The sequence below is a fragment of the Streptomyces sp. NPDC127068 genome, from assembly GCF_042724695.1.
In the GTDB taxonomy this organism is placed as follows: Bacteria; Actinomycetota; Actinomycetes; order Streptomycetales; family Streptomycetaceae; genus Streptomyces.
In genome coordinates this window covers 1-109835 of sequence record NZ_JBHXEN010000004.1, presented here as the reverse complement: position 1 = coordinate 109835, position 109835 = coordinate 1, and the positions used below count along the sequence as shown (strand labels likewise).

The following is a 109835-nucleotide window of genomic DNA, read 5'->3' as shown; positions in this document are numbered from 1 at the left end:
GTAGAAGGCGCCGAACTGAGCGGCCGACAGGAGCAGCGAGAACACGTTCGCGGACAGCACCGGCCGCAGCCGCAACAGCCCGAGCCGCAGCAGCGGTCGACGGTGCCGGGCCTCGACCGCCGCGAAAACGAGCAGCAGGGCGAGGGCGGTGCCGAGCGTGGCCAGGGTGGCGCCCGCGCCCCAGCCGATCTCCTCGGCCCGGACCAGGCCGAGCACCAGGACGGTCGTCCCGGCGGTGACCAGGACCGCGCCACCGGCGTCCAGCACGGGGCGGTCGTCCGTGCGCCGGTCGACGGGCACGGCGATCCGGGCGGCGAGCCCGGCCAGCAGCACCACGGGCACGTTGACCAGCATGGTGGCCCGCCATCCGGTCCAGTCGGTGAGCAGCCCGCCGGCGAGCACCCCGACCGCCCCGCCCAGCGCACCCGCCGCGCCCCACAGGGCGAGCGCCCGTGAGCGTTCCGGGCCCGCCGGGTATCCGACGGTGATCAGGGCGAGCGCCACGGGGGCCAGTGCGGCGGCGCCCGCGCCCTGGACCGCGCGGGCGGCGATCAGCCAGCCGGGCCCGGAGGCGAGGCCGGCGGCGAGGCTCGCGAGGCCGAAGAGCGCGAAGCCGGCGATCAGCACGCGCCGCCGCCCGATCAGGTCGGCGAGCCGTCCGCCGAGCATCAGCAGCCCGCCGAAGGCGAGGGCGTACGCATTGACCACCCAGGTCAGGTCCTCGGGCGCGAAGCCGAGGTCGGCGCGGACGTCCGGCAGGGCGACGTTCACCACCGACATGTCGAGCGCGACGAGGAACTGAACGGTCAGCACCACCGGCAGGAAGAGGGCGTGCCGAGGGGATTGGTTCACCATGGCCCGGACTTTACTTTACACGTATAGAAATAGGGAGAGGGAGAGAATGTGACGGTGGCGACGAACGACAGCACCGACGCGGGCGAAACGGGCGGCACCCCTGGCGACGACGCGGCCACGGCCCCGCGCAAGGCCGGGCGGAAGGCCGGGCGGCCCCGCCGGATCGATCCCGAGCGGATCGTCGCGGTCGCCCGTCGCATCCTCCAGGAGGAAGGTGTCGACGCGCTGTCGATGCGCAGGGTCGCCAAGGAGGTCGGGACGACCCCGATGGCGCTCTACCACCACGTCCGGAACAAGGACGAGCTGCTGATGCTGACCCTGTCGGGCATGGCGCGTACGGTGCCCCGGCCCGAACTGCCCGAGGACCCGCGCGAGCGGCTGATCGCGATGTCCCTGCACATGTACCGGACGCTGCGTCGGATGCCCTGGGTGGTGGCCGTGTTGAGCCTCGGCGACCTCACCGACAAGGGGGCGCTGTGGATCATGGAGGAGTTCATCGGGGCGGCGATGGCCTGCGGGCTGAGCGCGGACGACGCGGTGCGCGCGTACCGGACCGTGTGGCACTGCGTCTACGGCGAGTTGGTGTTCCGGGCCGCGATGGAACGGCGGGCCGCGGAACCCGGCCGGGTCCGGAACTTCCCCGACGGGCTGCTCACCGAACAGGACGCGGCCGAACTCCCGTTGCTGACCTCGCTGGCCGACCGCTGGGTCCAGCTGGTGGAGTCGTACGACCTGGAGCGCCAGCTCCGGCTGGTGCTCGACGGGCTGCTCGGGCCCCGGGCCGACGGCGGGGCCTGAGCCGGGCGGGCGCTACTCGACGCCCACCGAGGTGAACCGCCAACGGTGGACGGCCCGTCGGACCAGCTCGGCCGGGGGGTCGGGCAGTTCCTCCGGCGCGTCGACGTCGGCCGGCCACCAGGTGATGACGAGGACCCGGTCGCCGGGTGCGGTGAACGTCTCGCGCCGCAGCGGTCGTCCGGCCGGGCGGGCCTCCCGGGCCCAGGCCAGGAGTTCGGCGCCGCGCCCGGTCACCGCCGCCGCCTCCCACATCAACGCGAGGGTCATGAGTACAGGTTGTCCTTCGCCAGTTCGTGCACGTGGTCGTGATCATGAGCGTGGCCGTGGCCGTGACCGTGGGCGGCCGGCGGCTCCTCGTCCGCGGTCCGGCCCGGCACGTGCGGATCGGTGACCGGCAGCGAGGAGTCGGCGGACAGCTCCCAATCGGAGGCGGCCCGGTTCCGGGAGACCATCTCCGCGCCGAGCGCGGCGACCATCGCCCCGTTGTCGGTGCACAGCTTCGGCCGGGGCACCCGCAGCCGGATGCCCGCGGCCTCGCAGCGCTCGGCGGCCAGGGCCCGCAGCCGCGTGTTGGCGGCGACCCCGCCGCCGATCATCAGATGGTCCACGCCCTCGTCCTTGCAGGCCCGCACGGCCTTGCGGGTCAGCACGTCGACCACGGCCTCCTGGAACGAGGCGGCCACGTCGCGCACCGGCACGTCCTCGCCCGCGGCGCGCTTGGCCTCGATCCAGCGGGCCACCGCGGTCTTCAGCCCGGAGAACGAGAAGTCGTACGGGGCGTCCCGCGGTCCGGTCAGCCCGCGGGGGAAGGCGATGGCCTTCGGGTCGCCCTCGCGTGCGTAGCGGTCGATGACGGGGCCGCCGGGGAAACCGAGGTTCAGCACCCGGGCGATCTTGTCGAACGCCTCCCCCGCCGCGTCGTCGATGGTGGCGCCCATCGGCCGGACGTCGGAGGTGATGTCCGAGGACAGCAGCAGCGAGGAGTGGCCGCCGCTGACCAGCAGGGCCATCGTCGGCTCCGGCAGCGGACCGTGTTCGAGCTGGTCGACGCAGATGTGGGAGGCGAGGTGGTTCACCCCGTACAGCGGCTTGCCGAGGGCGTAGGCGTACGCCTTGGCCGCGGACACGCCGACGAGCAGGGCGCCGGCCAGGCCGGGGCCCGCGGTGACCGCGATGCCGTCGAGGTCGGAGGCGGCGACTCCGGCCTCCTTCAGCGCGCGCTCGATGGTGGGGACCATCGCCTCCAGGTGGGCCCGGGAGGCGACCTCCGGGACGACCCCGCCGAAGCGGGCGTGTTCGTCGACGCTGGAGGCGATGGCGTCCGCGAGGAGGGTGGTGCCCCGGACGACGCCGACGCCCGTCTCGTCGCAGGAGGTCTCGATGCCGAGGACGAGGGGTTCGTCAGCCATGGGTGGTCCCGGTTCCTTCTGTTCCGTGCTCTGTTGCCGGTGGGGCGGGGGCGGGGGCGCCCCGGCCGGCGGGCCCCTGCATCTCCAGGCGCATCACCAGGGCGTCGACGTTGCCCGGTTGGTAGTAGCCGCGTCGCACGCCGATGGGGGCGAAGCCGAAGCGCTCGTACAGCTTCTGGGCCCGTACGTTGTCGACCCGCACCTCCAGCATCACCTCCCGGCACTCGAACGCCGTGGCGTGCTTGAGGAGGTCCGTGAGCAGCCGGGCGCCGAGCCCGGTGCCCCACTGGTCCCGGGCGACGGCGATGGTCTGCACGTCCCCCACGGCGCCGGCGGCTTCGGGGTCGACGGCTTCGGTGCCCGACTCGTCGGACACGCCGCCCGCCGCAGCCAGTCCCGCGTATCCGACGAGCCGTCCGGAGTCGTCCTCGGCCACCACGTAGTGGCGGGTCGCCCCGGGGCCCCGGGCGTGGGCCAGCTCGGACCAGAACATGCCCCGGGACCAGGCGTCCTCGGGGAACAGCTCGCGTTCGAGCGCGAGCACGGGGTCGATGTCCCACCAGCGCATCTCGCGCAGTGCGGCGGTCACTGGGGGGTGACCACCTTGTAGTTCTTGGGGACCTGCGCATCGGGCCGGCGCAGGTAGAGGGGGCGGGGCGGATCGAGGGCCACGCCCGCCCGCAGCCGTTCGGCGGCCACCGAGGCGAGGGCCGCGGCGCTGACGTGCTCGGGGTCGCGCCCGTCGGGGAAGGCGTCCGGGTACAGCCGGGCGCCGGCGCCGACCACGGGCAGCCCGGCCAACTCGTCCGCGATGTCGGCGGGCCGGTCGACGGCGGGACCGGACACCCGGGTGCGGGGGTCCGCGTACCGGGCCCAGTAGACCTCCTTGCGACGGGCGTCGGTCGCCACGGCGAACGGTCCTTCGAGCCCGGCCGCGTGGGCCAGCCCGTCGAGCGTGCACACTCCGTGCACGGGCACCCCGAGGGCCAGGCCCAGGGTGTCGGCGGTCATCAGCCCGACCCGCAGACCGGTGTACGGGCCGGGGCCCGTGCCGACGACGAGCGCGGTGACGGACGGGAGCTTCACCCCGGCCTCGGCGAGCACCCGGTCGACCGCGGGGAGCAGCAGTTCCCCGTGGCGTCGGGCGTCCACCTGCGAGGACGCGGCGACCACGGCGGAGCCGTCGTGGAGTGCGACGGTGACGGCGGGGGTGGCGGTATCGAGAGCGAGCAGCAGCACACAAACAGCGTACGGCTCCGGCGGCCGGGGCACGGCCGTCCCGGTCAGCTCCGCAGTTGCTGCTACGGTCGCCGTACGACCCCTCACGGACGGTGACCGTCCCGTACGGGGGCGGTGGTCCGGCCCGGTGGTGGACGAGAGGTGACGTGGTGGCAGGGAGCAGCGCGGGAATCGTGGCCGGGCTCACCGGGGTGGCGCTCACCGCGGTCGGCTTCCTCGCCTACCAGGCGTCGGCGACCGTGCCCGAGGGGCTCGCCGGGACCTCCTCCGGCGCCTCGACCGCCGCGACCGCGCCCGCCGTGGAGCGCGACCGCAACCATCCGACCGCACTGCCCTCCGGGGCGGGCACCGGGCCGCGGGTCGTCTACGCGCTGTCGGACGACCGGGTCTGGTTGGTCGGCGAGCGCGAGAAGGTGCGGCGGACGTACCGGGTGACGCCCAGCACGATCGATCCGGAGCCCGGTTCGTACCTCGTCACGTCCCGTACGGGGAACACCGCCGGGTCGGACGGGGTCGGCATCGAGCACGTGGTGCGGTTCGCCTCGCAGGACGGGGTGAGCATCGGCTTCAGCGCGGCCGTGAACGGTTCCACCCGGCCGCCCGACCGCACCCGGCGCACCGGGGGCATCCGCTCCACGCGCCCGGACGGCGATGCGATGTGGCAGTTCGCGGTGATCAACACGCCGGTCGTGGTCATCCCCTGAGCGCGGGTACGCACGCTGCGGCGTGCACCGGGGGCGCGGGCCCGTGTCCGTGCAACCGCCGCACACCCGCGGGCGAACGCCCGACGGCCGCTCCGACGGGCCCGGCCCGGTCCGAAAAGGAGAGGGCCTAGGCGGCCCGGGGGCCTTCGTGGCGCTCGTGCACCGGCCCCGGTCGGGAGACGGTCCCCGTCTCCGTGTCCGTAGCCGCGGTGGGCGGGGTGGAGACCGCACGCGCCGCGGCGCAGGCGGCGAGCAGCACGTCCATCGGCACCGCCGCGCTCGGCGGCTCGACCCGCTCGGTCGCCGACATGGGCGCCTCCTGGTGCTCCGGGGGCAAAATGGTTAGGCAGACCTAACCTCTCTGCTCCATGTGACCACGGACCGGCACCCCTGCGCAACATCTTCCCGACAGCTTGTCGGAACGTGTCAGGAACCGTCACCCGGGGGTGCGACGAGCCCCTCGAACCCCGCCGCGGCCCACCGCTCCCCGTAGCCGCGCAGGGTGACCGTCCGGACCTCGTCCGTGGTGTCCCCCACCGCCCGGTCGATGAGCACGTGAAGTCGCGCCTCGGACAGTTCCTCGACCTTGCCGTCGCCCCACTCCACGACGATCACGGACTCGGGCAGCGACACGTCGAGGTCCAGGTCCTCCATCTCGTCGAGTCCGCCGCCCAGCCGGTAGGCGTCCACGTGCACCAGCGCGGGGCCGCCGATCAGGCTCGGGTGCACCCGGGCGATCACGAAGGTCGGCGAGGTGACGGCGCCCCGCACGCCGAGCCCTTCGCCGATGCCCCGGGTCAGGGTGGTCTTGCCCGCGCCCAGTTCCCCGGTGAGCATCACCAGGTCGCCGGGGAGCAGCCGCGCGGCGAGCCGCAGGCCCAGCTCCCGCATGCGCTCCGGGGACGTGACGGTGATCGACGCGGTGACGGGCTCAGCCGCCGTCGCCCGCGGTCCTGCTCGGTGCGCGCTCGGTTCCATAACCGTTCACGGTAGTGCCTGCCGGCAGGGCTCCCGCGCGGACCAGCAGTGCGGCGATCCGGTCCGTGACCGTGCCGGGGTGCTCCAGCATCACCAGGTGACCGGCGTCGGGCACCAGGACGAGATCCGCGCCGTCGAGCCGTTCGGCGACGGCCTCGCTGTGTCCGGCGGGGGTGATGAGGTCCTGCTCGCCGGCGAGCACCAGCACCGGCAGTCCGTGCAGGCCGGTGAGCGCCTCGCTCTTGTCGTGCTCGGCGAACGCCGGGTAGAAGTCCGCCACCACCTCGAAGGGCGTGGCCTCGATCATCCGCTCGGCGAACCGGGCGACGGCCGGGTCCACGTCACGGCTCGCGAAGGAGTACCGCTTGACGACCCCCGCGAAGAGGTCCGCCGTGGCGCGCCGGCCGCGTTCCACCAGTTCGGCGCGCGGCCCCAGCACCCGCAGCACCCCGGGCAGCACCCGCCGCACCGCGTTGACCCCGACCGCGGGCAGTCCGAAGCTGACCTCGGCGAGCCGTCCGGCGGACGTGCCCACGAAGGCGATCCCGGTGACCCGCTCCCGGACCAGCTCGGGGAACTCGGCAGCGAGGGCCATCACCGTCATGCCGCCCATCGAGTGGCCGACCAGGACGAGCGGGCCCTCGGGGGCGGCGGCGTCGATGACCGCCGACAGATCGCGGCCGAGCCGGTCGATGCTGACGGGTTCGCCGGCCGCCGAGGCCACCGGGCCGCGGGCGGAACGGCCGTGCCCGCGCTGGTCCCAGTAGACGGTGCGCACCAGGCCGCGCAGGGCGGCCCGCTGGAAGTGCCAGGCGTCCTGGTTGAGGCAGTAGCCGTGGCTGAACACGACCGTGGTGGGCGCGGTGGCGCGGCGCCGGAACGGCCCGCGCCGGCCGGACCCCGGGCCCGGGCCCGGTTCGCCGGTGCCGCCGAAGTCGCCGGGCTCGTCCACTTCGTAGGACAGTGCGGTGCCGTCGTCGGCGACCGCGGTCCCGGAGGTCCCCCGCAGTTCTCCGTACGGGCCGGCCGCGTCGAGGGCGGTCCTGGCCTTGCGGCGCACGCTGCGGCTCACGGTCAGCCGCTCCACGGCGACGCCGGTCGCGGCGGCTGCGGCGACCACGCCGATGGCGATGCCGGCGATGCCCGCGCCCCGGCGCCAGTTCCCGGCCGACACGGCACCCGTCACGACGTCCGTCACGGCTTCCGTCACGCCGGGCGCCGGGTCGCCGCTCACTCGTCGCCCCCGGTGTCCGTCCCCGCGCCCCCGGTGTCGTGCACGCCCCGGTAGACCCGGGGCACCCGGGCGCCGATCCGGGTGACGATCTCGTACGCGATGGTGTCGGCGGCCTCGGCCCAGTCCTCGGCGGTGGGCTCGCCCCGGTCGCCCGGTCCGAACAGCACGGCCTCGGCGCCCTCCTGGAGCTTCTCGCCGCCGAGGTCCACCACGAACTGGTCCATCGCGATCCGCCCCGCGGCCCGCCGCCACGCACCGCCGACCAGGACCGGGCCCCGGCCCGAAGCGTGCCGGGGGACGCCGTCGCCGTAGCCGACGGGGACCAGCCCGAGGGTGGTCTCCCGGTCGGTGACGAACCGGTGTCCGTAGCTGACGCCGTGCCCGGCCGGCACGTGCTTGACCAGGGCCACCGAGGCGCTGAACGTCATCACCGGTCGCAGCCCGAGCGCCGCGGACGTCCCCACCTCGGGCGCGGGTGACACCCCGTACATCGCGATGCCCGTGCGGACCAGGTCGAAGTGGGCTTCCGGCAGGGTCAGCGTGGCGGGGGAATTGGCGAGGTGCCGCACCTCGGGGCGCACTCCCTCGCCCTCCGCGTACCCGATCATCCGCCGGAACGTTTCGAGCTGCGCGGTGACCGAGGGGTGCCCCGGCTCGTCGGCGCAGGCGAGGTGCGACCACAGGCCGGCGATCCGGACGGTGCCGGCGGCCTCGGCGGCGAGCGAGGCGGCGACCAGTTCCGGCCAGTCGGCGGGCTGACAGCCGTTGCGGCCGAGGCCCGTGTCGGCCTTCAGGTGGATGCGGGCGGGGCGGCCCGCGTCCCGGGCGGCGGCGGTGACCTCCGCGAGCGCCCACATCCCGCTCACCGACACGTCGAGGTCCGCTTCGATGGCCTCGCGCCAGGGGTCGCCCGGCGTCCACAGCCAGCACATGATCCGGCCGCCGATGCCCGCGGAGCGCAGCGCGAGCGCTTCCTGCGGGGTGGCCGTGCCGACCCAGGTCGCGCCCGCCTCGATCGCCGCGCGGGCGCAGGGGAGTGCGCCGTGACCGTAGCCGTCGGACTTCACGACGGCCATCAGGGCGGACTTGGGTGCGCGGGCGCGCAGGGCGCGGACGTTGGCGCGCAGGGCGTTCAGGTCGATCTCTGCGCGGGCTCGGCTGGGCTGCGGTGGTGTCTGAGTCATCGCGCCGATTGTCGCACTTGGTGGTGTGCGGTTCCCTGCACGGTTCCCTGCGGGGTGCGCTGTGGTTCCGCGCAGTTCCCCGCGCCCCTGATCCAGGTGCGTCCACCTGGCGGTGCGCTGTCCTGTGCGGTGCGCTGGGTGTTTCGCGCAGTTCCCCGCGCCCCTATCGGGTGCGTCCCGGCTCGGGTGCGCTGTCCCGTGCGGGTGCGCTGGTGTTTCGCGCAGTTCCCCGCGCCCCTATCGGGGCCCGTGCCGGTGGAGGTGCGCGGTTTCCCTCGCCTCCTGCTGGGGCGGACGACGACGGCGAGGAGCGCCCGAGATCCAGGGGCGCGGGGAACTGCGCAACAGCGGGACGCACTCCCACTGAACAGCGCACCGCCAGGTGAACGCACCCGATAGGGGCGCGGGGAACTGCGCAAAACACCAGCGCACCCCGCAGGACAGCGCACCGCCAGGTAAACGCACCCGATCAGGGGCGCGGGGAACTGCGCGGGCACCCGCAACGCACCCCGCAGGGAATCGCGCACCACCAGGTGGGCGTACCGAAGGGGGCGCGGGGAACTGCGCAAAACCACAGCGCACCCGCACGGGACAGCGCACCGCAGCGGACAGTGGGGCCGAGCGAACCCGCAGGGTCACGGGGGAGTCGCGATGACGTGGGACCAGGCGACGGGCAACGCCTCCGCGACCTCGAACGCGGTAAGCGGAACCCCCCGCGCCGCCACCCCCCGCGCAGCCAACCCGTGCAGATACGCCGCCACGGCCCCCGCATCCAGCGGCCCCAACCCCGCAGCCAGCAACGACCCGGCGAGCCCGGACAGCACGTCCCCGCTGCCCGCCGTGGCGAGCCACGGCGTCCCCATCGGATTCACCCGCACCGGCCGCCCGGGATCAGGATCGGCGACCAACGTCGTCGACCCCTTGAGCAGCACCGTCGCACCGAACCGCGCAGCCAGCTCCCGCACCGACGCGAGCCGAGCCGCCTCCACCCGCCCCCGGGGCACCCCGAGCATCGCCGCGGCCTCCCCCGCATGCGGGGTGAGCAGCGTCGCCGCCCCGCGGTCCCGCACCACGGCCGGGTCCAGCGCCCGCAGCCCGTCCGCGTCCACCAGCACCGGCACGTCCGCGTCCAGCACCTCGTGCACCACGTCCGCGCTGCCCGTGCCGCCCGTGCGGTCGGAGTCGTCGCCGATGCCGGGCCCGACCACCCACGCCTGTACCCGCCCCGCCCGGGTCGGCGGCCCCTCGTGGACCAGCGCCTCGGGGAACCGGGCGATCACCGCATCGGTCCCCCGCCCCACGTACCGCACCGCGCCGGCCCCGCCGCGCAGCGCCCCGGCCACCGCGAGGACCGCCGCCCCCGGGTAGCGGGCGGACCCGGCGACCACCCCGACGACCCCGCGCCGGTACTTGTCGCTCTCCCCGACGGGCACCGGCAGCAGCCGTGCCACGTCCGGGTGTTGGAGCGCCTCCAGCGGGGGCACGGAGGGCAGGTGCGGGCCCAGCCCGATGTCCACCAGCCGTACGGTGCCGGCGTGCTCGTGGGCCGGGTCGATCAACAACGCCGGCTTGTACGTCCCGAAGGTGACCGTCGCGTCGGCGCGCAGCACCTCGCCGCGCACCTCGCCGCTGTCGGACTCGACGCCGCTCGGCAGGTCGACGGCGACGACCACCGCGTTCGAACCGCGCGCCGCCCGCGCCAGCGGGACCGCCTCGGGCCGCAGCCCGCCCCTGCCGCCGATGCCGGTGATCCCGTCGAGGACGAGGTCGGCCGCGGCGAGCACCTCGAACGGGTCCTCGGCGACCCGGCCGCCCGCCCCGGTGAACGCGCGGAGCCCGCCCGGGTGGGTGCGGTCGGGGGCGAGGAGCACGGCGCTGACGCCCGCGCCCCGACGGGCCAACCTGGCCCCCGCGTAGAGGGCGTCCCCGCCGTTGTCACCACCGCCGACGAGCAGCACGACCCGGGCCCCGTAGACCCGGCCGAGCAGATCGGCGCAGGCAGCGGCGAGCCCGGTGGCGGCCCGCCGCATCAGTTCCCCGGCCGGGAGCCGCGCCATCAGCGCGGCCTCGGCGTTCCTGACGGTCTCCACGTGGTGAGCGGTGCGCATGCGGTCGAGTCTGCCGCAGCGGACGACGGCGGGACGGGGGAACTGCGCCGCATGGCCGCGTGGGGAAAGGGGGGACCGGGCCCGCCACGGACCGGGCTTGACGCAAACCCAACATCAACTTAGGTTCACCTTACTTATGTGGCGCGCAGGGGCGTGTCCGCCTCCGAAAGGTCGCTTCGCCATGCGCCCGTCACCTCGTGCTGCCCTGCGTTCCTCGCGGTCCGCCCTGGCGATCCTGCTGGTCACAGCCCTGTTCCTGCTGGTCGGGCCACCCGGTGGGGACCGTGCGCGGGCGGCTTCCCCGGACGGCGCCGACGGGCCCACCGGGCAGCGGCTGACCGTCTCGGACACCAAGGACCTCGATCCGGACGGCCAGAAAGTGACGGTCACCGGTAGCGGCTACGACCCCACCAAGGGCGTGTACCTCGCCGTCTGCGAGATCCCGCCGCCCGGTCAGGCGCCGAGTCCCTGCCTCGGCGGCATCGACATGTCGGGCGGCTCCGGTTCGCAGTACTGGATCTCCAACAACCCGCCCCCGTACGCCCAGGACATCGTGAAGCCGTTCACCGTGACGGACGGCAAGGGCGGTTTCACCCTCGAACTCACCGTCAGGGCCAAGGACTCGGGCGCCGACTGCTCGCAGAAGGCGTGCGCCGTCGTCACCCGGGCCGACCACACCCACGGCGGCGACCGCGAGCAGGACGTCATCGTGCCCGTCACCTTCGCCGCGGACGGCGGGCCGGGGCCGGAAACCCCGCCGGGCACGGTCCGGCACCAGGAGGTCCGGCGGATCGACGCGCCCGTGGGCGGTGCCTCGGCCCTCACCGTCGACCCCGCCACCGGACGCGTGCACATCGCCGGCAGCGACCTCGACGACCACCGGCTCGCCGCGTACGACCCGGACAGCGGGCAGCCGGTGGGCGAGGCCGTGCCCCTGCCGGGCGTGGCCACCGCCCTGGACGCCGACCCGACGAGCGGCACGCTGTACCTCGCGCTGTCCGACCGGATCGCCACCTACGAACCCGGGGCCGGCGGGCTCACCGACCACCGCACACCGCAGCTCCCGGCCGGCATCGAGGACATCGCCCTGGACCCGGCGGCCGACCGCCTCTACGTCACCTCGCAGAACCGGACGGTCCGGGTCTTCGACACCACCGACTGGCAGCAGGTCGGGGAGACCGTCACGCTGCCCGCCCCGCCGCGCGGCCTCGCCGTGGACCCGGTGGGCCACCGCGGGTACGTCACCTACGTCCGCAGCGCGATGGTGAACGGCTCGGTCTCGATCCGGAACGTGCTCGCCACGGTCGACGGGGCCACCGGCGCCCTGACCCACGAGCTGACGGTGGGCACCGGGGGCCTCGGCAGCACGGGCGTGGCCGTCGACCCCGAACGGGCCACCGGTTACGTCGCCAACATCGGCGGCAACTCCGTCTCGGTGGTGGACCTGGCACAGTCGACGGTGACGGGGAGCATCCCGGTCGAGGGCAACCCGCGGACCCTCGCCGTCGACCCCGGCACGGGCACCCTGTACGCCGCGCAGAGCACGGCCGACACGATCGCCGTGGTGGACACCGGGCGCCGCGAGGTCGTGCAGACCCTCCCGGCCGGTGACCACCCGGACGACCTGACCGTCGACACCGCCGACCACGCGCTGTACGTCCGCACCGAGGGCCGGACCGTCCAGTACCGGCGGCAGGTCTCCCCCACGGTGAGCGCCGACCCCGGGTCGATCACCGTACGGGCCGGGGAGCGGGCCGAGTTCACCGCGGCGGCCGGGGCGACGCCCGAGCCGACGGTCAGTTGGGAGCTGAGCAGCGACGGGGGCGGCAGCTGGCGCGCCGTTCCGGACGCCGCGGGCACCGTCCTGGGCTTCGAGGCGGGCTCCGCGCACGACGGCCACCGCTACCGGGCGGTGTTCACCAACCCGGTGGGCACGACGCGCACCGCGCACGCGGTCCTCACGGTCACCCCCAAGACCCCCGAGCCCACACCCACCCCGACACCGACCCCCACACCCACTCCGACTCCGACTCCGACTCCCACCGAGGAACCCACCCCGACACCGACACCGACGCCTGAACCCACTCCGGAGCCCAGCCCGACGCCGACCCCCGAGCCCACGCCGGAACCCAGCCCGGAGCCCACGTCCAGCCCGGAGCCCACGCCGGAGCCGACACCCGAGCCGAGCAAGTCCACCGGCACCGATTCATCGGGCGGCACGGGCACGACCGGCGGCAGCACGGGAGGCACCACCGGCACCAGCAGCAGCGGCTCCGTGGGCGGCGGCACGGTCGGCGGGACGGACACCACCGGCGGCTCCAGCGGGACGGTGACCAGCGGCGGCACCACGGGCGGCACGGTCACCGGCGGGACCACCGGCACGCGCAGCGGAACCGGCGGGGGCCTCGCCGCCACCGGCTCCGGCCCGCTCCCGTACGCCCTCGGCGCGGTGCTGCTCACCGCGCTCGGCACGGTCGCCGTCCTCGCCGCACTGCGCCGCAGGAACCGGACCGCGTAGCCGGCGGGTCCGGACGGGGTCAGCCCTCCGCGACGACCACCGCGGACGCCACGCCCGCGTCATGGCTCAGGGACACGTGCCACGCACGGACCCCCAGGGCCTCGGCGCGGGCGGCGACCGTACCGGACACCCGCAGCCGGGGCCGACCACTGTCCTCCACCCACACCTCGGCATCCGTCCAGTTCAGCCCCGGCGGCGCGCCCAACGCCTTCGCCAGGGCCTCCTTCGCCGCGAACCGGGCCGCCAGCGAGGCGACCCCGCGGCGGTCCCCGCTGGGCAGCAGCAGTTCCCCGGGCGCGAACAGGCGCTGCGCGAGCCCCGGTGTCCGCTCCAGCGACGCGGCGAACCGGTCGATCTCCGCCACGTCGATCCCCACCCCGATGATCACCCGGTCACCGTACCCAGCCACCACGGCCCCGACGGGCCCGCGCACCCCACGCTCACGTCCATGCGGCGCAGCCTACGCGCGGGTTCGAGGTGGACGAATGCGACCATGCGGCCATTCGGGCCGGCCCGGGGTGACGCACCCCACCCTCCACACCTGCCACACAGCCGCAACAATTGCAGGGTGATCTCTCCGGTCTCCTCGCCGCCGCACAGCGCCCCCCGGTCCCGACCGGAGGCCAGCCCGTACCTCGACCTCACCCGGGCCGAGTGGAGCGCGCTGCGCGACAAGACCCCGCTGCCGCTGAGCGCGGCGGAGGTGGAGGGGCTGCGCGGCCTCGGTGACGTTATCGACCTGGACGAGGTGCGGGACGTCTACCTGCCGCTGTCCCGGCTGCTGAACCTGTACGTGGGCGCCACCGACGGGCTGCGGGGCGCGCTGAACACCTTCCTCGGGGAGCAGGGCTCGCAGTCCGGCACGCCCTTCGTCATAGGGGTCGCCGGTTCGGTCGCCGTCGGCAAGTCGACCGTCGCCCGACTGCTACAGGCGCTGCTGGCCCGCTGGCCGGAACACCCGCGCGTCGAGCTGGTCACCACCGACGGGTTCCTGCTGCCGATGCGCGAGCTGCGGGCCCGCGGACTGACCTCCCGCAAGGGGTTCCCCGAGTCGTACGACCGCCGGGCGCTCACCCGGTTCGTCGCCGACGTCAAGGCGGGCAAGGCCGAGGTCACCGCACCGGTGTACTCCCACCTCATCTACGACATCGTGCCCGGGGAACGACTCGTCGTGCGCCGCCCGGACGTGCTGATCGTGGAGGGCCTGAACGTGCTCCAGCCCGCGCTGCCCGGCCGGGACGGCCGCACCAGGGTCGGGCTCGCCGACTACTTCGACTTCAGCGTGTACGTCGACGCCCGGGTGGAGGACATCGAGCGCTGGTACCTCGACCGGTTCCGCACGCTGCGGGCGACCGCGTTCCAGGACCCGTCCTCGTACTTCCGCAAGTACACCCAGGTGTCCGAGACGGAGGCCCTTCAGTACGCGGCCACCACCTGGCGGACCATCAACAAGCCCAATCTGGTGGAGAACGTGGCGCCGACCCGGGGCCGGGCGACCCTGATCCTGCGCAAGGGCCCCGACCACAAGGTGCAGCGGCTCAGCCTGCGGAAGCTGTGACCCGAGCGCACTGAAGGGGTGCCTGGTTAGGGTGAGGCATGCTCCATCTGCGACTGATCACTCCGGCGGACCGCACCGACGAGGTGGTCAAGCTGATCGAGGGGACCGTCGGCACCGCCCACCTGGCCGTCGTCAAGGGCGCCGCCCGCGACCCCGAGGGCGACGTGGTGATGTGCGACGTCGCCCGGGAGGCCGGGGACGAACTGATCGGCGCGCTGCGCGCGGCCGGGATCGACGACTGCGGTTCGATCGCCGTGGAGACGATCGACCTGTCGCTGTCCAAGCGGGCCGACCGCGCGGAGGACGACGCACCCGGCGAGGGCGCCGACGCGGTGCTCTGGGAACAGCTGACCGACCTGACCCACGAGGAGTCGACGCTCACCGTCACCTATGTGGCGTTCCTGTCCGTGGCCACGATGATCGCGGCCTGCGGGGTGATGCTGGACAACGCCATCCTCATCGTGGGCGCGATGGCCGTGGGCCCCGAGTTCGGACCGCTCGCCGGGGTGTGCACGGCACTGGTGCAGCGCGCCCCCCGACTGGTGGCGCGCTCCCTGTGGGCGCTGCTCGCGGGCTTCGCCCTCGCGATGGTCGCCACCGCCGGGTTCGCCTGGCTGATGGACGCCTTCGGGCTCTTCACCGAGGACATGGTCGAAGCGCCCCGGCCCAACACCGCGTTCATCTGGCAGCCCGACTGGATGTCCTTCGTGGTCGCCTTCCTCGCCGGGATCGCCGGCACCCTCTCGTTGACCTCGGCGAAGTCGGGTGCGCTGATCGGGGTCGCGATCTCCGTCACCACGGTCCCCGCGGCGGCGAACGCGGCGGTGGCGCTCAGCTACCGGGACTTCGGCCAGACGAGCGGCTCGGCGCTGCAACTGCTCGCCAACCTCGGCGGGATCGTCCTCGCCGGCAGCCTCACCCTGATCGCGCAGAAGTCCTTCCTGGCCTGGCAGCGCCACCGCGCGCTCGGCCCGCGCTGACCGCCCAGCCCCGCCCCGCCCCGAACGGCGAAGGGCGCGGGAGCCGCCCGGCCCCCGCGCCCACTAGCTCACCGGCTCACCCGTGACTACCGCCACCAGGCCCGGGAGACGTCCCGCAGCACGTTCGTGCCGCAGTGCACCTCCCCGCCCCACAGGTGGTACGAGTAGTAGTCGTCGATGTAGGCGGTGGTGAACCCGGCGCCGGCGTAGGCCCGCCGCACCGCCTCACCGAACAGGTCCTTGCCGCCGATCACGGGCCCCCACTGCTGGGGCGCGAGGTACCGGTCGTTGCTGAGGACGACACCGTTCACGGCCCCGGGCAAGTACGCGATGGTGCGTGGCGGCGCCCCGGGAGCGAACGCGCCGGGCCCCTCGTTCGTACCGAGTCCGGGCCGCACCAGCGGCGAATCGCCCTGACCGAGCCGGCTCAGACCCGCCCGCGCACCGATGCCGTCGGGCATCTCGTACTCCGCGAACAGGGCCGGCACCCGGACGATCTCCGCATCGGTGATGCCCGTCTCGCGCTTGAGCACCTGAAGGTTCTCGGCGATCTTCGCGGCGGCCCGCTCGTTGCCGGCGAGGAACTTCGGGTCGGCGAGCACCTTGTTGATGGTGGCCCGGGACACCTTGATGCCCAGCCGGTCGGGCGCCGAGAACAGCCGCTTGGCCCCGTTGCCCGCGGCCTTGGCGTCCTTCAGCAACTGCACGCCGGCCGTGGGGTCCGCGAGCCCGAGGCGCCAGCCGCGCGGGGTGTCCGCGGGCAGGAACTGGACGAACTCGTCGACGTGTCCGACCTCCAGCCACGAGGTGTCCAGCATGAGGGGCGACTGCTGGCCCTGCGACTTCAGGAACGTGGTCATCGACTTCGCCGGGCGCGAGTTCACATCGGGCCGGTGCCCCATGATGATCCGCCCCGCCGGGTACGAGGCGCCGCCGTGGGCGTACGGCGGGATGGTCTCCAGGTTGCCCATGGAGTTCAGGGTCCACTCGTCATTGGCGGCGGGCCGCGCCACCTCGACGACCCCGATGCCCGGGCCGCGCAGCTTCGCGTACAGCTGCCGTCCCGAGTCGCGGTCGGGCTGCGCCGAGCGGATCATCACCCGCAGGGCGTGGGCGCGGCCGTTCGCCCCGGTCATGCTGACGTACCCGGGCTCCACGAAGTCCTGCGCCCACACGTCGTCGGTGTCGAACTTGCGCACCGGCTTGGTGATCCCGGCCGCCTTGACCTCGCGTTCGAGCCGCGTGATGAACTTGTGCTGCTCCGCCACCATGCCAGGCAGGAAGGCTTCCCGCGTCTTGGAGACCAACACCTCCTTGGCCTTCTGGAGGTGATGGTGGGTCAGCACGGGTGCGGTGCGCAGCGTGACGTCGTCGCTGTCGTTGGCGCCGCCCCCGCTGAGGGCGAACCTCACCCGTACGGTGCCGTCCCAGCGGGCGGCGTCGCGCACCACGTCGGTGGCCTCGACGCCGAGTTCGACCCCGCGCCGCAGTTCCGCGGCGGTGAGCTTGGTGGTGGGCTTGAGGTGCTTCCAGCCGTTCGACCGCTTGACGAACAGCCGGGCGCGGGAGGCGTCGCCCCGTACGGTGACCGTGCCGGTGGTGGCGTCGGCCACCCCGGGCTGGGGCACGGTCCGCAGCCGGGCGAGGTCGTCGGCGTCGCGGGCGCCGTTCAGCACGGAGTCCGCGGCGTCGTGACAGGCCGCCAGCTTGGCGTCCGGCAGGGGGCGGCCCTGACCGTCGCGCAGCTTGCAGCGACGGTCGTCGTCGTCGATGTTCGGCAGGACGACCGCGCCGCGGGCCCGGGTCCAGGTGTTCTCGCCCGGGACGTCCGAGTTGCCGCCGACGTCCACCGTGCCGTCCCGGTTGACGTCCGCCCGCAGGTCGGCGCGCGGTGCCGGCTCCGCGGGCGCCGCGACCGCCTGGGTGTTCATGGTCCCCAGCAGTGCCCCGGCAACTCCGGTGGCCACGGCCGTGGTTCTCCAGCGTCGAGTACCCAAGAGGGCCCCTCCTTGTTCGCGTTCTTTCCCTGGCCTTCAGGGGGAAAGAGTGCGGGGAGGGGCCCTGGGGTTGAGAGCGGTGACGGAGTGGTTCCGGATCGAAGCCGACGGACGGACCCCCACCGCGACGAGGGGCGCCGGAAGTCGTACCTTCCGGCGGCGGGGTTCAGCCCAAGGAGGACTTGACGACGTCCGCGAGTCGGCCCCCGACCGAACGCGCCTGGTCGATGTCGGCGGCCTCGACCATCACCCGCACCAGCGGCTCGGTGCCCGAGGGGCGCAGCAACACCCGTCCGGTGCTGCCCAGTTCGCGTTCCGCCTCGGCGACCGCGGAGGCCAGTTCGGCGGAGGTGCCGACCCGGGACTTGTCCACGTCCGGCACGTTGATGAGGACCTGCGGCAGGCGCTCCATGACGGCGGCGAGGTCCGCGAGGGTGCGCCCGGTGCTGGCGATCCGCGCGGCGAGCATCAGACCGGTCAGGGTGCCGTCCCCGGTGGTCGCGTGGTCGAGGATGATGACGTGCCCGGACTGCTCGCCGCCGAGGGCGTAGCCGTGTTCCTTCATGGCTTCCAGGACGTAGCGGTCGCCGACCGCCGTCTGGACGAACTCCAGCCCCTCGCGTTCCATGGCGAGCTTGAAGCCGAGGTTCGACATGACGGTGGCCACGACCGTGTCGGAGCGCAGCGCGCCCCGCTCCCGCATCGCCAGCGCGAGCACGGCGAGGATCTGGTCCCCGTCCACCTCGGCGCCCGTGTGGTCGACGGCCAGGCAGCGGTCGGCGTCCCCGTCGTGGGCGATGCCCAGGTCGGCGCCGTGCTGGACGACGGCGGCCCGCAGCAGCCCGAGGTGGGTGGAGCCGCAGCCGTCGTTGATGTTGAGCCCGTCGGGTTCGGCGCCGATGGTGACGACCTCGGCACCGGCCCGGGCGAACGCCTCTGGGGAGACCCGGGCGGCGGCGCCGTGCGCCTCGTCCAGGACGACCTTCAGCCCGTCCAGCCGGTTGGGCAGCACCCCGATCAGATGGGCCACGTACTGGTCGAAGCCCTCGTCGTAGCTGCGCACCCGGCCGACTCCGGCCCCGATCGGCCGCTCCCAGCCGGCGCCCTCCCCGCGCTCCCCGGCACAGGCCGCGTACTCGGTGTAACGGGCCTCGATGGCGTTCTCCAGCTCGTCCGCGAGCTTGTGCCCACCGCGGGCGAAGAACTTGATGCCGTTGTCGGGCATGGCGTTGTGGCTGGCGGAGAGCATCACCCCGAGGTCGGCGCCGAGCACCCCTGTCAGATAGGCGACGGCGGGCGTGGGCAGCACCCCGACCCGCAGCACGTCGACTCCCGCGCTGGCGAGACCGGCGACGACGGCGGCCTCCAGGAACTCCCCGGACGCCCGCGGGTCCCTACCGACCACCGCGACCGGGCGATGGCCCTCGAAACCGCCCGCTTCGCCGAGCACGTGCGCCGCGGCGACGGAGAGTCCGAGCGCGAGCTCGGCCGTCAGATCCGCGTTGGCGACGCCGCGCACGCCGTCCGTGCCGAAGAGTCGTCCCACTGGTGTCCTCCGAACATTCGCGCCCCTCACCAAGAGGCACCGGAAATCATCCGAACATACAAACCCTGGGCGCAGCGGACGTCTGCCCCGCACCCCACACCGCACGCACCACCCGGCCGCCGGGACGGACCGGAGAAAGCGTGTGCACACATCCGAACACACGGAGCCGCCGGTACGTTTATCGGCCCGGAGTTCCCGACACCTGTATACGCCCGAAACGGCCGTAAAACGAACGCCCCGGCTGCACAGAGGCGTGCCGCCGGGGCGAACGGGTGGTGCGAGCGGATGGCTCCGCCGGGGTCTAGCGCTTGCTGTACTGCGGAGCCTTGCGGGCCTTCTTCAGACCGGCCTTCTTCCGCTCGACCGCGCGGTCGTCGCGGCGCAGGAAGCCGGCCTTCTTGAGGGCGCCGCGGTTGTTGTCCACGTCGGCCTCGTTCAGCGCACGGGCCACGCCGAGGCGCAGGGCACCGGCCTGACCGGAGACACCGCCGCCGGAGATGCGGGCGACGACGTCGTAGCGGTCGTCCAGCTCCAGAACCTTGAACGGCTCGTTGACTTCCTGCTGGTGCACCTTGTTGGGGAAGTAGTCCTCAAGGGTGCGACCGTTGATCTTCCACTTGCCGGAGCCCGGAACGATCCGGACGCGGGCGATGGCGTTCTTGCGACGGCCCAGGCCCGCGGCCGGCTGCGGGTCGCCGAAGCGGCCCGCCAGGCTCTCGGACGTGTACTCGCCCTCGACGGGGATCTCCGTCTCGGTGGTGTACTGCTCTACGTCAACAACCTCGGTCTCGTCGAGAGGCTGCTCAACGGTGGTCTCGGCCACGATTCTCCTCAGATTCTGTTCAGTCTTAGGGGTGGCCGGAACTACTGCGCGACCTGGGTGATCTCGAACGGCACCGGCTGCTGGGCAGCGTGCGGGTGCTGGTCGCCCGAGTAGACCTTCAGCTTCGAGAGCATCTGACGGCCGAGGGTGTTCTTCGGCAGCATGCCCTTGACGGCCTTCTCGACGGCCTTCTCGGGGTTCTTGGCGAGCAGCTCGTCGTAGCGGACGGAGCGCAGACCACCCGGGTAGCCAGAGTGGCGGTACGCCATCTTCTGGGTCTTCTTGTTGCCGGACAGGTGCACCTTGTCCGCGTTGATGATGACGACGAAGTCACCGGTGTCGACGTGGGGCGCGTAAATCGGCTTGTGCTTGCCCCGGAGGAGGGACGCGGCGGTCGACGCCAGACGGCCCAGGACGATGTCCTGGGCATCGATGACGTGCCACTGGCGGGTCACATCGCCGGGCTTGGGGCTGTACGTACGCACGGTTCGTAGCCTTCGCTTCTTCAGTGAGTGGGTCCTGACAAGGCCACCGAAGACGATCACGACAGCCATGGCCGCACATCGGTGACGCAACCGAGTGCTTGCCGCTGGTCATCAGCCCGGTGGACCGGTGTAAGGGCCCCTCACGTGAGAATGAGCAAGCCAATACACATAACGAAGCAGCAGAATACCCACCCCCACCCGGACGGGTCAAAACGATCGTGGTCGGCGACCGTCCCGGACGGCCCGGACGGCCCCCGAATCCCGCCAGTACACTGCGGCCCATGAGTTTTGGGCAGGGCCAGGGGGGACCCTCGTGGGACTCCGGTAACCCGAACACACCACAGCAACCGGACACCCCGGACTGGGCGGCCCTCGCGGACGCCTCCGCCAGCCGCAACCGCCGCAAGCGCCTGCTCCTCGTCGGCGGCGCGGTCCTCGCCACCCTGGCGGTCGGCGCGGCCGTCGCGGCGGCGGTCGTGAACGCGGACGGGGGCGAAACGGACGACGCACGGCCCGGCTCCCTGCCGCCCTCCGTCTCCGACCCGGCGAGCGAGAGCACCGGCCCCGGCCCCTCCTTCGAGGCGACCACGCCCCCGCCCCCGCCGGACCCCAAGGAGTTCGTCTCCAGCGCGGACAAGGACAAGGCACCGATCAGCGCGGACACCCTCTTCCCCGACTCCCGGCTGACCGTGGGCCCCCTGATCTACGAGAAGGGCGCCACCGGCAGCACCGACAGCTGCGCCAGCGTCACCCGCGGTGACCTCGGCAAGGTCCTCACCGGCAACGGCTGCACCCGACTGATGCGGGCCACTTACACCAGGGACGGCATCGCCGTCACCGTCGGCGTCGCCCTGTTCGAGGACGCGACGAAGGCCACCAGGGCCAAGGACCAGGCCGACAAGGGCAACCTGCTCTCCCTCAGCGGCTCCGGCGTCTCCGGCTTCTGCAACACCACGATCTGCCGGACGACCACGAACGCGTACGGCCGGTACGCGTACTTCACGGTCGCCGGGTACACCAACGGCAAGAACGTGACCCCGCAGGACCGCGCGGTCTACCGCACCGGCGACGACCTCGCCGAGTTCACCTTCCGGCAGATCATCCGCCGCGGCGAGGCCCAGGCGTCCGCCGCCGCCGAGAACCCCCTGTGACGCACCGCCGCGGGGTCAGCAGCACCCCGCGGCGCCCGCACCCGGCAGCGTCCGCTTGTTGCGGGCCTCCCGACTGCGCGCGGCGAGCAGGTCGTCAGCGGGGTAGGCGACCTCCTCCAGGGTCAGCCCGTGCGGACGGACCACGTGCACCGCGGAGTCCCGCACCCCGGCCGCCAGCACCTTCGCGGGCCACTCGGGGCCCCGGTGCCCGTCCCCGACGAACAGCAGCGCCCCGATCAGCGAGCGCACCATGTTGTGACAGAACGCGTCGGCCCGCACCGTCGCGGTGACGACGCCCGCGCCGTCCCGCTCCAGGTGCAGCTCCTGGAGGGTGCGGATGGTGGTGGCCCCTTCGCGCCGCTTGCAGTACGCGGCGAAGTCGTGCTCCCCCACCAGTCCGCGGGCCGCCTCGTTCATCGCCTCGACGTCCAGCGGCCAGTCGTGCCACAGCACGTGTCCGCGCAGCAGCGGGTCCACCCCGCCCGGATGATCGGTCACCCGGTACGCGTAGCGCCGCCAGATCGCCGAGAACCGGGCGTTGAAGCCGGCGGGGGCCGGCGCGACCCGCCACACCCGCACGTCCTTCGGGAGCCGCCCGGCGAGCCGCTTCAGCAGCTTCTCCCGGTGCTCCTCCCACACCCCGACCGGCAGGTCCACGTGGGCGACCTGGCCCCGCGCGTGCACCCCGGCGTCGGTACGCCCGGCGACGGTCAGCTCGTAGGAGGCGTCCCCCGACCGGGTCACGGTCCGCAGGGCGTCCTCGACGACGCCCTGCACGGTGCGCCGCCCGCCGGCCTGCTTGGCCCAGCCCGAGAACTCCGCACCGTCGTACGACAGGTCCAGCCGCACCCGGACGAACCCGGGCTCCACCTCGTCACTCACACCCTCATCCTCCCAGCTCACAGGGGTACGAACGGAAGACAGACGAAAGCGGGCCCGCCCCGGGAAGGGGGCGGACCCGCTCAGGCACGCATCAGCGTCAGGCGTCCTTGGACTCGCCCTCGGCGGGCTTGGCGTCCTCGACGACCTCGACGGTCTCGTCGGCCTTCGTCTCGGCGACGTCCTTCTTCAGGGCGTCCTCCTTGACGGCGCGCTTGGTCGCGGCCTCGGCCTCACCGGTGGCCTCCTGCGCCACGGTCAGCGCCTCCACCAGCTCGATGACCGCCATGGGCGCGTTGTCGCCCCGACGGTTGCCGATCTTGGTGATACGGGTGTAACCACCCGGGCGGTTCTCGTAACGCGGGCCGATCTCCGTGAAGAGCGTGTGCACGATGCTCTTGTCGGTGATGACCTGGAGCACCTGGCGGCGGTTGTGAAGGTCGCCCTTCTTCGCCTTGGTGACCAGACGCTCGGCGTAGGGCCGCAGACGGCGGGCCTTCGCCTCGGTGGTGGTGATGCGGCCGTGCTCGAAGAGCGACTTGGCGAGGTTCGCCAGCAGCAGCTTCTCGTGCGCGGCGCTGCCGCCCAGACGGGCACCCTTGGCGGGCTTCGGCATGGTGTTTCTCCTTGTGTGCTGCACCGGCCGTGTCAGGTACCGATGACAGTTCCCGCGAGGCGGCCGCCCCACGGAAGTACATGGCGTCCGTGGTCACCCTACGAGCGATGACGACGGTCCGCGTTTCCAGCCCGTCCGGCGCTTGAGGACAAGGCCGCAAGCCGGGCCTGAACAAAAACCACCCACCGACGGAAAGCCCGAGCAACCCCGGGCCCCGCCGGACGGCGACTAGTACTGCTCGGTCTCCACGAACCCGGCATCCGCGTCGTCGTCCGCGCCGAACGCGTCCGCAGCGGCGGTCGGGTCGAATCCGGGCGGGCTGTCCTTGAGCGCCAGGCCCATGCCGGCCAGCTTCGCCTTGACCTCGTCGATGGACTTCGCACCGAAGTTGCGGATGTCCAGCAGGTCCGCCTCGGACCGGGCGACGAGCTCACCCACGGAGTGGATGCCCTCGCGCTTGAGGCAGTTGTAGGAGCGGACGGTGAGTTCCAGCTCCTCGATCGGCAGCGCGAGGTCGGCGGCCAGGGCGGCGTCCGTGGGGGACGGGCCCATGTCGATGCCCTCGGCGTCGATGTTCAGCTCGCGGGCGAGACCGAACAGCTCGACCAGGGTCTTGCCGGCCGACGCCATGGCGTCACGGGGACGCATGGCCTGCTTGGTCTCGACGTCGACGATCAGCTTGTCGAAGTCGGTGCGCTGCTCGACTCGGGTGGCCTCGACCTTGTACGTGACCTTGAGGACCGGCGAGTAGATCGAGTCGACCGGGATGCGGCCGATCTCCTGGCCGACCTGCTTGTTCTGCACGGCGGAGACGTAGCCGCGACCGCGCTCGACGGTCAGCTCCATCTCCAGCTTGCCCTTGCCGTTGAGCGTGGCGAGGACGAGGTCGGGGTTGTGGACCTCGACACCGGCCGGGGGCGCGATGTCGGCGGCGGTGACCAGACCCGGGCCCTGCTTGCGCAGGTACATCACGACCGGCTCGTCGTGCTCCGAGGAGACGACCAGCTGCTTGATGTTGAGGATCAGGTCGGTGACGTCCTCCTTGACGCCCGGCACGGTGGTGAACTCGTGCAGGACCCCGTCGATGCGGATGGACGTGACCGCCGCACCGGGGATGGAGGAGAGGAGCGTACGGCGCAGGGAGTTGCCGAGGGTGTAACCGAAGCCCGGCTCCAGCGGCTCGATCACGAACCGGGAACGGAACTCGTCGACGACCTCTTCGGTCAACGAGGGACGCTGAGCGATCAGCATGGGGTGATCAGATCCTTCTCTCGTGGACGCCCGCTATTTGACGTCCGACGGTTACTGCGTAGAACAAGGGTACGGGCGGCACGCCCCAGGAAGGCAGCGTGTCGCCCGAAGTCCTCACCAACCACAGATGCGCGAGGCACCTGAGGTCAGACGCGCCTCCGCTTGGGCGGACGGCAGCCGTTGTGCGGAGTCGGGGTGACGTCCTGGATGGAGCCGACCTCAAGACCGGTGGCCTGGAGCGAACGGATCGCGGTCTCACGGCCGGAGCCGGGACCCTTGACGAACACGTCCACCTTGCGCATGCCGTGCTCCTGCGCGCGGCGGGCGGCCGACTCGGCGGCCATCTGCGCGGCGAACGGAGTCGACTTGCGGGAGCCCTTGAAGCCGACGTGGCCGGCGGAGGCCCAGGAGATCACGTTGCCCGTGGGGTCCGTGATCGAGACGATCGTGTTGTTGAACGTGCTCTTGATGTGCGCGTGGCCGTGAGCGACGTTCTTCTTTTCCTTGCGGCGCACCTTCTTGGCGGCACCCTGACGACCCTTGGGGGGCATCTGTTTCTCCTACGGGAGGTGGTCGGTCCTACAGCGAAGACCGCTGACTAGCGTCCGCTGAGGACTACTTCTTGCCCGGCTTCTTCTTACCGGCAATGGCGCGACGCGGGCCCTTGCGGGTGCGGGCGTTGGTGCTGGTGCGCTGTCCGTGGACGGGCAGGCCGCGACGGTGACGGAGACCCTGGTAGCAGCCGATCTCGACCTTGCGGCGGATGTCCGCCTGGATCTCGCGACGGAGGTCACCCTCGGTCTTGAGGTGGTTGTCCACGTACTCGCGGATCTTGACCAGCTCCTCTTCGGAGAGGTCGCGAACGCGGGTGTTCGGGTTCACACCGGTCTCGGCCAGCGTCTGCTGGGAAAGGGTCCGGCCGATGCCGAACACGTAGGTGAGGGCAACCTCCACGCGCTTTTCGCGCGGGATGTCAACACCGGAAACGCGTGCCATTCAATGGCTCCAGTTGATATTCGGAGGTCTTCCGCAGGACCGATCCCCTACCGCCGACCCCTTCGGGTGGTACGGAGCGGGTCCCCGGCCTCCGACCGGGGGTGTCGGACCGCTGACGGCCCGGGTCCTGCGTATGTACATGTCTGCTGCGTCGCGCGAGTTCTGCGGGTGCAGAAGGTGCGGTCGTGCGTCAGCCCTGGCGCTGCTTGTGGCGCGGGTTGTCGCAGATGACCATGACCCGACCGTGACGGCGGATCACCCTGCACTTGTCGCAGATCTTCTTGACGCTCGGCTTGACCTTCATGGGTGTGAGGTTCTCCGGGTCAGTGCCATCACCCCGAACGCGGACCGAACGGTCCGATCCCGGGGTTAGGGCAAGATCTACTTGTAGCGGTAGACGATCCGGCCACGCGTCAGGTCGTACGGAGACAGCTCCACCACGACCCGGTCGTCAGGGAGGATGCGGATGTAGTGCATGCGCATCTTGCCGCTGATGTGTGCCAGGACCTGGTGGCCGTTCTGGAGCTCGACCTTGAACATGGCGTTCGGAAGAGACTCGACGACAGTGCCCTCGATCTCGATGGCACCTTGCTTCTTGGCCACGCTTCGCCCTTCGAATCGACTACCTTGGCCGGCCCCACTTCACCCGGCGACCACATGCGGACATGCAGACATGCGGGTACAAGAGGGCCGACGAGTCAGTCTACGTCAGCGCCCCAGGAAAGACGAATCGAGGAATGATGCCCCACGACGGAGATCCTTAAGCGAACCGACACGGGGACACCACTCCCGTGGACGTGCACGTCACGGGCCCCCGCGGGGGCCCGGCCGGGCGGTCAGGCCAGCGGGTCCGGGGCGGCCGTGATCCCGTACTCGGCGAGCTTCGCCCGGCCGCAGTCGGGGGCGGTGAGCACCAGCGGACCCTCCTCCGTCAGCGCCACGGAGTGCTCCCAGTGCGAGGACCAGGTGCCGTCGGTGGACACCACCGTCCACTCGTCCTCCAGCACCGCGGTCTTCGGCGTGCCGAGCGACACCATGGGCTCGATGGCCAGGCAGAACCCGGGCACCAGCTTGGGCCCCTTGCCCCGGCGGCGCTCCACGTAGTTCAGCAGGTGCGGGTCCATGTGCATCTCGGTGCCGATGCCGTGCCCGCCGTAGTCCTGGACGATGCCGTACTTGCCGCCGCCGACCCGCGGCTGACGGCGGATGTACGTCTCGATCGCCCGGGAGATGTCCACCAGGCGGTTTCCCGCCTTCATCGCGGCGATCCCGGCCCACATGGACTCCTCGGTCACCCGGGACAGCTCGACCAGCTCCGGAGCGTGTCCGGACCCGACGAACGCGGTGAACGCGGCGTCGCCGTGCCAGCCGTCCACGATCGCCCCCGCGTCGATCGAGATCAGGTCGCCGTCCTTCAGGACCACCTCGTCGCTCGGGATGCCGTGGACGACGACCTCGTTGACCGAGGTGCAGATGGTGGCCGGGAAGCCGCCGTAGCCGAGGAAGTTCGAGGTGGCCCCGTGCTCGGCGATGACCTTGCGGGCCACCTGGTCCAGGTCCTTGGTGGTGGCCCCGGGGACCGCGGCCTCACGCGTGGCCGCGTGCACCGCGGCGACGACCAGGCCCGCCGCCCTCATCTTGGCGATCTGGTCGGGGGTCTTGATCTGCACCATGGCGGCGGGGGCCTTTCTGCAACGGTTCTCGGTCCCTCCCCACGATAGTTCCCTCCGGGGGGCTCGCCGCCGGGTGCGCTGCGGTGACCCGCGCAGTTCCCCGCGGGTGCGCTGTGGTGGCCCGCGCCGTTCCCCGCGCCCCTACCGGGGCCCGTCCTGCCGCGGGTGCGCTCTCCCGTGCGGGTGCGTCGGGGTTGCCCTGGCGCGGGTGCGCTGTCGCCTGCGGGGGCGTGGGGGTTGCTCGCGCCGTTCCCCGCGCCCCTGTCGGGGCCCGACCTGCGGACGACGGCGGCGAAGAGGAGCGCCCGTTCAGGGGCGCGGGGAACTGCGCAACAGCGGGACGCACCCCGCAGGACAACGCACCCCGAGCACAGCGCACCGATAGGGGGCGCGGGGAACGGCGCGGGGAACCGCAGCGCACCCGCAGGGGAACGGAACGGGCCCCGGTGGGGGAACCTGGGAGGGTTCCCGCGCCGGGGCCCGGACGGATCAAACGTCAACGCATTACCGCGAGGTCAACGCGGACATCGCCCGCGCAGTGACCTCCTCGACCTTCCCGAGCGCGGAGATGGTCACGACCAACCCCTGCTCCCGGTAGTAGTCGATGATCGGCTCGGTCTGCGTGTGGTAGACCTCCAGCCGCTTGCGCACCGTGGTCTCGCTGTCGTCCTCACGCTGGTACAACTCCCCGCCGCAGACGTCGCAGACGCCCTCGGTCGCGGGCTGCTTGTACGTCACGTGGAAGACGTGGCTGGAGTCCTTGCGGCAGATGCGCCGCCCGGCGATCCGCTTGACCACCTCGTCCTCGGGGACCTCGAGGTCCAGGACCGCGTCCAGCTTCATGGACTCGGCCGCGAGGGTCTCGTCCAGCGCCTCGGCCTGCGAGACGTTCCGCGGGAACCCGTCCAGCAGGAAGCCGCGTTCGGCGTCCGGCTGCTCCATGCGGTCCTTGGCCATCCCGATGGTGACTTCGTCCGGAACCAGGTTGCCCGCGTCCATGTACGACTTGGCCTGCTTGCCGAGCTCCGTGCCCTGGCTGATGTTGGCACGGAAGAGGTCGCCCGTGGAGATGTGCGGGATCGACAGGTTCTTGGCGAGGAACGCGGCCTGCGTACCCTTGCCCGCACCGGGCGGCCCGACGAGGACGATTCGCATCAGCGGAGGAACCCTTCGTAATTGCGCTGCTGGAGCTGGCTCTCGATCTGCTTCACCGTCTCCAGACCCACGCCGACGATGATGAGGATGCTGGTGCCACCGAACGGGAAGTTCTGATTGGCACCGAAACCCGCCAACGCCATTGTTGGCACCAGAGCGATCAGCCCCAGATACAGCGAACCCGGCCAGGTGATCCGGTTGAGTACGTAGCTCAGATACTCAGCGGTCGGTCGGCCAGCCCGGATGCCCGGGATGAAGCCACCATACTTCTTCATGTTGTCCGCGACTTCCTCGGGGTTAAACGAGATCGCGACATAGAAGAAGGCGAAGAAGACGATCAGCAGGAAGTACGTGGTGATGTACATCGGAGAGTCCATCTCCGCGAGGTTCCGCTCGATCCAGGTCTTCCAGCCCGACGTGCCGCCCGCGAACTGGGCCACGAGTGCCGGGATGTACAGCAGTGACGAGGCGAAGATGACCGGGATCACACCCGCCTGGTTGACCTTCAGCGGAATGTATGTGGAGGTGCCGCCGTAGGACCGGCGGCCGATCATCCGCTTCGCGTACTGCACCGGGATGCGGCGTTGGGCCTGTTCGACGAAGACCACGAGGGCCACCATCACCAGGCCGACCAGGATGACGACGCCGAACTCGATCCAGCCGTCGGCCAGCTTGCCCTGCTCCTTGATCGTCCACAGCGCCCCGGGGAAGGTCGCGGCGATCGAGATGAACATGAGGATCGACATGCCGTTGCCGATGCCGCGGTCGGTGATGAGCTCACCGAGCCACATGACGACGGCCGTACCGGCGGTCATCACGATGACCATCGTGACGGTGACGAAGATCGACTGGTCGGGCACGATCTCGCCGGCCAGGGAACAGCCTTGGAAGAGGGTGCCGGTGCGCGCGGTGGCCACGAGTCCGGTGCCCTGGAGGACGGCCAGAGCCATCGTCAGGTACCGGGTGTACTGCGTAATCTTCGCCGTACCGGCCTGGCCCTCCTTCTTGAGGGCTTCCAGCCGCGGGATGACCACGGTCAGCAGCTGGAGGATGATGCTCGCCGTGATGTACGGCATGATGCCTAGCGCGAAGACCGTGATCTGCAGCAGCGCGCCGCCACTGAGCATATTGACCAGTCCGAACAGGCCCTGGCTGGATTTGGCCTGGTCTACACAGAACTGGACATTCCCGTAGTCGACGCCGGGAATTGGCACGTGTGTACCAATCCGGTAGATCACGATGATGCCGAGCGTGAAGAGCAGCTTCTTGCGCAGGTCGGGCGTCTTGAACGCCCGGGAGAACGCGCTGAGCACGGTGCCTCCTGCGACCCCCGCGCACGTGCGTCAGAGGTGACGGTCTTGAGGTTTCGACGTATGGGTAAGGAACAGATAGACAACAACGCTCGCCACCTTACCGGCGACCGCACGCCCCTTGGAACGACCAACCGGGGATACCCCTTTTGTGGGGTATCCCCGGTCGGGATCGATCAGGTCATCGTGGCTCAGACGAGCTCGGTGACGGTACCGCCGGCAGCGGTGATCTTCTCCTTGGCGGATCCGGAGACGGCGTCAACCGTCACCGTCAGCGCCACGGAGACCTCGCCCTGTCCGAGGACCTTGACGAGACTGTTCTTGCGAACGGCACCCTTGGCGACCAGGTCGGCAACGGTGACCTCCCCACCCTCGGGGTAGAGGGCGGCGAGCTTGTCCAGGTTCACGACCTGGTACTCGGTCCGGAAGGGGTTCTTGAAGCCCTTGAGCTTCGGGAGACGCATGTGGAGGGGCATCTGGCCACCCTCGAAGCGCTCCGGAACCTGGTAACGGGCCTTGGTGCCCTTGGTACCACGACCGGCCGTCTTACCCTTCGACGCCTCACCACGACCGACACGGGTCTTCGTGGTCTTGGCGCCGGGGGCGGGACGGAGGTTGTGGAGCCGCAGCGGGTTCTGCTCCGCCATGATCAGTCGACCTCCTCGACCGTCACGAGGTGGCGGACGGTCTGCACCATGCCGCGGAACTCGGGACGATCATCCTTGACGACCACGTCGTTCAGGCGCTTGAGCCCGAGCGAACGCAGGGTGTCACGGTGGTTCTGCTTGCTACCGATGTACGACTTCGTCTGCGTGATCTTGAGGCGAGCCATTACGCACCCGCTCCCGCACGTGCACGCAGCAGGGCCGCGGGGGCCACGTCCTCGAGGGGCAGACCGCGGCGGGCCGCGATCTCCTCGGGACGCTGGAGGCCCTTCAGGGCCGCCACGGTGGCGTGCACGATGTTGATCGCGTTGTCGGAGCCGAGCGACTTCGACAGGATGTCGTGGACGCCGGCGCACTCGAGCACCGCGCGCACCGGGCCACCGGCGATAACGCCCGTACCGGGGGAAGCAGGCTTGAGCAGGACGACGCCCGCAGCCTTCTCGCCCTGGATCGGGTGGGGGATGGTGCCCTGGATGCGGGGGACCTTGAAGAAGTGCTTCTTGGCCTCCTCAACACCCTTGGCGATGGCGGCCGGCACCTCCTTGGCCTTGCCGTATCCGACACCCACGGTGCCGTCACCATCGCCCACCACGACCAACGCGGTGAAGCTGAAGCGACGACCACCCTTCACAACCTTGGCGACGCGGTTGATCGCGACGACGCGCTCAACGTACGCGGTCTTCTCGGCGGCAGCTGCGCCGCCGTCACGGCCCTTCCGGTCCCGCCGCTCGCCGCCACCGGCACCGCCACCGCGGCGCTGGGGTCCAGCCATTGGAATTACCTCTCTCTGTTTCCGCTAGCTACGAGGGCTGGCTAGAACTTCAGCCCGGCCTCGCGGGCGGCGTCGGCCAGGGCGGCGATGCGCCCGGCGTACTGGTTGCCGCCGCGGTCGAACACGACGGTCTCAACGCCGGCGGCCTTGGCGCGCTCGGCGACCAGGGAACCGACCTGCTTGGCCTGCGCCGACTTGTCACCCTCGCCACCACGAATGCTGGTGTCCAGGGTCGACGCGGACGCAAGGGTGTGACCCTTGAGGTCGTCGATGACCTGAGCGATGATGTGACGGTTCGAGCGCGTCACGACCAGGCGAGGACGCTCGGCCGTACCGGAGACCTTCTTGCGAATCCGGATGTGACGGCGCTTGATCGCGGCGCGCTTGTAGGCGTCGCCCTTGGCGATCTTCGTTCCGTATGCCATGGCTTACTTACCCGCCTTTCCGACCTTGCGGCGGATGACTTCGCCCTCGTACTTGACGCCCTTGGCCTTGTACGGGTCGGGCTTGCGAAGCTTGCGGATGTTGGCCGCGACCTCGCCGACCTTCTGCTTGTCGATGCCCTCGACCGAGAGACGGGTCGGGGACTCCACCTTGAAGGTGATGCCCTCGGGCGCCTCGACCGTGATCGGGTGGCTGTATCCCAGCGCGAACTCCAAGTTGGAGCCCTTCGCCTGGACGCGGTAACCGACACCGCTGATTTCGAGCTTCTTCACGTAGCCCTGGGTCACGCCGGTGATCATGTTCGCCACCAGCGTGCGGGACAGGCCGTGGAGGGCCTTGTTCTGCCGCTCATCGTTGGGGCGGGTCACCTGGAGGGTGCCGTCTTCGCCCTTTTCGATCGCGATCGGGGCCACAACGGTGTGGGTCAGGGAACCCTTGGGGCCCTTCACCTGAACCGTGGGACCGTCGATGGTGACGTCCACGCCGGCGGGAACCGTGATGGGGAGCTTGCCAATACGCGACATAGCTGTTTCCTCCGTTCCCTTCCGCTACCAGACGTAGGCGAGGACTTCCCCACCCACGCCCTTCTTGCCGGCCTGCTTGTCGGTGAGGAGCCCGTGCGACGTGGAGATGATGGCCACGCCCAGGCCGCCGAGCACCTTCGGCAGGTTGGTGGACTTCGCGTACACCCGGAGTCCGGGCTTGGAGATCCGCTTGATGCCCGCGATGGAGCGCTCACGGTTGGGGCCGAACTTCAGCTCCAGGACGAGGTTCTTGCCGACCTCGGCGTCCTCGACCTTCCAGCCCGTGATGAAGCCCTCCTGCTGGAGGATCTCCGCGATGTGAGACTTGATCTTGCTGTGCGGCATGCCCACGGAGTCGTGGTACGCCGAGTTCGCGTTACGCAGACGCGTCAACATGTCTGCGATCGGATCAGTCATGGTCATGAATTGGCCTTCGGCCTCTCTCGCCGGGGTTTCCTGTATGCGCCATCCCTCTCCCCACACAGGGGCGGGACGGGTGCGGCGCGGGGACCTACGGCGTAGTAAGCGTTGTCAGCGGGCCGTGAGGCCCGCGTGTGTACGGGCGGCAGACGCCCAACCCTCCTAGCCTAAGCCATGGAGGGCCGGGCCCCTGCCTGCCCTATGCCTACCGAGAGCGTCCGGTCGTTCCCCGAAGGGGGAACTACCAGCTGCTCTTGGTCACGCCCGGCAGCTCGCCGCGGTGAGCCATCTCACGAAGGCACACGCGGCAGAGGCCGAACTTGCGGTAGACGGAGTGCGGACGACCGCAGCGCTGGCAGCGCGTGTAGCCACGCACACCGAACTTGGGCTTGCGGGCGGCCTTGGCAATCAGAGCCTTCTTCGCCATCTCGCTCACGCCTCCTTGAAGGGGAAGCCGAGGTGACGGAGGAGCGCGCGGCCCTCAGCGTCGTTGGTCGCCGTGGTGACCACGGTGATGTCCATACCCCGGACGCGGTCGATCTTGTCCTGGTCGATCTCGTGGAACATGACCTGCTCCGTGAGACCGAAGGTGTAGTTGCCGCGGCCGTCGAACTGCTTCGGCGACAGGCCACGGAAGTCGCGGATGCGCGGGAGCGCGAGCGACAGGGTGCGGTCCAGGAACTCCCACATGCGGTCACCACGGAGGGTGACGTGGGCGCCGATCGGCTGGCCCTCGCGCAGCTTGAACTGCGCGATGGACTTGCGGGCCTTGGTCACGGCGGGCTTCTGACCGGTGATCGTGGTGAGGTCCTTGATGGCACCCTCGATCAGCTTGGAGTCGCGGGCGGCGTCGCCCACACCCATGTTGACCACGATCTTGACGAGGCCCGGCACCTGCATGACGTTCTCGTGCGAGAACTCCTCACGCAGCTTGCCGATGATCTCCTCGCGGTACTTCGTCTTGAGACGCGGGATGGTGGTGGTCGTCATCAGATGTCCTCACCCGTCCGCTTGGCAACGCGGATCTTGTTGCCCTCGTCGTCGAAGCGGTACCCGACGCGGGTGACGACCTTCTTGCCGTCCTTCTCCACGACGAGCTGAACGTTGCTCACGTGAATCGGGGCCTCGGTGGTCACGATGCCGCCGGCCTGGGAGCCGCGGGCCGTCGGACCGGCCTTGGTGTGCTTCTTGACCCGGTTGACACCCTCGACCAGGACGCGGTCCTCGCGGGGGAAGGCCGCGATGACCTTGCCCTGCTTGCCCTTGTCCTTACCGGTGATGACCTGTACCAGGTCGCCCTTCTTGATCTTCATGCTTACAGCACCTCCGGCGCGAGCGAGATGATCTTCATGAACTTCTTCTCGCGCAGCTCACGGCCGACCGGGCCGAAGATACGGGTGCCGCGGGGGTCGCCGTCGTTCTTCAGAATGACGGCGGCGTTCTCGTCGAAGCGGATGTACGAGCCGTCGGGACGGCGGCGCTCCTTGACGGTGCGAACGATGACGGCCTTGACGACGTCACCCTTCTTCACGTTGCCACCGGGGATCGCGTCCTTGACGGTGGCGACGATGACGTCACCGATGCCCGCGTAGCGACGACCGGAGCCACCGAGAACACGAATGCAAAGGATTTCCTTCGCGCCCGTGTTGTCGGCGACGCGCAGTCGCGACTCCTGCTGGATCACGTCTATCTCCTGTTTGTCTGCCGGTTCCCCGGGGGCCGCTTGCGGCGGCCCCCGGAGCCTGGCGGAACGGTACTCGCGGGGTTACCCCCTACGAGTTGATTACTTGGCCTTCTCGAGGATCTCGACGATGCGCCAGCGCTTCGTCGCGGACAGCGGCCGGGTCTCCATCAGGAGGACACGGTCGCCGACACCCGCGGCGTTCTGCTCGTCGTGCGCCTTGAGCTTGTTCGTACGGCGGATGACCTTGCCGTACAGGGCGTGCTTCACGCGGTCCTCGACGGCGACGACGACGGTCTTGTCCATCTTGTCGCTGACGACAAGGCCCTCACGGGTCTTGCGGAAGCCGCGGGCGGCATTCTCTTCAGTCACGTTCTTCTCGCTCATCAGGCGTTCTCCACCGTCTCGATGCCGAGCTCACGCTCACGCATGAGGGTGTAGATCCGGGCGATGTCCTTGCGGACGGCCTTGAGCCGGCCGTGGTTCTCGAGCTGGCCCGTCGCCGCCTGGAAGCGGAGGTTGAACAGCTCTTCCTTGGCCTCGCGGAGCTTGTTGAGGAGCTCCTCGTTGCCCAGCTCGCGCAGCTCGGACGCCTTGGTACCGGCCGACATCACGCTTCACCTGCCTCGCGCCGGACAATGCGGCACTTCATCGGAAGCTTGTGAGCAGCGCGGGTAAGCGCCTCACGCGCAATCTTCTCGTTCGGGTAGGACAGCTCGAACATCACCCGGCCGGGGTGAACGTTCGCGACCCACCACTCGGGCGAACCCTTACCGGAACCCATGCGGGTCTCGGCGGGCTTCTTCGTCAGCGGACGGTCCGGGTAGATGTTGATCCAGACCTTGCCGCCACGCTTGATGTGACGGGTCATCGCGATACGAGCGGCCTCGATCTGACGGTTCGTCACGTAGGCCGGAGTAAGCGCCTGGATGCCGTACTCGCCGAACGCGACCGTCGTCCCGCCCTTGGCCTGACCACGCCGCTTGGGGTGGTGCTGCTTGCGGTGCTTGACCCTACGGGGGATCAGCATGGGTCAGCCCTCCGTTCCGGTGCTCTCAGCGGCCGGAGCGGCGGTCTCGGCGGGAGCCTCGGCCTTGGGAGCCTCGGCAGCGCCACCGGACTGCTGCTGCGGCCGACGGCCACGGCCGCCGCGCTCGCCACCGCGGCCACCACGGCCACCGGCGGGACGGTCGGCACCGCCACGGGCCGGGCGGTTGCCGGCACGGGCGGCGGCGTTCTCGGCGCGGACCTCGGCGATGTTCTTGACGTCGCCCTTGTAGATCCACACCTTGACGCCGATGCGACCGAAGGTGGTCTTGGCCTCGAAGAAGCCGTAGTCCACGTTCGCCCGGAGCGTGTGCAGGGGCACGCGGCCCTCGCGGTAGAACTCCGAGCGGGACATCTCGGCGCCGCCGAGACGGCCACCACACTGGATCTTGATGCCCTTGGCGCCGGCCTTCATCGCCGACTGCATGCTCTTGCGCATGGCACGGCGGAAGGAGACGCGGGAGGACAGCTGCTCGGCGACGGCCTGGGCCACCAGCTGAGCGTCCGTCTCCGGGTTCTTGACCTCGAGGATGTTCAGCTGGACCTGCTTGCCGGTCAGCTTCTCCAGGTCGCCGCGGATACGGTCGGCCTCGGCGCCGCGGCGGCCGATGACGATGCCCGGACGCGCGGTGTGGATGTCGACGCGGACGCGGTCACGGGTGCGCTCGATCTCCACCTTCGAGATGCCGGCGCGCTCCATGCCGGACGTCATCATCCGACGGATGGCGACGTCTTCCTTGACGTAGTCCTTGTACAGCTTGTCGGCGTACCAACGGGACTTGAAGTCCGTGGTGATGCCGAGCCGGAACCCATGCGGGTTAACCTTCTGGCCCATTACCGGGTTCCTTCCTTGCTGCTGACGACCACGGTGATGTGGCTGGTCCGCTTGCGGATCCGGTAGGCACGGCCCTGAGCACGCGGACGGAACCGCTTCAGGGTCGGGCCCTCGTCGACGTACGCTTCGCTCACGACGAGCGAAGTGGCGTCCGTGTGGTCGTAGTTGTGCGCGGCGTTGGCAATGGCGCTGTCCAGCACCTTGCCCACCGGCGCACTCGCGGCCTGCGGGGCGAAACGCAGGACCGCCTGAGCCTCCGTGGCGTCCATGCCACGGATCAGGTCCACCACTCGGCGGGCCTTCATGGGCGTGACGCGGATGTACCGCGCCTGGGCCCTGGCTTCCATGGTTGTCCCTTCAGTGTCTGACACGTTCGTCATAGGTCGTTCACCCGCTGTTAGCGGCGCTTCGACTTCCGGTCGTCCTTGACGTGACCCCGGAAGGTGCGCGTCGGCGAGAACTCGCCGAGCTTGTGGCCGACCATCGACTCGGTGACGAACACCGGGATGTGGGTCTTGCCGTTGTGCACCGCGATCGTGTGGCCGAGCATGGCCGGGACGATCATCGAGCGACGGGACCAGGTCTTGATGACGTTCTTGGTGCCGGCTTCGTTCTGTACGTCCACCTTCTTGATCAGGTGGTCGTCGACGAAGGGCCCCTTCTTGAGACTGCGCGGCATCTGAACCCGCTCCTAGCGCTTCTTGTTCGTCTTGCGGCGGCGGACGATGTACTTGCTCGACGCCTTCTTGGGCGAGCGAGTACGACCCTCCTTCTGACCCCACGGGGAGACCGGGTGGCGACCACCGGAGGTCTTACCCTCACCACCACCGTGCGGGTGGTCAACCGGGTTCATCGCCACACCGCGGACGGTCGGGCGAACGCCCAACCAGCGCTTACGACCGGCCTTGCCCCAGTTGATGTTCGACTGCTCGGCGTTGCCGACCTCGCCGACGGTGGCGCGGCAGCGCACGTCGACCAGGCGGATCTCTCCGGACGGCATGCGGAGGTGGGCCATAGCGCCCTCCTTCGCCAGCAGCTGCACGGAGGCACCGGCGGAGCGGGCGAACTTGGCGCCGCCGCCCGGACGCAGCTCGATCGCGTGGATCGTGGTACCGACCGGGATGTTGCGCAGGGCAAGGTTGTTGCCCGGCTTGATGTCGGCCCCGGGACCGTTCTCGACGCGGTCGCCCTGCGACAGGTTGCGGGGGGCGAGGATGTAACGCTTCTCGCCGTCCGCGTAGTGCAGCAGCGCGATGCGCGCGGTGCGGTTGGGGTCGTACTCGATGTGCGCGACCTTCGCCGGCACGCCGTCCTTGTCGTGCCGACGGAAGTCGATGACGCGGTAGGCGCGCTTGTGTCCGCCACCCTGGTGGCGAACGGTCACACGACCGGCGTTGTTACGGCCGCCCTTGCTGTGCAGGGGGCGGACCAGCGACTTCTCCGGCGTGGACCGCGTGATCTCGACGAAGTCGGCGACGCTGGAGCCACGACGGCCCGGAGTCGTCGGCTTGTACTTGCGGATACCCATTTCTCAGTCCTCGTCCGATATCGGACCAGGGCGCTCCGTTAGGAGGCCTGGCCGAAGATGTCGATACGGTCGCCCTCGGCGAGGGTCACGATGGCGCGCTTGGTGTCCGCGCGCTTGCCGAAACCGGTGCGGGTGCGCTTGCGCTTGCCCTGGCGGTTGATCGTGTTGACCCCGGTGACCTTGACCTCGAAGACCGCCTGGACGGCCTGCTTGATCTGGGTCTTGTTGGCCCGCGTGTCAACGACGAACGTGTACTTGTTCTCGTCGAGCAGCGCGTAGCTCTTCTCCGAGACGACCGGCTTGATCAGCACGTCACGGGGGTCCGTGAACGACTTGCTCAGCGGGGTCTCGACGGTGTTCTTGCCCTCGGTGGCGTGACGCTTCGCCTTGGCGATGCGCGCGGCCTTGGCGGCCTTGGCCGCCTTGGGGGCGATGCTCGGGTGACGCGTGGCCATCAGGCGTCACTCCCTTCGGTCTCAGTGGCCGTGGCGGGGCCGGACACGAAGGACTCGAAGGCGGCCTGGGTGAAGACCACGTCCTCGGAGCGGATCACGTCGTACGTGTTCAGCTGGCCCGGCTCCAGGAGGTGCACCTGGGGCAGGTTGCGGGCGGACAGCCACGCGGCCTCGTCGGCACGGTCGACGACCAGGAGCACGTTCTTGCGCTCGCTGATCTTGCCGAACAGCGTCCGGGCGGCCTTCGTGGACGGGTTGTCGCCCTCGATCACGCCGGTGACGACGTGGATGCGGTTGTTGCGGGCCCGGTCGGTGAGGGCACCGCGCAGGGCGGCGGCCTTCATCTTCTTCGGGGTCCGCTGCGAGTAGTCACGCGGCACGGGACCGTGCACGACGCCACCACCGGCGAACTGCGGAGCGCGGGTCGAACCCTGGCGGGCGCGGCCGGTGCCCTTCTGGCGGTACGGCTTGCGGCCACCGCCGCGGACCTCGCCGCGCGTCTTCGTCTTGTGCGTGCCCTGACGGGCAGCGGCCAGCTGAGCGACGACGACCTGGTGGATCAGCGGAATGCTGACCTTCGCGTCGAAGATCTCCGAGGGGAGTTCGACGGTCCCGGCCTTGTCGCCCGCGGGCGAAAGGATGTCAATGGTGCTCATCGTTACCTCAGGCCCCCTTGGCCGCAGTGCGGACCAGGACGAGGCCGCCGTTCGGACCAGGAACCGCGCCCTTGATGAGGAGCAGGCCCTTCTCCGCGTCAACGGCGTGGACGGTCAGGTTCTGGGTGGTGACCCGCTCGTTGCCCATGCGGCCCGCCATGCGCAGGCCCTTGAACACGCGACCCGGGGTGGCGCAGCCACCGATGGAGCCGGGCGAGCGGTGCTTGCGCTGGGTGCCGTGTCCGGCGCCGAGGCCCCGGAAGTTGTGGCGCTTCATGACACCGGCGAAGCCCTTGCCCTTGCTCTTGCCGGTGACGTCAACCTTGACGCCCGACTCGAAGGTCTCGGCAGTGAGCTCCTGGCCGAGGACGTACTCGCTGGCGTCAGCGGTACGGATCTCGACGAGGTGGCGGCGGGGGGTGACGTCGGCCTTGGTGAAGTGGCCCTTGAGGGGCTTGTTCACCTTGCGCGGGTCGATCTCGCCGAAGGCGATCTGGACCGACTCGTAGCCGTCGACGTCATTCGTACGGACCTGGGTCACGACGCAGGGTCCGGCCTTGACCACGGTCACCGGGACGACACGGTTGTTCTCGTCCCAGACCTGGGTCATGCCGAGCTTCTCGCCCAGGATGCCCTTGATCTGCTTGGTCATCTCGTTACACCGACCCCTCAGAGCTTGATCTCGATGTCGACGCCGGCCGGAAGGTCGAGTCGCATCAAAGAGTCAACGGTCTTGGGCGTCGGGTCGAGGATGTCGATCAGGCGCTTGTGCGTGCGCATCTCGAAGTGCTCGCGCGAGTCCTTGTACTTGTGCGGCGACTTGATGACGCAGTACACGTTCTTCTCAGTGGGAAGCGGCACCGGGCCCGCGACCGACGCACCAGTGCGAGTCACCGTCTCGACGATCTTCTTCGCCGAAGAGTCGATGACCTCGTGGTCGTAGGCCTTGAGCCGGATGCGGATCTTCTGTCCCGCCATGGCTACTTCGTAGTCCTGTTCTATGGGAAAACGCTCTGGTACCCGGAGAGCCGTTCCGGTTCCCTCCGCCGACCCACGCGGTCGGGCGTGTCGCGGTCCCGCTGACATGAATGTCCCTTGGGGGACGTCCCTGCGAGGGGATCGCGGTCACAGACCGCGGGCCGGGGATGAAACACCCGCCGGGTGCCTGGCCGGTACCCCGCTCACACTTCCCGAAAGATTCCCGTACGTCCGCCCCAGCGCTGCCTCACGGCAGATAAGGGCGACGAGTACTGTGGGACTCGCTTCCGGTCCTCCCGGCGGGAGGCGTGCAGCATCGATACTCAACCGAGCAACCCCGACAGTCTGCCATACGGGGTGTGACCCTGGCCAATCGAGCCGTAGAGCGTACCCCAGGCCACTCTGGGCTACACACAGGTGCCGCTCCGACACCACGGCGATCCCCCGAAACCCCGGCCGACCTCCCCGTTCACCCGGTCGGGGGGCCCTCCGGCTGGCCGCTCGACCGGCTGCCCGCTCAGCGTCCTGACGCGTACGCGACGAAATTGGCCCACGCTGCGGGGGCGAACCCTAGGCGGGGGCCCTGGGCGCTCTTGGAGTCCCGCACGAGGACGGCACCTGGGGCGTCCGCCACCTCTACGCAGTCGTTGATGTCGCTGCTGTCGCTGTGGCTGCTCTTGAACCACACCGGCTCCGTGCGGGGCTCGCTGATCACGGCGCGGCGGTGTGCGTGACGAAGTCCGCCCAGGCCGCGCGCGCGAACCCGAGCCGAGGGCCGGCCTTGTCCTTCGAGTCCCGGACGAGGATCGCGTGAGAGGCGTCCGCCACCTCGACGCAGGTGTCACCCTCGCTGCTGTCGCTGAAGCTGCTCTTGAACCACACCAACTCCGGCTCACGCCGGGCAGTCAGCTTGCGGATCATGTCTCTCCCAACACGTCCTCGATAAAAGCCAGCGACTCCCGCGGCGAGAGAGCCTGAGCCCGGATGATGCCATACCGCAGTTCGATGATCCGAAGTTGCCGTGGCTCCGAAACGGGACGCCCAGCGAAGGCGTGATCCTGGCGTCCGACGGCGGAACCATCCTGGAACTTCAGCACCTGCACCCCACCACCCATGCCTGCGTGGTCTTCCCTCGCCGTGGGCATCACCTGCAATTCGACGTTCCTCAACTGCCCTACTTCCAACAGGTGTTCGAGTTGCCGTCGCAGCACCATTCTGCCCCCGATAGGGCGCCGGAGGGTCACCTCTTCCAGGACAAAGCTCAGCTCTGGCGCAGGCGAACGACCGAAGATCGCATGCCGGGCGATCCGGCCCTCAACCATGCGTTCGGCCTCGTCGGGGGCATATGCAGGTCGTCGCGTGCCGATCAGGGCTCGCGCGTACTCCTTGGTCTGGAGGAGCCCGTGCAGGTTGTGGTTGCCGTAAGCGCACAGCTCCACGGCCTGCGCTTCCATCTTGGCCAGTTCCCGAACGCGCTTCGGGTACCGGGCCTCGGCGAGCTCCTTCTTCAGGGCGGCGATCTTGCCGCCCGCACCCAGCGCCTTGTCCGCCTTGTCCAGGTACTCGGGCCTGGGGATGCGCGCCCCGCGTTCGACCTTGTGGACCAGGTCCTCGCCGTAGCCGATCAGGGCGCCGAACTCCCCGGCCCTCAGCCCCGCGCCCACGCGCCAAGCCTTCAACTGGCCGCCGGCCATCTCCGCGACCGACGCGATCTCGTCGTCCGGGGCGACGTCCCAGCCGTCCTCGTCGCACCCGTCCGTCGTCCCGGCCGCGTCCGCCGTCGTCTCCGTCGTCACGCTGTCCACCCCAGGCCACCTCCGCACATTCCGGCCCCGCTCCTCGGCCCGACGCACTCCCCCGTCCGCGGGGGCGACCGCACAGTCACCGTGCGTACGACCCATGTCACTAACAGGCTAATCACCACCAGTGACAGTGAGTGAGCAGAACCGAGAAATCCCCGAACCTAGTCCATATGGCCCGAGCAGCCCATGTTCCGTATGGCAGCGACGTGTTCGGCCGCCTCGCAGACGTTTTGCCGACGGCGGCTGGCTTCCGGAACTATGGCCGCATGGCCTCCTTGAAGCAGTTCGACCCCGCGTCCGGGACCCGGGACTTCCTTGCCGCCGAGTTCGAGCGTCGTGAGCACGCGTTCGCAACCATCCGTACCGTGTTCTCCCGCTACGGCTTCCAGCCGCTCCAGACACCCGCCTTCGAGCGGCTTGACGTACTCACCGGGAAGTACGGCGACGAGGGCGACAAGCTCATCTTCAAGATTCTCCGCCGCGGTGAACACGAGGCCACAGGAGAGGCCGACCTCGCCCTCCGCTACGACCTGACCGTTCCCCTGGCCCGCGCGGCGGCGGCCTACGGCAGCCAGCTCCCCTCGCCGTACAAGCGGTACGCCATCGCTCCCGTGTGGCGGGCGGACCGGCCCGGCAAGGGGCGGTTCCGCGAGTTCGTCCAGTGCGACCTGGACATCGTCGGATCGTCGTCGCCGCTGTCGGACGCCGAGGTCGTCCTCGCCCTGCACGACGCCCTGGAGGCGCTGGGCGTACCCGGGTTCCGCTTCCTGGTGAACTCCCGCCAGGTGCTGTTCGGGCTGCTGGAGGCGTACGGCGTACCGGACGATCTCGGCTCCGGCGCGCTGATCACGCTGGACAAGCTCGACAAGCTGTCCCCTGAGGCCGTCGTGACCGAGCTCGTGGACAGCCGTGGGCTCGACCCTGAGGTGGCACGGGGGTTGGTGGATGACCTCACCGCCCCCGACGCCGTCACACGTATCAGGGGTGAGCTGAAGGCCAGCGAGGCCGGGCAGGCCGGACTGGACGAGGTGGACCGGCTGCTTGAGCTCACCAGTGGTGCGATTCCGACCGAGCGCATCGGATTCGCGCCCAACCTCGTGCGAGGGCTGGACTACTACACCGGAATCATCTTCGAGGTGGTCGCACCGGGCATGCCCGGTTCCATCGCGTCCGGCGGCCGGTACGACGGGCTCATCGGTCGGCTCGGCGGCAAGGACTCCCCCGCCTGCGGCGGCTCCCTGGGCATCGAACGCATCCTGCCCCTCATCTCGCAGACCGACGAGGCCGCCTACTCACAGATCGACGTGGCCGTCACGATCATGGGCGAGGAGCAGGCCACGGACAGCTTCCGCCTCGCGGCTGAGATCCGCCGCGCAGGAATCCGTACCGGTGTCTACCTCGGGGCTAGTGGGAAGTTCGCCAAGCAGATGAAGTGGGCCAGCGACCAAGGGGCCCGATTCTGCGTGATTTACGGCGCTGCCGAACGAGAAGCCGGTACGGTCACACTGCGGGACATGGAGAGCGGTGAACAAGTCCAGGTCCCGTTCGAGCAGGGCGCCGCGGAACTCGCGCGGCGGTGCGCACCATCCAGTTGACGCAGCGGACCCGTTCCGCTGCCGACCTGTTCCGAGGAGGAGCGGATGGGAACGCAAGGCGATCGCATCTTCGAGATCACCGCTGAACGGGGGTTTCCGGACCCCTGGCTCAGCTTCGGAGACTCCCTCTGTGACGAGGCAGCCCTCAGTACGGAACTGACCCGGGCCATCGTCAAGGTCCGCAAGGAACCCGCAGACGAGAGCCGCGCGGAGGCTGCCCGGGTCTTCGAAGCCAAGGAGGCAAACCTCCGCCGCTGCGCGGGCATTCTGGACCAGGTGCTCAGCGACTACGACGACACCGGCACATGGAGTGTCCTGGACGAACGAGCTTCGAGGCTCGACGTCCAGGATGTGTTGGAGACATGGGGCCGTACACAGGCGCTCCATCCCTTTCCCGTCGTGCTCAAGAGCCTTGAGTTCAACTGGGGCTACATGAAAGAACACGGCGTGCGCGCGTTCTATGAGATGACGCGTGGCTACGTCACACGGCTCCAGGAGAACACCGAACGGTGGCAGCGCGCGTGGAACAGTGAAGTCGCCACCGGAGTCGTCGATCGCATCACGTCCATCGAGTGTGACCTGGCCAGCATCGAGGCTCCGATGCACTGCGACGTGTGCAAGAAGACGATCACAGCGCTCCTGTACCTAGATGGCTAGTCCCCACTGACCCAGTTGGGCACGCGACGCCCCGCTCCAACCCCTGCCCGAACAAGGACAGATCAGTTGGGGCGGAGGCAGCCCGTCGTGGAGCGACCGGGAAGCAACGATCGCCTGGGTTCAGCCGATCACCGCCAGGACCCCCACCGACTCCACGAGCAGTACGAGTGACCCGTAGCCGAGGACCTGGCCGACGGACCGCACCCGGCGACCCGCGTCCGTACGCACCACCGCGTCGTGCGCGGCCAGTACCGCCGGTGTGCAGATGACGTAGAAGGCTGACGCGTACAGCAACCAGTCGCGGGCGTCCTGCCACGAACCGACCGCGGGGCCCCGCCCGTAGGCTGCCGCGGCCAACAGCAACGAACCCCCCACGAGGAGCAGCGCGGCTGCGGTCATAGGCCACCACCAGCGCGGTCCGCTGCCCCGCCGCTCTCCCAGCCAGTGGCCGAGGGCGACGGAAGGCAGTACGAAGGCGGCAGAGACCAATGCGGCGCTGAAGAGCAACGCCAGCACCAGCAGGGGCAGCACGAACACTGTCCTCGCCCCCGGTGTCACGCCGAAGAGCGGCAGCGCCAGAAGCAGGCCGAAGCCCTCCACGCACAGCACGGCCATCGAGACCGATGACGGTGCCGCGGCCCGTTCCTTCCGAAGGTCCCCGCGCAGTTGAGTCATCTCGCCCCCGTCCGGCACCCATCATCGCGGAGAGGGGACGCGCCGGAACACCCGCCTCGGCGCGCAGCGGCGCCCGTGGTGGCCGGGGATCAGCTCGCGGTCACCGTGAAGGCTTCGCGGTGCAGCGCGGGCAGCCCCAGGTGGTCGCAGATCAGCCGGGTCAGCCGCTCGTCGTGGTCCTCGTACTCGTGCTCGTGCTCGTTGCCCAGCCCGGCCGCGGTGATGAGGGGAGCCATCTCGTTGGGCCAGTACTCCCCGACCTGGTCCGGGTCCTCGTAGTCGATGCAGGAGGAGATCCGGCCGTCCTTGTAGTGGTACGCCTTGGGTCCGTGGGCCTTGGCCAGGCACGGGTTGGGTATGAAGACCATCAACTCGGCGCCCTGGGGACACAGCTTGCGGTGGTCGATGGGGTCGAAGTCGTTGCGTTCCGGGTCGTGCAGGTGGTGGACGATCGCGCCCCAGCCGCCGGGCTCCGCGTCGTTGCCGTGAGCGAGCGGCGGCCGGTGCTGTGCGACCAGCCCCTCGGTCATCGCCGCCAGCCGGGTGCCTTTGAAGAACACGAGGACGGACTCGTCGTCGAGGTACCGGCCCTCGATCCATGCCATGACGCCCCAGTCGATCCACTTGGTCATGCACGGAACGGTAGCCAGCACCACTGACATCGACCGGACGGCCGGGGCTGGGCGCCGGCCCCAGACGTCAACCTCGGGGATATCCATGATCCGTTCGGGGAAAGGATTCCCGGGTCCGGAGATCAACGGCCCCCCGGACCCGATCGGACGACCGACGCACGCGTACGACACAGAGCACGTCCTTGCCGGCCCCCACCGACCGAAAGGCAACCTCTCCCTTGCGCGCACAGACTCCGAACCCCGTCCGCGAGCCCGCCCCCACCCTGCTCGAACGATTCCCTGTCTTACAGCGCGGGCTCGAACGGCTGGAGCGCAACCCCACCGCCTACGGATTGGCGTTGTGGGCCAGCGGCCACCTCAAGCCGGTCTTCCTGGACCATGTGGTCACCCCCCGGCCCCGCGCCGAACTCGGTCCGGTGCGGGAGGTGTTGGAGGCGGGCCGGGAGGCGTACGCACAGCGGCTGACCGGGTTCCTGGCCCACGCCGACCACCTCGCCCGCATCCCCGTCGAGGGGAGGGAACGGGGGTCCACCCCGTACTGGGGCAACACCTGGCTGTCGCCGCTGGACGCGCTCGGGCTGTACGGCATGCTCGCCGAGCACCAGCCGGCCCGCTACCTGGAGATCGGCTCCGGCAACTCCACCAAGTTCGTGCGCCGGGCCGTCACGGACCTCGGCCTGAAGACCCGGGTCACGTCGATCGATCCGCAGCCCAGGGCCACCATCGACCACCTCTGCGACGAGGTGGTCCGGGTGCCGCTCCAGGACGCTAGCCATGCGGTGTTCGAGGAGTTGGAGGCGGGCGACATCGTCTTCCTCGACGGTTCGCACCGGCTCCACATGGGGTCGGACGTCATGGTCTTCTTCTTCGAGCTGCTGCCCCGGCTGAAGCCCGGCGTGCTGATCCAGGTGCACGACATCATGCTTCCGGGGGACTATCCGGAGTCCTGGCGGTGGCGGCTGTACTCCGAGCAGTACCTGTTGGCGGCGATGCTGACGGCGGCGCCGGAGCGGTTCGACGTCCAGTTGCCGAACGCCTTCATCCACGGCGATCCGGAACTGAGCGGAATCCTCCGCCCGCTCTGGCGGCGGCTCGGGGTCACCCGGCACTTCGACCCCGGTTCCTTCTGGTGGCGCCACCAGGGCTGACGCGCCCCCATGTCCTTCCGCCCGCCCCCCGTACAGCCGGGACACCGCCGCACGCGGACCAGACAGTCACCGCACGCAAGCGTCGTATCGCTCAACAGGGCGGGCGGAAGTGGCGACATTGAGGGACGTGAACCGAGAAACCTCTGAACTCCCCGCCCCCGTCCGGGCCTTCGAGGCCGAGCTGTCGTCCACCCGGGTGGGGGCGCGGCTCGCCCGGCTACTCGCGGAGAGCCGACTCCGTTCCTGGGGCCTTTCCCTCGACGGGGCCGCGCTCGTCGTGGCCGAACTGGCGGCGAACGCGGCCCTGCACGGGAGCAGCGACCGCCAGGGCTTCCGTCTCGCCCTCACGGTCACGGCGTCGGCCCTGCGGATCGAGGTCTCTGACACCGCGGGTCACCGGGTGCCGGGAACCCGGGAGCCGGACGGGGACGCGGAGTCAGGGCGGGGGCTCCTGCTGGTGGAGGCCCTGGCGGACCACTGGGGTGTCACGTCGGGCCCTCCACCAGGCAAAACGGTGTGGGCGGAGATGTTCCTCCCTCGCGAGTGACGGGCCCGTTCGTCAATCCGAGCCGCCTATTCACTCGAATTACTGAACGATGATCGAACAATCACCTGGCATTAAGCGATCTCTTTACGCTCCGGATCATGGTCACTTCCTCTCACGAGGCCGCTCACCGCATCTTCCAGGAACGTCCCGAGCTACTGAGCCCGGTCTTCCGTGCACTCGGCGTGCCCCTGCCCGAGAAATCCGACGTTGAGGTCCTGACAGGTGACGCAACCGAATTCCGACCTCTGGAACGCCGAGTCGACAGCGTCCTGAGGATCGAATCATCGGACGGCACCAAGTTCCTGCTGGCCATCGAAGCTCAGGGCAGACGGGATCCGGAGAAGGCCGCGAGCTGGACGTACTACCTGGCGTTCCTACACGCCAAGTACGACCTGCCCGCGCTCCTCCTGGTGGTGTGCCGGGACCGGGCGACCGCGAAATGGGCGACGGGCCCGTTCAGGACGGGCATCGAAGGCTGGACGGCCCTCAGCACCCACCCACTGGTCATCGGCCCCGACAACGCGCCGGTCATCACCAGCGCTGCCGAGGCCGCGAGGAATCTGGCACTCGCCACCTTCGCGGCCATGACTCATGGCAAGGATCGGGACATCACCCCGATACTGGATGCACTGGCTACTGCTCTCGGCTCCGTCGAGCTGGACACCGCCGAGTACTTCAGCGAACTACTGGAACTCGGACTGGGCGACACCCAGGCCCGGAACACCTGGAGGAACATGATGAGCGTAGGCACGTACTTCCCCGGCCGGGGGACGATCGTCGAAGAGTCCTATCTCAAAGGCAGGACCGACGGTCGGGCCGTGACCATCATCGACATCCTAGGGATGCGGGGCCTCACCATCCCGGACGGAGTCCGGGAGCGGATCACCTCCACCACCGACGAGGACACGCTCATCCAGTGGTTGGAAAGGGCGCTCACCGCCACCGCCGTGGATGACCTGTTCGTGGACGAGCCGCCCCGGGCGACAACATCCAGCGAGGACGCGTAGCTCCTACCCCGGGCGCCCGAACCCGGCAACGCCCACGGCAGGGCCCGTACGACCACTGGTCGTACGGGCCCTTCGAGGTTCAGGGGGCGAGCGACCGTACTCATCCACCGCCGGAGGCCGGCTCCCCGGCCTCCGGCGGCACCGGCGCTAAACCCCCATGGCTGAGGTCAGTTGGAAGAGGATTCCTACCCCACCGCACCCCACCAGACAACAACCCACCCCCGCGTCGCTCGTCCGAGTGATAGGTCGGTGAGAAGTTCGCGTCGGGTCCGATTTTCGGAGAGGGTTCCTTCGACCGAACGGCCAAGCGACCACACCGGCACGCGGCCACACGGCCACACGACGAAACGACCGCACGGCGCACATACATCCCTACATGCGTCGGCCCCCGGCCGGGACTGGCATCCCGAACGAGGGCCTCACCACACGAGAAAGCAACACCTTTCCCGATGGCTGACATGAAGCTTAATGCCCTCCCCGCACCCACACCGCGCATTCCGGAAACCCCACACGGAATCGCCAAAGTCCCCGCCGCCCGATCGTGCGAGGGCGTGCATCTGGGGTACCACCTCACCCGGCACCGAACCCTGTCGTGCACCGCGATCGGGCTCGCGGCACACCTGCTGTCGCTGCCGGACGGCAGCCCCGCGGACATCCGCAGCCTCGCCGCCCGCCTCCCCGAGGGTCGCGACCGCATCGCTTCGGCGCTGCGCGAGTTGGAGAAGCACGGCTACCTGGAACGCGTGCGCAAGAACCTCCCCAACGGGACCTGGGTGACGCTCACCTACGTGTACGAGGACCCGGCCGCGGCCCGTACCGCACCGGAGCCCGCCCCGGAGGTCACCGCACCGCCCGCGCCGAAGCCCACGGCACCCAGCGCACCCGCCGCTCCGACCGAACGGCCACCGCCGCCCCCACTCCCCTCCCCCACCACCCACGCCCCGCACCTGCACGACCAGGCAGCGGAACTGTTGGCTGGCCTACGCACCGCGGACCCGCGGCTCACCCTCGCGCAGCGGGACGTACGACGGCTCGCCCCGGCCGTCGCGACCTGGCTGGAACGCGGCACGCACCCCGACGCCGTCCGCACCGCCCTGACCACCGGGCTGCCCGCGGAACGGCTCCACCACCCGGGCGGATTCGTCGCGTACCGTCTCGCGGCCCTGTTGCCCCCGCCCCTCCCCCGACACCGCACCGGTCCCCCGGCACCGCCCCCGCTCCAGAACTGCGAGGGCTGCGACCTCGCCTTCCGCGCCCCCCACCCGGGCCGCTGCCCGCACTGCCGCTCCGGGGCCACGGCCCTACCCCTCGACCCCGCCCCCCGAAGACGCCCCGTTCAAGTAGCGCCCCGGCGACGTACCGACCGTGCGGCGGAAGGCTGCGAGGAAGGCGCTCGGGGTCGCGTACCCGACGGCGTGCGCGACTCGGGAGACCGGCTGCCCCTCGGCGAGCAGGGGCAGCGCGGCACGCAGCCGCGCATGGGTGCGCCAGCGGTCGAAGGCCATGCCGGTGTCCCGGACGAACAGCCGGGACAGGGTGCGCCGGCTCACCCCGACGGCCCGGGCGTGGGCCTCCAGGCCGCGCGGGTCCGCCGGATCGTCCAGCAGCGCGCCGGCCACCGCGCGCACCCGGTCGTCGGTCGGGACCGGCACGTCGACGGGGGTGACGGGCAGCGGGTGCAGCAGGTCCAGGACGACGGCCTCGCCCCGCAGCCTGGCGTCGTCGGACAGGTCGTCCCGGGAGAGGTAGACCATCAGCTGGGCCAACAGTCCGTCGACCCCGACCGCGGTCGGTTCCGTCCAGTCGAGCGCGCACCGCTCCCGTACGAAGTAGAGGCTGCACAGCACCGCGTCCCGGGTGGCGCCGGTGCGGTGCAGGACCCCCGCGGGGAGCCATAGTGCCCGGGTGCGGGGCAGCACCCACGAGGTGTCGTCCACGGCGATGCCGAGCACCCCGCGCCGCGCCCAGGCGAGTTGGTGGTGGTGCGGGTGGCGGTGCGGGACGAACCACTCCCCCGACATCAGGGGGAAGTGCCCGACGACGATGGCGCCCACCCCCGCGGGAACGGTCCCGAACACGTCTTCGCTCATACCGCCCCAGGGTATGCCCCCAGCGCGCTATCACCTGGCCCCGTAACGCATCGCGGCCAACCGGGTCCGCTCCGTAGCGTCGTGGGCATGACGATCAACCACTCCCCGGGCACCCGTAGCGACCTCGGCACCCGTAGCGACCTCGGCGCCACCGGGCCGCCCGCCCGCCGCGGCACCGCCCTGCTCGTGCTGTGCTTCGTGCAGTTCATGCTCGTGCTGGACGACAACGTGGTCAGCGTGGCGCTCCCCAGCCTCCGCGACGAGCTCGGGTTCAGCGCCGCGGGGCTGGCCTGGGTGGTCAATGCGTACTTCGTCGCCTTCGGCGGACTGCTGCTGCTGTTCGGGCGGATGGCCGACCTGCTGGGCCGCCGGCGCGTCTTCCTCACGGGGGTCGCCCTGTTCGGCGCGGCGAGCCTGGTCTGCGGGCTCGCCCAGGAGCCCTGGCAGCTGGTGGCCGGACGGTTCGTCCAGGGCGCGGGGGCGGCGATGGCCAGCCCGGCCGCCCTGGCGTTGATCGCGCTGCTGTACCCGGGGCCGGCGGAACGGGCCAGGGCGTTCGGCATCTGGGGCGGGATCGCGGGGCTCGGCGGCACCATGGGCCTGGTGGTCTCCGGGGCGCTGACCGGCCTCGCGTCCTGGCGCTGGATCTTCCTGGTCAACCTGCCGGTGGCCCTCGCGGCCGTACTGCTGCTGCCGCGACTGGTGCCCGAGAGCCGGGCCGAACGGGCGGTGCGCCTGGACGTGCCCGGTGCGGTGCTGGGCACGGGCGCCGTGGTGTCACTGGTCTACGGGCTGCTCCGGGCCGGGGAGTCGGGCTGGGCCGATCCGGTCACGGTGGCCTCGCTGGCGCTGGCCGCGGTGCTGGCCGTCGCGTTCGCGGTGTGCGAGGCGCGGGCCGCCGCGCCCCTGGTGCCGCTGTCGTTCCTGGCGTTCCGCTTCCGTGCCGTGGCCAACGGGGCGACCCTGCTGTTCTCCGCCGCCCTGTACGCGATGGCCTTCCTGCTGATGCTGCACCTCCAGACCGTGCTGGGTTACGAGCCCCTCGCCGCCGGGATCGCGTACCTGCCGTTCGGCGGCGGCATCCTGCTGGGCATGTGGCTGTCCGCCCGGGCGGTGCTCCACCTCGGGGTGCGTCCCGCGCTGGTGGTGTCGTTCCTGATCACCGCGGGCGGGTTGCTGCTGCTGTCGGGGGTGGGGCCGGACGACGCGTACGCCCCGGGGGTGCTGCCCGGGATGCTGGTCACCAGCCTCGGGTGCGGGCTGAGCCTGCCCGCACTGACCGTCGCGGCGCTCACCGGCACCACCGAGGAGGACGCCGGCCTCGGCTCGGCCGTCCTGAGCTCCGTGCAGCAGGTCGGGGGCGCCGTGGGGCTGGCGGTGCTGGTGGCGCTGGCCGCGCGGCAAGGTGGCGAGGGGAGTACGGGGGCCGCGGCGACGGACGGCTTCTCCTTCGCCCTGACGGTGGCCGCGGGAATCCTGGTGCTCGGTGCCGTGCTGCTCGCCGCCCTGCTGCGGGACGCCCCGGTCCGCGAGGGGGACCGTACGTAACCGGGCACGCCCCGCACGAACGCTCCGGAAAAACAGAGGACCCGTACGACCACTCGGGTCGTACGGGTCCTCCGCGAATGCGCTGACGCGCGTCAGGTCACTTGTTGATCTTGACGACCTGGCCGGCGCCGACGGTCCGGCCACCCTCACGGATGGCGAACTTCAGGCCCTCTTCCATGGCGACGGGCTGGATGAGCGACACCGTCATCTGGGTGTTGTCGCCCGGCATGACCATCTCGGTGCCCTCGGGGAGGGTCACGACGCCGGTCACGTCCGTCGTACGGAAGTAGAACTGCGGGCGGTAGTTGTTGAAGAACGGGGTGTGACGGCCACCCTCGTCCTTCGACAGGATGTACGCCTGCGCCTCGAACTCGGTGTGCGGAGTGACCGAGCCCGGCTTGATGATGACCTGGCCGCGCTCGACGTCCTCGCGCTTGATGCCGCGGAGCAGCAGACCGACGTTCTCACCGGCCTGGCCCTCGTCGAGCAGCTTGCGGAACATCTCGATGCCGGTGACCGTGGTGGTGGTCTTCTCGGTCTTGATGCCGACGATGTCGACGGTCTCGTTGACCTTGAGGATGCCACGCTCGATACGACCGGTGACGACGGTGCCACGACCGGTGATCGTGAAGACGTCCTCGATCGGCATCAGGAACGGCTTGTCGACGTCACGCTCGGGCTGCGGGATGGACTCGTCGACGGCCTTCATCAGGTCGAGGACGGTCTTGCCCCACTCCGCGTCGCCCTCAAGGGCCTTGAGCGCCGAGACCTTGACGACCGGCAGGTCGTCGCCCGGGAACTCGTACTCGGAGAGCAGCTCGCGGACCTCGAGCTCGACGAGCTCCAGGATCTCCTCGTCGTCCACCATGTCGGCCTTGTTCAGGGCGACGACGATGTACGGAACGCCGACCTGGCGGGCCAGGAGCACGTGCTCCTTGGTCTGCGGCATCGGGCCGTCGGTGGCGGCGACCACGAGGATGGCGCCGTCCATCTGCGCGGCACCCGTGATCATGTTCTTGATGTAGTCCGCGTGACCGGGGCAGTCAACGTGGGCGTAGTGACGCGTCTCGGTCTGGTACTCGACGTGCGCGATCGAGATGGTGATACCGCGCTGGCGCTCCTCGGGCGCCTTGTCGATCTGGTCGAAGGCCGAGGCCTCGTTCAGGTCCGGGTACGCGTCGTGCAGCACCTTGGTAATGGCGGCCGTGAGGGTCGTCTTACCGTGGTCGATGTGACCGATGGTGCCGATGTTGACGTGCGGCTTAGTCCGCTCGAACTTCGCCTTCGCCACTGGGGTCCTCCTGGGAGTGGTTCTGTACGCCTTACTTCATCGGCGCCAGGTGATCTTTGCTGGAAAGCCCGGGGCCTGGGGCGCCCGCCATGGCTGTGGCGGGCACCCCGGTGGCTCCGGAGTCAAGCCTAAAGCGTGTACTCGGTTGAGTTACTCGCCCTTGGCCTTCGCGATGATCTCCTCGGCGACGTTCCGCGGAACCTCGGCGTAGGAGTCGAACTGCATCGAGTAGCTCGCGCGACCCGACGTCTTGCTGCGGAGGTCGCCGACGTAGCCGAACATCTCCGACAGCGGGACCAGGCCCGTGACGAGCTTGGCACCGTGGCGGTCTTCCATCGACTGGATCTGACCGCGACGGGAGTTGATGTCACCGATGACGTCACCCATGTAGTCCTCGGGCGTCGTCACCTCGACCTTCATCATCGGTTCGAGCAGGGCCGGGCTGGCCTTGCGGGCGGCCTCCTTGAAGGCCATCGAACCGGCGATCTTGAAGGCCATCTCGGAGGAGTCGACCTCGTGGTAGGCACCGTCGAGCAGGATGACCCGGACACCCGTGAGCGGGTAGCCGGCGAGCACGCCGAACTCCATGGCCTCCTGGCAGCCCGCGTCCACGGACGGGATGTACTCCCGCGGGATGCGGCCACCGGTGACCTTGTTGACGAACTCGTAGCCGTCGCCCTCAAGCGGCTCCAGTGCGATCTGCACCTTCGCGAACTGACCGGAGCCACCGGTCTGCTTCTTGTGGGTGTAGTCGAGCCGCTCGACCTGCTTGCGCAGGGTCTCGCGGTACGCCACCTGCGGCTTGCCGACGTTGGCCTCGACCTTGAACTCGCGGCGCATGCGGTCGACCAGCACGTCGAGGTGCAGCTCGCCCATGCCGGCGATGATGGTCTGGCCCGTCTCCTCGTTGGTCTTCACGCGGAAGGACGGGTCTTCCTCGGCCAGGCGCTGGATGGCGACACCCAGCTTCTCCTGGTCGCCCTTGGACTTCGGCTCGATCGCGACCTCGATGACCGGGGCCGGGAAGTCCATGGACTCCAGGATGACCGGGTTCGCCGGGTCGGCGAGGGTCTCACCGGTGGTGGTCTGCTTCAGACCCATGACGGCGACGATGTCACCGGCACCCACCGACTCGATCTCCTCACGCTTGTTGGCGTGCATCCGGTAGATCTTGCCGATGCGCTCCTTGCGGCCCTTGACCGAGTTCTGCACCTGAGAACCCGACTCCATGCGGCCGGAGTACACCCGGACGAACGTGAGCTTGCCGAGGTGCGGGTCGCTCGCGATCTTGAACGCCAGGGCGGCCAGCGGCTCGTCCTCGGAGGGCTTGCGCTTGATGATCTCGTCCGGGTTGGACACCGACTGGCCTTCGATGGCCTCGATGTCCAGCGGGGACGGGAGGTAGCGCACGACCGCGTCGAGCAGGGGCTGGACGCCCTTGTTCTTGAACGCGGTACCGCAGAACACCGGGGTGATGGTGGTGCCCTCACTCTTGCCGGAGGCAATCGTGATGCGACGGACGGCCGCGTAGAGCTGCTCCTCGGTGGGCTCGGTGCCCTCCAGGTACAGCTCCATCATGGCGTCGTCGTTCTCGGCGACGGTCTCCAGCAGCTTGCCGCGCCACTCGGCCGCGGCCTCGACGTGGGTCTCGGGAATCTCGACGACGTCGTAAGCCTCACCGAGCGCGGTCTCGGCGGACCACACGAAGGCCTTCATGCGGACCAGGTCCACGACGCCCTGGAAGTCGGCCTCGGCACCGATCGGGAGCTGCATGACGATCGGGGTGGCGCCGAGGCGGTCCACGATCATGTCGACGCAGCGGTGGAACTCGGCACCCGTGCGGTCGAGCTTGTTGACGAAGCAGATGCGCGGAACGCCGTAACGGTCCGCCTGACGCCAAACGGTCTCGGACTGGGGCTCGACACCGGCAACACCGTCGAACACCGTCACGGCACCGTCGAGGACGCGCAGCGAGCGCTCTACCTCGACGGTGAAGTCCACGTGACCCGGGGTGTCGATGATGTTGATCGTGTGGTCGACGTCCTCAAGCGGCCAGTGACAGGTGGTGGCAGCAGAGGTGATCGTGATGCCACGCTCCTGCTCCTGCTCCATCCAGTCCATGGTGGCAGCACCGTCGTGGACCTCACCGATCTTGTACGAGACACCGGTGTAGTACAGGATGCGCTCGGTGGTCGTCGTCTTGCCCGCGTCGATGTGAGCCATGATGCCGATGTTGCGCACCTTGGCCAGGTCAAGCGAAGTGGTAGCCATAAGGCTCAGTCTTCTCTCGGTTCTCGATGGGGTAAGCGACTACCAGCGGTAGTGCGCGAAGGCCTTGTTGGACTCGGCCATCTTGTGCGTGTCCTCACGCTTCTTCACCGCGGCACCGAGGCCGTTCGAGGCGTCGAGGAGCTCGTTGAGGAGACGCTCGGTCATCGTCTTCTCCCGGCGGGCGCGGGAGTAGCCGACGAGCCAGCGCAGCGCCAGGGTGTTGGCACGACCGGGCTTGACCTCGATCGGAACCTGGTAGGTCGCGCCACCGACACGGCGGGACTTGACCTCCAGGGTCGGCTTGATGTTCTCCAGCGCGCGCTTGAGCGTGATGACCGGGTCGTTACCGGTCTTGTCGCGCAGGCCCTCCATGGCGCCGTACACGATCCGCTCGGCGGTGGAGCGCTTGCCGTTCAGCAGCACCTTGTTGATGAGGGAGGTCACCAGAGGAGAGCCGTAGACCGGGTCGATGATGACCGGGCGCTTCGGGGCGGGGCCCTTACGAGGCATTCTTACTTCTCCTTCTTGGCGCCGTAGCGGCTGCGGGCCTGCTTGCGGTTCTTGACGCCCTGGGTGTCCAGGGAACCACGGATGATCTTGTAGCGAACACCCGGCAGGTCCTTCACACGGCCACCACGCACGAGCACGATGGAGTGCTCCTGCAGGTTGTGTCCCTCACCCGGGATGTAGGCCGTGACCTCGATGCCCGAGGTCAGACGCACACGCGCGACCTTACGGAGGGCCGAGTTCGGCTTCTTCGGGGTGGTCGTGAACACACGCGTGCAGACGCCGCGGCGCTGGGGCGAACCGTCCAGTGCGGGCGTCTTGTTCTTCTCGACCTTGTCCTGCCGGCCCTTACGGACCAGCTGCTGGATCGTAGGCACTACTTCTCCGGTTTCTGTGTGCCGATCATGAAGCTAACCTGGAACGTCGCCGACCCACGCGGTCGGGTGTGTCGAACGCCGTGATTCCGTCCACTCGGGACGGGAGGGCACGGATGCGGTGGCCACGATCGGCCACCCGTACGGTTGAGGACACGCACGGGGGCCAGGGCACACCCCAGGCACAAGGTATGAGCGTACCGACCGCACCCAGCGTGGTCAAAATGATATTGGTCCGGCCGTTTGCGAACCCCCTGCCGAGGGGGACGGAAAAGGGCCGCCGACGCCCGGAGGGCGGGCATCCCTGGGATGCCCGCCCTCCGGCCTGACTGCTGCGCGTGCGCGCGGTACGACTACTGGTTGTAGGGCCCGTAGTCGTAGTCCTCCAGGGGAACGGCCTGGCCGGACCCCGTACCGAACGGAGAGTAGTCGATGTCGTCGTACCCGACGGCCGAGTACATCGCGGCCTTCGCCTCTTCGGTGGGCTCGACCCGGATGTTGCGGTAACGGGCGAGGCCCGTACCGGCCGGGATGAGCTTACCGATGATGACGTTCTCCTTGAGGCCGATCAGGGAGTCGGACTTGGCGTTGATCGCCGCGTCCGTCAGGACCCTGGTCGTCTCCTGGAAGGAGGCCGCCGACAGCCACGACTCGGTCGCGAGCGACGCCTTGGTGATACCCATGAGCTGCGGACGACCGGAGGCCGGGTGACCGCCCTCCTGCACCACGCGGCGGTTCTCGGTCTCGAACTTCGACCGCTCCACCAGCTCACCGGGCAGCAGCTCGGCGTCACCGGACTCGATGATCGTCACACGGCGGAGCATCTGCCGGATGATGATCTCGATGTGCTTGTCGTGGATCGACACGCCCTGCGAGTTGTAGACCTTCTGGACCTCGCCGACCAGGTGGACCTGCACGGCCCGCTGACCGAGGATGCGCAGCACGTCGTGCGGGTTGGTCGCACCGAAGGTGAGCTTCTGGCCCACCTCGACGTGGTCGCCCTCACGGACCAGGACCTTGGCGCGCTTCGAGATCGGGAACGCCGTCTCGTCGCTGCCGTCGTCCGGGGTGACGACGATCTTCTTCGTCTTCTCGGTCTCCTCGATCCGGACGCGGCCGGCCGCCTCCGAGATCGGGGCGACGCCCTTGGGCGTACGGGCCTCGAACAGCTCGACGACACGCGGCAGACCCTGGGTGATGTCGTCACCGGCCACACCACCGGTGTGGAAGGTACGCATCGTCAGCTGGGTGCCGGGCTCACCGATGGACTGGGCGGCGATGATGCCGACCGCCTCACCGATGTCGACCAGCTTGCCGGTGGCCAGCGAGCGGCCGTAGCACATGGCGCAGGTGCCGACGGCGGACTCGCAGGTCAGGATCGAGCGGGTCTTGACCTCTTCGACCCCGTGGTGGACGAGCTGGTCGATCAGCACGTCACCGAGGTCGACGTTGGCCGGCGCGATGACCTTGCCGTCGATGACGACGTCCTCGGCCAGCATGCGGGCGTAGACGCTGGTCTCGACGTCCTCGGTCTTGCGCAGCGTGCCGTCCGCACCGCGCTCGGCGATCCGCAGCTTCAGACCGCGCTCGGTGCCGCAGTCCTCCTCGCGGATGATGACGTCCTGCGAGACGTCCACGAGACGACGGGTGAGGTAACCCGAGTCGGCGGTACGCAGGGCGGTGTCCGCCAGACCCTTACGGGCACCGTGGGTGGAGATGAAGTACTCCAGCACGGACAGACCCTCGCGGAACGACGCCTTGATGGGCCGCGGGATGGTCTCGTTCTTGGCGTTCGACACCAGACCGCGCATACCGGCGATCTGACGCATCTGCATCATGTTTCCGCGCGCGCCCGAGTTCACCATCATGAAGATCGGGTTCGTCTTCGGGAAGTTGTCGTTCATCGCCTCGGCGACCTGGTTGGTCGCCTGGGTCCAGATCTTGATGAGCTCCTGAGTGCGCTCTTCCTTGGTGATCAGACCGCGCTCGTACTGCTTCTGGACCTTCTCGTCCTTGGCCTCGTACCCGGCGACGATCTCCTTCTTCGCCTCGGGCACGACCACGTCGGAGATGGCGACGGTGACGCCGGAGCGGGTCGCCCAGTAGAAGCCGGCCGCCTTCAGGTTGTCGAGCGTCGCCGCCACGATGACCTTGGGGTAGCGCTCGGCGAGGTCGTTGACGATCTCGGAGAGCTGCTTCTTGCCGACCTCGTAGTCGACGAACGGGTAGTCCTCGGGCAGCAGCTCGTTGAAGAGCGCGCGACCCAGGGTCGTCCGCAGACGGAAGGTGTCACCCTGCTGCCACTCGCCGCCGAACCCGTCGGGGCCGGCCTCGTCGACGGGCGGGGTCCAGCCGCGCGGCGGGATGGTGCCCACCGGGAAGCGGATGTCCACCCGGGACTGGAGGGACAGCTCGCCGGCGTCGAAGGCCATGATCGCCTCGGCCACGGACGCGAAGACACGGTCCTCGCCCTTGACGCTGCGCATCTCGCCGTCGGTGGTCAGGAAGAACAGACCGAGGACCATGTCCTGGGTCGGCATCGTGACCGGGCGGCCGTCGGCGGGCTTGAGGATGTTGTTCGAGGACAGCATCAGGATGCGGGCCTCGGCCTGCGCCTCCGCGGAGAGCGGCAGGTGCACGGCCATCTGGTCACCGTCGAAGTCCGCGTTGAACGCGGTGCAGACGAGCGGGTGGATCTGGATGGCCTTGCCCTCGACGAGCTGCGGCTCGAACGCCTGGATGCCCAGACGGTGCAGGGTCGGCGCACGGTTCAGCAGCACCGGGTGCTCGGCGATGACCTCTTCGAGGACGTCGTACACCACGGTGCGACCGCGCTCGACCATGCGCTTGGCCGACTTGATGTTCTGCGCGTGGTTCAGGTCCACCAGGCGCTTCATCACGAACGGCTTGAACAGCTCCAGCGCCATGGCCTTCGGCAGACCGCACTGGTGCAGCTTCAGCTGGGGTCCGACGACGATGACGGAACGGGCCGAGTAGTCGACGCGCTTGCCGAGGAGGTTCTGACGGAAGCGGCCCTGCTTGCCCTTGAGCATGTCGGACAGCGACTTCAGCGGACGGTTGCCCGGACCGGTGACCGGACGACCGCGGCGGCCGTTGTCGAACAGCGCGTCGACGGCCTCCTGGAGCATCCGCTTCTCGTTGTTCACGATGATCTCGGGGGCACCGAGGTCAAGGAGACGCTTGAGGCGGTTGTTCCGGTTGATGACCCGGCGGTACAGGTCGTTGAGGTCGGAGGTCGCGAAGCGGCCACCGTCCAGCTGCACCATCGGACGCAGGTCCGGCGGGATGACCGGGACGCAGTCCAGGACCATGCCCTTGGGGCTGTTGCTGGTCTGGAGGAACGCCGAGACGACCTTGAGCCGCTTGAGGGCACGGGTCTTCTTCTGGCCCTTGCCGGTGCGGATGATCTCGCGGAGGCGCTCGGCCTCCTCGTCGAGGTCGAAGGACTCCAGGCGCTTCTGGAGCGCGGCGGCGCCCATCGAACCGTCGAAGTAGGTGCCGAAGCGGTCGCGCAGCTCGCGGTAGAGGAGCTCGTCGCCCTCCAGGTCCTGGACCTTGAGGTTCTTGAAGCGCGTCCACACCTCGTCGAGGCGGTCGATCTCGCGCTGGGCGCGGTCGCGGAGCTGCTTCATCTCGCGCTCGGCGCCCTCGCGGACCTTGCGGCGCACATCGGCCTTGGCGCCCTCGGCCTCCAGCTCGGAGAGGTCGGTCTCCAGCTTCTTGGCGCGGGCTTCGAGATCGGCGTCGCGCCGGTTCTCGACCTGCTGGCGCTCGACGGAGACGTGGGCCTCCAGCGACGGCAGGTCGCGGGTACGACGCTCGTCGTCCACGTACGTGATCATGTACGCGGCGAAGTAGATGACCTTTTCGAGGTCCTTCGGCGCGAGGTCCAGGAGGTAGCCCAGGCGTGAGGGAACGCCCTTGAAGTACCAGATGTGGGTGACCGGGGCGGCCAGCTCGATGTGGCCCATCCGCTCACGACGCACCTTGGCGCGCGTGACCTCCACGCCGCAGCGCTCACAGATGATGCCCTTGAACCGGACACGCTTGTACTTGCCGCAGTAGCACTCCCAGTCCCGGGTCGGACCGAAGATCTTCTCGCAGAAGAGTCCGTCCTTTTCGGGCTTCAGGGTGCGGTAGTTGATCGTTTCGGGCTTCTTGACCTCGCCGTGGCTCCACTGGCGGATGTCATCCGCGGTGGCGAGGCCGATCCGAAGCTCGTCGAAGAAGTTGACGTCGAGCACTATGCGTCAATCCCTCTCAGGGTTGTGTCTCTCGTGGTCTGTACGGGGTCCGGGGCTGCGGCCGGGATCACCTGGTGGTGATCCCGGCCGGACCCGTCAGACCTCTTCGACGCTGCTCGGCTCGCGCCGGGACAGGTCGATGCCGAGTTCTTCCGCCGCGCGGAAGACGTCCTCGTCGGTGTCGCGCATCTCGATGGACATGCCGTCCGAGGACAGCACCTCCACGTTGAGGCACAGGGACTGCATCTCCTTGATGAGCACCTTGAAGGACTCGGGGATGCCGGGCTCGGGGATGTTCTCGCCCTTGACGATGGCCTCGTAGACCTTCACGCGGCCGGTGACGTCGTCGGACTTGATGGTCAGCAGCTCCTGGAGGGCGTACGCGGCGCCGTAAGCCTCCAGCGCCCACACCTCCATCTCACCGAAGCGCTGGCCACCGAACTGGGCCTTACCACCCAGCGGCTGCTGGGTGATCATCGAGTAGGGACCGGTCGACCGGGCGTGCAGCTTGTCGTCGACCAGGTGGTGGAGCTTGAGGATGTACATGTAGCCGACCGAGATCGGCTCCGGGAACGGCTCGCCGGAGCGGCCGTCGTACATCTGGGCCTTGCCGGACGGGAGGACCATGCGGTCGCCGTCGCGGTTGGGAACGGTGTGCTCCAGCAGGCCGGCCAGCTCGTCCTCGCGGGCACCGTCGAAGACGGGCGTGGCGACGTTGGTGCGCGGGGCGACCCGGTCGGCCTCGATGGCCTGGAGGCGCTGCGCCCAGTCGTCGCCGAGGCCGGAGACGTCCCAGCCCTGGCTGGCGAGCCAGCCGAGGTGGATCTCCAGGACCTGTCCCGGGTTCATTCGGGACGGGACGCCGAGCGGGTTGAGGATGATGTCGACGGGGGTGCCGTCCTCCAGGAACGGCATGTCCTCGATCGGGAGGATCTTGGAGATGACGCCCTTGTTGCCGTGGCGTCCGGCGAGCTTGTCGCCGTCCGTGATCTTCCGCTTCTGGGCGACGTACACCCGGACGAGCTGGTTGACGCCGGGCGGCAGCTCGTCGCCCTCCTCGCGGTCGAAGACGCGGACGCCGATGACCTTGCCGGTCTCGCCGTGCGGGACCTTCAGCGAGGTGTCGCGGACCTCACGGGCCTTCTCGCCGAAGATCGCGCGCAGCAGGCGCTCCTCGGGGGTCAGCTCGGTCTCGCCCTTGGGCGTGACCTTGCCGACGAGGATGTCACCGGCGATGACCTCGGCACCGATGCGGATGATGCCGCGCTCGTCGAGGTCGGCGAGGACCTCCTCGGAGACGTTCGGGATGTCCCGGGTGATCTCCTCGGGGCCGAGCTTGGTGTCACGGGCGTCGACCTCGTGCTCCTCGATGTGGATCGAGGAGAGGACGTCGTCCTGCACGAGGCGCTGCGACAGGATGATCGCGTCCTCGTAGTTGTGGCCCTCCCACGGCATGAACGCGACGAGCAGGTTCTTGCCGAGCGCCATCTCACCGTTCTCGGTGGCGGGACCGTCGGCGAGGACCTGGCCCTCGATGACGCGGTCGCCCTCGGAGACGATGACCTTCTGGTTGACGGAGGTGCCCTGGTTCGAGCGGGAGAACTTGGCGACCCGGTACGTGTTGTACGTGCCGTCGTCGTTGGTGACGGTGACGTAGTCGGCCGAGACCTCCTGGACGACACCGTCCTTCTCCGCCTTGATGACGTCGCCGGCGTCGGTGGCGCAGCGGTACTCCATGCCGGTGCCGACGAGCGGCGCCTCCGCCTTGATGAGCGGAACGGCCTGGCGCATCATGTTCGCGCCCATGAGGGCACGGTTGGCGTCGTCGTGCTCCAGGAACGGGATCATCGCGGTGGCGACGGACACCATCTGGCGCGGCGAGACGTCCATGTAGTCGACTTCGGTGCCGGGCACGTAGTCGACCTCGCCGCCGCGGCGGCGCACCAGGACGCGGTTCTCGGCGAACCGGAGGTCGTCGGTGAGCTGCGCGTTGGCCTGCGCGATGACGAAGCGGTCCTCTTCGTCGGCGGTCAGGTAGTCGACCTCGTCGGTGACCTGGCCGTCGACGACCTTGCGGTACGGGGTCTCGACGAAGCCGAACGCGTTGACGCGGCCGTAGGAGGCGAGCGAGCCGATCAGACCGATGTTCGGGCCTTCGGGCGTCTCGATCGGGCACATGCGGCCGTAGTGCGAGGGGTGCACGTCACGGACCTCGAAGCCCGCCCGCTCACGGGAGAGACCACCCGGGCCGAGCGCCGACAGGCGGCGCTTGTGGGTGAGCCCCGACAGCGGGTTGTTCTGGTCCATGAACTGCGACAGCTGGCTGGTGCCGAAGAACTCCTTGATGGAGGCGACGACCGGCCGGATGTTGATCAGGGTCTGCGGCGTGATCGCCTCGACGTCCTGGGTGGTCATGCGCTCGCGCACGACGCGCTCCATGCGGGCGAGACCCGTACGGACCTGGTTCTGGATCAGCTCGCCGACGTTGCGCAGGCGACGGTTGCCGAAGTGGTCGATGTCGTCGGTCTCGACGACGATCGTGCGGCCGGACTCGCCGACCGTCTCGATCTCACCGGCGTGCAGCTTGACCAGGTACTTGATGGTCGCGATGACGTCGTCGGTGGTGAGCACGCCGGCGTCCAGCGGCTCGTCGGCGCCGAGCTTCTTGTTGACCTTGTAACGGCCGACCTTGGCCAGGTCGTAGCGCTTCGGGTTGAAGTAGAGGTTCTCCAGCAGGGTCTGGGCGGCCTCACGCGTGGGGGGCTCGCCCGGACGCAGCTTGCGGTAGATGTCGATGAGCGCGTCGTCCTGGCCCTGGGTGTGGTCCTTCTCCAGGGTGGCGCGCATGGACTCGTACTCGCCGAACTCCTCCAGGATCTGGTCGGTGGTCCAACCGAGGGCCTTGAGGAGGACGGTGACGGACTGCTTGCGCTTGCGGTCGATGCGGACGCCGACCATGTCGCGCTTGTCGATCTCCATCTCCAGCCAGGCACCCCGGGACGGGATGATCTTGGCGGAGAAGATGTCCTTGTCGGACGTCTTGTCGATGGAGGAGTCGAAGTAGACACCGGGGGAACGGACGAGCTGCGACACGACGACACGCTCGGTGCCGTTGATGACGAAGGTGCCCTTGTTGGTCATGAGCGGGAAGTCGCCCATGAAGACCGTCTGGGACTTGATCTCGCCGGTCTCGTTGTTGGTGAACTCGGCGGTGACGAAGAGCGGCGCGGCGAAGGTGAAGTCGCGCTCCTTGCACTCGTCGATGGAGTTCTTCGGCGGCTCGAAGCGGTGGTCGCGGAAGGTCAGGGACATCGACCCGGAGAAGTCCTCGATCGGGGAGATCTCCTCGAAGATCTCCTCCAGACCGGACTTGGTGGGGACGTCCTGTCCGCTGTCCAGTGCCGCCTCTACACGAGCCTTCCACGCGTCGTTGCCGAGCAGCCAGTCAAAGCTCTCGGTTTGCAGCGCAAGAAGGTTCGGAACCTCAAGGGGCTCCTTGATCTTTGCAAAGGAGATGCGCAGCGGGGCGGTGCTGGCGCCGTTGTTCGTATTCGCGGTCGAGGCAGTGCGCGAGGCGGCCAAGAGGGGGTCCTTCCGAGGGCTCGGACTCACTACGCGCGTACCGGTCCCCCGCCTGGACACCACAAGACGTCGACACGAAATCCCAGGTCAGGGCCGGTTTTCGACTCGGTGCTCAAGCATGGGCATGCCCCTGGTGACGGGCAGGAGGCAGCTAACAGGCAGCGCAAAGGGTCAGTGTAGCCACAAGGCTCACTGATGTCCAGTGCGGGTTCACTGCCACCCTTTGTCCGCTCCACACCTGCTGTCCGTCACTGCCCTCGACGCACATCGATACTGCCCTCTTCGTCGCCGATCCATGCCTCGGAGTCGGATCGTTGTGACGACGCGTCCTGAGAATTGCGCGCTGCGTGCGGTTCGTCAAGGCCCCCTAGCCCGAACCGAGTGCCGCGATCGTCACTGATCACCGCCGTGGGCGGGCCGTCACCAGGGCCGCCGCGGGCACAACGAAGATCACCATACTCGTCGGCACGGACCACGCAAGCAGCCCGTCGGCGGCGCCACGAACGCCGAACGGCGACCACCCACTTGGGTGATCGCCGTACGGTGCGTCCGCGTTACAGCGGCAGGGTACGAGGGCGTGCCGCGAGGGCACCGCGCTCGTGCGGGAGTCGGCTGGACTCCCGTCGGGTCACTTGACCTCGACGGAGGCGCCGGCGCCCTTGAGGGCCTCGGCGGCCTTCTCGGCGGCGTCCTTGGCGACCTTCTCGAGGACCGGCTTCGGGGTGCCGTCCACGAGGTCCTTGGCCTCCTTGAGACCCAGGGAGGTCAGCTCGCGCACGACCTTGATGACCTGGATCTTCTTCTCGCCGGCGCCGAGGAGGATGACGTCGAACTCGTCCTGCTCCTCAGCGGCCTCGGCGGCCGGGGCACCGGGGACACCGGCGGCAACGGCGACCGGGGCGGCGGCGGTGACGTCGAAACGGTCCTCGAACGCCTTCACGAACTCGGAGAGCTCGATGAGGGTCATCTCGTCGAACTGGGCAAGCAGGTCGTCCTGGCTGAGCTTCGCCATGATGGGCGATCCTTCCACTAATTCGGCAGGTGCCGGATGTACATGTCAGGCGGGCGTACGTCGGGCCCGCGGTGACCGTCTCCGCGCCGGGGCGCGTGCCTCAGGCGGCGACGGTCAAAGTGCGAGCCGAATTACTCGGCACCGCCCTGCTCGCCCTCGGCCTTCTTGGCACGAAGCGCCTCCGCGGTGCGGACGAACTTCGAGGGAAGCGCCTGGAAGAGCGCGGCAGCCTGGGACTGCTTGCCCTTCATGGCACCCGCCAGCTTGGCGAGCAGAACCTCGCGGGACTCGAGGTCCGCGAGCTTCTTGATCTCGTCGGCGGACAGCGCCTTGCCGTCAAGGACACCGCCCTTGATGACGAGATTGGGGTTGTCCTTGGCGAAGTCACGAAGACCCTTCGCCGACTCCACCGGGTCACCGGTGACGAAGGCGACTGCCGTCGGACCGTTGAACAGGTCGTCGAGCGTCGAGATCCCGGCCTCATTGGCAGCGATCTTGGTCAGCGTGTTCTTCACCACGGCGTACTGGGCGTTCTCACCGAGCGAACGGCGCAGCTGCTTGAGCTGTGCCACGGTGAGACCGCGGTACTCGGTCAGCACGGCGGCGTTCGAGCTGCGGAACTTGTCCGTCAGCTCGGCAACCGCGTCAGCCTTGTCGGGCCTCGCCATGAGCCTCGGCCTCCTTCCGGGTGATTCGGACCGCGCGGACCCGAAGGAGGACTGAGGAAAAGAAAACGCCCCGGCGCAGGCGCACGGGGCTCAGCTCTACCGGGCGGAAATCCGTCCAGGAGCAATTCCACGGTCACCTACGCGGGTCGTCCGCAGTTCAGCGGATCCTTCGGCCGCCGCGACTCGGATGAGTGCGCGGCAACGACCAGCGGTCTTTGGCTTCTCGGGAAGCGTACGGGAACGGACGTGCGCCAGGCAAATCGGCCACCTCGGGCGGTTCCCCCGAGGTGGCCGGCTGCCGGTGACGGCCGGGAAACGGCCGGAAAGCAGCGTCAGGCGGCCGGCTCCGCTTCGACGTCCTTCATCATCTCCGCCAGGTCCATGACCTCGGAGGCGGGCGGGGCCTTCACGGTGACGGGCTTGTTCACGTCGCCGAAGGTCATCGTCACGTCGAGCTTGCCCTGCTCGGCGTCGCCCTGCATGCGGAACTGCTTGGTGCGGTCTTCCTCGGTGATCCAGATGTCCATGGTGAAGTTCTTCACACCGAGGTCCTCGTACTGCTTGAGGCTCTTCTCGCGCTGCTTGCGGGTCTCGGCCTTCTCGTCCTTCAGGGAGGCGCGCAGGTCCTCGACGGAGACCGTGCCCCGGTACTGGGTGGTCTTCTCGCCCTCGACGGTCGCGGTGCCGACCTTCTTCACGTCCTCGGCGCCGTCGAGGAAACCGGACTCCGCGGCCGGGTTCTGGCCGACCTGCCCGGGGACCTTGCCGGGGCCGCCGGCAGCGCCCTTCCCGGCCTTGTCGAGGCCGGAGAGGTCCATCTTCAGGAACCGCTTGCCGCCCAGTTCCTCGGCCGCTTCCGGGTTCCCGCCGAGGTACATGGCCTCGTCGACCATGATGATCTCGACCTCGCCCGGCTGGCCGGGGGTGTCCGTGGTCAGCTTCATGCTCATCGCCGGCGGCTTCACGCTCATCTGCGCGTTGCCCTCGACCTTGCCCTGGCCGGGGTAGGTGCCCTTGATCTTGTAGCTGAGCGAGGTGATCTTCTCGTTCTTCTCGGACGCCGCCTTGACCGCCGCGGCGGGCGACATGTCCGAGGAGTTCGTGTCGGAGTCGGACCCGCAGGCGGCGGTGCCGCCCGCGAGGAGCGCCACGACGAACGCGCCGGCAGCGGCCCTCGACTTCTTGTTGTTGTGCATTCCCCACCCCTGAGTGAACGTGAACTGCGTGTTGCGCATCGCGCTGGTCAAGGACAGTACCTGACCTCACAGACCACACCCGTTTCATTGATTGCCTCCGGTAACAACGGACCCGTTGCCCAGCAGCGCCTCGTAGTCCACGGTGTCCTCGGCCGGGGGCGCCGGTCGGGCGAGCACCCGGGCGCCGAAGTCGCGGTAGTGCGCGGTGCTGAGCAGGGTCCCGGCGGCCGTCCGGCTGCGCTCGCTGCGCTTCACCAACCGGCCCCCGGCGTCGATCCACACGTCGATCCGCTCCTCGACGATCCCGGCGGCCGTCAGTTGCTCCCGCAGTTCCGCGGCGCGCCCGGCGCCCGGTCCCCGGGTGGGCAGCTCGGCCGTGCGGACGGTGCCCGCGTAGTGCGTCGCGGTGGTGCCGCGGACCTCCTCGCGTCCCACTCGGCGCAGGTCACGGGCGGAGAGCAGCAGGTCGACCGAGCGTCCGGGGGTGACGTCCGCCGTGGTGTCGTGGCCGTGCCGGATCCAGTGCCGTCCGCCCGCCCGGTCCGCGAAGGCGTCGCCCATCCGCGCGTAGTACACCCCGTCCACGAACCGGGCCTCGGTGGTGCGGGTGCCCAGCTCGCGCAGGGTCTTCGCGAATGCGCCGCGGTACCGGATGGTGAGGGTGCCGCTGAGTCCGTCGCTCCAGCCGAGCACCCCGCTGGCCTCGGTGGACACCTTCCCGTCCAGCTCCATCACGGCGCTGACCCGCGCGGAGCCCGCCTCCCGGGTCCGCTCCGCTGCGCTGCGCAGGGCCCGCAGGAGGTCGGCGGAGACGGTGGCCGTGGGCCGGGGGTCCACCGCCCCGTCACCCCCGGGGGAGCAGGCGGTCAGCGCGAAGAGGCCGCAGCCGGTGCCCAGGAGCAGCGGGGCGAGGGAGAGCGCGCACCACGGGAGCAGTCCGCGCCGACGGCGGAGGGCGGCCCGCCTCCGTGCCCGCTGCGTGCCGTCCGAACCGGTCGGTGCCGTGAACCACCTGCGTCCCATGTCCCGCTCCCCCGTACGCGTGTCACTGTTCGCACGCTAGCGCAGGGCGGGCCCGGGCGGGGTCGGGCAACGGCCCGCCCGGGAACGCGGACGGGCCCCCGTGCCGCCGGGGGAACCGGACGGCACGGGGGCCCGTGAGGTCACGCTGTCGCGTACCCGATCGCTCAGACGGCGGCCGGGTCCTCCTCGGTGAGGAGGTTGCGGGTGCGGTTGGAGTCGATCGGGACGCCGGGGCCCATCGTGGTGCTGATGACGGCCTTCTTGATGTAGCGGCCCTTCGCGGCGGACGGCTTGAGGCGGAGGATCTCCTCCAGCGCGGCGCCGTAGTTCTCCACGAGCTGGGTGTCGTCGAAGGACACCTTGCCGATGATGAAGTGGAGGTTCGAGTGCTTGTCGACGCGGAACTCGATCTTGCCGCCCTTGATCTCGGTCACGGCCTTGGCCACGTCCGGGGTCACGGTGCCGGTCTTCGGGTTCGGCATCAGACCACGCGGGCCGAGGACGCGGCCGAGACGACCGACCTTGCCCATGAGGTCCGGGGTGGCGACGACGGCGTCGAACTCGTTGAGGCGCTGGCCCTTGGAGATCTCGTCGATCAGCTCGTCGGAGCCGACGATGTCGGCGCCCGCGGCACGCGCGGCCTCGGCACGGTCACCGGTCGCGAAGACCAGGACCCGGGCGGTCTTGCCGGTGCCGTGCGGGAGGTTCACGGTGCCACGGACCATCTGGTCCGCCTTGCGGGGGTCGACGCCGAGTCGGAAGGCGACCTCGACGGTGCCGTCGAACTTGGACGTGGAGGTGTCCTTGGCGAGACGCACGGCTTCGAGCGGGGCGTAGAGCTTGTCCCGGTCGACCTTGGCGTCAGCGGCGCGGAGAGACTTGCTGCGCTTCACTTCTGCTCCTGTACAGAGTTTCGTCGGGCGGGGGTGCCGCCGGACGGGAATGGAGTCGTGGTGCGGGCCGGCGCTGGCCCTGCCACTTGGTGCAAGTGCGCACTCGCCCGCGCACGGGGCACGAGCGGGTACGGGGAGGGGGTCAGCCCTCGACCGTGACACCCATGGACCGGGCGGTGCCCGCGATGATCTTCGCGGCGGCGTCCAGGTCGTTGGCGTTGAGGTCGGGCATCTTGGTGGTGGCGATCTCGCGGACCTGCGCCTGGGTGATCTTGGCGACCTTGGTCTTGTGCGGCTCGCCGGAGCCCTTCTCCACGCCCGCGGCCTTGAGGATCATCTTCGCGGCCGGCGGGGTCTTGGTGATGAAGGTGAAGGAACGGTCTTCGTAGACCGTGATCTCCACCGGGATGACCCAACCGCGCTGCGACTCGGTCGCGGCGTTGTAGGCCTTGCAGAACTCCATGATGTTGACGCCGTGCTGGCCCAGCGCAGGGCCGACGGGCGGGGCCGGGTTAGCGGCACCGGCCTGGATCTGGAGCTTGATAAGCCCCGTGACCTTCTTCTTCTTGGGAGGCATGTGCTCTCTCCGGGTCCTAGTGAGAGGTGAGCACTCCAGCCGATCATCCGGATGGAGGCATACCGCACAACGATAACGGGTATTGCCGCGCGGATAAAAACCGACAGGTCAGAGCGGTCACCGGGTGACCGTTCTGACCTGATCGGAAGCTTGGTGGGGAATCCCGGCGCGATCTTCCGCGCCGGGAGACCGCTAGTTCTTCTGGATCTGGTCGAAGCTCAGCTCGACCGGGGTCTCGCGGCCGAAGATCTCGACGAGGCCCTTGACCTTCTTCGAGTCGGCGTTGATCTCGTTGATCGTGGCCTGGAGCGTGGCGAAGGGGCCGTCGGTGACGGTGACCGAGTCGCCCACCTCGAAGTCGAGCACCTGGACCTCGACCTTGCGCTGCGGCGCCGGGCGGCCCTCGGCGTCGGCGGCCTCGCGGGCGGCCTTCTCCTCGGCCTCCGGGGCGAGCATCTTGACGATCTCGTCCAGCGTCAGCGGGTACGGGTCGTAGGCGTTGCCGACGAAGCCGGTGACGCCGGGGGTGTTGCGGACGACGCCCCAGGACTCGTTGGTGAGGTCCATCCGGACCAGGACGTAACCGGGAAGCTTGTTCTGGCGGACGTTCTTGCGCTCGCCGTTCTTGATCTGGACGATCTCTTCCTCGGGCACTTCGGCCTGGTAGATGAACTCCTCGACGTTCAGCGAGACGGCGCGCTGCTCCAGGTTGGCCTTCACGCGCTTCTCGTAGCCCGCGTAGGTGTGGATGACGTACCACTCGCCGGGCAGGGTGCGCAGCTCCTCGCGGAGCGCGGCGACGGGGTCCACCGGCTCGGCGGCCTCGACCTCGACCTCTTCCTCGGCGTCCTCGTCGGCCTCGGCGGCGTCAGCTTCGGCGTCCTCGTCGGCCTCGGCCGTGTCGTCGCCCTCGTCGCCCTCGGTGTCGTCGTCGGCCTCGGCGTCGGTCTCGTCGGCGTCGTCAGCCTCCTCGACGTGGAGCGCGGCTTCCTCGGCAGTTTCGGCGTCAGCCTCGTCCTGGTCCGCGGCGTCCTCAGCGCTCACGGAGTCCGCGCCCTCGACGATGTCGAGCTGGTCCTCGACGGACTCCGCAGCGACCTCATCGGACTCGACGGCGTCGTTCAGGTTCGGGTCAGACACGGTGGCTGCTTCTTCCTGGTTACAGAGGGGTGGAACAACGCGAAAGGGACGCCGACGTCGGCGTCCTTCGCTTCGGGCTGTGCTTTCGGCATCAGCCGAAGATGTACTTCGCGACTCGGTCGAGACCCAAGTCGAGCACGGTGACGATGCCGATCATGATCACCACGAAGATGATCACGACGGTCGTGTACGTGGTGAGCTCGGAGCGATTCGGCCAGACGACCTTGCGCAGCTCGGCGACGATCTGGCGGTAGAAGAGCGCGAGACGGCCGAAGGGGCCCTTCTTGCCGCGCTTGCCGCCCTTACGCGTCTTCTTCTGCGTGTCCGGCGCATCGTCTTGAGCATCAGGCATGTCGATGGAGCCCACGGCGTCCGTCACTCGTCCTCACCTGATTCCCGGGTCGGCCGTGCCGCGCCCGGTTGAGCCGCACGACGGTGCATTGCGGTACGTACTTCGCATACATCCACACATCCGGAAGGGGAAGTGTGTCTTGCAGGGCCGGAGGGACTTGAACCCCCAACCGCTGGTTTTGGAGACCAGTGCTCTACCAATTGAGCTACGACCCTTTGGTTCGCCCCAACGTACCGCATCCGGACGGCCGCAGCGTGTGCGGTCGACGGGTGCGGCCGGTGTCGGCCAACGAGGAGAGAGTGTACGTGTTCCCGGGGCCGACGTCGAACAGAAAGCGTCCGGACGGCTGGTGGCCGTGCCGCCCCCGTCCGTCGCGTGCCCGGTGCCCACTGGGTGAAACCCGTGTGCCGGGCCGGTTTCCGGTCTGGAACCATGGGGCCCATGAGCGCTGCTACCTCTCCGACCGATCGCCGAGTATCCGCCCGGGTGGGCGCGATCTCCGAGTCCGCGACCCTCGCCGTCGACGCCAAGGCCAAGGCCCTCAAGGCCGCCGGCCGTCCGGTGATCGGTTTCGGTGCCGGGGAACCCGACTTCCCCACCCCGGACTACATCGTCGAAGCCGCCATCGAAGCGTGCAAGAACCCGAAGTTCCACCGCTACACCCCCGCCGGCGGGCTTCCGGAGCTGAAGGCGGCCATCGCCGCGAAGACGCTCCGCGACTCCGGCTACGAGGTCGAGGCGGCGCAGGTCCTGGTGACCAACGGCGGCAAGCAGGCGATCTACGAGGCGTTCGCCGCGATCCTCGACCCGGGCGACGAGGTCATCGTCCCGGCCCCGTACTGGACGACCTACCCCGAGTCGATCCGACTCGCCGGCGGGGTCCCGGTCGAGGTCGTCACCGACGAGACCAGCGGCTACCGGGTGACGGTCGAGCAGCTGGAGGCGGCCCGCACCGAGCGGACCAAGGTGCTGCTGTTCGTCTCGCCCTCGAACCCGACCGGCGCGGTCTACGGCGCCGAGGACACCGAGGCGATCGGCCGCTGGGCCGTCGAGCACGGGCTGTGGGTGCTCACGGACGAGATCTACGAACACCTGGTCTACGGCGACGCGACCTTCACCTCGCTGCCGACCGTGGTGCCCCAGCTGCGCGACAAGTGCATCGTCGTCAACGGGGTGGCGAAGACGTACGCCATGACCGGCTGGCGGGTGGGCTGGCTCATCGGCCCCAAGGACGTGGTCAAGGCCGCGACCAACCTCCAGTCGCACGCCACCTCCAACGTCTCCAACGTCGCCCAGGCCGCCGCGCTCGCGGCCGTGTCCGGTGACCTGACGGCGGTGGCCGAGATGCGCGAGGCGTTCGACCGGCGCCGCCAGACGATCGTGCGCATGCTCAACGAGATCGACGGCGTGCTCTGCCCGGAGCCGGAGGGCGCGTTCTACGTGTACCCGTCGGTGAAGGCGCTGATCGGCAAGGAGATCCGGGGCAAGCGCCCGCGCAGCAGTGTGGAGCTGGCCGCGCTGATCCTGGACGAGGTCGAGGTCGCGGTGGTGCCCGGCGAGGCGTTCGGCACGCCCGGGTACCTGCGGCTGTCGTACGCGCTCGGTGACGAGGACCTGGTCGAGGGCGTCTCGCGGATCCAGAAGCTCCTGGCGGAAGCCACCGACTGAGCCACCGGCCGAGCTGTCGACTGAGGCCGTCGGCTGGCGGGCGGGCCGCGCCACGCGCGGTGTGTCGCGTCACACGGAAGCGGGTTCCCACCTGATGGGGGCCCGCTTCTTCGTTCGAGCAAGCACCCGAACGGGGAAAGCCGGTGCCGGTGGGCCGCCGATTGCGGCAAGATCCTGGGATGGAGCACGTTCGAGACCTCGGCGCCCTGCCGAAGGCGCATCTGCATCTGCACTTCACGGGTTCGATGCGGCCCGGCACCCTGTTGGAGCTGGCCGACAAGTACGGGGTGCACCTGCCCGCCGCACTGTCCGGGGCCGAGCCGCCGGACCTGCGGGCCACCGACGAGCGCGGCTGGTTCCGCTTCCAACGCCTCTACGACATGGCCCGGTCCTGCCTGCGCGAACCGGAGGACATCCGGCGACTGGTGCGGGAGGCCGCCGAGGAGGACATCCGGGCCGGCTCGCGCTGGCTGGAGATCCAGGTCGACCCGACCTCGTACGCGCCCCGCCTCGGGGGGCTGATCCCCGCGCTGGAGATCATCCTCGACGCGGTGGACAGCGCGTCGCGGGACACCGGGCTCGGGATGCGGGTCCTGGTCGCCGCGAACCGGATGAAGCACCCCTTGGACGCCCGGACGCTGGCCCGGCTGGCCGTGCGCTACGCGGACCGCGGGGTCGTCGGGTTCGGGCTCTCCAACGACGAGCGCCGGGGCATGGCCCGCGACTTCGACCGGGCGTTCGCCATCGCCCGGGAGGGGGGCCTGCTGTCCGCCCCGCACGGCGGTGAGCTGACCGGCCCCGCCTCGGTGCGGGACTGCCTGGACGACCTGCACGCCGACCGGGTCGGCCACGGGGTGCGGGCCGCCGAGGACCCGAGGCTGCTGAAACGGCTCGCGGACCGGGGCGTGACCTGCGAGGTCTGCCCCACCTCCAATGTGGCGCTCGGGGTCTACGACAAGGCGGCGGACGTACCGCTGCGCACCATGTTCGACGCGGGGGTGCCGCTGGCCCTCGGCGCGGACGACCCGCTGCTGTTCGGGGCGCGGCTCAACGAGCAGTACGAGCTGGCCAGGACCGTCCACGGCTTCTCCGACCCGGAGCTCGCGGAGCTCGCCCGGCAGTCGATCCGGGCCTCGGCGGCGCCCCGGGAGGAGAAGGAGCGGCTGCTCGGGGAGGTCACCACCTGGCTGACCTCCGTTCCCGCGGTGCCCGTCTAGCGTCCGGGCCGGGGGCGCCCGGGTCAGCCGAGGCCCGCGAGCAGGGTGCGGGCCGCGGCGCGGGCGAACTCGTCCAGCGACTGCGGCGAACGGCCGGCCTCGGTGGCGTCGTAGGCGAAGGCGCGCTGGCAGCAGGCGCCCATCAGCAGCGCGGCGCCGGTGGAGGCGTCGGCCTCCGCCCGGATGCGGCCGGCGCGCTGTTCGGCGCGCAGGTAGTCCGCCAACCCCTCGATGGGCAGGTGCGGGCCGGCGCCGATCTGCCGCTGGGCGTTCTCGTGGCGCAGCTTGAGCTGGGTCTCGGCGTAGAGCGAGGCGGCGATCGGGAAGCTCTGTTCGTAGAACAGGGCGGCGACCCGGGCGATCTCGGTGAGGTTGTCCTCGACGCTGCGGGTGCCCGGGTCCCGCGCCAGGCGTTCCATCAGCGGGCCCAGCCGGGGCAGCCGCTCGCCCAGCACGGCGACGAAGAGCTCCTGCTTGCTCGCGAAGTACTTGTAGAGGGCGGCCTCGGAGCAGTCGGCGGCGCGGGCGATCTCCTTGGTGGTGGTCCGGGCCATCCCGAGCGACAGCATCAGTTCGTGCGCGGCGTCGAGGATGCGGGCCCGGGTCGGCCGCCGGGCGGTGGGGTCTTCGGTGGGCACGGGCGCTCCGCTTGACGGGTGGGTGAGTGCTTACTCATTCTATGGGTGAGTGAATGCTTACCCACCTAGGAGGGGTTCATGAGGATCACGGTGTTCGGTGCGACCGGCGGGGTCGGCCAGGAGATCGTCCGGCAAGGGCTGGCGGACGGCCACTGGGTCACCGCCGTAGTGCGGGACCCGGCCCGGCTGACCGTGACGGGGGACGGACTCGACGTGGTGCGTAGCGACCTCACCGCCCCCGAGGAGGTACGGGCGGCGGTCGCCGGCCGGGGCGCGGTGTTCTCCGCGCTCGGACCGCGCAGCCGCAAGGACGGGGACGTCACCGCCCGACTGACCCGCGCGGTGCTCACCGCGATGGCCGCCGAGGACGTCCGGCGACTGCTGGTGGTCAGCGCCTCGCCGCTCGCCGCCGCCCCGCCCGGCGAGCCGCTGTCCGACCGGCTCATGGGGGCCGTGGTGAACCGCGTCTTCCGGTACGCGTACGACGATCTGCGCCTGATGGAGGCCGCGCTCGCCGCGAGCAGCGCGGACTGGACCGCCGTCCGGCCGCCCCGGCTGCTGGACGGCCCGGTGACCGGGCGCTACCGCACCCTGGTCGGCGGGAACCCGCCGTCCGCCCGGAGCATCCGCCGTGCCGACGTCGCCCATGCCATGCTGGCGCTGATCGACGACCGGACCGTGGTCGGACGGGCGGTGGGGGTGGCCGAGTGAGGGCGACGACCGGTGCGGCCGGCCGCACCGCTGATCGCCCTGCGGACCCTGACCGAAGCGGACTTCCCCCTGCTCGGTCAGTGGCTCGCGCACCCGCACGCGGCGCGCTGGTGGAACCACGACCCGTCGCCCCAAGGGGTGGAGCGGGACTGCGGTGCGGCGGCCCGCCGGAGCCGGACCACCCGCAGGTCGATCCGCTGCACCACGTCCACCGGATCGACCGCCCCGAGCCGCCGCTCACTCCCGCGACCTGAGCTGGCGCAGGGTGTAGCCCCCGCCCGTCGGGTCGAGCGGGCGGGTGGCCCGCTTGAACAGGTACTCCGCCCGTTCGTAGGACAGCCGGGCGAGACCCGTCGTCGGGTCGGTGTCCGCCGCGGACCTGCGGCGGGCCGGGCCGGGGCGGCGGTCGGTGAGGAAGAGCGGACCGTCCCTCCGGCCGGCGAGGTGGGCCGGCAGCAGCAGGGCGGTGCCCGCACGCCAGCTCACCCAGCCGCTCCCGGTGCGGGCCCGGCGGTCGTCCAGGTCCAGTTGCTCGACGTCCAGGGCCAGTACCCGTTTCACCGCGGCGCCCGACTCGTGCAGCAGCCGCCACAGCAGGAGTTCGCGCAGCGGGGTGCCCGGCCGGGACCACAGGGCGTCCAGCCGGTCCGGGGCCAAGGGCGGGGTGCGCGGGGCGGTGCCGGTGCGACGGTCGATCCCGGACGTCACGTCCTCGCCGAGTCCGGCCCGGGCGGCGAAGGTCCGCAGCGCCGAGCGGTGCCGGTTCCAGGTGGCGGCGCTCGCCGTGCCCCACGCCGTGCCGAAGGTGCGCTCGACCGCCTCGGGGGTCAGTTCGCCGAGCGGCAGCCGGTCCCCCAGGGCGAGCCGCAGCCGGCGCAGGGTCTGCCCGTAGGAGCGGGCGGTGGCCGGGTCCAGCCCGTCCCGGGTCAGGAAGTCCCGGACGGCCCCGCCGAGCGTGGGCACCTGGGCCCCGCCGAGCGCCGACTGCCAGGACCCCGCGGCGGCCAGGACGTCCGCGCGCCGCTGGAGGAACGCCCGCTCCGCGGTGTTCCCGGTGAGGGAGGCGGCCCGTTCGAATTCGAGCCGGGCCTCGGCGGGCCGACCCAGCTTGGCCAGCAGGTCACCGCGCACGCCCGGCAGCAGGTGGTAGTCCTGGAGCCGGGGATCGGTGGCCAACTCGTCCAGCAGGGCGAGCCCCGTCGCGGGCCCGTGCGCGAAACCGACCGCGACGGCCCGGTTCAGCCGGACCACCGGGGTCGGCAGCAGCCGCACCAGGGCCTCGTACAAGGCGGCGATCCCCGCCCAGTCGGTGTCCGCCGCGGTCCTGGCCTGGGCGTGGGTGACGGCGATCGCCGCCTGGAGGACGTACGGGCCCGGGGGCGTGCCGAGGTCGCGAGCCCGGAGCATCGAGGCGAAGCCCCGACGGATCAGCAGCGGGTCCCAGCGGCCCCGGTTCTGCTCGTGCAGCGGGACCGGTTCGCCGGTGGGGCCGGTACGGGCCGCGGAGCGGGACTCCTGGATCTCCATCAGTGCGACCAGCCCGTGGACCTCCGCCTCCTCCGGGGCCAGCCCGGCGAGCAGCCGACCGAGCCGGATCGCCTCCAGGGTGAGGCCGGGGCGCAGCAGACCGTCCCCGGTGGTCGCCGCGTACCCCTCGTTGAAGACCAGGTAGACCACCTCCAGCACGGAGGCGATCCGGGCGGTGAGGTCCTCGCCCCGGGGCAGCGCGAAGGGCACCCGCCGCTCGGCGAGGGTGCGCTTGGCGTCGGCGATGCGGCGGGCGATCACGGTCTCCTTGACCAGGAACGCCCGGGCGATCTCGGCGGCGGTGAGCCCGCCGAGCAGCCGGAGGGTGAGGGCCACCCGGGCGTCCGTGCCGAGCACCGGGTGGCAGGAGATGAGCATCAGACGCAGGACGTCGTCGCCCTCCGCTTCCTCCCCGGCGGCCCCGGCCGCCACGGCCTCCGGGCGGTTCTCGTGCTCCGGGTCGGCTCCGGCGCGCTGCTCCTCGGCCTGCTCCCGGGCGAGCAGTTCCCGACCGCGTTCCCCGCGCTGCTCCCTACGGACCAGGTCGACGGCGCGGCGTTTGGCGACGGTCATCAGCCAGGCGCCCGGATTGTCCGGGACGCCGGAGACGGGCCACTGTTCGAGCGCGGACACCAGGGCGTCCTGGGCCAGTTCCTCGGCCAGACCGACGTCCCTGGTCAGTCGGGTCAGCGCGGCGACGATCCGCGCGGACTCCCGTTTCCAGACCGCGTCGACCGCGCGGCCCGGGTCCACCGGTACGTCGTCTTCCCCGGTCGACCAGGGCCCCGTCATCACGGCCCGCCGTCAGGAGGTGAAGACCTGCTGGAGGACGCTCTCCCCGTCGCCCGCTATCCGGCGGAACCGGCGGGCCAGCTCGACGGCCTCCTCCTTGTCCCGGACCTCGACCAGGGCGAAGCCGGCGACGGCCTCCTTGGCCTCGGTGAACGGGCCGTCCGTGACGGTGAGCTCACCGCCGGAGGAGATCACCCGCACCCCTTCGGGGACGAGGCCGCCGGTCGCCAGCAGGACGCCGGACGCGGTCAGTTCCTCGATGAACGCGGCCATCTCCGTCATCAGGGTGTCGAGTTCCGCACCGGCGGGGGCGTCGGACGACTTGGCCATCATCAGGTAGCGCATGGGGCTCTCTCTCCGTGTGGCTCCCGCCCGGGTTCGGCCCGGGGCGGTGAGCGGGTTCCGCTGTTCTGCCCCTACGTCGAACCGGTGATGTGACAGGGAACGCCGCCGTTCCCCGTCACATTACGCGATCGACGTGTCAGCGAACCCAGACAGCGGAACCGTTCGAGAAGAGGCGCCCCATGGCCACCACCCACGCCCCCACCCGCTCCACCCGCTCGCCCCGCGCCACCGCCGCTCCCCTTTCCTCCCCGGCCACCGGCACCCGGCGGCTGCTGCTCGCCGGTGCCCTGTCGGCACCGCTGTGGACGGTGGTCGCCCTGGGGCAGGCCGCGACCCGGGAGGGCTTCGACATCACCCGCCACCCGCTCAGCGCCCTCAGCAACGGCTCGTTGGGCTGGCTCCAGATCACGCTGTTCGTCGTCGTCGGACTGCTCGCGGCCATCGGCTCGGTGGGGGTGCGACGGGCGCTGCGGGGCACGCCGGGCGGGGTCTGGGCGCCCCGGCTGCTCTTCGCCCACGGCATCGGGCTGATCGCGGCGGGCGCCCTGGTCATGGACCCGGTGGCCGGGTTCCCGGCCGGCACCCCCGAGGACCTGACGGTGTCCCCCTCCTGGCAGAGCATCGGTCACATGGCCGCCGGTTCGTTGACGTTCTGCACGCTGATCGCGGCGAACTACGTGCTCGTCCGGCACTTCCGTCGCACCGGGGACGGTCACCGTGCCGTCGCCTCCGCCGTCGCCGGGACGGCGCTGCTGCTCGGCAACGGCTGGGCGATGGGCGGCGGCGCGGCGGGGACGCTGGCCCTGGCGGTCGGGGCGATCACGGCGATGCTGTGGGTGTCGGCGGTCACCGTCCGGCTCGCCCGCCGCGGCTGAGACGCGGGAACGGACCTAGAGCTGGACGCCGACCAGCACCGGCTCGTTGACGAGGGTGACGCCGAACGCGTCCCGGACCCCGGCGACCACCTCGCGGGCCAGCGTCAGCAGGTCCTCGGTGGTGGCCGCGCCCCGGTTGGTGAGGGCGAGGGTGTGCTTCCCGGAGATCCGGGCGGCGCCGCTCCCGTACCCCTTGGTGAAGCCGGCGCGGTCGATCAGCCAGGCCGCGGAGGTCTTGGTGCGGCCCTCGCCCGCCGGGAACGCGGGCGGGGCGGCGTCCGGGCCGAGCCGCTCGGCGACCCGCTCGCGGAAGGCGGCGAAGTCGGCCGCGTCGAGGATCGGGTTGGTGAAGAACGACCCGGCGGACCAGGTGTCGTGGTCCTCCGGGTCCAGCACCATGCCCTTGCCCGCCCGCAGTTTGAGCACGGTCTCCCGGGCCCGATCCAGCGGCACCCGGTCGCCGACCTCGACGCCGAGCACCCGGGCGGTCTCGCCGTACCGGATCGGTGCCGACAGTCCGTCCGCGTCCGCCAGGTCGAACCGGACGCGCAGGACGACGTACCGGTCCGGCTCGGCCTTGAAGCGGCTGTGCCGGTAGGAGAACCCGCACTCCTCGCCGGTGAGGACGACCGTCTCTCGGGCGCTGCGGTCGTAGGCGACGACCTCGGTGATGACGGAGGCGACCTCCTGGCCGTAGGCGCCCACGTTCTGGATCGGGGTGGCGCCGACGGAGCCGGGGATGCCGGCCAGGCACTCGATCCCGGCGTGTCCCGCTTCCACCACCCGGGCCACGGCGTCGGTCCAGACCTCGCCCGCGGCGAACTCCCACCGGGTGCCGTCCCGTTCGCAGCCGCGGGTCGCGATGCGCAGGGCGGTCCCCGCGAAGCCGCGGTCACCGATCACCAGGTTGCTGCCGCCGCCGATGAGGAGCAGCGGGGTGCCGGCGTCGTCGGCGGCGCGGACCGCGTCGACCACCTCGGCGTCCGTGGTCGCGGTGAGCAGCGTGGCGGCGGGCCCGCCGAGCCGGAACGTCGTCAGCGGGGCGAGCGGGGTGTCGTGGGTCTGGAGCACCCGACCAGACTACGGGGCCGACGGGTGCGGTCCCCGACCGATGGCCGGGGACCGCAGGGTGTCGGGCCATCGCCGACGGCCAGGGGGCAGGGGGTCAGGCCAGCACCTTGTCCTGACCGGACGGGCCGGTGGCGTCGACCGGCCCGGTCTCGTCCGGGGCCTCGGCCCGGCGGCGCGGGATGATGAGCACGGCGATCGCCGCCAGGGCCACCGCGCCGGACCCGAGCCACAGTGCGGGGACGAGTCCGTCGACGAACCGCTGCCCGCTCTCGTAGCCGCCCCGGGCGGAGAAGACCGAGGCCAGCACGGCGACGCCGAGCGCTCCGCCGAGTTCCCGCAGTGCGTTGTTGGCGCCGGAGGCGATGCCCCGCTCCTCGACGCTGACGCTGGACATCACCAGGTGGGCGGCGGGCGCGAAGTACAGGGCCATGCCGACCCCGCCGACGGTCAGTGCGGGCAGGTGCGCCGCGTAGGAGGCGTCCGGACCGACGGCGAACGCGAACAGGGCGAGTCCTACGGCCTGGAGGAAGAGTCCGGTGGCGACGACGGGACGTCCCCCGATCCGGTCGGAGAGGTACCCGGCGATCGGTGCGACGAACAGCGGCATGGCGGTCCACGGGAGCATGCGCAGGCCCGTCTCGGTCGGCGAGTAACCGGCGACCCCCTGGAAGTACTGGCTCAGCAGGAAGATGGAGCCGAACATCCCGAGGAACATCAGCAGGCTCGCCGCGTTGATGCCGGAGAACGCCCGGCTGCGGAAGAGCCGCATCGGCAGCATGGGGCGGTCGGTGCGCTGCTCGTAGCGGACGAAGGCGATGAGCAGCACCGTCCCGGCGATCAGCCCGGTGAGGACGGCCGGGTCGGTCCAGCTGTGCGAGTTGACGGTGACGAGCGCGTAGACGATCCCGAACAGGCCGAGGCTGGCGAGCAGGGTGCCGGGGACGTCGATGCGGGCGCCGGGTGCGTAGGACTCGGCCAGGCGCATCCGGGAGAGCGGCAGCAGGGCGAGGCCGATCGGGACGTTCAGCCAGAAGATCCACTGCCAGGCGACGTGTTCGGTGAGCCCGCCGCCCACCAAGGGGCCGAGCGCGACGGCGAGCCCGTTGACCGCGCCCCACACCCCGAGCGCCATGCCGCGGCGGGCCACCGGGACGGCGGCGATGAGCAGGGTCAGGGTGAGCGGCATCATGATCGCGGCGCCGATGCCCTGGACGGCCCGGGCGCCGATGAGCGAGTCGATGCCGGGGGCGAGGGCCGCGGCGGCGGAGGCTCCGGTGAAGACGGTGAGTCCGACGATGAACAGCCGGCGTCGTCCGAAGCGGTCGCCGAGTGCCGCGCCGAGCATCAGGAGCACGGCGAAGGTCAGCGTGTAGGCGCTGACGGTCCACTCCAGCTCTTCGAGCCCGCCGCCGAGGTCCTCGCGGATCGAGGGCAGTGCGGTGGTGACGACGAGGTTGTCGAGCGCCGCCATGAACCCGGCGATGCTGGTGATCACGAGCGTCCACACGGTGCCGCCGCGCCGGGCGGTCTGCTGGTCCATTGGTCTCCCCTGGTTCCTCTGTACCCATGTGTCGGTGTGGGTGTCGGTGTGGTAGTTATTGATCACTAATTTCTGCGGGCAGGGACGTGCACACCCCGCCCCGGAAGGGTGCGTGCGACGCTCCCCCGCACAGACCGCACAGACCGCGCGGCCGGTGCGGATCAGTCGGTCGGCGGCGGTTCGGAGCCGGGACCCGAGATGTGCAGGCCGTCCCAGATCCGGTGGTCGTGCGGGAACCCCATCAGGGCGACGGAGTTGATGAGCATGCCGTGCGCCATGAAGTGGGTGACGCTCTGCCCCGCGGAGTCGCCGAGCAGTGCGCTGACCGTGTCCCAGAGGTCCATCCAGCTTTCGCGGACCGCCTCGCCGAAGCCGGTCTCCCCCGCCGCCTCGGCGGCACCCACGGAGACGTAGATCTGCATCATCATGTGGAGCTGCACCGGGTCGTCCGTGATCAACTGGTAGTACTCGGCCGCCATGGCCTTGAGCGCGTCCTCGCCCTGGAACCCCTCGGCGGCGGTCTCGAAGCGGCGCTTGACGTTCGCCATGCACCGCATGGCCGCCGCGTGGAAGATCGCCTTCTTGCCGGGGAAGAGCCGGAAGAGGTACGGCTGCGAGACGCCCACCCGCTTGGCGATCGCCTCCGTGGAAGTGCCGAAGTAGCCGCCCCGCGAGAACTCGGTGACGGCCGCCGCGATGACGGCCTCGCGGCGTTCTTCTGCGCTCATCCTGACCATGGAGAGAAAGTTAGTACTCAATCACTAAGTTGGCAAGTGGGGTGCGGAGGTGGGTGCGGAACGGGGCCGGGCCGCCGTCCGGGAGGGGACGGCGGCCCGGGGTGTCCGGAGTGTCCGGGGTGTGCCGGTCAGGGCAGGCGGACGACCGCGCGGGACATGCCGAGGACCTTCAGGCCCGCGGAGGTGGCCGTGAGGTCGACGCGGACCAGGCCGTCGTCCAGCTTGGCGCCGACCTTGGCGCTGACCTCGATGGTCGCGCCCTCGTCGTCGTCGGGGACGACGACCGGCTTGGTGAAGCGGACGCCGTACTCGACGACCGCGCCCGGGTCACCGGTCCAGTCGGTGACGACCCGGACCGCCTCGGCCATGGTGAACATGCCGTGCGCGATCACGTCCGGCAGGCCCACGCCCTTGGCGAAGCGCTCGTTCCAGTGGATCGGGTTGAAGTCGCCGGAGGCACCCGCGTAGCGCACGAGGGTGGCGCGGGTCACCGTGAAGGTGGCCGCGGGCAGTTCCGTACCGACCTCGACGTCGTCGTAGGACGGTGCCGTGGTGTTCGCCGTCATCGTCACACCTCCTCGGCCGCGCGGGACACGAGCTTGGTCCAGGCGGTGACCACGTGCTCGCCGGTCCCGTCGTGGACCTCGCCCCGGATGTCCAGGATGTCGTTGCCCGCGAGGGACTTGACGCCCTCGATGGTGCTGGTGACCGTCAGCCGGTCCCCGGCCCGTACCGGCCGCCGGTAGGTGAAGCGCTGGTCACCGTGGACGACCCGGCTGTAGTCGAGGCCGAGCTGGGGGTCGGCGATGACCTGGCCGGCGGCCTTGAAGGTGATCGCGAAGACGAAGGTCGGCGGGGCGATCACGTCCGGGTGACCGAGCGCCTTCGCGGCCTCGGGGTCGACGTACGCGGGGTGCGGGTCCCCGATCGCCTCCGCGAACTCCCGGATCTTCTCCCGGCCCACCTCGTACGGTTCGGTGGGCGGGTAGCTCCGCCCCACGAAGGACTGATCGAGCGCCATGGGCGCGGCACCTCCTGGTCTTCCGTCACGCGGGCCGACCCCGTGGGCCGCACCGGTGAACCCGGGCTGGAAAACGCCGCGAGGCCGCCCCCGGAACGTGGGGACGGCCTCGCGAACGAGCCTGAAAACTATCGCGTTTCGCGATGCGCGGTGTGCGCATTGCAACGCGGGCAGTGCTTCTTCATCTCCAGTCGATCCGGGTTGTTACGCCGGTTCTTCTTGGTGATGTAGTTCCGCTCCTTGCACTCCACGCAGGCCAGCGTGATCTTCGGGCGGACGTCGGTGGCAGCCACGTGAGTGCTCCTTGACGAACGGATTGAATGGCATTAACACAGGAAAGAGTAGCCGACCGAAGGACCGACCCCGCAATCGGCTACTGTTAGTAGCGGTGACCGGACTTGAACCGGTGACACAGCGATTATGAGCCGCTTGCTCTACCGACTGAGCTACACCGCTGCGATGCGCTACGGAACCCCGCCCGAGAGCGGGGAACCTCACACACCAGAGCCCCAAAACGGAATCGAACCGTTGACCTTCTCCTTACCATGGAGACGCTCTGCCGACTGAGCTATTGGGGCGAGCGATGAAGACATTACACGGTCGCCCACCGTTCGCCCAAATCCGTTTCCCGGCGCGCGCAAGAGGGCGGACAGCCGTTTCCGCCGGGCCCGCCACCACGCCCGGAACGCGCGCCCCACCGGTCGACCGGCACCTCCCCCGCCCCCCTGCCCACCGGCTCCCCTGCTGGTCACAGCCGTGCGCGCACCGTCGCTCCGCGCTGCCGCGCCGGCGCCCCGGGGAAGCGCCACAGCCGACGAAGGCGCACCGTCCGGGGCCGGTTTCACCGGGCGCACCACAATCAGTACGACTATTGCGCTCCTCCCCGGAGCTTTCCGGCTGCCACCCTAGGCTCGACTCACGCTGTGTGATCACGACGGCCGAGCACTCAGGAGAGCGATGCCCGACAGCCAGCCGCAGCAGCCGTCCGCCGGCTCTCCCCGGCCCTCCGGCGACGAGGGCGGCGCGGCCGACGGCACGGGGCTGCTGCTGTGTGACGCCCGTCTCGCGGACGGCAGGACTGTGGACGTACGGATCGTCGACGACCGGATCGAAGCCGTCGGCACCGCGGGCAGTCTCACCGCGTACGCCTCCACCCGGATCGACCTGGACGGGTACCTGCTGTTGCCGGCGCCCGCCGAACCCCACGCCCACGGGGACACCGCCCTGTCGGCCGACGCCGAGGGCCCCGTCTCGTACGACCCCCACGACGTCCAACGGCGGGCCACCGAAGCCGCGCTGCTCCAACTCGGCCACGGGGCGACGACCCTGCGGACCCATGTGCGCATCGGGGACGTGCCCGGGCTGGGGGCGTTGGAGGGGGCGCTCCGGGCCCGGCGGGCCCTGCGGGGGCTGGCCGACCTGTCCGTGGTGGCGATGCCCCGCCTGCTGACCGGGGCGGCGGGCGCGGACGGACTCGCCCTGCTGCGCGACGCCATCGGGATGGGGGCCTCCGTGGTGGGGGGCTGCCCGGACGTCGACCCGGACCCCCCGGGGTACGTCCAGGCCGTGCTGGAACTCGCCGCGGAGCACGGGTGCGCCGTCGACCTCCACACCGACGGGGACGACCCCGCCCGGCTCGCCCGGCTCGCGGCGATGGCCGGGGGGCTGCGGCCCGCGGTCACCCTCGGCCCCTGCGGCGGGCTCGCGCGGCTGCCCGCCGAGGCGGCGGGGCGGGTCGCGGACCGGCTGGCGGCGGCCGGGGTCACGGTCGTCTGCCTGCCGCAGGGCGGCTGCGTGGGCGCGGAGCGACGGGAGACGGCGCCGGTGCGGCTGCTGCGGGCCGCGGGGGTGCGGGTGGCGTCGGGGAGCGGGGCGCTGCGGGACGTGGGCAACCCGGTGGGGCGGGGGGACCCGTTGGAGGCCGCGTACCTGTTGGCCTCGCGGTACGGGGTGCGGCCCGAGGACGCGTACGCCACCGTGTGCGGGGCGGCCCGCGGGGTGCTCGGACTGCCCGAGGTGCGGGTGGAGGCCGGATTCCCCGCGGAGTTGCTCGCGGTGCGGGGGGAACGGCTGGGGGCGGTGCTGTCGTTGGGGTACAGCAGGGTCGTGGTGCACCGGGGGCGGGTGGTCGCCCGGACGAGTGCGGTGCGGGAGTACTGCGACTCGGCCGCGGCGGCGGCTCTGGACCTCCCCCGGCAGGGACGGCCGCCCGCCCGGGGCTGAACCTCTCGGCGGCCGGCGGTGGTCGCCGATCGCGGGTTGCCCGTCGTGGATCGCCTGTCGTGGATTGCCCGTCGCGGATTGCCTGTCGCGGGCCGTGGGTCGCGGGCGTGCTCCGGGTGGGAGGTGGGCGTACCGTCGGGGCATGCGCATTGTCATTGCCGGAGGACACGGTCAGATCGCGTTGCGGCTGGAGCGGTTGCTCGCCCGACGGGGGGACGAAGCGGTGGGGCTCATCCGACGCGCCGAGCAGGCGGACGACCTGCGGGCGGCCGGTGCCGAGCCCGTCGTCTGCGACCTGGAGTCGGCCACCGTCGACGAGGTCGCCGCGCACCTCGCGGGGGCCGACGCGGCGGTGTTCGCCGCGGGCGCCGGCCCGGGCAGCGGCACCGCCCGCAAGGACACGGTGGACCGGGGCGCGGCGGTGCTCCTCGCGGATGCGGCCGAACGCGCCGGAGTCCGCCGCTTCGTGATCGTCTCCTCGCTGAGCGCGGACCCCGCGCACCCCGGCGACGAGGTGTTCGACGTGTACCTGCGGGCGAAGGGCGCGGCCGACGCCGAGGTGCGGTCCCGGCGCGGTCTGGACGTGACGGTCCTGCGGCCCGGCCGGTTGACGGACGACGCCGGGACGGGGCTCGTCCGACTGGAGGCGTCGACCGGGCGCGGTGCGGTGCCGCGGGACGATGTCGCAGCGGTCCTCGCGGAGTTGCTGGAGACCCCGGCGACGGCGGGGCTGACCCTGGATCTGATCTCGGGCCAGGTGCCCGTGTCCGTCGCGGTGAAGGCCGTCGCCGGCAACTAGTGCCCCTGGCGTGCGGGGTGACGGAGCGTCACCACCGCGTGCGTGGTGGCGGCGTTCCGCTCGGCGGGGCGCCGCCCGTCGGTGGGGCCGTCCCCTTCGGTGGGGGCGCGCTCAGAAGAGGGGCAACTGTCCGGGGAACTCCGGGAGCGCATAGCCGTCCAGATGAGGTTGCGCCGCCCCGAGCGGGGCGTCTCTGCGCGAGCCCGGGCAGGACAGCAGGGAACCGGCACCGCGGGCGCCCGGCGGGTCGTGCCGGGCGAAGCGGCCCGCCACAACGGCGATTTCGCGGCGGCACTCGGGGCAGGTTCTGCGGCGCGAGGACATCCCACCAGTGTGCCCCGGACCACCGACAACAGCGCCCGGCACACCCGTGCGTCACGTGCCCCCGGAGTCTGCGCGCGGCTCCCCCGAGGGCCGATGTTGGCCGAGACCCGCCGTCGGGCCGGTGCGGGCGGATTCCCCCCGTCGCCACGTATCCGCAGATGGGGGTCGTCCGCCTGACTCACGGTCAGTAATTGACATGTGCACGACTCACGTGGCTCTCACTTCCTCATACGGCTCCAATGCCCGGTGTGCATGCTGCGGGCCGCACACCCCGAGGTCGACGTCGACGCGCCGGCCCGGCCGACCGTCCCGTGTCCAGCGGGCGGTCACCACCACCCCCCACCCGCGCGGCGGCGCCCGCTCCACACGCCGTCGCGGGGTCAGGCATTGGACAGGAGAACCATGGCTCGTGCTCTGCTCGCCTCCGGTGTGGCGGCTGCCGCGCTCCTCGCGGCGGCGCTGCCCGCCCAAGGCGCCAGCGCATCCGTTTCGACCATCGAGGCCCCTCCGGACAAGATCGTGATCGAGGTCGCGACCGTCAACGGCTCGGGGTGTCCGGCGGGCACCGCCGCCGTCGCCGTGTCGCCCGACAACACGGCCTTCACGGTGACGTACAGCGACTACCTGGCCAAGGTCGGAGGCACCTCGCTCCCGACGGACTTCCGGAAGAACTGTCAGCTCAACCTGATCGTGCACGTGCCGCACGGCTTCACCTACGCGATCATGAGCACCGACTACCGCGGCTTCGCCTCCCTGGAGCCCGGATCGTCCGGCGTCGAGAAGGCCTCGTACTACTTCCAGGGCTCGCCGGCCACCGCGTTCCGCACGCACACCTTCTACGGTCCCCTCGTCGAGGACTGGCAGGCGACCGACACCACGGAGTGGCCGAACCTCGTCTGGGCACCGTGCGGGGTCAAGCGCAACCTCAACATCAACACCGAACTGCGCGTGAACGCGGGCACGTCGGACCGCACCAAGACCAGCTTCATGACCATGGACTCGACGGACGGCAACCTCGACACCGTCTACCACCTGGCGTGGCGGGAGTGCCCCGCGCCGTGACCCCGGTGTCCCCGTCACGGACCGTCCCGGGACGCGTCGGCCCCTGACGGAACCGCCCGACCCCGGTGCTGCCCTCCCTGCCCGTGCGGGAGGGGCCCGCCCGGGGCCGGGCGACCCGGGCCCGCCGCAACGGACCCCGTTCGGCGACCACCCGCCCCAGCTCTTCCGCCCGACCGGCCGCCCCCTGCGACGGCCGCCCCCCACCCACCGACCGCGGCACCGCACCGGCGCCGCGGCGGTCCTCACGCAACGGACAGGAGAACCATGGTTCGCGGAATGCTCGTCTCCAGCGCGGTCGCCGCACTCTTCGCCGCGGTCATCCCCGCGCAGAGCGCCACCGCCCAGGTCGCCACCACCAGTAGCCCGCCCCCGGGCAAGGTCACCGTGGACGTCGTCACCGTCAACGGCTCCGGCTGCCGGGCCGGGACGGCGGCCGTCGCTACCTCGCCCGACAACACCGCCTTCACCGTCACCTACAGCGACTACCTCGCCAACGCGGGCGGCGCCTCGTCGCCGACCTCGTTCCGGAAGAACTGTCAGCTCGGCCTCCTCGTGCACGTCCCGCAGGGCTTCACCTACGCCATCAGCAGCGCCGACTACCGCGGGTTCGCGTCGCTCGAAGCCGGGGTGACGGGCGTCGAGAAGGCGTCGTACTACTTCCAGGGCTCGTCCAACACCGCGGCCCGGACCCACACCTTCCACGGCCCCATGGCGGAGGACTGGCAGGCCACGGACTCGACCGACTGGGCGCAGCTGGTGTGGGCGCCCTGCGGAGTGAAGCGCAGCGTCAACGTCAACACGGAGCTGCGGGTGCTGCTCGGCGACTCCGACCCGGGCAAGACCAGCTTCATGACGATGGACTCCACGGACGGCAGCATCTCCACCGTCTACCACCTGGCGTGGAAGGAGTGCCCGGCCGCCTGAGCCGGGCGCCCACCGGCCGCTGACGCCTGCCCGGCGTCCGTCGGCCGCTCAGGGACGTCGTCGACCCTCGGGTGAGCGGGTCGGTGGCCACCGGGAGGGTTCCGCCGCGCCCTGGTCACGGCGCGGCGGGGCCCTCCCTTGGCGTGCGGCGACGGGCCACCGGTGCGCACCGCACGTTGCGCACCGGTGGCGAGGCGCACGGCTCCCCGGACGGATGGCCGGCGTCTAAGCTGCTTCGATGCGGATTCCTTCCGTCACCGTCGTCCAACACGTCGTCCGGTGCCTGTCGACGCACGGCATGGAGCCCGCGCTGGGCGGGTCGGGGCTGCTCGTCGCGCTGGGACTCGCCGACACCGCCCACGACTGGGACCTGACCGTCGACTCCCAGGGCGAAGCGGTGCGCGAGGCGCTGGACGAAGGCGGATTCTCGTTCCTGGACGCGACCGGTGGCGATCCGGTGTACGCGACCCACCGGCGGTACCTCATCGACGGCGGCGACCATTCCGTCGACTTGCTGGTGGGATTCGCCCTCCGGACCGCGGACGAGGTCGTGCCCCTGCCCTCGCGGGTCACCGGATCGTGGAGCGGGCTGCCGCTGGCCGATCCGAAGGTGTGGGAGCGGGCGTACGTCCTGCTGGGGCGGCACCACAAGGCAGCGTTGCTACGGCAGTGGCTGCACGAGGGGCCCCGCGCCGGAGCGGGAGACTGACGTGAGCGCGGAGCGCACGGGCTGCCTCCGCTCGAACGCGTACAGCGCCGCGGGTTCTGCCTCCCGCCGAACACGAAAGAACCCCCTGACCTGCTGTATCAGCATGGTCAGGGGGTCCTTACCCAAGTGTGGCGGCGCCAGGATTCGAACCTGGGAAGGCTGAGCCGGCAGATTTACAGTCTGCTCCCTTTGGCCGCTCGGGCACACCGCCTGGGTTGCTGCTGGAGATCAGCTTGACCGCTGGTCTCTCCGGCAACGACGTAAACGATACCCGATGAGCGGGGGTGCTCCGCCACTCGATTGAGCGGCACCCGACGCGGGGCGGTGGCTAGGCTTTGCGGATGCGGTCAGGGATTCGTGGCCGCTCCCACGCAACCCGATCCAAGGAGCCACAGCACATGGCCGACTCCAGTTTCGACATCGTCTCGAAGGTCGAGCGGCAGGAGGTCGACAACGCCCTCAACCAGGCGGCGAAGGAGATCTCCCAGCGCTACGACTTCCGTAACGTCGGCGCGTCGATCGCCTGGTCCGGCGAGAAGATCCTGATGCAGGCCAACTCCGAGGAGCGCGTGAACGCGATCCTCGACGTCTTCCAGACCAAGCTGGTCAAGCGCGGCATCTCGCTGAAGGCGCTCGACACCGGTGAGCCGCAGCTCTCCGGCAAGGAGTACAAGCTCTTCGGCTCCATCGAGGAGGGGATCTCCCAGGAGAACGCGAAGAAGGTCGCGAAGATCATCCGGGACGAGGGCCCCAAGGGCATCAAGGCCCAGGTGCAGGGCGACGAGCTGCGGGTCAGCTCGAAGAGCCGGGACGACCTCCAGGCCGTCATCGCCCTGCTGAAGGGCCAGGAGTTCGACTTCGCGCTCCAGTTCGTGAACTACCGGTGATCGGGGTCCTCGACCTGTACGACGCTCCCGGGTGAGCCCTGCGGGGCCGGTGGGGCACGACGGGGGCGCGTCGCCGAGCACCGTCTCGGCGGCGCGCCCCCGATCGGCGTGACCGCCGGTCGTGGCCGGGCCGTGCCCGGTGGCCGACGCCCTGGAAGGAGGCACGAGGTGGAGCGACTGATCGCCCGGCTGTGGCGCAGCATCCGTGGCCCGGTGCAGTGGCGGGTGATGTGGATCGCCCAGGCGAAGTTCATGGCCGGGGTGACCGGTGTCGTGCGCGATGACGCGGGGCGCGTCCTGCTGCTGCGCCACCGCATGTGGCCCGAGGGGCGGCAGTGGGGTCTGCCCACGGGCTACGCGCTCAAGGGCGAGGAGTTCCGTGCCACCGTCGTGCGGGAGGTGCGCGAGGAGACCGGGCTGGACGTCCGGACCGGCCGGCTGGTCCGGCTCAGGAGCGGTTACCGGCTCCGGATCGAAGTGGCGTACGAGGCCACCCTGATCGGCGGCGATCTCACGATCGACCCGTTCGAGATCCTGGAGGCGCAGTGGTTCTCCCCGGACGAACTGCCTCAGGGCCTACAGGAGTCGCACCGGCCGCTGATCCTGGGGCAGTCGACCCCCGAGACCCCCGACTGACCGGGGGCCCTGCTCGCCGGCGTCGCGTGAGCGCGGGTGCGGGTGCAGATGCGGGTGCGGCGCGCGCGGCGGACTCCACCGCGCGGGCCGTCGTCACCAGCGGCCGACGAAGGGCTGGTCGGTGTCGACGATCTCCTTGCCGAGCGGCATCAGGGACACCGGTATCAGCTTGAAGTTGGCGATGCCCAGGGGGATTCCGATGATCGTCAGGCACTGGGCGATGCCGGTGACGATGTGCGTCAGGGCCAGCCACCAGCCCGCGAGGACGAGCCACAGGACGTTGCCCACGAAGGACGGGGCGCCCGCGTCCGGACGTTCCACCACCCGGTGGCCGAAGGGCCACAGGGCGTAGACGCCGATGCGGAGCGCGGCGACCGCGAAGGGGATGCCGATGATGGTGAGGAAGAGGAGGCACGCCGCCAGCAGATAGCCGAGGAACAGCCAGAATCCGCTGAAGACCAGCCAAATGATGTTGAGGATTGTTTTCACTGGTGTCGACCTGCCATCTGTTCGAGACGGGCGATGCGCTCTGCCATCGGCGGGTGCGTGGAAAACATCTTGGAGAGGCCCTGGCCCGGACGGAACGGGTTGGCGATCATCATGTGGCTCGCCGTCTCGATGCGCGGCTCGGGCGGTAGCGGCAGCTGCTTGGTGCCGGCGTCCAGCTTGCGCAGGGCGCTCGCGAGGGCCAGCGGATCGCCGGTCAGCTGGGCCCCGGACGCGTCCGCCTCGTACTCCCGGGAGCGGCTGATGGCGAGTTTGATCACGGACGCGGCCAGCGGGCCCAGGATCATGATCAGTAGCCAGCCGAGGATGCCGGGGCCCTCGTCGTTGTCGGAACGGCCGATCGGGATCAGCCAGGCGAAGTTGACCAGGAACATGATCACCGAAGCGAGTGCGCCGGCGACCGACGAGATGAGGATGTCCCGGTTGTAGACGTGGCTCAGCTCGTGGCCGATCACCCCGCGCAGCTCGCGTTCGTCGAGGATGCGCAGGATGCCCTCGGTGCAGCACACGGCGGCGTTGCGCGGGTTGCGGCCGGTCGCGAAGGCGTTGGGGGCCTCGGTGGGCGAGATGTAGAGCCGGGGCATGGGCTGACGGGCCTGCGTGGACAGCTCACGGACCATGCGGTAGAGCGCGGGCGCCTCGAACTCGCTGACCGGGCGGGCCCGCATCGCGCGCAGGGCCAGCTTGTCGCTGTTCCAGTACGCGTAGGCGTTGGTGCCCAGGGCGACGAACAGGGCGATGATCAGCCCCGTACGTCCGAAGAGGCTGCCGATGACGATGATGAGTGCCGACAGTCCTCCGAGGAGAACGGCGGTCTTCAGCCCGTTGTGCCGGCGGTGCACAGTAAGCCCTCCTGGTGTTACGGCAGGGGAACCCTCTGCTCCTTGGTGCTCTGTCGCGGTGGTGCGGTCATGCGGTGGTGCCGGAGCTCCTCCACCGTCCAGTGGACCTTCCCTCACTGGTCAACGCCAGGCGAGCGGGACTAGTTCCCTTGTGCGCGGGCCGCGGCGTGTCGGCCGACCGGGTGACGGCACGACGGCGGCACCCCCCGCGGACAGGGGGTGCCGCCGTCGGACGGCGGGCGGGTGCGGACCCGGTGGGCCCGCCCGGCCCGTCAGAACAGGACCGTGTCCGCGAAGCGCAGGGCCAGCTGGGGGGCTCCGGACAGGACGATGCTGAGGAGGGCCGTCAAGGCGATCGCCGCGGCGATCGGGAGCGGCACGGCGGCCACGGGGGACGTGCTCGGGGACGTGCTCGGTGGGGCGGGCGCGGACGGGGCGGGCGCGGTGACCGTGGTGGCCGTGGCTGCTCCGACGGCCGCGGGGACCTTCGCAGGCGCATCGGGGGCCGCCGCAGTGGCTTCGGGGGCTTCGGGGGCCCGTTCCGGCGCCTGGAAGAGGAGCGCCGTCCAGCGGAGGTAGTAGTACAGGGCGATCACGACGTTGACGGCCATGACGACGGCGAGCCAGCCGAGGCCCGCGTCGACCACCGACGAGAACACGGTCACCTTGGCGAACAGGCCGATGATGCCCGGCGGCAGTCCGGCGAGGCAGAGCAGGAAGAACCCCAGCACCAGGGCGGTCAGCGGGCGCTCGGCGTACAGCCCGCGGTAGTCGGTGAGGCGGTTGAGGGGCCTGGTGCGGGCGACCAGCGCGGCGACGGCGAAGGCCCCGAGGTTCACGGCCGCGTACATCAGGGCGTACGCCACGGTGGAGCCCACGGCGCGCTGCGGCTCCTGCGCGTACGCTGCCGCGGCGATCGGGACCAGTAGGTACCCGGCCTGCCCGACGGAGGACCAGGCCAGCAGGCGGACCGCGCTGAACGCGGACGCGGAGCGTTGGCGCAGGGCCGCCGCGTTGCCGATCGTCATGGTGAGGGCGGCCAGCACGGCGAGCGCGGGGCCCCAGACGTCCGCGTACGGCGGGAACGCGATGACGGTGACCAGGATCAGCCCGGTGAAGCCGACGGCCTTGCCGATGACCGACAGGAAGGCGGCGACGGGCAGCGGCGCGCCGACGTAGGTGTCGGGCACCCAGAAGTGGAACGGGACGGCGGCCGTCTTGAAGGCGAAGCCGATGAGCGTGAGGGCGACGCCGGTCTGGGCGAGCGTCGCGTACCGGCCGTCCACGTCCGCGAGCGCGTCGGCGATCTCGGTGAGGTACATGCTGCCGGTGGTCGCGTACACGAAGCTGGCGCCCATGAGGGTCACGGCGGTGGCGGTGACGGACGACAGGAAGAACTTCAGGGCCGCCTCGGAGGACATCCGGTCGCCGCGCTTCAGGCCCACCAGGGCGAACGCGGGCAGGGAGGCCACTTCGAGGGCGACGATCAGGGTGGTGAGGTCGCGCGCGGCGGGCAGCAGGGCGGCGCCGGCGGCCGAGGACAGCAGCAGGAACCAGTACTCGCCGTCGGGCAGCACCCGGCCGCCCGGACGGTCGGCGTCGTCGCTCAGCAGGGTGATCGAGAGCAGCACGGTCACCAGGGCGCCGCCGATGACCAGCAGTTGCACGGCCAGGGTGAACTGGTCCGCGGTGTAGCTGCACACCTCGGGGGCGGACTTGCGGCAGAACGTGGCGCGGTCGGCGCCGACGAGCGGCAGCAGGGACAGCGCGGCGAGGGTGAGCGCGCCGGCGCTGGCCCAGCCGAGGAGGGCCTTGTGCCGCTCGGGCACGAACAGGTCCGCGACGAGGACGAGCAGCGCGGCGACCGCGGTGAGGGTGGGCGGCGCGATGGCGATCCAGTCGACGGACTGGACGAGGTTCCCGACGTCCGGGGCGGCGACGGTCACGACTTGCCTCCTGCGAGGAGCTGCTGCACGGCCGGATCGGTGAGGCCCAGCAGCAGTGCGGGCCAGAGTCCGGCGATCACGGTGAGGGCGACGAGCGGGGTCCAGGCCGCGTACTCGTGGCGGCGCACGTCGAGGAAGGCCCCGGCGTCCGGGGCGGCTCCGGTGGCCGGGGCGGTCTCGGCGGGGGTCTTCGGGGTGCCCATGCAGATCCGGCGGACCACGATGAGCAGGTACGCGGCGGTGAGCAGGGTGCCGAAGCCGGCGAGGGCCACGAAGACCAGGTACGCGGGCCGGTTGAGGCCGGCCGCGGGGTCGAAGGCCCCGAACATGGCGAGCATCTCGCCCCAGAACCCGGCGAGCCCGGGCAGTCCCAGCGAGGCGACCGCGCCGAAGGCGAACAGCCCGCCGAAGCGGGGCGCGACGCCGTACAGGGCGGCCCCGGTGTCGCCGGCGAGGGCGTCGAGGTCGGTGGTGCCGGTGCGGTCCTTGAGGGCGCCGACCAGGAAGAACAGCAGCCCCGTGATGAGTCCGTGGGCGATGTTCGCGAACAGGGCGCCGTTCACGCCGGTCGGCGTGAGGGTGGCGATGCCGAGCAGGACGAAGCCCATGTGCCCGACGGACGAGTAGGCGATCAGGCGTTTGAGGTCGCCGCCCGCTCCGGGCCGGGCGAGCGCCAGACAGGCCAGCGACCCGTAGATGATCCCGGCGACGGCGAACGCGGCGAAGTACGGGGCGATCGTGTGCATGCCGTCCGGGGTGATCGGCAGCAGGATGCGGACGAAGCCGTAGGTGCCCATCTTGAGCAGCACGCCCGCGAGCAGCACCGAGCCGACGGTCGGGGCCGCGGTGTGCGCGTCCGGCAGCCAGCTGTGCAGCGGCCACACCGGGGTCTTGACGGCGAGTCCGATGCCCACTGACAGCACGGCGATGATCTGCACGGACGTACTGAGCGACCGGCCGTCGTCAGCGGCGAGCGCCACCATGTCGAAGGTGCCGGCCCTGAGCCCGATGAGGAGCAGGCCCAGCAGCATCACGACCGAACCGAGCAGGGTGTAGAGGATGAACTTCCAGGCAGCGGCCTTGCGGCCGGCGCCGCCCCAGCGGGCGATGAGGAAGTACATCGGGATGAGGACCATCTCGAAGGCGAGGAAGAACAGCAGCAGGTCCAGCACCGCGAAGGTCGCCAGGGTGCCGGACTCCAGGACGAGCACCAGGGCGACGAACGCCTTCGGGGACGGGCCCGCGGGCGGCTTCGCGTAGCTGTACAGGGCGCACAGGAAGGTCAGCAGCGCCGTGAGGACCAGCAGGGGGAGCGAGATGCCGTCGATGCCGAGGTGGACGCGGACGTCCAGCGCCGCGATCCAGCTGACGTCCGTCGTGGCCTGCATCTTCGACGGGTCGTCGTGGTCGAAGCCCAGGGCGAGGACCAGCGCGGCGACGAGGACGGCACCGGTCACGGTGACGCCGTGGCGCAGCACGGCCTGGTCGGGCGAGGAGCCCCGCAGTCCGGGCGGGGCGGGCAGCAGGGCCGCCGCGGCGCCCAGCAGCGGAGCGACGACCACGAACGCCAGGAGGAACTGCATCACGGACTCGTTGATATCGATCACTGCGGCTCACGCTCCGACGGTGGCGACGAGGACGGCGGCGACCGCCAGGACGACGGTGCCGGCGAACAGCGCGCTCAGATAGGTCTGCGTGTTCCCCGTCTGGGCCCGCCGCGCGGCGGTGCCGAGCAGTCGGGGCAGGGCTCCGGCGCCCCGCACGTAGGTGTCGATGACCGCGCCGTCCAGGAAGCGCACCAGTCGGGCCGCCGCGACCACCGGGCGGACGAAGAGCACCCGGTAGACGGCGTCCAGGTGGAAGCCGTTTGCGGCGTGCCGGTGGAGCGGGCCGAGCAGGACCCGACCGGGGTCGGCCGGGTCGGGGTGCGCGGCCAGGTACCCGTACGCGCGCTCGTGGCCGGCGAGGGCTTCCTCCTCGACCAGGGAACCGTCCGCCTCGGGGTGGGCGACGACCGCGCCGAGGGGGACCCGGGGGGTGCTGATGGTGTGCCGCCAGGTGCCGTACACGAGGAGCCCGCCGATGAGGGCGGCGCCGGTGCCGAGCACGGAGGTGGTGAGGGTCGGGGTCAGGGAGTCCCCGCCGAGCCAGTCGGGCAGCACGCCGACGGCGAGGCCGAAGGCGAGCGAGGGGACGGCGAGCACCCGCAGGACGCTGGTCATCGCCAGCGGCTGCCGGCCGTGGTCGGGGGCCTCCTCGCCCCGGCCGCGGAAGGCGAGCAGCCACAGCCGGGCCGCGTAGGCGGCGGTGAGCAGGGCGGTGAGCAGACCGGCGACGAGGACGGTCCACCCGGCGCCGGTGGGGACGCCCGCGGTGTCGCCGTGGGCGGCGTGCTCGGCGCCGACCAGCACGGCCTCCTTCGAGAAGAAGCCGCTGAAGGGCGGGATCGCCGCGAGGGCGAGCAGCGCCACGGTCATCGTCCAGTAGGCGTCCGGGATACGGGATCGCAGATTCCGCATCCCGGACATGGCGGCGAGCGAGTTGGTGCCGGCGGCGTGGATGACCACACCCGCGGCGAGGAACAGCAGCGCCTTGAACGCGCCGTGCGAGATGAGGTGGAAGACGGCCGCACCCGGGTCCGCGACGGCGAGCGCCCCGGTCATGTAACCGAGCTGGCCGATCGTCGAGTACGCGAGGACGCGCTTGATGTCGTCCTGGGCGAGCGCGGCGAGCGCCGAGCCGAGCATCGTCACGGCGGCCATCACCGCGAGCACGACCAGGGCGGCGGCCGAGGCGGCGAAGACGGGCAGCAGCCGGGCGACGAAGTAGACGCCGGCGGCGACCATCGTCGCCGCGTGGATCAGCGCGGAGACAGGGGTGGGGCCGGCCATCGCGTCCGGCAGCCAGGTGTGCAGCGGGAACTGCGCCGACTTGCCCGCCACGCCCGCGAGCAGCAGCAGCGCGATCACCGTGGGGTGGTCGAGGCCGCCCGCCGCGACGGTGTGCAGGACGGTGGAGATCCGGAACGAACCCGCGTCCGCGGCGAGCGCGAACAGTCCGATCAGGAAGGGGACGTCACCGAGCTTGGTGACGAGGAACGCCTTCAGCGAGGCGGCGCGGGCCTCGGGCGTCTCCCAGTAGTGGCCGACCAGGAAGTACGAGCAGATGCCCATGACCTCCCAGCCCACCAGCAGCACCATCAGGTCGCCCGAGTAGACGACCAGGAACATCGCGGCGGTGAACAGGGACACGAGCGCCGCGTACGAGGGGTAGCGGGGGTCGTGGCGCAGGTACGCCGTCGAGTAGAGCTGCACGCAGGTGGCGACCACGCCGACGAGGACGGCGACGAGGGCGGCGAAGCCGTCGATGCGCAGCGCCAGGTCGATGGGGACCGAGCCGGTGGGGGTGAGTTGGGTGGCCGCCTCGATGGTCGCCCCGCCGCCCTGGCGCACGGCGACGAACACCGCGAGCACCAGTGCGGCCACGGTCGGCAGGATCGCCAGGGGGCGGACGAAGCCGGGCGCGGTGCGGCCGAGGAACAGTCCGGCGGCGGCACCGAGGAACGGCAGGACGGGGACGAGTACGGCGAGGGTCGTGGTGGTCACGCGGCGGCCTCTGTGGTGGGTGCCGTGGCGGGGGTCGCCCGGGTGCCAGGAGCGTCCGGACCGCCGTCCGGTCCCGGTCCGTCCTCGGCGGTGTCGCGGAGCTTGTCGATGTCGGAGGAGCCGCGGTTGCGGTACACGGCGAGGACGATCGCGAGGCCGATGCCGATCTCGGCGGCGGCGATGGCGATGGTGAACAGGGTCAGCGCCTGGCCGGAGTGCAGGGTGTCGCGGGCCGCCTCGCTGAGCCAGACGTCGAAGGCGACGAGGTTCAGGTTGACGGCGTTGAGCATCAGCTCGACGGACATCAGCACCAGGATCGCGTTGCGGCGGGCCAGTACGCCGTACAGGCCGGTGCAGAAGAGGAGGACCGAGAGGACCACGGGGTAGGCGAGGTGCATCAGTCGTTCTCCGTCCGCTGCGCTGGGCCGGGGCGCTGTGCGGTGCCGGGGCGCTGTGCCGTGCTTGGACGCTGTGCGGTGCCCGGGGAGGTGCGGCGGGGGCGCGCGGTCTTGGCGGGTTGCGCCGGCGGCTTCTCCTTGCGGGAGAGGACGATCGCGCCGACCAGGGCGGCGAGCAGCAGCACCGACAGCGCCTCGAAGGGGAGCACCCAGTTCTGGAACAGGCTCGCGCCCATCACGTCGGTGGAGCCCTGGGCGGCACCGTCCAGTTCGAGGCGGGTGGTGCGGAACGCGTCCACCACCACCCAGACCAGGGCGGCGGCCGAGGCCACGGCGACCGCCAGGGCCACCCACCGGTTGCCCGAGTCGGCGTCCGGGGACGGTCCGATGGGCGCCCGGGTCAGCATCAGCCCGAACAGCAGGAGCACGACGACGGAGCCGACGTAGATGAGGACCTGCACCCAGGCGATGAACTCGGCGGTGAGCAGCAGGTACTCGACGGCGATCCCGCCGAGGGCGACCACCAGCCACAGCGCGGCGTGCACGAGCTGTTTGGTGGTGACGGTGATGACCGCGGCGCCGAGGGTGACCACGCCGACGAGGAGGAAGGCGATCTCGACGCCCGTCGGGGACAGGAAGCCCGCGGTCTCGGCGGCGAGCGGAACGGGGTGCGCGGGGAGTGTCGTGAGGGGGGTCACCGGGGTCCCTCCTGCTCGGGAGCGGTGCCGTCACCGGAATCGGGGGCGGGGGACGGGGCGGGGGCGGGGCCCGGCGCCGCCGGGGGCTCGGTGCTCTCGGCGGCTTCGGCGACCCGCGCGGCCTCAGCGGCCTCAGCGGCCTCAGTGGCGATCTTCTCCGCGGTCTTGCGGGCGGCGGACAGCTCCTTGGGCTCCTCCGCGGCCGGGTCCAGCGCGGGCGGCGCCGGAACCGTCCACATCCACTCGCGGAGCTTGTCCCGCTCGTGGGTCAGCTCGCGGATGTCGGTCTCGGCATACTCGAACTCCGGCGACCAGAACAGCGCGTCGAAGGGGCACACCTCGATGCAGATGCCGCAGTACATGCACAGCGAGAAGTCGATGGCGAACCGGTCGAGCACGTTGCGACTGCGCTCACGGCCGCCGGGCGCGGCGGGCGGCACCGTCTCCTTGTGGGAGTCGATGTAGATGCACCAGTCGGGGCACTCGCGGGCGCACAGCATGCACACCGTGCAGTTCTCTTCGAACAGGCCGATGACGCCCCGGGTGCGGGGCGGCAGTTCGGGCTGGACGTCGGGGTAGCGCGCGGTGACCGACTTGCGGGTCATCGTCCGCAGGGTGACGGCCAGCCCCTTGGCCAGACCGGACCCGGGGAACTTGCGCGGAGTGCGCGCGGGCGACTCGGCCATGGATCACATCACCACCTTGACGACGCCGGTGAGGGCGATCTGGGCGAGGGCGAGGGGGACGAGCGTCGTCCAGGCGAGGCGCTGGAGCTGGTCCTCCCGGAGCCGGGGGTAACTCACGCGCAGCCAGATGATGACGAACGCGAGGACGGAGATCTTCAGCAGGGTCCACACCCAGCCGAGGCCCTCCGCTCCGAACGGACCGTGCCAACCGCCCAGGAAGAGGACAGTGGTCAGGGCGCACAGCACGACGATCCCGGCGTACTCGGCGAGCAGGAACAGCGCGAAGCGCAGTCCGGTGTACTCCGTGTACGCGCCGAAGATGATCTCGGAGTCGGCGACGGGCATGTCGAACGGCGGCCGTTGGAGTTCGGCGAGTCCGGCGACGAAGAAGACGAGCGCGCCGACGATCTGCCAGGGCAGCCACCACCACTCGAACGCGTCGACGATCCCCGGCAGCGAGACGGTGCCGGCGGCCATCGCCACCGACGCGGCGGCCAGCAGCATCGGCAGTTCGTAGGCGAGGAGTTGGGCCGCGGTGCGCAAGCCGCCGAGCAGCGAGAACTTGTTCGCCGACGCCCAGCCGGCCATCAGCGAGCCGAGGACGCTGACGCCCATGACCGCCAGGGCGAAGAAGACGCCCGCGTCCAGGACCACCCCGACGGCGCCCTCCTGGGGGCCGATGGGGATGACCACGAGGACGAGCAGGTACGGCAGGAGCGCGACGGCCGGGGCGAGCTGGAAGATCCGCCGGTCGGCCCGGGCGGGGACGATGTCCTCCTTCTGGGCGAACTTGACGCCGTCGGCGACCAGCTGGGCCCAGCCGTGGAACCCGCCCGCGTACATCGGGCCGAGGCGGCCCTGCATGTGGGCCATGACCTTGTGCTCGGTCTGCCCGATGACCAGCGGCAGCACGAGGAAGACGGCGAAGACGACGAGGAGTCGCAGGGCGACGTCTAGCGCGTCGTTCACTGCGGGCCTCCTGGGGGGTTGTCCTCGGTACGGGGACGACGGCTACGGGGACGTTGGGCGTCGTCGGGAGCGGCTTCGCCGGGAGCGGCTTCGTCAGCCGGCTCGGAACCTTCGGCCTGACCGGCGGGTTTGTCCGGGTCGGCGGGTGCGTCCGGGTCGACGGGTTTGCCCGCGGCCCGTTCGCGTTGCTCGGGTGCCTCGGCCGGTTCGGGCTGCTGGGCGGGCGACCCGGACTCGGCGGTGCGGGACCCTCCGCCCGGCGCCACCGCCTCGTCGAAGGCCGGACGCGCGTGGTGCCAGGGCGCGTCGGAGGAACCCCGGGTGCGCGGGGCGGCGGGCGAGGGGTCCGCGGGGGCGGTCGGCGCGCCGGTCGCGGCGTCCGGACGTGCTGCGGCGCCGTCGCCGGTCCGGTCCGCGGCCCGAGTGCCCTCGTCCGACTGGCCGGTGGCTTCCGGCGCGGAGGCCGCGCCAGATTCCGTGACCGTGCCAGGGTCCGTGGCCGCACCGGGTGCGGTGGCCGTGCCAGGTTCCGGAGCCGCATCAGGTGCGGTGGCCGTGCCAGGTTCCGTGGCCGTAACGGGTTCCGTGGCGGCCCGCTGCGAGGCGGAACCGCTCTCCGCGGACCGGGCCCGACGGGCCGGCCGGGCGGCCTGCGCCTCGGCCGACGGAGCGGCACCCTCCGGGGCGCCCGCGCCGGTGACCGGCGGAGATTCCGTACCGGCCGCACCGGCCGCTTCGGCCGGACCCGGCTGGCTGGCCGACCCGGCAGCGGCCGTACGCGTACGCCGCACCGGCCGGTCACCGGCGGCACGCCCCGCGGCGCCCGCACCGGCGCGACCAGCAGCGCCCGCACGCCCCGCCGCACCCGCACGCCCCGCACCGCGCGCCGGCGCGGGAGGCAACGTCCCCTTCAGGGGCCCCCACTCGTTGGGATCGGGCACCCCCGGCGGCAGCATCTGCCGGCGCTTGGGTCCCCCGTGCTCGGACTCGCCCGGCTCCTTGGCACCGGGCCACGCCTTGACCACCCGGGCCGCGAGGACGAAGTCCTTGCGCAGCGGGTGGCCTTCGAAGCCCTCGGGCAACAGCAGGGGGTCAAGACCCGGGTGGCCCGTGAAGTCGACGCCGAACATCTCGTGGGTCTCCCGCTCGTGCCAGGCGGCGCCCGCGTACACCCCGATCGCGGAGGGCAGGGCGGCGGCGTCCCGCGGCACGGTGGTCCGCACCAGCAACCTGCGCACCGGGTCGAGGGCGACGACGTGGGCCGAGACCCGGAATCCGGCCTCGGCCTCGTCGACGGCGCTCAGCCAGTCGAAGAAGGTGCAGCCGAGGGTCGTCCGCGCGGTCTCCAGGGCGGTGATCCAGGCGGCGGCGGGCACGTCGACGGTGAGGACGTCGTAGGACTCCTCGGCGGTGGCCTCCGGACCGAACAGGTCCGTGACGTCCTCGGGCAGCCAACCGGTCACCGGTCGTTCCCCTCTCCGGCGACCGGGGCGGAGCCGGCGGCGGTCGGCGCACCGGTCGCGGCGGGCGGACGGACGAGGTCGCTCTGGAGCGCGGCGGCCGACGGACGGCCCCCGGTCGCGTACCGCTCGCCCAGGGACTCGCGGGCGATCTTCTCCTGGAGCTTGAGGATGCCCTGGAGCAGCGCCTCGGGCCGCGGCGGGCAGCCGGGCACGTACACGTCGACGGGGATGATCTGGTCCACGCCCTTGGTGACGGAGTACGAGTCCCAGTAGGGGCCGCCGCAGTTGGAGCAGGCGCCGAAGGAGATCACGTACTTGGGCTCGGGCATCTGCTCGTACAACCGCTTGACGGCCGGGGCCATCTTGTCGGTGACGGTGCCGGAGACGATCATCAGGTCGGCCTGCCGGGGTCCCGGCGCGAAGGGGATCACTCCGAGGCGGATGAAGTCGTGGCGGGCCATCGACGCGGCGATGAACTCGATGGCGCAGCAGGCGAGTCCGAAGTTGAAGACCCACAGGCTGTAGCGGCGGCCCCAGTTGAGGACCACCTTCATCGGCTCGGGGGCGAGCCGGGCCAGCGTGCCGAGCCTGCGCGGCTCGGGCAGGAACACGGGACCGGGCGCGGCGGCGGGGTCCGTGTCGGACGCGGGCGTAGCGGGGTCCGTGTCGGACGCGGGCGTAGCGGGGTCCGCGTCGGACGCGGGCGTAGCGGGGTCCGCGTCGGACGCGGACGGGATCACGCCCATGTCAGGACGCCCTTCTTGTACGCGTAGAGCAGGCCCACGGCGAGGAAGCCGAGGAAGATGAACATCTCCACGAGGGTCGTCGACCCGTATCCCTGCTCCGCGAAGACCGTGGCCCAGGGGAACAGGAAGATCGAGTCGACGGCGAAGATCACGTAGAGGAACGAGTAGACGTAGTAGCGCACCTGGGTGTGCGCCCAGCCCTCGCCGACGGGGTCGACCCCGCACTCGTAGGTGAGGAGTTTCTCCGGGGTCGGCACGACCGGGCGCAGCAGTCGTCCGGCGCCGAAGGCGACCGCGACGAAGAGCACCCCGATCAGGGCGAGTAGTCCCACGACGGAGTACGACTGGAAATAGCTCTCCGAGCCCTCCGCGAGAACGGTCGGTTCCGGCACGTCCGCCCCTCGCTCCTTGCCTCGTGCGCCCCATGGCCGCACCGACCCGGACGCCGGGCGGCGGAGCGGGCGGGACGCCAGTGAATGCGCGGTGTACGACGTTCTCTACGCACGGGAGTCTAGGCCCTGCTAAAGGAGGGGTAAGCAGCCCGTCACCGGTCAGGAGGGTTCCGAGGGGCCCCTGGGGCCGTCACGAAACGGACCTGACGGGCCCGGACGTGCTGCGGCGGGGGTCGCCCGGGAGGTCGGGACGCCCGGCTCAGGGGCCGGGGGCGGACGGCCGGGGGGTGGGGATATCCACAGGGTGAGAATGCGGTCCACCTCATGGCGCCGACCGCGGTGACCAGGCACGCTCTAGACATGAGCGCACGAATGACCACTTCCGTCCGGGGCCGGGACGCGACCGACGCGACCGCGCCGGTGGCCGGTGCCGAGGGCACCGAAGAGGCGCTGCCGCCCGCCCGTTTGGCGTACGGGGCTCAGACCTGGCGGGAAATAGCGCATCTCCTGCTGAATCTGCCGATGGGTTTGATCGGTTTCGTGTACGTGGTGACCTCGCTGGCGATCGGTGTCGGCCTGGCCATCACGGCCGTCGGGCTGCCGCTGCTGGCGGTGAGCCTGTTGGGCGTGCGGCAGTTCGGGCGGGTCGAGCGGGCCCGGGCCCGGGCCCTGCTCAAGGTGCGGGTCGAGGAGCCCAGCCCGCTGCCACTGCGGGGCCTGCCGTGGCTGACGCGGCTGCGCACCTGCGTGGCGGACCCGGTGGCGTGGCGGGCGGCGCTCTACGAGGTCATACGGCTGCCGTGGGGGGTGTTGACCTTCGGGGTGACGTTGGCCTCCCTGTTCGTGCTGTGGCCGGTGCTGCCGTTCATCGCCCGGGCGTTGACGGACGTCGACCGGATGTTGGTGCGCGGGCTCCTCTCCCCGTCCGACGAGTTGGAGCGGCGCATCGCCGAGTTGGAGTCGGACCGGGGGGTCGTGGTGGACACCGCGGCGGCGGACCTGCGACGCATCGAACGGGACCTGCACGACGGGGCGCAGGCCCGGCTCGTCAATCTGGCGATGGGGCTCGGGCTGGCGAAGGAGAAGCTGCTGGAGGACCCGGACACGGCCGCGGTGATGGTCGAGGAGGCCCACGGCGAGGTGAAGCTCGCTCTCCAGGAGCTGCGGGACCTGGCCCGGGGCATCCACCCGGCGGTCCTCACCGACCGCGGACTGGACGCGGCCCTGTCCTCGGTGGCCTCCCGGTGCACGGTGCCCGTGCGGGTGACGGCGGATCTGGGGAGCCGGCCGGCGGCGGCGATCGAGGGGATCGCCTACTTCACGGTCTCGGAACTCCTCCAGAACGTCAGCAAGCACAGCCGGGCCCGGTCCGCGGCGGTGGAGGTGTGGCGATCGGGCGAGCGGCTGCTGATCCAGGTCACGGACGACGGGGTGGGCGGCGCGAGCCTCGACGGCGGTACGGGCATGGCGGGGCTCGCCGACCGGCTGGGCGCGGTCGACGGCCTGTTCATCGTCGACTCCCCGGTGGGCGGTCCGACGACGGTCACCGCGGAGCTGCCCTGGCGGGACCGGGAACGCCCGTCCGCGAAGTAGCCCTCCGGGCTGGGGCGGGAGGTCCCGTGTTTGGGGGTCCGGTCTCTGCCGGGGTCCCGGGGTGCCCGGTGCGAGTCCGGCCCGGGGGGTACGGGTCCGCAGTTCGGGGTCCGCGGTTCGGGCCCTAGACACGGAGGCTCTGCGCGGGGCCGGGCCCATCAGGGGCCGCAGCCGGCGTTCGGGGCCGGGGGCTGGTGTCGGGGGATCTGGGACCCTCGCGGACCGGACCGGGCCGGGCCCCTCGGCCGGACCGGGGGCCAGGGGCGGAACCGGGGCGGGGCAGGGCGGGCCCGGTCCGTGGCGGTGGGAGTGGGGCCGGGGAGGGGTGACGGGCGGGGCGGTGTCGCCGGGGGGTAGGGAAAACCCCCGGTCGGAAACGGAGACGTGCCACATGGTGGGGGCCGCCCCGCTCGGGGACCCTGGAGGTACTTCGGCTGACCGCCCGGGCGGCCAGCCGACGAGCGGGGCAGCAGCGGGCGACACGAGAGAAGGACGACGAGGATGGCCACGGAGTACGGGCAGGGTTACGGGCGGCAGGGCCGGCCCGAGTTCGACGGCGCGGGGTCCGGGCGGCGGCACCTGCTCCCGGCGGGGCTGCGCGAGCCGTTCACGGCCCGCACCTGGCGCGAGTTCGGGTTCGCCCTGCTGAGCCTCCCGATCAGCATCATCGCCTTCACGTTCACGGTGACGATGCTCTCGGTCGGTGCGGGGCTGCTGGTCACCTTCCTCGGCGTGCCGGTGCTCGCGGCGACCCTGTCCGGGGCGCGGGGGTTCGCCGCGCTGGAGCGGGGGCGGGCGCGGACGTTGCTCGGCATGGACATCGGTGACGCGGAGCCGCTGCGGGTGGCCCGGCCGGGTCTCATGGCGTGGATCGGCGCGGTCTTCAAGAGCGGTTCGTCCTGGCGGAACCTGCTCTACACGCTGCTGCACTTCCCCTGGGCGGTGTTCACCTTCACCACCGCGCTGACCCTGTGGGTGGTCTCCTGGGGGCTGTTCACCTACCCGCTGTGGCACTGGGTGTTCCCCGTCTACACGAGCCAGGACGGCATACAGCTCTACGGGGACGAGAACAGCGCGGTCCACCTGGACAACGCCTTCGAGCTGACGGTGACGGCCCTGGTCGGCCTGGTGCTGACGCTGGCCACGCCGTGGGTCGTCCGGGGCCTGACGATGGTGGACCGGCTGCTGATCCTCGGGCTGCTGAGCCCGTCCCGGTTGGCCTCCCGGGTGGTCGAGCTGGAGTCGGACCGGGGGGTCGTGGTGGACACCGCGGCGGCGGACCTGCGACGCATCGAACGGGACCTGCACGACGGGGCGCAGGCCCGGCTCGTCAGCCTCGCGATGGACCTCGGTCTCGCCAAGGAGAAGATGACGGAGGACCCGCAGGCGGCGGCGCGGATGGTGGACGAGGCGCACGGCGAGGTGAAGACGGCGCTCCAGGAGCTGCGGGACCTGGCCCGGGGCATCCACCCGGCGGTCCTCACCGACCGCGGACTGGACGCGGCCCTGTCCTCGGTGGCCTCCCGGTGCACGGTGCCCGTGCAGGTCGAGGTGGACCTGCCGGCCCGGCCGGCGCCCGCGATCGAGGGCATCGCCTACTTCACGGTCTCGGAACTCCTCCAGAACGTCAGCAAGCACAGCGGGGCGAACCGGGCGAGCGTGGACGTGTGGCGGGTGGAGAGCCGGCTGCTCATCCAGGTCACGGACAACGGCGCGGGCGGAGCGACGGTCAGCGGCGGTACGGGGCTGGCGGGCCTCGCCGAGCGGCTCGACGCGGTGGACGGCATCCTCGTGGTCGACTCCCCGCCCGCCGGTCCGACCCGGATCACCGCCGAGCTGCCCTGGCGCACCTGACCCACCCCGTCGCACCGTCGCACCGCCGTGGAGCGACAGAGCCGCAGAACCGCAGATCGGAGTGCCCCCGTACCCCGCGGGGGCACTTTGCTGGAATGCTGGACCTAAGGGACAGCAAGCGTTACATGGGGGGCCAGCAAGCGTGGAGACAAGGGTGAAGGTCGTCATCGCCGAGGATTCGGTGCTGCTCAGAGAGGGCCTGACCCGGTTGCTGACCGACCGGGGGCACGACGTGGTGGCGGGAGTGGGCGACGCGGAGGCACTGATCAAGACGATCACGGACCTCGCGGGCACGGGGGACCTCCCGGACGTGGTGGTGGCCGATGTGCGGATGCCCCCGACGCACACGGACGAGGGGGTGCGCGCGGCGGTCCGGCTCCGCAAGAGCCACCCGGGGCTGGGGGTCCTGGTCCTCTCCCAGTACGTGGAGGAGCGGTACGCGACGGAGCTGCTCGCGGGGTCGAGCCGGGGGGTCGGGTACCTGCTGAAGGACCGGGTGGCCGATGTCCGCGAGTTCGTGGACGCGGTGGTGCGGGTGGCCCAGGGGGGCACCGCGCTGGACCCGGAGGTGGTGGCCCAGCTGCTGGGGCGCAGCCGCAAGCAGGACGTCCTGGCGGGGCTGACCCCCCGGGAGCGCGAGGTGCTGGGGCTGATGGCGGAGGGGCGTACGAACTCGGCGGTCGCCCGACAGCTGGTGGTGAGCGACGGCGCGGTGGAGAAGCACGTCAGCAACATCTTCCTGAAGCTGGGACTCTCCCCGAGTGACGGGGATCACCGGCGTGTCCTGGCCGTTCTCACGTATCTGAACTCGTGAGTCACCTGACCCTCCCTCACCCCGCGCGCGGCGTTGCGGGAGCGGCGCCGCGCCGGGCGAGGGGGTGCGGGTGATCATGGAAGCAGCGGGCCGCGCACGGTCCGAGCCGTCTCAAAAGTGCGTCCATCATACGAACAGCCGAAGGAAGGCGACCCTTACCGAAGTAGGGTGGGCCTGGGAAGACCGGTGTGCTGGTCCTTCCCGAAGAGCCGCGCCGAGGGAGGTCCAGTTCAGTGACCAGCCAGGTCAGTAGCCCAGCCGAGCCAGCCGACGGGACCGTCGTGGAACACGTGGGCGAACAGCGCACACCGCCGACCGGATCGCCAGGTGGTGAGAAAGAGGTCCGCAAACTGGACCGGGTGATCATCCGCTTCGCCGGTGACTCGGGCGACGGCATGCAGCTGACGGGTGACCGCTTCACTTCGGAGACGGCGTCGTTCGGCAACGACCTGTCGACCCTGCCGAACTTCCCCGCCGAGATCCGCGCGCCCGCAGGCACCCTGCCGGGCGTTTCGTCGTTCCAGCTGCACTTCGCCGACCACGACATCCTGACCCCGGGTGACGCGCCCAACGTGCTCGTCGCGATGAACCCGGCCGCGCTGAAGGCGAACATCGGCGACGTCCCGCGGGGCGCCGAGGTCATCATCAACACGGACGAGTTCACCAAGCGGGCCATGCAGAAGGTCGGGTACGACACGTCCCCGCTGGAGGACGGTTCGCTGGACGGCTTCAGCGTCCACCCGGTGCCGCTGACCACGCTGACGGTCGAGGCCCTGAAGGAATTCGACCTGTCGCGCAAGGACGCGGGCCGCAGCAAGAACATGTTCGCGCTGGGGCTGCTGTCCTGGATGTACCACCGCCCGACCGAGGGCACCGAGAAGTTCCTGAAGTCGAAGTTCGCCAAGAAGCCGGAGATCGCGGCGGCGAACATCGCGGCGTTCCGCGCCGGCTGGAACTTCGGCGAGACCACCGAGGACTTCGCGGTCTCCTACGAGGTCGCCCCCGCGTCGAAGGCGTTCCCGACCGGCACCTACCGGAACATCTCCGGCAACCTCGCCCTGTCCCTCGGGCTGGTCGCCGCCGGTGAGCTGGCGGACCTGCCGCTGTACCTCGGTTCGTACCCCATCACCCCCGCCTCGGACATCCTGCACGAGCTGTCCAAGCACAAGAACTTCGGCGTGCGGACCTTCCAGGCCGAGGACGAGATCGCGGGCATCGGCGCGGCACTGGGCGCGGCGTTCGGCGGCTCCCTCGCCGTCACCACGACCTCGGGTCCGGGCGTGGCGCTCAAGAGCGAGGCGATCGGTCTCGCGGTCTCCCTGGAACTGCCGCTGGTGATCGTGGACATCCAGCGCGGCGGCCCCTCCACCGGTCTGCCCACCAAGACGGAGCAGGCCGACCTGCTCCAGGCGATGTACGGCCGCAACGGCGAGGCCCCGGTGCCGATCGTGGCGCCGCAGACGCCGGCGGACTGCTTCGACGCGGCGATCGAGGCGTCGCGCATCGCGTTGGAGTACCGCACGCCCGTGTTCCTGCTCAGTGACGGTTACCTCGCCAACGGCTCCGAGCCCTGGCGCATCCCGGAGACCGGCGAGCTGCCCGATCTGCGGGTCCAGTTCGCCACCGGCCCGAACCACACGCTGGAGGACGGCACCGAGGCGTTCTGGCCGTACAAGCGCGACCCCGAGACGCTGGCCCGACCGTGGGCGGTCCCGGGCACGCCGGGCCTGGAACACCGGATCGGCGGCATCGAGAAGCAGGACGGCACGGGCAACATCTCGTACGACCCGGCCAACCACGACTTCATGGTGCGCACCCGGCAGGCGAAGATCGACGGGATCGCGGTGCCGGACCTGGAGGTCGACGACCCCTCGGGCGAGGCGAAGCTCCTGGTACTGGGCTGGGGCTCCACGTACGGGCCGATCACGGCGGCGGCGCGGCGGCTGCGGACGGCCGGCGAACACGTCGCCCAGGCGCACCTGCGGCACCTCAACCCGTTCCCCCGGAACCTGGGCGAGGTCCTGGCGCGTTACGACAAGGTGGTGATCCCCGAGATGAACCTCGGCCAGCTCGCCACCCTGGTCAGGGCCAGGTACCTGGTCGACGCCCAGTCCTTCACCCAGGTCACGGGTCTGCCGTTCAAGGCCGAGCAGCTCGCCACGGTTCTCAAGGAGGCCATCGATGGCTGACGTCACCGCCGAAGGCCCGGGGGGCATCAAAGCGCTCTCCCTGGTCCCGAAGGCCACCGCCAAGCAGTCCATGAAGGACTTCAAGTCGGACCAGGAGGTGCGCTGGTGCCCCGGCTGCGGTGACTACGCGGTCCTGGCGGCGGTCCAGGGCTTCATGCCGGAGCTGGGGTTGGCCAAGGAGAACGTGGTCTTCGTCAGCGGCATCGGGTGCAGCTCCCGTTTCCCGTACTACATGAACACGTACGGGATGCACTCCATCCACGGTCGGGCGCCCTCCATCGCCACCGGGCTCGCCTCCTCGCGGCAGGACCTGAGCGTCTGGGTCGTGACCGGTGACGGCGACGCGCTGTCGATCGGCGGCAACCACCTGATCCATGCGCTGCGGCGCAACGTGAACCTGAAGATCCTGCTGTTCAACAACCGGATCTACGGCCTCACCAAGGGCCAGTACTCGCCGACCTCCGAGGTCGGCAAGATCACCAAGTCGACGCCGATGGGTTCGCTGGACGCGCCCTTCAACCCGGTGTCGCTGGCGGTCGGCGCCGAGGCGTCGTTCGTGGCGCGGACGGTGGACTCCGACCGTCAGCACCTGACGAGCGTGCTGCGGGAGGCCGCCGCCCACCCCGGTACGGCCCTGGTGGAGATCTACCAGAACTGCAACATCTTCAACGACGGCGCCTTCGAGGTCCTGAAGGACCGCCAGCAGGCCCTGGAGGCCGTGATCCGGCTGGAGCACGGCCGGCCGATCCGGTTCGGCGTGGACGACGCCAAGGGCGTGGTCCGGGACAGCCTGACCGGTGACCTGTTGGTGGTGGACGTCACCGAGGAGAACCAGAGCCAGATCCTGGTGCACGACGCGCACAACCCGTCGCCGACCACCGCCTTCGCCCTGTCGCGGCTCGCGGACCCGGACACCCTGCACCACACCCCCATCGGCGTCTTCCGTTCGGTGGACCGGCCGGTCTACGACACCTTGATGGCGGACCAGCTCGACGCCGCGGTGGAGCGGTACGGCAAGGGCGACCTCAGCTCGCTGCTCACCGGGGGCGACACCTGGACGGTCGTCGGGTAGTCCCCTTCGGACCCCCGACCCGGGCCCGGGGTGCGGAACGTACGGCGTACG

General features: G+C 70.6%; 118 protein-coding genes, 4 tRNA genes and 1 pseudogene (1 of these 123 running past the window's edge). 30 read left to right on the top strand and 93 right to left on the bottom strand.

The window, feature by feature from the left end:
* Positions 1 to 855: the 5' portion of an MFS transporter gene (locus ACFWIA_RS03660; RefSeq protein WP_387000001.1), read on the bottom strand. Its footprint begins 600 nt before the window's first position; the window shows 855 of its 1455 coding nt (coding positions 1-855); it begins with the start codon at positions 853 to 855; its stop codon lies off the left edge, out of view.
* Between the two features lie 54 nt (positions 856 to 909).
* Here ACFWIA_RS03660 and ACFWIA_RS03655 point away from each other — a divergent pair, with 54 nt between their 5' ends.
* Positions 910 to 1653, top strand: a complete 744-nt coding sequence (locus tag ACFWIA_RS03655) for a TetR/AcrR family transcriptional regulator (protein ID WP_386999998.1) — start codon at positions 910 to 912, stop codon at positions 1651 to 1653.
* A 12-nt stretch (positions 1654 to 1665) separates the two neighbouring features.
* On the opposite strand, the gene ACFWIA_RS03650 is transcribed toward ACFWIA_RS03655, so the two are convergent.
* Genes ACFWIA_RS03650 through tsaB form a run of 4 tightly spaced genes read right to left on the bottom strand, consistent with a single transcriptional unit; the run spans position 1666 to position 4301 of the window.
* Complete coding sequence (locus ACFWIA_RS03650) at positions 1666 to 1920, bottom strand: hypothetical protein (protein ID WP_386999996.1); 255 nt, start codon at positions 1918 to 1920, stop codon at positions 1666 to 1668.
* Positions 1917 to 3062, bottom strand: a complete 1146-nt coding sequence (tsaD, locus tag ACFWIA_RS03645; protein ID WP_386999994.1) for a tRNA (adenosine(37)-N6)-threonylcarbamoyltransferase complex transferase subunit TsaD — start codon at positions 3060 to 3062, stop codon at positions 1917 to 1919. The genes ACFWIA_RS03650 and tsaD overlap by 4 nt, the downstream gene beginning before the upstream one ends.
* Complete coding sequence (gene rimI, locus ACFWIA_RS03640; protein ID WP_387000174.1) at positions 3055 to 3630, bottom strand: ribosomal protein S18-alanine N-acetyltransferase; 576 nt, start codon at positions 3628 to 3630, stop codon at positions 3055 to 3057. Before rimI ends, tsaD begins: the two co-directional genes overlap by 8 nt.
* 17 nt (positions 3631 to 3647) lie before the next feature.
* On the bottom strand, positions 3648 to 4301 hold the full coding sequence (gene tsaB / locus ACFWIA_RS03635; protein WP_386999992.1) for a tRNA (adenosine(37)-N6)-threonylcarbamoyltransferase complex dimerization subunit type 1 TsaB: 654 nt from the start codon (positions 4299 to 4301) through the stop codon (positions 3648 to 3650).
* A 149-nt stretch (positions 4302 to 4450) separates the two neighbouring features.
* On the opposite strand from tsaB, the gene ACFWIA_RS03630 reads away from it, so the two are divergent.
* Positions 4451 to 5005 (top strand): hypothetical protein, encoded by a 555-nt coding sequence (locus tag ACFWIA_RS03630; protein ID WP_386999990.1) that lies wholly within the window; start codon positions 4451 to 4453, stop codon positions 5003 to 5005.
* A 127-nt stretch (positions 5006 to 5132) separates the two neighbouring features.
* Here ACFWIA_RS03630 and ACFWIA_RS03625 read toward each other — a convergent pair whose 3' ends face one another.
* From ACFWIA_RS03625 to ACFWIA_RS03605, 5 genes are all read right to left on the bottom strand, one after another.
* Complete coding sequence (locus ACFWIA_RS03625; protein WP_386999988.1) at positions 5133 to 5315, bottom strand: hypothetical protein; 183 nt, start codon at positions 5313 to 5315, stop codon at positions 5133 to 5135.
* 116 nt (positions 5316 to 5431) lie between these two features.
* Positions 5432 to 5983 carry a tRNA (adenosine(37)-N6)-threonylcarbamoyltransferase complex ATPase subunit type 1 TsaE gene (gene tsaE, locus ACFWIA_RS03620; protein WP_386999986.1) on the bottom strand — a complete coding sequence of 184 codons (552 nt, stop codon included), beginning with the start codon at positions 5981 to 5983 and terminating at the stop codon, positions 5432 to 5434.
* On the bottom strand, positions 5937 to 7181 hold the full coding sequence (locus ACFWIA_RS03615; protein ID WP_386999984.1) for an alpha/beta fold hydrolase: 1245 nt from the start codon (positions 7179 to 7181) through the stop codon (positions 5937 to 5939). Before ACFWIA_RS03615 ends, tsaE begins: the two co-directional genes overlap by 47 nt.
* Positions 7182 to 7213: 32 nt before the next feature.
* The gene (gene alr, locus ACFWIA_RS03610; RefSeq protein ID WP_386999982.1) at positions 7214 to 8401 is read right to left on the bottom strand and encodes an alanine racemase; all 1188 of its coding nucleotides are present in this window, start codon (positions 8399 to 8401) and stop codon (positions 7214 to 7216) included.
* A gap of 635 nt (positions 8402 to 9036) precedes the next feature.
* Positions 9037 to 10509 (bottom strand): NAD(P)H-hydrate dehydratase, encoded by a 1473-nt coding sequence (locus ACFWIA_RS03605; RefSeq protein WP_386999980.1) that lies wholly within the window; start codon positions 10507 to 10509, stop codon positions 9037 to 9039.
* Positions 10510 to 10690: 181 nt separating this feature from the next.
* Between ACFWIA_RS03605 and ACFWIA_RS03600 the strand changes: the two genes are divergently transcribed.
* Positions 10691 to 13027 carry an endoglucanase gene (locus ACFWIA_RS03600; RefSeq protein WP_386999979.1) on the top strand — a complete coding sequence of 779 codons (2337 nt, stop codon included), beginning with the start codon at positions 10691 to 10693 and terminating at the stop codon, positions 13025 to 13027.
* Positions 13028 to 13046: 19 nt separating this feature from the next.
* Here the strand turns inward: ACFWIA_RS03600 and ACFWIA_RS03595 are convergent, their stop codons facing one another.
* Positions 13047 to 13415 carry a holo-ACP synthase gene (locus ACFWIA_RS03595; RefSeq protein ID WP_386999977.1) on the bottom strand — a complete coding sequence of 123 codons (369 nt, stop codon included), beginning with the start codon at positions 13413 to 13415 and terminating at the stop codon, positions 13047 to 13049.
* Between the two features lie 180 nt (positions 13416 to 13595).
* On the opposite strand from ACFWIA_RS03595, the gene coaA reads away from it, so the two are divergent.
* Together coaA and ACFWIA_RS03585 are read left to right on the top strand one after the other, a co-directional pair.
* Positions 13596 to 14585 (top strand): type I pantothenate kinase, encoded by a 990-nt coding sequence (coaA, locus tag ACFWIA_RS03590; RefSeq protein WP_386999975.1) that lies wholly within the window; start codon positions 13596 to 13598, stop codon positions 14583 to 14585.
* A gap of 38 nt (positions 14586 to 14623) precedes the next feature.
* Positions 14624 to 15565: a DUF389 domain-containing protein gene (locus tag ACFWIA_RS03585; protein ID WP_386999973.1), complete on the top strand. Its 942-nt coding sequence runs from the start codon at positions 14624 to 14626 to the stop codon at positions 15563 to 15565.
* Between the two features lie 86 nt (positions 15566 to 15651).
* Here the strand turns inward: ACFWIA_RS03585 and ACFWIA_RS03580 are convergent, their stop codons facing one another.
* The 4 genes from ACFWIA_RS03580 to rplM form a co-directional block, all read right to left on the bottom strand.
* Positions 15652 to 17496, bottom strand: coding sequence for a protein-arginine deiminase domain-containing protein (locus ACFWIA_RS03580; RefSeq protein WP_387000171.1), 1845 nt, complete (start codon positions 17494 to 17496; stop codon positions 15652 to 15654).
* A 232-nt stretch (positions 17497 to 17728) separates the two neighbouring features.
* Positions 17729 to 19108, bottom strand: coding sequence for a phosphoglucosamine mutase (gene glmM / locus ACFWIA_RS03575; protein WP_386999971.1), 1380 nt, complete (start codon positions 19106 to 19108; stop codon positions 17729 to 17731).
* Positions 19109 to 19409: 301 nt separating this feature from the next.
* Complete coding sequence (gene rpsI, locus ACFWIA_RS03570) at positions 19410 to 19931, bottom strand: 30S ribosomal protein S9 (protein ID WP_386999969.1); 522 nt, start codon at positions 19929 to 19931, stop codon at positions 19410 to 19412.
* Positions 19932 to 19972: 41 nt separating this feature from the next.
* Positions 19973 to 20416: a 50S ribosomal protein L13 gene (gene rplM / locus ACFWIA_RS03565; RefSeq protein WP_386999967.1), complete on the bottom strand. Its 444-nt coding sequence runs from the start codon at positions 20414 to 20416 to the stop codon at positions 19973 to 19975.
* Between the two features lie 281 nt (positions 20417 to 20697).
* Between rplM and ACFWIA_RS03560 the strand changes: the two genes are divergently transcribed.
* Positions 20698 to 21567, top strand: a complete 870-nt coding sequence (locus ACFWIA_RS03560) for a hypothetical protein (RefSeq protein ID WP_386999965.1) — start codon at positions 20698 to 20700, stop codon at positions 21565 to 21567.
* 15 nt (positions 21568 to 21582) lie between these two features.
* On the opposite strand, the gene truA is transcribed toward ACFWIA_RS03560, so the two are convergent.
* The 34 genes from truA to ACFWIA_RS03390 form a co-directional block, all read right to left on the bottom strand.
* Positions 21583 to 22449 carry a tRNA pseudouridine(38-40) synthase TruA gene (gene truA / locus ACFWIA_RS03555; protein WP_386999963.1) on the bottom strand — a complete coding sequence of 289 codons (867 nt, stop codon included), beginning with the start codon at positions 22447 to 22449 and terminating at the stop codon, positions 21583 to 21585.
* A gap of 97 nt (positions 22450 to 22546) precedes the next feature.
* The gene (gene rplQ / locus ACFWIA_RS03550) at positions 22547 to 23062 is read right to left on the bottom strand and encodes a 50S ribosomal protein L17 (protein ID WP_385493597.1); all 516 of its coding nucleotides are present in this window, start codon (positions 23060 to 23062) and stop codon (positions 22547 to 22549) included.
* 228 nt (positions 23063 to 23290) lie between these two features.
* Positions 23291 to 24313: a DNA-directed RNA polymerase subunit alpha gene (locus tag ACFWIA_RS03545; RefSeq protein WP_003966937.1), complete on the bottom strand. Its 1023-nt coding sequence runs from the start codon at positions 24311 to 24313 to the stop codon at positions 23291 to 23293.
* Positions 24314 to 24459: 146 nt separating this feature from the next.
* The gene (gene rpsK / locus ACFWIA_RS03540; RefSeq protein WP_003948617.1) at positions 24460 to 24864 is read right to left on the bottom strand and encodes a 30S ribosomal protein S11; all 405 of its coding nucleotides are present in this window, start codon (positions 24862 to 24864) and stop codon (positions 24460 to 24462) included.
* 64 nt (positions 24865 to 24928) lie between these two features.
* Positions 24929 to 25309, bottom strand: a complete 381-nt coding sequence (rpsM, locus tag ACFWIA_RS03535) for a 30S ribosomal protein S13 (RefSeq protein WP_385493598.1) — start codon at positions 25307 to 25309, stop codon at positions 24929 to 24931.
* Positions 25310 to 25499: 190 nt separating this feature from the next.
* On the bottom strand, positions 25500 to 25613 hold the full coding sequence (gene rpmJ, locus ACFWIA_RS03530; RefSeq protein WP_003974245.1) for a 50S ribosomal protein L36: 114 nt from the start codon (positions 25611 to 25613) through the stop codon (positions 25500 to 25502).
* A gap of 77 nt (positions 25614 to 25690) precedes the next feature.
* A complete protein-coding gene (infA, locus tag ACFWIA_RS03525; protein ID WP_003948620.1) occupies positions 25691 to 25912 on the bottom strand; it encodes a translation initiation factor IF-1 in 222 nt (73 codons plus the stop codon).
* 233 nt (positions 25913 to 26145) lie between these two features.
* On the bottom strand, positions 26146 to 26982 hold the full coding sequence (gene map / locus ACFWIA_RS03520; RefSeq protein WP_385493600.1) for a type I methionyl aminopeptidase: 837 nt from the start codon (positions 26980 to 26982) through the stop codon (positions 26146 to 26148).
* A gap of 504 nt (positions 26983 to 27486) precedes the next feature.
* The gene (locus ACFWIA_RS03515) at positions 27487 to 28137 is read right to left on the bottom strand and encodes an adenylate kinase (protein WP_385753615.1); all 651 of its coding nucleotides are present in this window, start codon (positions 28135 to 28137) and stop codon (positions 27487 to 27489) included.
* Positions 28137 to 29450: a preprotein translocase subunit SecY gene (gene secY, locus ACFWIA_RS03510; protein WP_386999960.1), complete on the bottom strand. Its 1314-nt coding sequence runs from the start codon at positions 29448 to 29450 to the stop codon at positions 28137 to 28139. The genes ACFWIA_RS03515 and secY overlap by 1 nt, the downstream gene beginning before the upstream one ends.
* Before the next feature lie 188 nt (positions 29451 to 29638).
* Positions 29639 to 30094, bottom strand: a complete 456-nt coding sequence (gene rplO, locus ACFWIA_RS03505) for a 50S ribosomal protein L15 (protein WP_385493604.1) — start codon at positions 30092 to 30094, stop codon at positions 29639 to 29641.
* Between the two features lie 2 nt (positions 30095 to 30096).
* The gene (gene rpmD / locus ACFWIA_RS03500) at positions 30097 to 30279 is read right to left on the bottom strand and encodes a 50S ribosomal protein L30 (protein WP_031096390.1); all 183 of its coding nucleotides are present in this window, start codon (positions 30277 to 30279) and stop codon (positions 30097 to 30099) included.
* Complete coding sequence (gene rpsE / locus ACFWIA_RS03495) at positions 30279 to 30884, bottom strand: 30S ribosomal protein S5 (RefSeq protein WP_016645168.1); 606 nt, start codon at positions 30882 to 30884, stop codon at positions 30279 to 30281. The genes rpmD and rpsE overlap by 1 nt, the downstream gene beginning before the upstream one ends.
* A gap of 41 nt (positions 30885 to 30925) precedes the next feature.
* A complete protein-coding gene (rplR, locus tag ACFWIA_RS03490) occupies positions 30926 to 31309 on the bottom strand; it encodes a 50S ribosomal protein L18 (RefSeq protein WP_385493605.1) in 384 nt (127 codons plus the stop codon).
* Between the two features lie 3 nt (positions 31310 to 31312).
* A complete protein-coding gene (gene rplF, locus ACFWIA_RS03485; protein WP_385493606.1) occupies positions 31313 to 31852 on the bottom strand; it encodes a 50S ribosomal protein L6 in 540 nt (179 codons plus the stop codon).
* Positions 31853 to 31876: 24 nt separating this feature from the next.
* Positions 31877 to 32275, bottom strand: coding sequence for a 30S ribosomal protein S8 (rpsH, locus tag ACFWIA_RS03480; RefSeq protein ID WP_043443042.1), 399 nt, complete (start codon positions 32273 to 32275; stop codon positions 31877 to 31879).
* Between the two features lie 238 nt (positions 32276 to 32513).
* Positions 32514 to 32699: a type Z 30S ribosomal protein S14 gene (locus tag ACFWIA_RS03475; protein ID WP_003948630.1), complete on the bottom strand. Its 186-nt coding sequence runs from the start codon at positions 32697 to 32699 to the stop codon at positions 32514 to 32516.
* Between the two features lie 5 nt (positions 32700 to 32704).
* Positions 32705 to 33262: a 50S ribosomal protein L5 gene (gene rplE / locus ACFWIA_RS03470; RefSeq protein WP_385493607.1), complete on the bottom strand. Its 558-nt coding sequence runs from the start codon at positions 33260 to 33262 to the stop codon at positions 32705 to 32707.
* On the bottom strand, positions 33262 to 33585 hold the full coding sequence (gene rplX / locus ACFWIA_RS03465) for a 50S ribosomal protein L24 (RefSeq protein WP_010036713.1): 324 nt from the start codon (positions 33583 to 33585) through the stop codon (positions 33262 to 33264). Before rplX ends, rplE begins: the two co-directional genes overlap by 1 nt.
* Before the next feature lie 2 nt (positions 33586 to 33587).
* On the bottom strand, positions 33588 to 33956 hold the full coding sequence (rplN, locus tag ACFWIA_RS03460; protein WP_003998823.1) for a 50S ribosomal protein L14: 369 nt from the start codon (positions 33954 to 33956) through the stop codon (positions 33588 to 33590).
* A gap of 99 nt (positions 33957 to 34055) precedes the next feature.
* Positions 34056 to 34340 carry a 30S ribosomal protein S17 gene (rpsQ, locus tag ACFWIA_RS03455; RefSeq protein WP_073792871.1) on the bottom strand — a complete coding sequence of 95 codons (285 nt, stop codon included), beginning with the start codon at positions 34338 to 34340 and terminating at the stop codon, positions 34056 to 34058.
* Positions 34340 to 34564, bottom strand: a complete 225-nt coding sequence (gene rpmC / locus ACFWIA_RS03450) for a 50S ribosomal protein L29 (RefSeq protein ID WP_059079052.1) — start codon at positions 34562 to 34564, stop codon at positions 34340 to 34342. Before rpmC ends, rpsQ begins: the two co-directional genes overlap by 1 nt.
* Positions 34564 to 34983 carry a 50S ribosomal protein L16 gene (gene rplP, locus ACFWIA_RS03445; protein WP_033319640.1) on the bottom strand — a complete coding sequence of 140 codons (420 nt, stop codon included), beginning with the start codon at positions 34981 to 34983 and terminating at the stop codon, positions 34564 to 34566. The genes rpmC and rplP overlap by 1 nt, the downstream gene beginning before the upstream one ends.
* A 3-nt stretch (positions 34984 to 34986) precedes the next feature.
* Positions 34987 to 35835: a 30S ribosomal protein S3 gene (rpsC, locus tag ACFWIA_RS03440; RefSeq protein ID WP_385493609.1), complete on the bottom strand. Its 849-nt coding sequence runs from the start codon at positions 35833 to 35835 to the stop codon at positions 34987 to 34989.
* Positions 35835 to 36182 (bottom strand): 50S ribosomal protein L22, encoded by a 348-nt coding sequence (gene rplV, locus ACFWIA_RS03435; protein ID WP_385493610.1) that lies wholly within the window; start codon positions 36180 to 36182, stop codon positions 35835 to 35837. Before rplV ends, rpsC begins: the two co-directional genes overlap by 1 nt.
* A gap of 50 nt (positions 36183 to 36232) precedes the next feature.
* Entirely contained in the window at positions 36233 to 36514 is a 282-nt protein-coding gene (gene rpsS, locus ACFWIA_RS03430) for a 30S ribosomal protein S19 (protein WP_003948639.1), read from the bottom strand.
* Between the two features lie 12 nt (positions 36515 to 36526).
* On the bottom strand, positions 36527 to 37363 hold the full coding sequence (gene rplB, locus ACFWIA_RS03425; RefSeq protein WP_385493612.1) for a 50S ribosomal protein L2: 837 nt from the start codon (positions 37361 to 37363) through the stop codon (positions 36527 to 36529).
* 38 nt (positions 37364 to 37401) lie between these two features.
* Positions 37402 to 37818, bottom strand: a complete 417-nt coding sequence (rplW, locus tag ACFWIA_RS03420; RefSeq protein ID WP_385493613.1) for a 50S ribosomal protein L23 — start codon at positions 37816 to 37818, stop codon at positions 37402 to 37404.
* The gene (gene rplD, locus ACFWIA_RS03415; RefSeq protein ID WP_385493614.1) at positions 37818 to 38474 is read right to left on the bottom strand and encodes a 50S ribosomal protein L4; all 657 of its coding nucleotides are present in this window, start codon (positions 38472 to 38474) and stop codon (positions 37818 to 37820) included. Before rplD ends, rplW begins: the two co-directional genes overlap by 1 nt.
* Positions 38475 to 38481: 7 nt before the next feature.
* Positions 38482 to 39126, bottom strand: coding sequence for a 50S ribosomal protein L3 (rplC, locus tag ACFWIA_RS03410; RefSeq protein ID WP_385493616.1), 645 nt, complete (start codon positions 39124 to 39126; stop codon positions 38482 to 38484).
* A 17-nt stretch (positions 39127 to 39143) separates the two neighbouring features.
* Complete coding sequence (rpsJ, locus tag ACFWIA_RS03405; protein WP_003948644.1) at positions 39144 to 39452, bottom strand: 30S ribosomal protein S10; 309 nt, start codon at positions 39450 to 39452, stop codon at positions 39144 to 39146.
* A 517-nt stretch (positions 39453 to 39969) separates the two neighbouring features.
* The gene (locus ACFWIA_RS03400) at positions 39970 to 40167 is read right to left on the bottom strand and encodes a DUF397 domain-containing protein (protein ID WP_386999953.1); all 198 of its coding nucleotides are present in this window, start codon (positions 40165 to 40167) and stop codon (positions 39970 to 39972) included.
* On the bottom strand, positions 40164 to 40373 hold the full coding sequence (locus ACFWIA_RS03395) for a DUF397 domain-containing protein (protein WP_386999951.1): 210 nt from the start codon (positions 40371 to 40373) through the stop codon (positions 40164 to 40166). Before ACFWIA_RS03395 ends, ACFWIA_RS03400 begins: the two co-directional genes overlap by 4 nt.
* Positions 40370 to 41257: a helix-turn-helix transcriptional regulator gene (locus ACFWIA_RS03390; RefSeq protein ID WP_386999949.1), complete on the bottom strand. Its 888-nt coding sequence runs from the start codon at positions 41255 to 41257 to the stop codon at positions 40370 to 40372. The genes ACFWIA_RS03395 and ACFWIA_RS03390 overlap by 4 nt, the downstream gene beginning before the upstream one ends.
* 263 nt (positions 41258 to 41520) lie before the next feature.
* On the opposite strand from ACFWIA_RS03390, the gene hisS reads away from it, so the two are divergent.
* Both hisS and ACFWIA_RS03380 read left to right on the top strand, forming a co-directional pair.
* Complete coding sequence (gene hisS / locus ACFWIA_RS03385; RefSeq protein ID WP_385493620.1) at positions 41521 to 42849, top strand: histidine--tRNA ligase; 1329 nt, start codon at positions 41521 to 41523, stop codon at positions 42847 to 42849.
* A gap of 45 nt (positions 42850 to 42894) precedes the next feature.
* Positions 42895 to 43506 carry a hypothetical protein gene (locus ACFWIA_RS03380; RefSeq protein ID WP_386999947.1) on the top strand — a complete coding sequence of 204 codons (612 nt, stop codon included), beginning with the start codon at positions 42895 to 42897 and terminating at the stop codon, positions 43504 to 43506.
* A gap of 120 nt (positions 43507 to 43626) precedes the next feature.
* On the opposite strand, the gene ACFWIA_RS03375 is transcribed toward ACFWIA_RS03380, so the two are convergent.
* Positions 43627 to 44181, bottom strand: coding sequence for a hypothetical protein (locus tag ACFWIA_RS03375; RefSeq protein WP_386999945.1), 555 nt, complete (start codon positions 44179 to 44181; stop codon positions 43627 to 43629).
* A gap of 89 nt (positions 44182 to 44270) precedes the next feature.
* On the bottom strand, positions 44271 to 44813 hold the full coding sequence (locus tag ACFWIA_RS03370; protein ID WP_386999943.1) for a hypothetical protein: 543 nt from the start codon (positions 44811 to 44813) through the stop codon (positions 44271 to 44273).
* A gap of 218 nt (positions 44814 to 45031) precedes the next feature.
* Between ACFWIA_RS03370 and ACFWIA_RS03365 the strand changes: the two genes are divergently transcribed.
* From ACFWIA_RS03365 to ACFWIA_RS03350, 4 genes and pseudogenes are all read left to right on the top strand, one after another.
* Positions 45032 to 45961 (top strand): class I SAM-dependent methyltransferase, encoded by a 930-nt coding sequence (locus ACFWIA_RS03365; RefSeq protein ID WP_386999941.1) that lies wholly within the window; start codon positions 45032 to 45034, stop codon positions 45959 to 45961.
* 127 nt (positions 45962 to 46088) lie between these two features.
* The gene (locus ACFWIA_RS03360; protein ID WP_386999939.1) at positions 46089 to 46508 is read left to right on the top strand and encodes an ATP-binding protein; all 420 of its coding nucleotides are present in this window, start codon (positions 46089 to 46091) and stop codon (positions 46506 to 46508) included.
* A gap of 98 nt (positions 46509 to 46606) precedes the next feature.
* The gene (locus ACFWIA_RS03355) at positions 46607 to 47515 is read left to right on the top strand and encodes a hypothetical protein (RefSeq protein ID WP_386999937.1); all 909 of its coding nucleotides are present in this window, start codon (positions 46607 to 46609) and stop codon (positions 47513 to 47515) included.
* 449 nt (positions 47516 to 47964) lie between these two features.
* Positions 47965 to 48240: pseudogene (locus ACFWIA_RS03350) on the top strand (helix-turn-helix domain-containing protein); the annotation flags it as partial.
* A gap of 255 nt (positions 48241 to 48495) precedes the next feature.
* Here ACFWIA_RS03350 and ACFWIA_RS03345 read toward each other — a convergent pair.
* Both ACFWIA_RS03345 and ACFWIA_RS03340 read right to left on the bottom strand, forming a co-directional pair.
* Positions 48496 to 48705, bottom strand: a complete 210-nt coding sequence (locus ACFWIA_RS03345) for a hypothetical protein (protein ID WP_386999935.1) — start codon at positions 48703 to 48705, stop codon at positions 48496 to 48498.
* Positions 48706 to 48816: 111 nt separating this feature from the next.
* Positions 48817 to 49605 (bottom strand): AraC family transcriptional regulator, encoded by a 789-nt coding sequence (locus ACFWIA_RS03340; protein WP_386999933.1) that lies wholly within the window; start codon positions 49603 to 49605, stop codon positions 48817 to 48819.
* A 207-nt stretch (positions 49606 to 49812) separates the two neighbouring features.
* Between ACFWIA_RS03340 and ACFWIA_RS03335 the strand changes: the two genes are divergently transcribed.
* Positions 49813 to 51153: an MFS transporter gene (locus tag ACFWIA_RS03335; RefSeq protein ID WP_387000169.1), complete on the top strand. Its 1341-nt coding sequence runs from the start codon at positions 49813 to 49815 to the stop codon at positions 51151 to 51153.
* A gap of 97 nt (positions 51154 to 51250) precedes the next feature.
* Here ACFWIA_RS03335 and tuf read toward each other — a convergent pair whose 3' ends face one another.
* The 9 genes from tuf to ACFWIA_RS03290 all read right to left on the bottom strand — a co-directional run bounded on the left by tuf (position 51251) and on the right by ACFWIA_RS03290 (position 66016).
* Positions 51251 to 52444 (bottom strand): elongation factor Tu, encoded by a 1194-nt coding sequence (gene tuf / locus ACFWIA_RS03330; protein ID WP_386999931.1) that lies wholly within the window; start codon positions 52442 to 52444, stop codon positions 51251 to 51253.
* A gap of 150 nt (positions 52445 to 52594) precedes the next feature.
* The gene (gene fusA, locus ACFWIA_RS03325; protein ID WP_385493634.1) at positions 52595 to 54715 is read right to left on the bottom strand and encodes an elongation factor G; all 2121 of its coding nucleotides are present in this window, start codon (positions 54713 to 54715) and stop codon (positions 52595 to 52597) included.
* A gap of 39 nt (positions 54716 to 54754) precedes the next feature.
* Positions 54755 to 55225 carry a 30S ribosomal protein S7 gene (gene rpsG, locus ACFWIA_RS03320; RefSeq protein ID WP_073792897.1) on the bottom strand — a complete coding sequence of 157 codons (471 nt, stop codon included), beginning with the start codon at positions 55223 to 55225 and terminating at the stop codon, positions 54755 to 54757.
* 2 nt (positions 55226 to 55227) lie between these two features.
* Entirely contained in the window at positions 55228 to 55599 is a 372-nt protein-coding gene (gene rpsL / locus ACFWIA_RS03315; protein ID WP_007823146.1) for a 30S ribosomal protein S12, read from the bottom strand.
* A 350-nt stretch (positions 55600 to 55949) separates the two neighbouring features.
* A complete protein-coding gene (locus ACFWIA_RS03310; RefSeq protein WP_386999928.1) occupies positions 55950 to 59861 on the bottom strand; it encodes a DNA-directed RNA polymerase subunit beta' in 3912 nt (1303 codons plus the stop codon).
* A gap of 96 nt (positions 59862 to 59957) precedes the next feature.
* Positions 59958 to 63443: a DNA-directed RNA polymerase subunit beta gene (gene rpoB, locus ACFWIA_RS03305; RefSeq protein WP_385493637.1), complete on the bottom strand. Its 3486-nt coding sequence runs from the start codon at positions 63441 to 63443 to the stop codon at positions 59958 to 59960.
* 628 nt (positions 63444 to 64071) lie between these two features.
* Positions 64072 to 64455: a 50S ribosomal protein L7/L12 gene (rplL, locus tag ACFWIA_RS03300; RefSeq protein WP_386999926.1), complete on the bottom strand. Its 384-nt coding sequence runs from the start codon at positions 64453 to 64455 to the stop codon at positions 64072 to 64074.
* Between the two features lie 131 nt (positions 64456 to 64586).
* Positions 64587 to 65123 (bottom strand): 50S ribosomal protein L10, encoded by a 537-nt coding sequence (gene rplJ / locus ACFWIA_RS03295; RefSeq protein ID WP_366114088.1) that lies wholly within the window; start codon positions 65121 to 65123, stop codon positions 64587 to 64589.
* A 332-nt stretch (positions 65124 to 65455) separates the two neighbouring features.
* A complete protein-coding gene (locus ACFWIA_RS03290) occupies positions 65456 to 66016 on the bottom strand; it encodes a DUF1396 domain-containing protein (protein ID WP_386999924.1) in 561 nt (186 codons plus the stop codon).
* A gap of 142 nt (positions 66017 to 66158) precedes the next feature.
* Here ACFWIA_RS03290 and ACFWIA_RS03285 point away from each other — a divergent pair, with 142 nt between their 5' ends.
* Positions 66159 to 66332: a hypothetical protein gene (locus ACFWIA_RS03285; RefSeq protein ID WP_386999922.1), complete on the top strand. Its 174-nt coding sequence runs from the start codon at positions 66159 to 66161 to the stop codon at positions 66330 to 66332.
* 71 nt (positions 66333 to 66403) lie between these two features.
* Here ACFWIA_RS03285 and ACFWIA_RS03280 read toward each other — a convergent pair whose 3' ends face one another.
* The 6 genes from ACFWIA_RS03280 to ACFWIA_RS03255 all read right to left on the bottom strand — a co-directional run bounded on the left by ACFWIA_RS03280 (position 66404) and on the right by ACFWIA_RS03255 (position 70519).
* A complete protein-coding gene (locus tag ACFWIA_RS03280) occupies positions 66404 to 67342 on the bottom strand; it encodes a hypothetical protein (protein WP_386999920.1) in 939 nt (312 codons plus the stop codon).
* 164 nt (positions 67343 to 67506) lie between these two features.
* The gene (gene rplA / locus ACFWIA_RS03275) at positions 67507 to 68235 is read right to left on the bottom strand and encodes a 50S ribosomal protein L1 (RefSeq protein WP_385493642.1); all 729 of its coding nucleotides are present in this window, start codon (positions 68233 to 68235) and stop codon (positions 67507 to 67509) included.
* A 142-nt stretch (positions 68236 to 68377) separates the two neighbouring features.
* On the bottom strand, positions 68378 to 68812 hold the full coding sequence (gene rplK, locus ACFWIA_RS03270; RefSeq protein WP_007384044.1) for a 50S ribosomal protein L11: 435 nt from the start codon (positions 68810 to 68812) through the stop codon (positions 68378 to 68380).
* 192 nt (positions 68813 to 69004) lie between these two features.
* The gene (nusG, locus tag ACFWIA_RS03265) at positions 69005 to 69952 is read right to left on the bottom strand and encodes a transcription termination/antitermination protein NusG (RefSeq protein ID WP_386999918.1); all 948 of its coding nucleotides are present in this window, start codon (positions 69950 to 69952) and stop codon (positions 69005 to 69007) included.
* 91 nt (positions 69953 to 70043) lie between these two features.
* Positions 70044 to 70331, bottom strand: a complete 288-nt coding sequence (secE, locus tag ACFWIA_RS03260) for a preprotein translocase subunit SecE (protein ID WP_386999916.1) — start codon at positions 70329 to 70331, stop codon at positions 70044 to 70046.
* Between the two features lie 115 nt (positions 70332 to 70446).
* Positions 70447 to 70519, bottom strand: a tRNA-Trp gene (locus tag ACFWIA_RS03255).
* 226 nt (positions 70520 to 70745) lie between these two features.
* Between ACFWIA_RS03255 and ACFWIA_RS03250 the strand changes: the two genes are divergently transcribed.
* Both ACFWIA_RS03250 and ACFWIA_RS03245 read left to right on the top strand, forming a co-directional pair.
* Complete coding sequence (locus ACFWIA_RS03250; RefSeq protein ID WP_386999914.1) at positions 70746 to 71972, top strand: pyridoxal phosphate-dependent aminotransferase; 1227 nt, start codon at positions 70746 to 70748, stop codon at positions 71970 to 71972.
* A 179-nt stretch (positions 71973 to 72151) separates the two neighbouring features.
* On the top strand, positions 72152 to 73189 hold the full coding sequence (locus ACFWIA_RS03245; protein WP_386999912.1) for an adenosine deaminase: 1038 nt from the start codon (positions 72152 to 72154) through the stop codon (positions 73187 to 73189).
* A 23-nt stretch (positions 73190 to 73212) separates the two neighbouring features.
* On the opposite strand, the gene ACFWIA_RS03240 is transcribed toward ACFWIA_RS03245, so the two are convergent.
* Positions 73213 to 73758 carry a TetR/AcrR family transcriptional regulator gene (locus ACFWIA_RS03240; RefSeq protein ID WP_387000167.1) on the bottom strand — a complete coding sequence of 182 codons (546 nt, stop codon included), beginning with the start codon at positions 73756 to 73758 and terminating at the stop codon, positions 73213 to 73215.
* 147 nt (positions 73759 to 73905) lie between these two features.
* Here ACFWIA_RS03240 and ACFWIA_RS03235 point away from each other — a divergent pair, with 147 nt between their 5' ends.
* A complete protein-coding gene (locus ACFWIA_RS03235) occupies positions 73906 to 74538 on the top strand; it encodes an NAD(P)-dependent oxidoreductase (RefSeq protein ID WP_386999910.1) in 633 nt (210 codons plus the stop codon).
* A gap of 237 nt (positions 74539 to 74775) precedes the next feature.
* Here ACFWIA_RS03235 and ACFWIA_RS03230 read toward each other — a convergent pair whose 3' ends face one another.
* Together ACFWIA_RS03230 and ACFWIA_RS03225 are read right to left on the bottom strand one after the other, a co-directional pair.
* Complete coding sequence (locus tag ACFWIA_RS03230) at positions 74776 to 76857, bottom strand: DUF6596 domain-containing protein (protein WP_386999908.1); 2082 nt, start codon at positions 76855 to 76857, stop codon at positions 74776 to 74778.
* A 12-nt stretch (positions 76858 to 76869) separates the two neighbouring features.
* Entirely contained in the window at positions 76870 to 77202 is a 333-nt protein-coding gene (locus tag ACFWIA_RS03225) for a YciI family protein (RefSeq protein ID WP_386999906.1), read from the bottom strand.
* A 179-nt stretch (positions 77203 to 77381) separates the two neighbouring features.
* Here ACFWIA_RS03225 and ACFWIA_RS03220 point away from each other — a divergent pair, with 179 nt between their 5' ends.
* Positions 77382 to 78077: a DUF998 domain-containing protein gene (locus ACFWIA_RS03220; RefSeq protein WP_386999904.1), complete on the top strand. Its 696-nt coding sequence runs from the start codon at positions 77382 to 77384 to the stop codon at positions 78075 to 78077.
* A 15-nt stretch (positions 78078 to 78092) separates the two neighbouring features.
* On the opposite strand, the gene ACFWIA_RS03215 is transcribed toward ACFWIA_RS03220, so the two are convergent.
* The 8 genes from ACFWIA_RS03215 to ACFWIA_RS03180 all read right to left on the bottom strand — a co-directional run bounded on the left by ACFWIA_RS03215 (position 78093) and on the right by ACFWIA_RS03180 (position 83024).
* Positions 78093 to 79148 carry a UDP-N-acetylmuramate dehydrogenase gene (locus ACFWIA_RS03215; RefSeq protein ID WP_386999902.1) on the bottom strand — a complete coding sequence of 352 codons (1056 nt, stop codon included), beginning with the start codon at positions 79146 to 79148 and terminating at the stop codon, positions 78093 to 78095.
* A 94-nt stretch (positions 79149 to 79242) separates the two neighbouring features.
* Complete coding sequence (locus tag ACFWIA_RS03210; RefSeq protein ID WP_386999900.1) at positions 79243 to 80688, bottom strand: MFS transporter; 1446 nt, start codon at positions 80686 to 80688, stop codon at positions 79243 to 79245.
* A gap of 161 nt (positions 80689 to 80849) precedes the next feature.
* On the bottom strand, positions 80850 to 81425 hold the full coding sequence (locus ACFWIA_RS03205; RefSeq protein ID WP_386999898.1) for a TetR/AcrR family transcriptional regulator: 576 nt from the start codon (positions 81423 to 81425) through the stop codon (positions 80850 to 80852).
* A 128-nt stretch (positions 81426 to 81553) separates the two neighbouring features.
* A complete protein-coding gene (locus tag ACFWIA_RS03200; protein ID WP_386999896.1) occupies positions 81554 to 81991 on the bottom strand; it encodes a MaoC family dehydratase in 438 nt (145 codons plus the stop codon).
* Positions 81992 to 81993: 2 nt separating this feature from the next.
* A complete protein-coding gene (locus ACFWIA_RS03195) occupies positions 81994 to 82446 on the bottom strand; it encodes a MaoC family dehydratase N-terminal domain-containing protein (protein ID WP_386999894.1) in 453 nt (150 codons plus the stop codon).
* 128 nt (positions 82447 to 82574) lie between these two features.
* The gene (gene rpmG, locus ACFWIA_RS03190) at positions 82575 to 82739 is read right to left on the bottom strand and encodes a 50S ribosomal protein L33 (protein ID WP_003948671.1); all 165 of its coding nucleotides are present in this window, start codon (positions 82737 to 82739) and stop codon (positions 82575 to 82577) included.
* A 90-nt stretch (positions 82740 to 82829) separates the two neighbouring features.
* Positions 82830 to 82902: transfer RNA gene (locus ACFWIA_RS03185), tRNA-Met, on the bottom strand.
* A 49-nt stretch (positions 82903 to 82951) separates the two neighbouring features.
* A tRNA-Thr gene (locus ACFWIA_RS03180) sits at positions 82952 to 83024 on the bottom strand.
* 379 nt (positions 83025 to 83403) lie between these two features.
* Here ACFWIA_RS03180 and ACFWIA_RS03175 point away from each other — a divergent pair.
* Both ACFWIA_RS03175 and ACFWIA_RS03170 read left to right on the top strand, forming a co-directional pair.
* Positions 83404 to 84669 carry an amidohydrolase family protein gene (locus ACFWIA_RS03175; protein WP_386999892.1) on the top strand — a complete coding sequence of 422 codons (1266 nt, stop codon included), beginning with the start codon at positions 83404 to 83406 and terminating at the stop codon, positions 84667 to 84669.
* 142 nt (positions 84670 to 84811) lie between these two features.
* Positions 84812 to 85468, top strand: coding sequence for an NAD(P)H-binding protein (locus tag ACFWIA_RS03170; protein WP_385496047.1), 657 nt, complete (start codon positions 84812 to 84814; stop codon positions 85466 to 85468).
* 111 nt (positions 85469 to 85579) lie between these two features.
* On the opposite strand, the gene ACFWIA_RS03165 is transcribed toward ACFWIA_RS03170, so the two are convergent.
* A complete protein-coding gene (locus tag ACFWIA_RS03165; protein ID WP_385496046.1) occupies positions 85580 to 85792 on the bottom strand; it encodes a hypothetical protein in 213 nt (70 codons plus the stop codon).
* A gap of 402 nt (positions 85793 to 86194) precedes the next feature.
* On the opposite strand from ACFWIA_RS03165, the gene ACFWIA_RS03160 reads away from it, so the two are divergent.
* The 3 genes from ACFWIA_RS03160 to ACFWIA_RS03150 all read left to right on the top strand — a co-directional run bounded on the left by ACFWIA_RS03160 (position 86195) and on the right by ACFWIA_RS03150 (position 88487).
* On the top strand, positions 86195 to 86854 hold the full coding sequence (locus ACFWIA_RS03160; protein WP_386999890.1) for a DUF4360 domain-containing protein: 660 nt from the start codon (positions 86195 to 86197) through the stop codon (positions 86852 to 86854).
* Positions 86855 to 87118: 264 nt separating this feature from the next.
* Positions 87119 to 87778 carry a DUF4360 domain-containing protein gene (locus ACFWIA_RS03155; RefSeq protein WP_386999888.1) on the top strand — a complete coding sequence of 220 codons (660 nt, stop codon included), beginning with the start codon at positions 87119 to 87121 and terminating at the stop codon, positions 87776 to 87778.
* Positions 87779 to 88016: 238 nt separating this feature from the next.
* Entirely contained in the window at positions 88017 to 88487 is a 471-nt protein-coding gene (locus ACFWIA_RS03150; RefSeq protein ID WP_386999886.1) for a hypothetical protein, read from the top strand.
* Between the two features lie 129 nt (positions 88488 to 88616).
* Here ACFWIA_RS03150 and ACFWIA_RS03145 read toward each other — a convergent pair.
* Positions 88617 to 88698: transfer RNA gene (locus ACFWIA_RS03145), tRNA-Tyr, on the bottom strand.
* Positions 88699 to 88885: 187 nt separating this feature from the next.
* On the opposite strand from ACFWIA_RS03145, the gene ACFWIA_RS03140 reads away from it, so the two are divergent.
* On the top strand, positions 88886 to 89374 hold the full coding sequence (locus tag ACFWIA_RS03140) for a YajQ family cyclic di-GMP-binding protein (protein ID WP_386999884.1): 489 nt from the start codon (positions 88886 to 88888) through the stop codon (positions 89372 to 89374).
* Between the two features lie 168 nt (positions 89375 to 89542).
* Positions 89543 to 90010, top strand: a complete 468-nt coding sequence (locus tag ACFWIA_RS03135; RefSeq protein WP_386999882.1) for an NUDIX domain-containing protein — start codon at positions 89543 to 89545, stop codon at positions 90008 to 90010.
* A 93-nt stretch (positions 90011 to 90103) separates the two neighbouring features.
* Here the strand turns inward: ACFWIA_RS03135 and ACFWIA_RS03130 are convergent, their stop codons facing one another.
* From ACFWIA_RS03130 to ACFWIA_RS03075, 12 genes are all read right to left on the bottom strand, one after another.
* Positions 90104 to 90499, bottom strand: a complete 396-nt coding sequence (locus ACFWIA_RS03130; RefSeq protein ID WP_386999880.1) for a YccF domain-containing protein — start codon at positions 90497 to 90499, stop codon at positions 90104 to 90106.
* On the bottom strand, positions 90496 to 91359 hold the full coding sequence (htpX, locus tag ACFWIA_RS03125) for a zinc metalloprotease HtpX (protein WP_385496038.1): 864 nt from the start codon (positions 91357 to 91359) through the stop codon (positions 90496 to 90498). Before htpX ends, ACFWIA_RS03130 begins: the two co-directional genes overlap by 4 nt.
* A 272-nt stretch (positions 91360 to 91631) precedes the next feature.
* Positions 91632 to 93305: an NADH-quinone oxidoreductase subunit N gene (locus ACFWIA_RS03120; protein ID WP_386999878.1), complete on the bottom strand. Its 1674-nt coding sequence runs from the start codon at positions 93303 to 93305 to the stop codon at positions 91632 to 91634.
* Positions 93302 to 94912, bottom strand: a complete 1611-nt coding sequence (locus ACFWIA_RS03115) for a NuoM family protein (RefSeq protein ID WP_386999875.1) — start codon at positions 94910 to 94912, stop codon at positions 93302 to 93304. The genes ACFWIA_RS03120 and ACFWIA_RS03115 overlap by 4 nt, the downstream gene beginning before the upstream one ends.
* Before the next feature lie 6 nt (positions 94913 to 94918).
* The gene (locus ACFWIA_RS03110) at positions 94919 to 96910 is read right to left on the bottom strand and encodes an NADH-quinone oxidoreductase subunit L (RefSeq protein ID WP_386999873.1); all 1992 of its coding nucleotides are present in this window, start codon (positions 96908 to 96910) and stop codon (positions 94919 to 94921) included.
* A complete protein-coding gene (nuoK, locus tag ACFWIA_RS03105; protein WP_386999870.1) occupies positions 96907 to 97308 on the bottom strand; it encodes an NADH-quinone oxidoreductase subunit NuoK in 402 nt (133 codons plus the stop codon). The genes ACFWIA_RS03110 and nuoK overlap by 4 nt, the downstream gene beginning before the upstream one ends.
* Positions 97308 to 98006, bottom strand: a complete 699-nt coding sequence (locus ACFWIA_RS03100) for an NADH-quinone oxidoreductase subunit J (RefSeq protein WP_386999868.1) — start codon at positions 98004 to 98006, stop codon at positions 97308 to 97310. The genes nuoK and ACFWIA_RS03100 overlap by 1 nt, the downstream gene beginning before the upstream one ends.
* A complete protein-coding gene (locus tag ACFWIA_RS03095) occupies positions 98003 to 98692 on the bottom strand; it encodes a NuoI/complex I 23 kDa subunit family protein (RefSeq protein ID WP_386999866.1) in 690 nt (229 codons plus the stop codon). The genes ACFWIA_RS03100 and ACFWIA_RS03095 overlap by 4 nt, the downstream gene beginning before the upstream one ends.
* 3 nt (positions 98693 to 98695) lie before the next feature.
* Positions 98696 to 99661 carry an NADH-quinone oxidoreductase subunit H gene (locus ACFWIA_RS03090; protein ID WP_386999864.1) on the bottom strand — a complete coding sequence of 322 codons (966 nt, stop codon included), beginning with the start codon at positions 99659 to 99661 and terminating at the stop codon, positions 98696 to 98698.
* The gene (locus tag ACFWIA_RS03085; RefSeq protein ID WP_386999862.1) at positions 99658 to 101124 is read right to left on the bottom strand and encodes an NADH-quinone oxidoreductase subunit C; all 1467 of its coding nucleotides are present in this window, start codon (positions 101122 to 101124) and stop codon (positions 99658 to 99660) included. The genes ACFWIA_RS03090 and ACFWIA_RS03085 overlap by 4 nt, the downstream gene beginning before the upstream one ends.
* Positions 101121 to 101870, bottom strand: coding sequence for an NADH-quinone oxidoreductase subunit NuoB (gene nuoB, locus ACFWIA_RS03080; RefSeq protein WP_386999860.1), 750 nt, complete (start codon positions 101868 to 101870; stop codon positions 101121 to 101123). The genes ACFWIA_RS03085 and nuoB overlap by 4 nt, the downstream gene beginning before the upstream one ends.
* Positions 101861 to 102262, bottom strand: a complete 402-nt coding sequence (locus ACFWIA_RS03075; RefSeq protein ID WP_385496028.1) for an NADH-quinone oxidoreductase subunit A — start codon at positions 102260 to 102262, stop codon at positions 101861 to 101863. Before ACFWIA_RS03075 ends, nuoB begins: the two co-directional genes overlap by 10 nt.
* A gap of 360 nt (positions 102263 to 102622) precedes the next feature.
* Here ACFWIA_RS03075 and ACFWIA_RS03070 point away from each other — a divergent pair, with 360 nt between their 5' ends.
* From ACFWIA_RS03070 to ACFWIA_RS03050, 5 genes are all read left to right on the top strand, one after another.
* Entirely contained in the window at positions 102623 to 103855 is a 1233-nt protein-coding gene (locus tag ACFWIA_RS03070) for a sensor histidine kinase (protein ID WP_386999858.1), read from the top strand.
* Between the two features lie 501 nt (positions 103856 to 104356).
* Positions 104357 to 105709, top strand: coding sequence for a sensor histidine kinase (locus ACFWIA_RS03065; RefSeq protein WP_386999856.1), 1353 nt, complete (start codon positions 104357 to 104359; stop codon positions 105707 to 105709).
* 154 nt (positions 105710 to 105863) lie between these two features.
* Positions 105864 to 106523, top strand: a complete 660-nt coding sequence (locus ACFWIA_RS03060; protein WP_385496056.1) for a LuxR C-terminal-related transcriptional regulator — start codon at positions 105864 to 105866, stop codon at positions 106521 to 106523.
* Positions 106524 to 106756: 233 nt separating this feature from the next.
* On the top strand, positions 106757 to 108712 hold the full coding sequence (locus tag ACFWIA_RS03055) for a 2-oxoacid:acceptor oxidoreductase subunit alpha (protein ID WP_386999854.1): 1956 nt from the start codon (positions 106757 to 106759) through the stop codon (positions 108710 to 108712).
* Positions 108705 to 109784: a 2-oxoacid:ferredoxin oxidoreductase subunit beta gene (locus tag ACFWIA_RS03050; protein WP_386999852.1), complete on the top strand. Its 1080-nt coding sequence runs from the start codon at positions 108705 to 108707 to the stop codon at positions 109782 to 109784. Before ACFWIA_RS03055 ends, ACFWIA_RS03050 begins: the two co-directional genes overlap by 8 nt.
* Positions 109785 to 109835 lie beyond the last annotated feature (51 nt).

Coding starts and splice junctions, on each gene's coding strand:
- rplC (WP_385493616.1), bottom strand. CDS start 39,126: ATGACCAAGCAGATCAAGGGCATCCTGGGCGAGAAGCTCGGCATGACC.
- rpsH (WP_043443042.1), bottom strand. CDS start 32,275: ATGACCATGACTGATCCGATCGCAGACATGTTGACGCGTCTGCGTAAC.
- ACFWIA_RS03545 (WP_003966937.1), bottom strand. CDS start 24,313: ATGCTGATCGCTCAGCGTCCCTCGTTGACCGAAGAGGTCGTCGACGAG.
- rpmD (WP_031096390.1), bottom strand. CDS start 30,279: ATGGCTCGCCTCAAGATCACGCAGACGAAGTCGTACATCGGTAGCAAG.
- rpsQ (WP_073792871.1), bottom strand. CDS start 34,340: ATGAGCGAGAAGAACGTGACTGAAGAGAATGCCGCCCGCGGCTTCCGC.
- rplW (WP_385493613.1), bottom strand. CDS start 37,818: ATGGCCACGCGTCACCCGAGCATCGCCCCCAAGGCGGCCAAGGCCGCC.
- ACFWIA_RS03140 (WP_386999884.1), top strand. CDS start 88,886: ATGGCCGACTCCAGTTTCGACATCGTCTCGAAGGTCGAGCGGCAGGAG.
- ACFWIA_RS03235 (WP_386999910.1), top strand. CDS start 73,906: ATGAGGATCACGGTGTTCGGTGCGACCGGCGGGGTCGGCCAGGAGATC.
- rplB (WP_385493612.1), bottom strand. CDS start 37,363: ATGGGTATCCGCAAGTACAAGCCGACGACTCCGGGCCGTCGTGGCTCC.
- nuoK (WP_386999870.1), bottom strand. CDS start 97,308: ATGCACCTCGCCTACCCCGTGGTCCTCTCGGTCCTCCTCTTCTGCACC.
- rplK (WP_007384044.1), bottom strand. CDS start 68,812: ATGCCTCCCAAGAAGAAGAAGGTCACGGGGCTTATCAAGCTCCAGATC.
- ACFWIA_RS03475 (WP_003948630.1), bottom strand. CDS start 32,699: ATGGCGAAGAAGGCTCTGATTGCCAAGGCCGCCCGCAAGCCCAAGTTC.
- rimI (WP_387000174.1), bottom strand. CDS start 3,630: ATGCGCTGGTGGGACATCGACCCCGTGCTCGCGCTCGAACGCGAGCTG.
- rpsG (WP_073792897.1), bottom strand. CDS start 55,225: ATGCCTCGTAAGGGCCCCGCCCCGAAGCGCCCGGTCATCATCGACCCG.
- ACFWIA_RS03230 (WP_386999908.1), bottom strand. CDS start 76,857: ATGACGGGGCCCTGGTCGACCGGGGAAGACGACGTACCGGTGGACCCG.
- rplV (WP_385493610.1), bottom strand. CDS start 36,182: ATGGAAGCCAGGGCCCAGGCGCGGTACATCCGCGTCACGCCCATGAAG.
- rpsJ (WP_003948644.1), bottom strand. CDS start 39,452: ATGGCGGGACAGAAGATCCGCATCCGGCTCAAGGCCTACGACCACGAG.
- ACFWIA_RS03200 (WP_386999896.1), bottom strand. CDS start 81,991: ATGACGGCGAACACCACGGCACCGTCCTACGACGACGTCGAGGTCGGT.
- ACFWIA_RS03070 (WP_386999858.1), top strand. CDS start 102,623: ATGAGCGCACGAATGACCACTTCCGTCCGGGGCCGGGACGCGACCGAC.
- ACFWIA_RS03175 (WP_386999892.1), top strand. CDS start 83,404: ATGCCCGACAGCCAGCCGCAGCAGCCGTCCGCCGGCTCTCCCCGGCCC.
- map (WP_385493600.1), bottom strand. CDS start 26,982: ATGGTGCAGATCAAGACCCCCGACCAGATCGCCAAGATGAGGGCGGCG.
- ACFWIA_RS03335 (WP_387000169.1), top strand. CDS start 49,813: ATGCTCGTGCTGGACGACAACGTGGTCAGCGTGGCGCTCCCCAGCCTC.
- alr (WP_386999982.1), bottom strand. CDS start 8,401: ATGACTCAGACACCACCGCAGCCCAGCCGAGCCCGCGCAGAGATCGAC.
- rplX (WP_010036713.1), bottom strand. CDS start 33,585: ATGAAGATCAAGAAGGGCGACCTGGTACAGGTCATCACCGGTAAGGAC.
- rpsM (WP_385493598.1), bottom strand. CDS start 25,309: ATGGCACGCGTTTCCGGTGTTGACATCCCGCGCGAAAAGCGCGTGGAG.
- rpmJ (WP_003974245.1), bottom strand. CDS start 25,613: ATGAAGGTCAAGCCGAGCGTCAAGAAGATCTGCGACAAGTGCAGGGTG.
- ACFWIA_RS03650 (WP_386999996.1), bottom strand. CDS start 1,920: ATGACCCTCGCGTTGATGTGGGAGGCGGCGGCGGTGACCGGGCGCGGC.
- tsaD (WP_386999994.1), bottom strand. CDS start 3,062: ATGGCTGACGAACCCCTCGTCCTCGGCATCGAGACCTCCTGCGACGAG.
- ACFWIA_RS03580 (WP_387000171.1), bottom strand. CDS start 17,496: ATGAACACCCAGGCGGTCGCGGCGCCCGCGGAGCCGGCACCGCGCGCC.
- ACFWIA_RS03585 (WP_386999973.1), top strand. CDS start 14,624: ATGCTCCATCTGCGACTGATCACTCCGGCGGACCGCACCGACGAGGTG.
- ACFWIA_RS03150 (WP_386999886.1), top strand. CDS start 88,017: ATGCGGATTCCTTCCGTCACCGTCGTCCAACACGTCGTCCGGTGCCTG.
- rplP (WP_033319640.1), bottom strand. CDS start 34,983: ATGCTGATCCCCCGTAGGGTCAAGCACCGCAAGCAGCACCACCCCAAG.
- nuoB (WP_386999860.1), bottom strand. CDS start 101,870: ATGGGCGTGATCCCGTCCGCGTCCGACGCGGACCCCGCTACGCCCGCG.
- rpsE (WP_016645168.1), bottom strand. CDS start 30,884: ATGGCTGGACCCCAGCGCCGCGGTGGCGGTGCCGGTGGCGGCGAGCGG.
- ACFWIA_RS03210 (WP_386999900.1), bottom strand. CDS start 80,688: ATGGACCAGCAGACCGCCCGGCGCGGCGGCACCGTGTGGACGCTCGTG.
- ACFWIA_RS03065 (WP_386999856.1), top strand. CDS start 104,357: ATGGCCACGGAGTACGGGCAGGGTTACGGGCGGCAGGGCCGGCCCGAG.
- rplE (WP_385493607.1), bottom strand. CDS start 33,262: ATGACGACCACCACCATCCCGCGTCTCAAGACGAAGTACCGCGAGGAG.
- ACFWIA_RS03155 (WP_386999888.1), top strand. CDS start 87,119: ATGGTTCGCGGAATGCTCGTCTCCAGCGCGGTCGCCGCACTCTTCGCC.
- hisS (WP_385493620.1), top strand. CDS start 41,521: ATGGCCTCCTTGAAGCAGTTCGACCCCGCGTCCGGGACCCGGGACTTC.
- ACFWIA_RS03290 (WP_386999924.1), bottom strand. CDS start 66,016: ATGGTCGACGAGGCCATGTACCTCGGCGGGAACCCGGAAGCGGCCGAG.
- rplJ (WP_366114088.1), bottom strand. CDS start 65,123: ATGGCGAGGCCCGACAAGGCTGACGCGGTTGCCGAGCTGACGGACAAG.
- ACFWIA_RS03370 (WP_386999943.1), bottom strand. CDS start 44,813: ATGACCAAGTGGATCGACTGGGGCGTCATGGCATGGATCGAGGGCCGG.
- ACFWIA_RS03220 (WP_386999904.1), top strand. CDS start 77,382: ATGGCCACCACCCACGCCCCCACCCGCTCCACCCGCTCGCCCCGCGCC.
- ACFWIA_RS03605 (WP_386999980.1), bottom strand. CDS start 10,509: ATGCGCACCGCTCACCACGTGGAGACCGTCAGGAACGCCGAGGCCGCG.
- ACFWIA_RS03380 (WP_386999947.1), top strand. CDS start 42,895: ATGGGAACGCAAGGCGATCGCATCTTCGAGATCACCGCTGAACGGGGG.
- ACFWIA_RS03250 (WP_386999914.1), top strand. CDS start 70,746: ATGAGCGCTGCTACCTCTCCGACCGATCGCCGAGTATCCGCCCGGGTG.
- ACFWIA_RS03515 (WP_385753615.1), bottom strand. CDS start 28,137: ATGCGAATCGTCCTCGTCGGGCCGCCCGGTGCGGGCAAGGGTACGCAG.
- ACFWIA_RS03225 (WP_386999906.1), bottom strand. CDS start 77,202: ATGCGCTACCTGATGATGGCCAAGTCGTCCGACGCCCCCGCCGGTGCG.
- rpmC (WP_059079052.1), bottom strand. CDS start 34,564: ATGTCGGCCGGTACCAAGGCGTCCGAGCTGCGCGAGCTGGGCAACGAG.
- ACFWIA_RS03625 (WP_386999988.1), bottom strand. CDS start 5,315: ATGTCGGCGACCGAGCGGGTCGAGCCGCCGAGCGCGGCGGTGCCGATG.
- tsaE (WP_386999986.1), bottom strand. CDS start 5,983: ATGGAACCGAGCGCGCACCGAGCAGGACCGCGGGCGACGGCGGCTGAG.
- rpsS (WP_003948639.1), bottom strand. CDS start 36,514: ATGCCGCGCAGTCTCAAGAAGGGGCCCTTCGTCGACGACCACCTGATC.
- ACFWIA_RS03280 (WP_386999920.1), bottom strand. CDS start 67,342: ATGGGACGCAGGTGGTTCACGGCACCGACCGGTTCGGACGGCACGCAG.
- ACFWIA_RS03165 (WP_385496046.1), bottom strand. CDS start 85,792: ATGTCCTCGCGCCGCAGAACCTGCCCCGAGTGCCGCCGCGAAATCGCC.
- ACFWIA_RS03560 (WP_386999965.1), top strand. CDS start 20,698: ATGAGTTTTGGGCAGGGCCAGGGGGGACCCTCGTGGGACTCCGGTAAC.
- ACFWIA_RS03160 (WP_386999890.1), top strand. CDS start 86,195: ATGGCTCGTGCTCTGCTCGCCTCCGGTGTGGCGGCTGCCGCGCTCCTC.
- rplR (WP_385493605.1), bottom strand. CDS start 31,309: ATGGCATACGGAACGAAGATCGCCAAGGGCGACGCCTACAAGCGCGCC.
- rplQ (WP_385493597.1), bottom strand. CDS start 23,062: ATGCCGAAGCCCGCCAAGGGTGCCCGTCTGGGCGGCAGCGCCGCGCAC.
- rplD (WP_385493614.1), bottom strand. CDS start 38,474: ATGAGCACCATTGACATCCTTTCGCCCGCGGGCGACAAGGCCGGGACC.
- ACFWIA_RS03195 (WP_386999894.1), bottom strand. CDS start 82,446: ATGGCGCTCGATCAGTCCTTCGTGGGGCGGAGCTACCCGCCCACCGAA.
- ACFWIA_RS03245 (WP_386999912.1), top strand. CDS start 72,152: ATGGAGCACGTTCGAGACCTCGGCGCCCTGCCGAAGGCGCATCTGCAT.
- ACFWIA_RS03600 (WP_386999979.1), top strand. CDS start 10,691: ATGCGCCCGTCACCTCGTGCTGCCCTGCGTTCCTCGCGGTCCGCCCTG.
- ACFWIA_RS03375 (WP_386999945.1), bottom strand. CDS start 44,181: ATGACTCAACTGCGCGGGGACCTTCGGAAGGAACGGGCCGCGGCACCG.
- ACFWIA_RS03205 (WP_386999898.1), bottom strand. CDS start 81,425: ATGGTCAGGATGAGCGCAGAAGAACGCCGCGAGGCCGTCATCGCGGCG.
- rpsK (WP_003948617.1), bottom strand. CDS start 24,864: ATGCCCCCCAAGGGTCGTCAGGGTGCCGCCAAGAAGGTGCGCCGCAAG.
- ACFWIA_RS03355 (WP_386999937.1), top strand. CDS start 46,607: ATGGTCACTTCCTCTCACGAGGCCGCTCACCGCATCTTCCAGGAACGT.
- ACFWIA_RS03240 (WP_387000167.1), bottom strand. CDS start 73,758: ATGCTGTCGCTCGGGATGGCCCGGACCACCACCAAGGAGATCGCCCGC.
- fusA (WP_385493634.1), bottom strand. CDS start 54,715: ATGGCTACCACTTCGCTTGACCTGGCCAAGGTGCGCAACATCGGCATC.
- ACFWIA_RS03050 (WP_386999852.1), top strand. CDS start 108,705: ATGGCTGACGTCACCGCCGAAGGCCCGGGGGGCATCAAAGCGCTCTCC.
- ACFWIA_RS03095 (WP_386999866.1), bottom strand. CDS start 98,692: ATGGCCGAGTCGCCCGCGCGCACTCCGCGCAAGTTCCCCGGGTCCGGT.
- rplO (WP_385493604.1), bottom strand. CDS start 30,094: ATGGCGGAGCAGAACCCGCTGCGGCTCCACAACCTCCGTCCCGCCCCC.
- ACFWIA_RS03170 (WP_385496047.1), top strand. CDS start 84,812: ATGCGCATTGTCATTGCCGGAGGACACGGTCAGATCGCGTTGCGGCTG.
- ACFWIA_RS03395 (WP_386999951.1), bottom strand. CDS start 40,373: ATGATCCGCAAGCTGACTGCCCGGCGTGAGCCGGAGTTGGTGTGGTTC.
- rplL (WP_386999926.1), bottom strand. CDS start 64,455: ATGGCGAAGCTCAGCCAGGACGACCTGCTTGCCCAGTTCGACGAGATG.
- rpsC (WP_385493609.1), bottom strand. CDS start 35,835: ATGGGCCAGAAGGTTAACCCGCATGGGTTCCGGCTCGGCATCACCACG.
- rplF (WP_385493606.1), bottom strand. CDS start 31,852: ATGTCGCGTATTGGCAAGCTCCCCATCACGGTTCCCGCCGGCGTGGAC.
- ACFWIA_RS03340 (WP_386999933.1), bottom strand. CDS start 49,605: ATGAGCGAAGACGTGTTCGGGACCGTTCCCGCGGGGGTGGGCGCCATC.